This window comes from Rhizobium leguminosarum (assembly GCF_004123835.1).
Lineage (GTDB): Bacteria > Pseudomonadota > Alphaproteobacteria > Rhizobiales > Rhizobiaceae > Rhizobium > Rhizobium leguminosarum_M.
In genome coordinates this window covers 285,345-369,632 of the sequence record NZ_MZMU01000019.1, presented here as the reverse complement: position 1 = coordinate 369,632, position 84,288 = coordinate 285,345, and the positions used below count along the sequence as shown (strand labels likewise).

Annotated in this window: 86 protein-coding genes, 1 tRNA gene and 2 pseudogenes (1 of these 89 cut by a window edge); 32 read left to right on the top strand and 57 right to left on the bottom strand. The window is 59.7% G+C overall.

Annotation, left to right across the window (positions count from 1 at the left end; translation table 11 throughout):
* Positions 1-179 precede the first annotated feature (179 nt).
* The 8 genes from B5P46_RS28660 to B5P46_RS28625 form a co-directional block, all read right to left on the bottom strand.
* Complete coding sequence (locus B5P46_RS28660; RefSeq protein ID WP_129421669.1) at positions 180-920, bottom strand: metallophosphoesterase family protein; 741 nt, start codon at positions 918-920, stop codon at positions 180-182.
* A gap of 2 nt (positions 921-922) precedes the next feature.
* Complete coding sequence (gene uraH, locus B5P46_RS28655) at positions 923-1,279, bottom strand: hydroxyisourate hydrolase (RefSeq protein WP_129421668.1); 357 nt, start codon at positions 1,277-1,279, stop codon at positions 923-925.
* Positions 1,276-1,776, bottom strand: a complete 501-nt coding sequence (locus tag B5P46_RS28650) for an ureidoglycolate lyase (RefSeq protein ID WP_129421667.1) — start codon at positions 1,774-1,776, stop codon at positions 1,276-1,278. Before B5P46_RS28650 ends, uraH begins: the two co-directional genes overlap by 4 nt.
* A 5-nt stretch (positions 1,777-1,781) precedes the next feature.
* Complete coding sequence (locus tag B5P46_RS28645) at positions 1,782-2,144, bottom strand: HepT-like ribonuclease domain-containing protein (protein ID WP_129421666.1); 363 nt, start codon at positions 2,142-2,144, stop codon at positions 1,782-1,784.
* Positions 2,141-2,641, bottom strand: coding sequence for a 2-oxo-4-hydroxy-4-carboxy-5-ureidoimidazoline decarboxylase (uraD, locus tag B5P46_RS28640; RefSeq protein ID WP_129421665.1), 501 nt, complete (start codon positions 2,639-2,641; stop codon positions 2,141-2,143). Before uraD ends, B5P46_RS28645 begins: the two co-directional genes overlap by 4 nt.
* A complete protein-coding gene (gene puuE, locus B5P46_RS28635) occupies positions 2,641-3,564 on the bottom strand; it encodes an allantoinase PuuE (protein WP_129421664.1) in 924 nt (307 codons plus the stop codon). Before puuE ends, uraD begins: the two co-directional genes overlap by 1 nt.
* 115 nt (positions 3,565-3,679) lie before the next feature.
* On the bottom strand, positions 3,680-4,387 hold the full coding sequence (locus tag B5P46_RS28630; RefSeq protein ID WP_129421663.1) for a DUF1045 domain-containing protein: 708 nt from the start codon (positions 4,385-4,387) through the stop codon (positions 3,680-3,682).
* 114 nt (positions 4,388-4,501) lie between these two features.
* Entirely contained in the window at positions 4,502-5,680 is a 1,179-nt protein-coding gene (locus B5P46_RS28625) for an NAD(P)/FAD-dependent oxidoreductase (RefSeq protein WP_129421662.1), read from the bottom strand.
* Between B5P46_RS28625 and mnmD the strand changes: the two genes are divergently transcribed.
* Positions 5,679-6,437 (top strand): tRNA (5-methylaminomethyl-2-thiouridine)(34)-methyltransferase MnmD, encoded by a 759-nt coding sequence (gene mnmD / locus B5P46_RS28620; RefSeq protein WP_129421661.1) that lies wholly within the window; start codon positions 5,679-5,681, stop codon positions 6,435-6,437. The two genes, B5P46_RS28625 and mnmD, sit on opposite strands and share 2 nt — an antisense overlap.
* Before the next feature lie 14 nt (positions 6,438-6,451).
* On the opposite strand, the gene B5P46_RS28615 is transcribed toward mnmD, so the two are convergent.
* On the bottom strand, positions 6,452-9,847 hold the full coding sequence (locus B5P46_RS28615; protein ID WP_129421660.1) for a PAS domain-containing hybrid sensor histidine kinase/response regulator: 3,396 nt from the start codon (positions 9,845-9,847) through the stop codon (positions 6,452-6,454).
* 319 nt (positions 9,848-10,166) lie between these two features.
* Here B5P46_RS28615 and B5P46_RS28610 point away from each other — a divergent pair, with 319 nt between their 5' ends.
* Entirely contained in the window at positions 10,167-10,475 is a 309-nt protein-coding gene (locus B5P46_RS28610; RefSeq protein WP_129421659.1) for a hypothetical protein, read from the top strand.
* A 121-nt stretch (positions 10,476-10,596) separates the two neighbouring features.
* On the opposite strand, the pseudogene B5P46_RS28605 reads toward B5P46_RS28610, so the two are convergent.
* Both B5P46_RS28605 and B5P46_RS28600 read right to left on the bottom strand, forming a co-directional pair.
* Positions 10,597-11,981: pseudogene (locus tag B5P46_RS28605) on the bottom strand (MFS transporter).
* 186 nt (positions 11,982-12,167) lie between these two features.
* Positions 12,168-13,112 carry a dihydrodipicolinate synthase family protein gene (locus B5P46_RS28600; RefSeq protein WP_164986562.1) on the bottom strand — a complete coding sequence of 315 codons (945 nt, stop codon included), beginning with the start codon at positions 13,110-13,112 and terminating at the stop codon, positions 12,168-12,170.
* Between the two features lie 163 nt (positions 13,113-13,275).
* Here B5P46_RS28600 and B5P46_RS28595 point away from each other — a divergent pair, with 163 nt between their 5' ends.
* The 3 genes from B5P46_RS28595 to B5P46_RS28585 all read left to right on the top strand — a co-directional run bounded on the left by B5P46_RS28595 (position 13,276) and on the right by B5P46_RS28585 (position 17,466).
* Positions 13,276-14,304: a LacI family DNA-binding transcriptional regulator gene (locus B5P46_RS28595; protein WP_129421658.1), complete on the top strand. Its 1,029-nt coding sequence runs from the start codon at positions 13,276-13,278 to the stop codon at positions 14,302-14,304.
* Positions 14,305-14,376: 72 nt separating this feature from the next.
* A complete protein-coding gene (locus B5P46_RS28590; RefSeq protein WP_129421657.1) occupies positions 14,377-15,492 on the top strand; it encodes a DNA alkylation repair protein in 1,116 nt (371 codons plus the stop codon).
* A gap of 246 nt (positions 15,493-15,738) precedes the next feature.
* Positions 15,739-17,466: a DEAD/DEAH box helicase gene (locus B5P46_RS28585; protein ID WP_129421690.1), complete on the top strand. Its 1,728-nt coding sequence runs from the start codon at positions 15,739-15,741 to the stop codon at positions 17,464-17,466.
* A gap of 96 nt (positions 17,467-17,562) precedes the next feature.
* On the opposite strand, the gene B5P46_RS28580 is transcribed toward B5P46_RS28585, so the two are convergent.
* Positions 17,563-18,462, bottom strand: coding sequence for a DMT family transporter (locus B5P46_RS28580; RefSeq protein WP_129421656.1), 900 nt, complete (start codon positions 18,460-18,462; stop codon positions 17,563-17,565).
* Between the two features lie 476 nt (positions 18,463-18,938).
* Here B5P46_RS28580 and B5P46_RS28575 point away from each other — a divergent pair, with 476 nt between their 5' ends.
* From B5P46_RS28575 to B5P46_RS28565, 3 genes are read left to right on the top strand one after another with little or no spacing between them, the layout of a single operon-like run.
* Complete coding sequence (locus tag B5P46_RS28575; protein ID WP_028740803.1) at positions 18,939-20,348, top strand: circularly permuted type 2 ATP-grasp protein; 1,410 nt, start codon at positions 18,939-18,941, stop codon at positions 20,346-20,348.
* Positions 20,348-21,289: an alpha-E domain-containing protein gene (locus tag B5P46_RS28570; protein WP_011653079.1), complete on the top strand. Its 942-nt coding sequence runs from the start codon at positions 20,348-20,350 to the stop codon at positions 21,287-21,289. The genes B5P46_RS28575 and B5P46_RS28570 overlap by 1 nt, the downstream gene beginning before the upstream one ends.
* A gap of 12 nt (positions 21,290-21,301) precedes the next feature.
* Positions 21,302-22,120, top strand: a complete 819-nt coding sequence (locus B5P46_RS28565) for a transglutaminase family protein (RefSeq protein ID WP_129421655.1) — start codon at positions 21,302-21,304, stop codon at positions 22,118-22,120.
* 48 nt (positions 22,121-22,168) lie between these two features.
* Here the strand turns inward: B5P46_RS28565 and B5P46_RS28560 are convergent, their stop codons facing one another.
* The 8 genes from B5P46_RS28560 to chvE form a co-directional block, all read right to left on the bottom strand.
* The gene (locus tag B5P46_RS28560; protein ID WP_129421654.1) at positions 22,169-22,579 is read right to left on the bottom strand and encodes a type II toxin-antitoxin system VapC family toxin; all 411 of its coding nucleotides are present in this window, start codon (positions 22,577-22,579) and stop codon (positions 22,169-22,171) included.
* The gene (locus tag B5P46_RS28555) at positions 22,576-22,818 is read right to left on the bottom strand and encodes a type II toxin-antitoxin system Phd/YefM family antitoxin (protein WP_206735417.1); all 243 of its coding nucleotides are present in this window, start codon (positions 22,816-22,818) and stop codon (positions 22,576-22,578) included. The genes B5P46_RS28560 and B5P46_RS28555 overlap by 4 nt, the downstream gene beginning before the upstream one ends.
* 118 nt (positions 22,819-22,936) lie before the next feature.
* The gene (gene araD, locus B5P46_RS28550) at positions 22,937-24,676 is read right to left on the bottom strand and encodes an L-arabinonate dehydratase (RefSeq protein WP_129421653.1); all 1,740 of its coding nucleotides are present in this window, start codon (positions 24,674-24,676) and stop codon (positions 22,937-22,939) included.
* Between the two features lie 61 nt (positions 24,677-24,737).
* Positions 24,738-26,171 (bottom strand): aldehyde dehydrogenase family protein, encoded by a 1,434-nt coding sequence (locus tag B5P46_RS28545; RefSeq protein WP_129421652.1) that lies wholly within the window; start codon positions 26,169-26,171, stop codon positions 24,738-24,740.
* A 69-nt stretch (positions 26,172-26,240) separates the two neighbouring features.
* A complete protein-coding gene (gene araD1 / locus B5P46_RS28540; protein WP_129421651.1) occupies positions 26,241-27,236 on the bottom strand; it encodes an AraD1 family protein in 996 nt (331 codons plus the stop codon).
* A 119-nt stretch (positions 27,237-27,355) separates the two neighbouring features.
* Positions 27,356-28,561 carry a multiple monosaccharide ABC transporter permease gene (gene mmsB / locus B5P46_RS28535; protein WP_011653085.1) on the bottom strand — a complete coding sequence of 402 codons (1,206 nt, stop codon included), beginning with the start codon at positions 28,559-28,561 and terminating at the stop codon, positions 27,356-27,358.
* Positions 28,558-30,096, bottom strand: coding sequence for a multiple monosaccharide ABC transporter ATP-binding protein (mmsA, locus tag B5P46_RS28530; RefSeq protein ID WP_003542034.1), 1,539 nt, complete (start codon positions 30,094-30,096; stop codon positions 28,558-28,560). Before mmsA ends, mmsB begins: the two co-directional genes overlap by 4 nt.
* Before the next feature lie 92 nt (positions 30,097-30,188).
* Positions 30,189-31,253, bottom strand: a complete 1,065-nt coding sequence (gene chvE / locus B5P46_RS28525; protein WP_020051228.1) for a multiple monosaccharide ABC transporter substrate-binding protein — start codon at positions 31,251-31,253, stop codon at positions 30,189-30,191.
* Between the two features lie 271 nt (positions 31,254-31,524).
* On the opposite strand from chvE, the gene B5P46_RS28520 reads away from it, so the two are divergent.
* From B5P46_RS28520 to B5P46_RS28510, 3 genes are all read left to right on the top strand, one after another.
* The gene (locus B5P46_RS28520) at positions 31,525-32,529 is read left to right on the top strand and encodes a LysR family transcriptional regulator (RefSeq protein ID WP_129421650.1); all 1,005 of its coding nucleotides are present in this window, start codon (positions 31,525-31,527) and stop codon (positions 32,527-32,529) included.
* Between the two features lie 62 nt (positions 32,530-32,591).
* Positions 32,592-33,065, top strand: coding sequence for a hypothetical protein (locus B5P46_RS28515; RefSeq protein WP_129421649.1), 474 nt, complete (start codon positions 32,592-32,594; stop codon positions 33,063-33,065).
* Between the two features lie 309 nt (positions 33,066-33,374).
* Positions 33,375-34,253 (top strand): Hint domain-containing protein, encoded by an 879-nt coding sequence (locus tag B5P46_RS28510; RefSeq protein WP_129421648.1) that lies wholly within the window; start codon positions 33,375-33,377, stop codon positions 34,251-34,253.
* Between the two features lie 121 nt (positions 34,254-34,374).
* On the opposite strand, the gene B5P46_RS28505 is transcribed toward B5P46_RS28510, so the two are convergent.
* Entirely contained in the window at positions 34,375-34,656 is a 282-nt protein-coding gene (locus tag B5P46_RS28505; RefSeq protein ID WP_129421647.1) for a hypothetical protein, read from the bottom strand.
* A 332-nt stretch (positions 34,657-34,988) separates the two neighbouring features.
* Here B5P46_RS28505 and iolG point away from each other — a divergent pair, with 332 nt between their 5' ends.
* Complete coding sequence (gene iolG / locus B5P46_RS28500; protein ID WP_129421646.1) at positions 34,989-35,981, top strand: inositol 2-dehydrogenase; 993 nt, start codon at positions 34,989-34,991, stop codon at positions 35,979-35,981.
* Positions 35,982-36,255: 274 nt separating this feature from the next.
* Here the strand turns inward: iolG and B5P46_RS28495 are convergent, their stop codons facing one another.
* Positions 36,256-37,488 carry an ROK family transcriptional regulator gene (locus tag B5P46_RS28495; RefSeq protein ID WP_129421645.1) on the bottom strand — a complete coding sequence of 411 codons (1,233 nt, stop codon included), beginning with the start codon at positions 37,486-37,488 and terminating at the stop codon, positions 36,256-36,258.
* A 227-nt stretch (positions 37,489-37,715) separates the two neighbouring features.
* Here B5P46_RS28495 and xylF point away from each other — a divergent pair, with 227 nt between their 5' ends.
* From xylF to B5P46_RS28475, 4 genes are all read left to right on the top strand, one after another.
* The gene (xylF, locus tag B5P46_RS28490; protein ID WP_003542055.1) at positions 37,716-38,756 is read left to right on the top strand and encodes a D-xylose ABC transporter substrate-binding protein; all 1,041 of its coding nucleotides are present in this window, start codon (positions 37,716-37,718) and stop codon (positions 38,754-38,756) included.
* A 263-nt stretch (positions 38,757-39,019) separates the two neighbouring features.
* Positions 39,020-40,333 (top strand): sugar ABC transporter permease, encoded by a 1,314-nt coding sequence (locus B5P46_RS28485; protein WP_129421644.1) that lies wholly within the window; start codon positions 39,020-39,022, stop codon positions 40,331-40,333.
* Positions 40,334-40,347: 14 nt separating this feature from the next.
* Positions 40,348-41,130, top strand: a complete 783-nt coding sequence (locus tag B5P46_RS28480; RefSeq protein ID WP_129421643.1) for an ATP-binding cassette domain-containing protein — start codon at positions 40,348-40,350, stop codon at positions 41,128-41,130.
* Positions 41,131-41,336: 206 nt separating this feature from the next.
* Positions 41,337-41,413 (top strand) — tRNA-Arg (locus B5P46_RS28475).
* Positions 41,414-41,556: 143 nt separating this feature from the next.
* On the opposite strand, the gene B5P46_RS28470 is transcribed toward B5P46_RS28475, so the two are convergent.
* Together B5P46_RS28470 and B5P46_RS28465 are read right to left on the bottom strand one after the other, a co-directional pair.
* Positions 41,557-41,892 (bottom strand): hypothetical protein, encoded by a 336-nt coding sequence (locus B5P46_RS28470; RefSeq protein WP_129421642.1) that lies wholly within the window; start codon positions 41,890-41,892, stop codon positions 41,557-41,559.
* Between the two features lie 2 nt (positions 41,893-41,894).
* A complete protein-coding gene (locus B5P46_RS28465) occupies positions 41,895-42,206 on the bottom strand; it encodes a hypothetical protein (protein WP_129421641.1) in 312 nt (103 codons plus the stop codon).
* Positions 42,207-42,332: 126 nt separating this feature from the next.
* Here B5P46_RS28465 and B5P46_RS28460 point away from each other — a divergent pair, with 126 nt between their 5' ends.
* The 6 genes from B5P46_RS28460 to B5P46_RS28425 all read left to right on the top strand — a co-directional run bounded on the left by B5P46_RS28460 (position 42,333) and on the right by B5P46_RS28425 (position 45,655).
* Entirely contained in the window at positions 42,333-42,572 is a 240-nt protein-coding gene (locus B5P46_RS28460; protein WP_129421640.1) for a helix-turn-helix domain-containing protein, read from the top strand.
* Positions 42,573-42,807: 235 nt separating this feature from the next.
* Complete coding sequence (locus tag B5P46_RS35595) at positions 42,808-42,999, top strand: excisionase family DNA-binding protein (RefSeq protein WP_129421638.1); 192 nt, start codon at positions 42,808-42,810, stop codon at positions 42,997-42,999.
* Positions 43,000-43,102: 103 nt separating this feature from the next.
* Complete coding sequence (locus B5P46_RS28445) at positions 43,103-44,356, top strand: hypothetical protein (protein ID WP_129421637.1); 1,254 nt, start codon at positions 43,103-43,105, stop codon at positions 44,354-44,356.
* 8 nt (positions 44,357-44,364) lie between these two features.
* On the top strand, positions 44,365-45,027 hold the full coding sequence (locus tag B5P46_RS35185; RefSeq protein ID WP_245456316.1) for a hypothetical protein: 663 nt from the start codon (positions 44,365-44,367) through the stop codon (positions 45,025-45,027).
* A complete protein-coding gene (locus B5P46_RS28430) occupies positions 45,024-45,329 on the top strand; it encodes a hypothetical protein (protein WP_129421636.1) in 306 nt (101 codons plus the stop codon). The genes B5P46_RS35185 and B5P46_RS28430 overlap by 4 nt, the downstream gene beginning before the upstream one ends.
* Before the next feature lie 32 nt (positions 45,330-45,361).
* Complete coding sequence (locus tag B5P46_RS28425) at positions 45,362-45,655, top strand: CopG family transcriptional regulator (RefSeq protein WP_129421635.1); 294 nt, start codon at positions 45,362-45,364, stop codon at positions 45,653-45,655.
* Between the two features lie 62 nt (positions 45,656-45,717).
* Here B5P46_RS28425 and B5P46_RS28420 read toward each other — a convergent pair whose 3' ends face one another.
* Positions 45,718-46,269, bottom strand: a complete 552-nt coding sequence (locus B5P46_RS28420) for a hypothetical protein (RefSeq protein ID WP_129421634.1) — start codon at positions 46,267-46,269, stop codon at positions 45,718-45,720.
* Positions 46,270-46,694: 425 nt separating this feature from the next.
* Here B5P46_RS28420 and B5P46_RS28415 point away from each other — a divergent pair, with 425 nt between their 5' ends.
* Positions 46,695-47,726, top strand: coding sequence for an IS110 family transposase (locus B5P46_RS28415; protein ID WP_129421633.1), 1,032 nt, complete (start codon positions 46,695-46,697; stop codon positions 47,724-47,726).
* Between the two features lie 535 nt (positions 47,727-48,261).
* On the opposite strand, the gene B5P46_RS28410 is transcribed toward B5P46_RS28415, so the two are convergent.
* From B5P46_RS28410 to B5P46_RS28395, 4 genes are read right to left on the bottom strand one after another with little or no spacing between them, the layout of a single operon-like run.
* Entirely contained in the window at positions 48,262-48,690 is a 429-nt protein-coding gene (locus B5P46_RS28410; RefSeq protein ID WP_129421632.1) for a DUF1515 domain-containing protein, read from the bottom strand.
* Between the two features lie 8 nt (positions 48,691-48,698).
* A complete protein-coding gene (locus B5P46_RS28405) occupies positions 48,699-50,306 on the bottom strand; it encodes a hypothetical protein (protein WP_129421631.1) in 1,608 nt (535 codons plus the stop codon).
* A gap of 37 nt (positions 50,307-50,343) precedes the next feature.
* Positions 50,344-50,688 (bottom strand): hypothetical protein, encoded by a 345-nt coding sequence (locus B5P46_RS34625; RefSeq protein ID WP_164986561.1) that lies wholly within the window; start codon positions 50,686-50,688, stop codon positions 50,344-50,346.
* Positions 50,688-51,152 carry a lysozyme gene (locus B5P46_RS28395; protein WP_129421629.1) on the bottom strand — a complete coding sequence of 155 codons (465 nt, stop codon included), beginning with the start codon at positions 51,150-51,152 and terminating at the stop codon, positions 50,688-50,690. Before B5P46_RS28395 ends, B5P46_RS34625 begins: the two co-directional genes overlap by 1 nt.
* Before the next feature lie 201 nt (positions 51,153-51,353).
* Between B5P46_RS28395 and B5P46_RS28385 the strand changes: the two genes are divergently transcribed.
* On the top strand, positions 51,354-51,734 hold the full coding sequence (locus B5P46_RS28385) for a hypothetical protein (RefSeq protein WP_129421627.1): 381 nt from the start codon (positions 51,354-51,356) through the stop codon (positions 51,732-51,734).
* Between the two features lie 81 nt (positions 51,735-51,815).
* On the opposite strand, the gene B5P46_RS28380 is transcribed toward B5P46_RS28385, so the two are convergent.
* The 19 genes and pseudogenes from B5P46_RS28380 to B5P46_RS28295 all read right to left on the bottom strand — a co-directional run bounded on the left by B5P46_RS28380 (position 51,816) and on the right by B5P46_RS28295 (position 70,373).
* Positions 51,816-52,319 (bottom strand): DUF7338 family protein, encoded by a 504-nt coding sequence (locus tag B5P46_RS28380; RefSeq protein ID WP_129421626.1) that lies wholly within the window; start codon positions 52,317-52,319, stop codon positions 51,816-51,818.
* A 13-nt stretch (positions 52,320-52,332) separates the two neighbouring features.
* Positions 52,333-52,641, bottom strand: a complete 309-nt coding sequence (locus B5P46_RS28375) for a hypothetical protein (protein ID WP_129421625.1) — start codon at positions 52,639-52,641, stop codon at positions 52,333-52,335.
* The gene (locus B5P46_RS28370) at positions 52,638-53,771 is read right to left on the bottom strand and encodes a hypothetical protein (RefSeq protein ID WP_129421624.1); all 1,134 of its coding nucleotides are present in this window, start codon (positions 53,769-53,771) and stop codon (positions 52,638-52,640) included. The genes B5P46_RS28375 and B5P46_RS28370 overlap by 4 nt, the downstream gene beginning before the upstream one ends.
* 242 nt (positions 53,772-54,013) lie before the next feature.
* Positions 54,014-55,942 (bottom strand): hypothetical protein, encoded by a 1,929-nt coding sequence (locus tag B5P46_RS28365; protein WP_129421623.1) that lies wholly within the window; start codon positions 55,940-55,942, stop codon positions 54,014-54,016.
* Positions 55,930-58,287 carry a hypothetical protein gene (locus B5P46_RS28360; protein ID WP_245456314.1) on the bottom strand — a complete coding sequence of 786 codons (2,358 nt, stop codon included), beginning with the start codon at positions 58,285-58,287 and terminating at the stop codon, positions 55,930-55,932. The genes B5P46_RS28365 and B5P46_RS28360 overlap by 13 nt, the downstream gene beginning before the upstream one ends.
* Positions 58,287-59,288 (bottom strand): tail fiber domain-containing protein, encoded by a 1,002-nt coding sequence (locus B5P46_RS28355; RefSeq protein WP_129421622.1) that lies wholly within the window; start codon positions 59,286-59,288, stop codon positions 58,287-58,289. Before B5P46_RS28355 ends, B5P46_RS28360 begins: the two co-directional genes overlap by 1 nt.
* On the bottom strand, positions 59,272-59,670 hold the full coding sequence (locus B5P46_RS28350; protein WP_129421621.1) for a GNAT family N-acetyltransferase: 399 nt from the start codon (positions 59,668-59,670) through the stop codon (positions 59,272-59,274). Before B5P46_RS28350 ends, B5P46_RS28355 begins: the two co-directional genes overlap by 17 nt.
* A complete protein-coding gene (locus tag B5P46_RS28345) occupies positions 59,667-61,490 on the bottom strand; it encodes a hypothetical protein (RefSeq protein WP_129421620.1) in 1,824 nt (607 codons plus the stop codon). Before B5P46_RS28345 ends, B5P46_RS28350 begins: the two co-directional genes overlap by 4 nt.
* Positions 61,487-62,194 (bottom strand): hypothetical protein, encoded by a 708-nt coding sequence (locus B5P46_RS28340; protein WP_129421619.1) that lies wholly within the window; start codon positions 62,192-62,194, stop codon positions 61,487-61,489. The genes B5P46_RS28345 and B5P46_RS28340 overlap by 4 nt, the downstream gene beginning before the upstream one ends.
* A gap of 16 nt (positions 62,195-62,210) precedes the next feature.
* Positions 62,211-62,783 (bottom strand): hypothetical protein, encoded by a 573-nt coding sequence (locus B5P46_RS28335; RefSeq protein ID WP_129421618.1) that lies wholly within the window; start codon positions 62,781-62,783, stop codon positions 62,211-62,213.
* 61 nt (positions 62,784-62,844) lie between these two features.
* Entirely contained in the window at positions 62,845-63,009 is a 165-nt protein-coding gene (locus tag B5P46_RS34620) for a hypothetical protein (protein WP_164986560.1), read from the bottom strand.
* A 10-nt stretch (positions 63,010-63,019) separates the two neighbouring features.
* On the bottom strand, positions 63,020-63,805 hold the full coding sequence (locus tag B5P46_RS28330; protein ID WP_129421617.1) for a hypothetical protein: 786 nt from the start codon (positions 63,803-63,805) through the stop codon (positions 63,020-63,022).
* Positions 63,806-63,827: 22 nt separating this feature from the next.
* Positions 63,828-64,802 (bottom strand): phage major capsid protein, encoded by a 975-nt coding sequence (locus tag B5P46_RS28325; RefSeq protein ID WP_129421616.1) that lies wholly within the window; start codon positions 64,800-64,802, stop codon positions 63,828-63,830.
* Positions 64,803-64,818: 16 nt separating this feature from the next.
* Positions 64,819-65,889: a hypothetical protein gene (locus B5P46_RS28320; protein WP_129421615.1), complete on the bottom strand. Its 1,071-nt coding sequence runs from the start codon at positions 65,887-65,889 to the stop codon at positions 64,819-64,821.
* A gap of 35 nt (positions 65,890-65,924) precedes the next feature.
* Complete coding sequence (locus B5P46_RS28315; protein ID WP_129421614.1) at positions 65,925-66,236, bottom strand: hypothetical protein; 312 nt, start codon at positions 66,234-66,236, stop codon at positions 65,925-65,927.
* Between the two features lie 11 nt (positions 66,237-66,247).
* Complete coding sequence (locus B5P46_RS28310) at positions 66,248-68,329, bottom strand: hypothetical protein (protein ID WP_129421613.1); 2,082 nt, start codon at positions 68,327-68,329, stop codon at positions 66,248-66,250.
* Positions 68,329-69,628: pseudogene (locus B5P46_RS28305) on the bottom strand (terminase). Before B5P46_RS28305 ends, B5P46_RS28310 begins: the two are co-directional and overlap by 1 nt.
* Complete coding sequence (locus B5P46_RS28300; RefSeq protein WP_129421612.1) at positions 69,594-70,067, bottom strand: terminase small subunit protein; 474 nt, start codon at positions 70,065-70,067, stop codon at positions 69,594-69,596. The pseudogene B5P46_RS28305 and the gene B5P46_RS28300 overlap by 35 nt, the downstream one beginning before the upstream one ends.
* 69 nt (positions 70,068-70,136) lie before the next feature.
* On the bottom strand, positions 70,137-70,373 hold the full coding sequence (locus tag B5P46_RS28295) for a spike base protein, RCAP_Rcc01079 family (protein ID WP_018449515.1): 237 nt from the start codon (positions 70,371-70,373) through the stop codon (positions 70,137-70,139).
* A gap of 121 nt (positions 70,374-70,494) precedes the next feature.
* Between B5P46_RS28295 and B5P46_RS28290 the strand changes: the two genes are divergently transcribed.
* Positions 70,495-70,698: a hypothetical protein gene (locus B5P46_RS28290; RefSeq protein WP_129421611.1), complete on the top strand. Its 204-nt coding sequence runs from the start codon at positions 70,495-70,497 to the stop codon at positions 70,696-70,698.
* A 35-nt stretch (positions 70,699-70,733) separates the two neighbouring features.
* On the opposite strand, the gene B5P46_RS28285 is transcribed toward B5P46_RS28290, so the two are convergent.
* Positions 70,734-71,093, bottom strand: coding sequence for a DUF3307 domain-containing protein (locus B5P46_RS28285; protein WP_164986559.1), 360 nt, complete (start codon positions 71,091-71,093; stop codon positions 70,734-70,736).
* Between the two features lie 177 nt (positions 71,094-71,270).
* Between B5P46_RS28285 and B5P46_RS28280 the strand changes: the two genes are divergently transcribed.
* Positions 71,271-71,555, top strand: coding sequence for a hypothetical protein (locus B5P46_RS28280; protein WP_129421610.1), 285 nt, complete (start codon positions 71,271-71,273; stop codon positions 71,553-71,555).
* 64 nt (positions 71,556-71,619) lie between these two features.
* The gene (locus tag B5P46_RS28275; protein ID WP_129421609.1) at positions 71,620-71,877 is read left to right on the top strand and encodes a hypothetical protein; all 258 of its coding nucleotides are present in this window, start codon (positions 71,620-71,622) and stop codon (positions 71,875-71,877) included.
* A 127-nt stretch (positions 71,878-72,004) separates the two neighbouring features.
* Here the strand turns inward: B5P46_RS28275 and B5P46_RS35590 are convergent, their stop codons facing one another.
* The 3 genes from B5P46_RS35590 to B5P46_RS28260 all read right to left on the bottom strand — a co-directional run bounded on the left by B5P46_RS35590 (position 72,005) and on the right by B5P46_RS28260 (position 74,595).
* The gene (locus B5P46_RS35590; protein WP_432431490.1) at positions 72,005-72,322 is read right to left on the bottom strand and encodes a hypothetical protein; all 318 of its coding nucleotides are present in this window, start codon (positions 72,320-72,322) and stop codon (positions 72,005-72,007) included.
* Positions 72,323-72,709: 387 nt separating this feature from the next.
* Entirely contained in the window at positions 72,710-73,258 is a 549-nt protein-coding gene (locus B5P46_RS28265; RefSeq protein WP_129421608.1) for a hypothetical protein, read from the bottom strand.
* Between the two features lie 20 nt (positions 73,259-73,278).
* Positions 73,279-74,595: a bifunctional DNA primase/helicase gene (locus B5P46_RS28260; protein WP_245456312.1), complete on the bottom strand. Its 1,317-nt coding sequence runs from the start codon at positions 74,593-74,595 to the stop codon at positions 73,279-73,281.
* Here B5P46_RS28260 and B5P46_RS35180 point away from each other — a divergent pair.
* On the top strand, positions 74,566-74,901 hold the full coding sequence (locus B5P46_RS35180; RefSeq protein ID WP_245456311.1) for a hypothetical protein: 336 nt from the start codon (positions 74,566-74,568) through the stop codon (positions 74,899-74,901). The genes B5P46_RS28260 and B5P46_RS35180 overlap by 30 nt on opposite strands.
* A gap of 153 nt (positions 74,902-75,054) precedes the next feature.
* Here B5P46_RS35180 and B5P46_RS28255 read toward each other — a convergent pair whose 3' ends face one another.
* From B5P46_RS28255 to B5P46_RS28235, 5 genes are all read right to left on the bottom strand, one after another.
* Complete coding sequence (locus tag B5P46_RS28255; protein ID WP_129421606.1) at positions 75,055-75,828, bottom strand: DUF1376 domain-containing protein; 774 nt, start codon at positions 75,826-75,828, stop codon at positions 75,055-75,057.
* The gene (locus tag B5P46_RS28250; protein ID WP_129421605.1) at positions 75,825-76,067 is read right to left on the bottom strand and encodes a hypothetical protein; all 243 of its coding nucleotides are present in this window, start codon (positions 76,065-76,067) and stop codon (positions 75,825-75,827) included. Before B5P46_RS28250 ends, B5P46_RS28255 begins: the two co-directional genes overlap by 4 nt.
* A 9-nt stretch (positions 76,068-76,076) precedes the next feature.
* Complete coding sequence (locus B5P46_RS28245; RefSeq protein WP_129421604.1) at positions 76,077-76,271, bottom strand: helix-turn-helix transcriptional regulator; 195 nt, start codon at positions 76,269-76,271, stop codon at positions 76,077-76,079.
* Between the two features lie 149 nt (positions 76,272-76,420).
* Positions 76,421-77,401, bottom strand: a complete 981-nt coding sequence (locus B5P46_RS28240) for a hypothetical protein (RefSeq protein WP_129421603.1) — start codon at positions 77,399-77,401, stop codon at positions 76,421-76,423.
* On the bottom strand, positions 77,398-78,594 hold the full coding sequence (locus B5P46_RS28235) for a tyrosine-type recombinase/integrase (protein ID WP_129421602.1): 1,197 nt from the start codon (positions 78,592-78,594) through the stop codon (positions 77,398-77,400). The genes B5P46_RS28240 and B5P46_RS28235 overlap by 4 nt, the downstream gene beginning before the upstream one ends.
* Before the next feature lie 475 nt (positions 78,595-79,069).
* Between B5P46_RS28235 and B5P46_RS28230 the strand changes: the two genes are divergently transcribed.
* The 4 genes in view from B5P46_RS28230 to B5P46_RS28215 are tightly spaced (at most 3 nt apart) and all read left to right on the top strand, a layout consistent with a single transcriptional unit that may run on beyond the window.
* Positions 79,070-80,686, top strand: a complete 1,617-nt coding sequence (locus tag B5P46_RS28230; protein ID WP_129421601.1) for a DNA cytosine methyltransferase — start codon at positions 79,070-79,072, stop codon at positions 80,684-80,686.
* Positions 80,686-81,102: a very short patch repair endonuclease gene (locus B5P46_RS28225; protein ID WP_129421600.1), complete on the top strand. Its 417-nt coding sequence runs from the start codon at positions 80,686-80,688 to the stop codon at positions 81,100-81,102. The genes B5P46_RS28230 and B5P46_RS28225 overlap by 1 nt, the downstream gene beginning before the upstream one ends.
* Positions 81,103-81,105: 3 nt before the next feature.
* Positions 81,106-82,584, top strand: a complete 1,479-nt coding sequence (locus B5P46_RS28220) for an ATP-binding protein (RefSeq protein WP_129421599.1) — start codon at positions 81,106-81,108, stop codon at positions 82,582-82,584.
* Positions 82,581-84,288, top strand: the 5' portion of a protein-coding gene (locus tag B5P46_RS28215) for a Z1 domain-containing protein (protein ID WP_129421598.1). It continues 965 nt past the right edge of the window; only the first 1,708 of its 2,673 coding nucleotides appear in the window; the start codon lies at positions 82,581-82,583; its stop codon lies beyond the right edge, outside the window. The genes B5P46_RS28220 and B5P46_RS28215 overlap by 4 nt, the downstream gene beginning before the upstream one ends.

Below are 84,288 nucleotides of genomic sequence, written 5' to 3'. Positions count from 1 at the left end.
TCTCGACGCAACGGTGTCAGTCGGGCATTCTTATGGATGTTCATTCGGAGTGATCCTGGAAAACTGAGGTGTGGTAACTCCAGTCTCCTAAATCCGCTCCGAATGGACAACCTCCTGAAAGCTCACATCTAGATGCATGATGTCGCCCGAAAACTGCTCCCACTTTTCGGCATCATGCTCTATCTCACCCAGCCCGCTGCCAGCGCACCCGCCCAGTCGGCACGGCCCCTTTCGGCGGCCAGTGCCGACATCGCCATATGGTCATAGGCGACCGTTCGGAACTGCCATGTCCATCCGCCCGCCGCCTTTTCCAGAATGGCATAACTCGCCAGCGGATGGCCGGCCTCCACCTTGTGGTAATAAGGCAGCTCGTCGTCATAGGCCGGGCAGCCGACGCTGCCGGGATTGACGATCAGGCGGCCATCGGAGAGACGCACGGCGCGGGGAATATGGCTGTGGCCGCAGAGGATCAGCGGCAGGTCGATGCCCTCGGCCAGCGCCTCGATCGCTTCGATCGGCTTCAGGAAGACGAAGCCCTCCGGCGAGACCGATTCCAGCCAGTAGAGATTGTCGTCCTTCGGCGTCGCGTGGCAGAGATAGACCTCTTCGCGATAGACTGTATCGAACGGCAGGCCGCGCAGCCAGTCGAGATGGGATGGCGTCAATTGCCGATAGGCGGCGGCATCCGAAGCATGCATCGAGGCCGGATCCTGCTCGATCAGATAGCGATCATGATTGCCGCGAACCGAGGTCAGGCCGAGCGGCATCAGCAGGTCTGCCGTCAGCCCGGCCTCCAAAGGGCCGCTGAAGAAATCGCCGAGATTGACGATCTCCTCGATCCCCTGCGCATGAATATCCGCAAGCACCGCCTCAAGCGCCAGATGGTTGCCGTGAATGTCGGCGATAGCGGCAAAACGCATCTCTAGCTGCCTCGGTAGGTGGAATAGCCATAGGGCGAAATCAGCAGCGGCACATGGTAATGCGCCGTGACGTCGGCAATGCCGAAGCGGATCGGCACGAGATCGAGGAAGGCGGGATGCGGCAGCGGCGCGCCGCTGGCCCTCAGATAATCGCCGGCGTGGAAGACCAGTTCATAGGTGCCGGCTCGAAAATTTTCACCAATGAGGATAGGGCCGCCGTCAACCCGGCCGTCGGCATTGGTCTCGACCGTCTTCAGATGCCTGCGGATCTCGCCTTCGAGCTGGAAAAGATCGATCCTCAAGCCCTCGGCCGGCTTGCCGAGAGCGGTGTCGAGAACATGCGTGGTCAGTCCGGTCATGGGGCTGGCTCTTTGATGATAAAAGGGGTTTCGAAGAAGTATTCTTCCAGATTGTTGCCCGGCCCGTCGCGATCGACGACCAAGAAGTCTGAGGCTTGGCCGAGCGCCATCAGCGGATGATGCCAGATGTTGCGGCGATAGTTCACGCCCTGGTCGCCTCGCGCCAGAAACACCTGAGGCCTGCCCGGGCAACCGTCCTCATCCTCGGAGACGACAACGAGAAAAGGACGGCCCGAGACCGGCGAGAAACTCTGACTGCCGAGGGGATGGCGCTCCATCATGGCGACTTCGTAGGGGAAGCTGCGCGGCTGGCCGCGAAAGAGGTTGATGATAACGCGTGCGCCCTCGCCCGTCGCCTCAGTGGCGGCAAGCGCATGAAAACGCTCCGTCGTGCCGCCGTTGATGAGCCGCATCGAGGCGAGATCGGCTTCGATCACCTCGCCGAAGGGAGCAAAGGCGGATCTCGTAAGCGGACGGATGTTGAGATGTGGGGGCAATCGCTTCACTCACCTTGGGCATGCCAATGACGTATGGCATCGATCGCGGAAAGAAGCTCCGGCAGCGTGCGATAAGTCGCCTCCCAGATGTCGGAAGGATCGAGATCGAAGACACCGTCGAGGATACGGTTGCCCGTGCCGCAGATTTTCGTCCACGGCAGATCGGGGTGCTCGGTCGCAAATTCCGGATGAGTCACCAGCAAGCGGGATGCTGCGGCACCGATGGTGAAGTGGCAAAAGGTGACCGCCTTGAAAGTGAGCTTGTCCCCGGCGAACGCCGCCCCATCCATTCCGCCGACGAAAGACAGCGCTTCGGATGCCGCCTCATACATCTCATTGAGATAGTCGATCGCGCGCCGCTCGTTCATTCAGCCTCCGGCAGCATCGACGTCAGGCGCAGCAGCGCGATCCGCTCGACTTGCGCCGTCGCGGTCGCAAATTCTTCGTCCCTGCCATTGCCGATCCGTGTTTCGAAGGCCGACAGGATATCGTCCTTGCCGAGCCCCTTGACGGCGATGATGAAGGGAAAGCCGAATTTTTCGACATAGGCCGAATTGAGTTCGGTGAAGCGGGCATGTTCGGCCGGGCTCAGGCGGTCGAGGCCGGCACCGGACTGTTCCTTCCGGCTGTCTTCGGTGAGTTCGCCCGCTATCGCGAGGCGCCCGGCAAGGTCAGGATGGGCGCTGAGCACGCCGAGGCGCTCCTGCGGGCTTGCCGCCCGGAAGACAGCGGAAAGGGCCGCATGCACGCCGGCCGCCGTCAGCGGCTCCGTCACGTGGCCGGCGTCATAGGCGCGCTCGGCGATGAAAGGCGAATGTTCAAAGACGCCGCCGAAGCGGGAGACGAAATCCTCGCGCGGCATCATCAGAGCGCTTCCGGCTGATGGTGCTTGTGCCAATGCTCGGCGATCTCGATGCGGCGCGGAATCCAGACCTTGTCGTGCTTCAGCACATATTCGATGAAGCGCTTCAGCGCGGCTGCCCGGCCGGGACGTCCGACGAGGCGGCAATGCAGGCCGACCGACATCATCTTCGGACTGCCCGCCTTGCCTTCCTCATAAAGCGTATCGAAGGCGTCCTTCAGATAGGTGAAGAACTGATCGCCGGCATTGAAGCCCTGCGGCGTCGCAAAACGCATGTCGTTGGTTTCGAGCGTATAGGGGATGATCAGGAAGGGTTTCCCGTCGACGCCCTTCACCCAATAGGGCAGGTCGTCGGCATAAGAATCGGAGGAATAGAGGAAACCGCCCTCCTCCTGCGCCAACCGAAGCGTATTGTCGGAAGGCTTGCCCTGATACAGGCCATAGGGCCGCTCGCCGGTAAGTTCGGTATGCAGGCGCACGGCTTCGAGGATATGCTTGCGCTCCAGATCTTCAGGAAAATCCTTGTATTCCAGCCAGCGGTAACCGTGGCTGGCGATCTCCCAGCCGGCCTCCTTCATCGCGGCGACGGCCTCGGGGTTGCGGGCCATCGCCAGCGTCACGCCGTAGACGGTTGCCTGCACCTTGAGATCGGTGAACATCCGCCAGAGCCGCCAGAAGCCTGCACGCGAACCATACTCATAGATCGATTCCATGTTGAGGTTGCGCTGCCCCGGCCAGGCGGCCGCGCCGACGATTTCCGACAGCAGGTTTTCCGAAGCCGGATCGCCGTCGAGAATCGAGCTTTCGCCGCCCTCCTCGTAATTGATGACGAACTGCACGGCGACGCGTGCCTCGTCCGGCCATTTCGGATCGGGCGTCAGACGCCCGTAACCGACGAGATTGCGCGGATAGGTCTCGGATACCATCAAATCACCTTCTGAAAAGACGGGGAACGGTAGCATCCGCAGCCGGAATGTCGAGACGGAAACTGCTCGGACGGATTTTGCCTTTACGGCACAGGCCTTTAGCTCATCGCCAGATTCAAGCGATTTTGCGCGCGCTGACCTTGCCCATCGGATGCAGCGAATGAACGCGGAAAGGACCGCCAGTGCCCTCTTCGATCATCAGGGCAACGTTGGAAACCATTACAGGTTCGCAGAGGACAGGCTCGAAGATCGTCCGCAACGCCGGCTCGATGCGCGGCATGTCGATCGCGTTGACGGGGCCCGTCACAGGCATATGGAAGCGGAACTCCTCCATCACATAGGGATTGCCCCAGCGATGAAGGTTGGCGAACTGTGCCGCCGACAGCCCGTCCGGATCACTGCGTTCGATCTCGGCCTCGCTGAGCGGTGCGCGGAAACGATCGAATTCCTGCACGATCGCCGACGCGAGATACTGGATCTGCTCGCAGGGAGTGCTCGGCAGCAGGCTATAGAAATTGCCGAGCCGGGCGACTTCGATACGCGGAATCTGAAAGGGAACGAAGGTCCCGGAAAAACGCATCAGATCGCGCAGGAGTTGCGATTCGGGCATGTCGTGGGACAGATGAAAGGGCGCCTTCAAAACACCGTGAAAGCCGTAGCGCCGCGGCACGGCGGTATGGAAGGCGATCTCGTGAATACCGAGGCCACGAACTGCCGGAGGCTCCATCATATCGCCCGAAAACACGTTTCGGCCAAGCCAATTGGCGGCCACGAGCGACAACGGGTCGCTCGCCGGAGGCGTGAAGCAAATGGCATAGCGCATGCAATTTCCTCCATCAAGGAAGTGAGCGCCGTTCAGATCCGGCGCTGTCGATGCGCAAGCAGATAGGTGATTTGCATGACAGAATAACGAAACGCAGCGGCGTCTAATTCACGTTTAACGTGAAGCCGCCGCGATGTGGCTTGAAATTGCGAAGCTTTCCGGCAGCAAAAATCCGCAGTCTGTATCGCCTGCGATACATATCGCCACCTCCGCCAGCCGGTGGGCGAGGCCGAAGCTGACCTTGAAGCCGCCGGTCAGCGCGATCAGGCGCCGGTGATCGGGGTGGCGGCCGATCATTGGATCCCGGTCGATCGCCTTCGGACGAAGCCCCGCCCAGCGCTCGACAATAGGGGCGTCGCGAAGCGTCGGTACGATACCGCGCGCCGCCTCGATCAGCACGTCGAGCTGGACGTCGGTGGATGTAGGATCGTCAAAACGGTTCTCACTGGTGCTGCCGATTGCCGCGTGCCCGCCTTCATGCGCGACAACATAGAGCCCGTCGAGGAAGATCGTCGGCAGCGCCGGGTCGATATAGGCTTTCAATAATGCCGCCTGCCCCTTGACCGGCTGGCCGAGCGGTTGTTTCAGCCCCGGCGTCAGGCCCTGCAGCAACGGAAAGGACTGATGACCGGCGGCCAGGATGCAGTGATTGAAAACGATGGTTTCGCCGTTTATTGCGGCTGTACCGCGATCGGGATCGAGGCCGGCAACCGTCGCTTGCTCCAGGATACGAACATGCTTTGCCCGCCGCAGGAAGGCGATAAGCGCTGCGACCAGCAAGCGGGGAGCAACGCGGGCGGCGAGCGTGTCGTGCACGAAGCCGCTCTCGCCGGCAGACGCCTCGATCCAACCGTCTACATCAGGCCCGTCGAGCACATGCCAGTGGAAGCGGCGGTCGCCCGCCCGCCAATGGCGTTCGGCGTCCTCGAAATGGCCGCGCGCTATTGTGTTGAGATGCGGCTTCGGCAGCGGGATCAGCCGTCCGGAACGGCGGTAGCCGGCGGAAAGTCCGGTTTCGGCTTCGAGCGCGGCGATCTCGGTTTCGAGCGAGACCAGCGCATCGAACTGGAACTGCTTCTTCTCCGACCACCGGTCCGGCATATGCGGCATCAGCGCGCCGAGCAGGCCGCCGCTTGCACCTTCGCCCAATCTGCCGGCGTCACTGATAAGAGTCCGGATTCCCCGGCGCTCGGCATGGACGGCAGCCCAGAGGCCCATGATGCCGCCGCCGACGATCAGCAATTCGCAGGACGATTGACCTGAGACCGGCGCAGGACTATCGGCTTTTTCCATGACAGACGTGAATCCCGATCAGATTGGCGCAAGCGCGCCGCAGCCGCTCGAATGGCGCGACGGCGATATGCCCTATTCCACCGCCTTTGGCGATCATTTTTATTGCCAGACCGACGGGCGGCTGGAATGCGGCCATGTTTTTCTCGCCGGTAACGGCCTGCCGGAGCGCTGGAACCGGCGGCAGGCATTTCTCATCGGTGAGCTCGGCTTCGGAACCGGCCTGAACTTCGCCGAGACCTGGCGGCAATGGAAGCTCCACCGTGCAGACGGCCAGCACCTGCATTTCACCTCCTTCGAACTTCACCCGATGCGCGGCGAAGAAATCGGCCGGGCGCTGTCGCACTGGCCGGAGATCGATGCAGAACGCGAAGCGCTGACAACGGCGTGGCCGCAAGCACCTGATGGCATCGTTGAGCTCGATCTCGATGCCCAGACGACGCTCCGCGTCGTCTGCGGTCATGCCTTGCAGGGCGTCGCGGCAGCCAAGCCCGGCTTCGACGCCTGGTATCTCGACGGCTTCGCCCCATCGCGCAACAGCGATATGTGGTCGGAGGAACTGATGCGGCTCGTCTGTGAGAAAAGCGCAGCCGGCGGCACTTTCGCCACCTATGCGGCGGCGGGCTTCGTGCGCCGCAACCTCATCGCCGCAGGCTTTACCGTCGAGCGCCGCAAGGGCTTTGCTGGCAAGCGCGAAATGCTCTGCGGCGTAAAAATATTGGGCGCTGAAGCGCTACCCACCAACCATCGCCGTTCATAAAAATTATCCGGAGATCAGTAACTGGTGCGCTCCGGCTGCTGCTCACTCGTTCCGAGCCACTGGCGGATTTTTTCCTCGAGCAGCTCGGGGCTGATCGGCTTCGACATGTAGTCGTCCATGCCGGCGTCGAGGCAGAGTTCGCGGTCGCTTTCGAGCGCATGGGCGGTGACGCCGATGATCGGCACCCGGTGGCCCTGGCCCTTTTCCCGCTCGCGGATCGTCTGCGTCGCCTGATGGCCGTTCATGACGGGCATCGAGACGTCCATCATGATGATGCGCGGCGTATGCCGCTCCCAGGCGGCGACCGCCTCCTCGCCATTGTCGACGACGAGGAAGGAAAGACCCGTGCCTTGCAGGATCTGCGTGAAGACGATCTGGTTGACTTCGTTGTCCTCGGCAACGAGCACGTCGACGAATTCAGCGGCCCGCCTCTGCGGCACAGGCGCAGGCGCCGGCACGGCCGCTTCCGTCTGCAGCCGGGCAATCTCGGCCTCGGAAGCCTGCTTGACGCGGCTGGCGCGCACCACTTCGACGACGGTGTTGCGCAGCACGTTGGCGCGCGCCGGTTTCATCAGATGCGCGTGGCCGTTCAGCGCCGCGAATTCCTTTTCGGTACCCGAGATATCCATCGACGTCAGGAAGATGATCGGCAGTTCGACGAAGCGGGGATCGGCGCGCAGCCGGCGCGCGACATCGGCGCCGTTCATATCGGGCATATGATAATCGAGAACGACGGCATCGACGGTGACGCCGAGATTGGCCGCCGCCTCCAGGATCGCAAGACCGGTACCGCCGCCTTCTGCGGCCACGCCGTCGAAGCCCCAGAGCGACAGCTGCTCGGTCAGGATGCGCCGGTTCACTTCATTGTCGTCGACGACGAGGATACGCGCGCCCTGCACGTTGATCGGCAACGGCTTCTGCTCAAGGCGGGCAGCCGCGACCGCAAACGGCAGGTTGACGGTGAAGACCGAGCCCTTGCCCCATTCGCTCTCGACGTTGAGATAACCGCCGAAAAGGTCGACAAGCCCGGCCGTGATCGCAAGACCGAGGCCGGTTCCCTCATGCCGCCGGGTCGATGAGGCGTCCACCTGCGAGAATTTGTCGAAGACCGATTCAAGCTTCTCCGACGGGATGCCGATCCCGGTATCCTCGATGCGGATGCTCGCCATGATCTCGCCGCCGGCGGCCGGCTGGAAGCCGACATCGACGAAGACATGGCCGCGCTCGGTGAACTTGACGGCGTTGCCGACGAGATTGGTGACGATCTGGCGGAAACGCCCGGCGTCGCCGATCACGGCGGCGGGCAGGTCGGGCGCGGCTCGCACCAGGAGCTCGATGTTCTTCTCGGCGGCGTGCGAGGACAAGAGTGTCGCCACGTCCTCCACCGCTTCGGTGATGTCGAAGGCGGCTTTGCGCAGTTTCATCTGCCCGGCGTCGATCTTCGAGAAGTCGAGGATATCGTTGATGATCGTCAGCAGCGCATTGCCCGACTTGACGATGATATCGACGAAGGTCTTCTGGCGCGTATCGAGATTGGTCTTGGCAAGCAGTTCCGCCATCCCAAGCACGCCGTTCATCGGCGTGCGGATCTCATGGCTCATATTGGCGAGGAATTCGGATTTGGCGCGATCGGCGGCTTCGGCGCGCGACAGCAGCTGGCGCAGCTCCTCCTCGCGGCTCTTGAGGTCGGTGACGTCGGTAAAAAGCGCCACCCAGTACTGCCTCTTGCTGACCGTCGCATCCATGTTCACCCAGCGCTCGCCGCCGACATGGAAGACGGTGGAAATCGGCAGCCTGGCCGCGATATTATCGCGCCAGCCCTGCAGGATTTCGGCCGCCGCATCATGGAAGTCGCCACGCGCCGCGCAAAATTCGAACATGCCAATCCAGCCCTCGCCAGGCTCGAGATAGGTGGCCGGAATCTGTAGGATGTCAGAAAGCGCCTCATTGGACATCTTGATAATGCCGTCCTGAACGATGGCTAGGCCCTGCGGCATGGCATGCGTCGCGTCGCGCATCATCTCGCCGAGATGTTCCAGCGCGGCGCGGGCCTCGTGGACTTCATTTTCCCGCTCACGCACGGCCGTGATGTCGGCATAGGTGAGCAGGATACGGTCGTTCGAGATACGGCGGCTATCGAAGATGACGGATTTGCCGCCTGCCCAGCCGAGCTCGATCGGCTCGGGCTCCTCGGTCTCGAACAGGTGCTTGCGGAAATCGTAGATCTCCTCGGGCGTCTGCGTGCCGTCGTAACGACCGAGCTCATAATTGCGGCGGATGACGTCGATGAAGGGGCGGCCGTCGAAGGGATCGTCGAGTGGCAGCTCCCAGATGCCGTAGAACTCGTCGTTGACGTAGAGGATCCGGTGGCCGTTATCGAGGATCAGCACGCCGACCGGCAGCGAGCGCAGGATATTCTCGATATCCCGGTGCAGCACCTCTTTGTGTTTCTGCGCTTCGATCAGCGCCTTCTCTCGTTCCTTGAGTGGCGAGATGTCCGAAAAGGAGCCGACGACATAGGGCCGACCATCCGCTGTCACGACGCGGTTGACGCGCGAGAGGACGGAATAGATATGGCCGTCCTTGCTCGGCAGCAGGCTTTCGATCTCCTTCGACTTGCCTCCTTCCAACGCCAACAGGTTTTCCTGATAGATCGCCTCGCCCCCGTCCGGACCGAACATTTCGTGTTCGGTCATCCCAAGGACCCGAGAACGGCTATGGCCGCTGAAGGTCTCGTAATATTGATTAGCGTAGACGAGGCGATGCTTCTCGTCGCGCACGAAGGCTGCAACCGGGAGGTCCTCCAGGATGGTCCGCAGCAGGTCGAGCTCATTGACGCTCTCGTGCCAGGCCGTGTCGCTGACAGCCGCAGGCTTTGCGCCGTTGCGATAGGCGGCGTTGACGACCAGCGGCCGGCCATCTTCGGCAAAGATGCCGATCGGCTGGTCGAGCTGTTCCAGCGCCTCGCGCACGCGGGCGAAATCGGCGGCGCCGCCGGCGTCGCCAGTCATCCGAGGATCGCCGGCGATCCCAGGGTTGCCAATCGTCCGACGCGGCGGCTCGCGCACTTCGAAAATGCCGAGCACATAGGCCCGATCCGGCGACGGCGAAAAGCTTTCGATCTGGATGCGCTCATGGCCGAGGCCTGCCGCATCGAAGCAGACGGCGTTTTCCTCGGTGCCGAATACTAGCGCGCGGCGTTCCTTGTCCTCGCGCTCCTCTTCCTCGGGGCGGTCGAGAAGCTCGCGGCTGCGCCTGCCGATGAAATCGGAGATCTCGCGGCCTAGAAAGCGGGCATAGGCCTCATTGACGGCGATATAACGCAGCTCGCTGTTCTTGACATAGGCCGGGGTATCCAGATCAGCGATCCGGCGGCAAGCCAACTCCAGAAGTTCCCCGGCTGATTTCAAAAAATATCGCTCCCGCAATGAATGAAATATCGACTACAAAAACTATAACGCCAAGGCTTTTAACAAGGTTTTAACCATAAATTTCGACAGCGGAATTTTACAAGCCGGCTCACCAAGCCGAAGATAATTCGGGATTACCAGCCCCCGCTTGCACGAGACTGAAAGGTCGCCCGCCATAAATCCTTTCGATGTCGGGATCCGTTGAAATCATGACGAAAATTTAATGCCGAAAGCGCTTGCGCGGCCATTGCGCCGCCGCGATCCGGGCCGAGTCTGCGGCATGGCTTTATGGAAGCCATGCCCATGAAAGGAAAATACCATGTCCGTTCTTCATAAAACCATGGCGACGGGCCTGATTGCGCTGACTTTTGCCGGCGCCTCGCTCGCCACCGCCACCACTGCCGATGCCCGTCCACGCGATGCCTTCTGGGGCGGCCTTGCCGCCGGCGTCGTCGGCGGCGCCCTGCTGTCGGAGGCCGCCCGTCCCGCTTACCCTGTTTACCCTGCCTATCCTGTTTATCGCCCCTATCCCGTCTATAGTACCCATTACCGGCCGTCCTATTGCCATATCGAATGGCGGCACGATCGCTGGGGCGAGCCCTACCGCGTCAAAGTCTGCCCGGAATAGGAAAACCGCATCCGGCGCCGCTTGACCTCCCGGCGGCGCCGACTCAGTGTCCTCAACGACGACCAAAACTGGCGGATTTTCATCCGCCAGCTCAAAGCCGATCAGACCGTGTTTTAAACCGTTACGGAGAAAGCTCCTCCAGCACGCGGTCCTTGGTTTCTACCGCAAACAACATCGTGATGATTGCACCGACGATCAGAATGGCTGCGAAGCTCGCAAAGACATACTGGATGCCCATGGAAGACATCACGGTGCCGACGAGGATCGGGCCGGCCGATGATCCCAGGCGAAGCCAGGCACTGCCGGTTCCTGTTCCCAATGCCCTGAGGCGCGTGGGGTAGATCTCTGCCGAGTACAGGTAAAGGGAGAATGTGACGGTCTGGACGATCGCATAAGCGAGGCCGCCTAGAACCAAAACCTGGATGGGAGAGGTCGCGCCGAGCCATGCGAGAGCCAGCAACGGCACAGGAGCGAGAAGCAGCGCACCGGTATACCAGCGCTTGCGTCCCACTTTGTCGATGAGCAGCGCGCAGATGACGGCGGCGATCACGCCGCCGACCGACGTCAGGAAACCATAGAAGATGCTGGTTTGAAGAGGCAGGTTGAAGACCTGTCGATACAGGGTCGGCAGCCAGGTGATCGTACCGTTGGCCACCGTATAGGCGGTAAACCACATTGCCCAGATGGAAAGCGTCCGCTTCAGGTAAATGCCCTGGAAGAGCTCGCGCCAGTCCGACTTGCGGCGGACCGGCGCCTGGATGAGCTTCGGTTCGGGCAATTCCTTGCCGGCTGCACGAGCACTTTCTTCCATGCGGGTAACGATAGCGTTTGCTTCGCCATAGCGGCCGTTGGCAGCCAGCCAACGCGGTGATTCCTTCAGGAACCAGCGCAGAGGAACCATGATGATTGCGGGAACGAGACCGACGACGAACATCGCCTTCCAGCCGTAAACCGGTACCATGAAGTAACCGATCAGCCCGGCACCGACGAGGCCCAGCAGGAACATGACCTCATAGAGGAGGAAGAACTTGCCGCGCCCCTTCGACCCGATCAACTCGTTGATATAGGCGCTGGCGACCGGAACCTCGCCACCGGTGCCGATCCCCTGGACGAAACGGAAGGCCATCATCATGCCGGCCCCGGCAGCAAACAGGCATGCGACATCCATGCTGACGAAGAGCAGGATAGTGAACAGAAGAACTTTCAGCCGGCCACCTTCTCGGCGAGCCAGCCAAACAGGATCGCACCGATCAACTGCCCCAGATAGCCCATCGACAGGATCATGCCGGTCTGTGAGGGTGTCAGGCCCCATTCGCGCACGAGGACGGGCATGGCATAAGCGATGGCGATGACCGTGTAGCCGTCGAAGAACGTTGCGGCGCCGACGATGTTTCGCGCCCAGAATACCTCGCGGGTGATGGGAAGGCGCTCCAGACGAGCGCTGATTTCGGCCTGAGGATCAGCGGCATTCGCAGTCTCAGCCGGTATTGGCTGCATGACATTCATTGGTTCCTCCTTCTCGCCCGGTGGCCTACCACTCTCCCGGCCAGGGGCGCTCCTGCTTGATGATTGCTGCTGCGCGTCAGTTCGTCCTGTCAGGGCAATGGCCTTCAAAGACGTTCAAGTCTGCCTCGGCGGGTTTCCATGGTTTCCTCCTCCCTTCGCAATGCGTGCGCAGGGGCGTCAAAGAGGTCACTCGGCAGCCAGCAACTGGTCAACGCGACCGATACCGGCGGCGTCGAAGGCGGCAAAAATCTCCGCTTCGGCCTTTTCGCCAAGGCTCTTCAGCGGCTCGCGGATCGTAGCGTGGTCAAGGATACCACGGTGCACGAGGCCGAGTTTCAGGGCCACAGTGCCTTCCATATGAGAGCCGCGGTGATAGACGGCACGCGTCACCGGAAGAAGGCGTTCGAAGATCTTGCGCGCTTCCGGATAGTCCTGCGCCTTGCCAGCTTTGATCAGGTCGATCAGCAGCTCCGGCGCGATATTGCCATAACCGACGAGCAGACCGTCGACATCGAACATGGTTGGCAGCAGCCATTCATCGTGGCAGCTCAGAACCTGCAGCTTTGGATTGGCTTTCTTCAACTCCGGAATTTCGACATACCAGCGCTTCATATTGCGCACGCCGTTCTTGGTAGCGACGACGCCTTCCTGGGTGGCAATCGCAAGCTGTGTATCGAGATCGTATGATGCCTTGGTGGCGTCGGGATATTGGAACAGGATGCACTGGAGGCCAGACTCCTGCCAGATTGCCTTGTAGCGATCCTGAGGCGCTCCCTTTTGAAAGCCGAAACGCAGCCAGCCGTGGTTGGGATAGACGAGCGCGCCGGTGGCACCCGCGGCCTTGCATTTCCTGGCCTCTTCAGCGGCGACCTTGGTGCCTTCACCGGTAATCCCGGCAATGATCGGAACGGCACCGTCGACCGCTTCGACATAAGTGCGGATCAGAGCAAGCTCCTCTTCGGTGAGGAAGGTGCCCTCGCCGGCATGGCCGAGGATGACAAGGCTTTTGACGCCTTCCATCGAGACCAGCCATTTGGCGAGTTTGGCGTTGGCTTTGTGATCAACTTCACCGTCGCGGGTGAAAGCGGTAACGGGGGCCGGGCTCAGCCCGCGCATATCCATCGGTTGCATATTGGTCTCCTCCTTCGTGCGATCGCGGTTCACTCGCGACTGCTATAGGATCGTTTACGGGAACGTTCCCACTATCGTTCTCGAATTCCCTGGAGTCAATATCTTTTTTGGTGCATGCTGAGAATGGCGACGGCCGATTGCCGACTCGAATGGAAAAGGCTCAATGAATTCAAAGACGGATGAAGTTCCGGGGCAGACCCGCGTCACTATTCATGGCGTCGCTGCCGCAGCCGGCGTCTCCAAGTCTACCGTGTCCCGCATTCTGGACGAAAGGCTTCCCCGCTCCGACAGCGGGACCGCGCGTCGCGTGCGCAAGGTTGCCGAAGAGCTGGGATACGTTCGGGATGTTTCTGCAGCGAGCCTTAGGCGCGGCAATACAATGACAATCGGGGTGATCGTGCCCAGGTTGACGGATACGGTCATGGCCATGCTTTACGAAGCGCTGGCCAAGGCCTGCAGCCGTAGTGGCCGCTTCGCGATTGTCGCAACGACCGACGACAAGCCAAAGGCAGACCGGCTTGCGGCCGAGTCTCTGCTGAAGCGCGGTGTCGATGGACTGATTCTTTCGACAGCGCGGGAAGACGATGACTTTCCGGACGAGCTTGCAAAACGCGGTATTCCTTATGTCCTGGCACTCCGGACGGATGGCCACAGCCTCTCGTCGGTCGGCGATGACAGGCTCGGTGGTTACCTCGCTGCCCGCCATCTCCTCGATCTCGGCCATCGCAGAATTGGTGTCATTGCCGGTCCATCCTATGCCTCCAGTTCGCGGGGACGCGTGGAGGGTTTCCGGCATGCTTTGGAAGAGGCTGGATTGAATGCAGATCCCTCATACATCATTCCCTCGACATTCGGCATCGAGTCCGGTGCGGTAGCCGTCGAGACACTGATGCATCTCAGTCCGCGCCCAACCGCTATTTTCGCCGTCAACGACAATACCGCCATCGGCGCCTTGTCGGGACTGACGAAACTCGGCCTTTCCGTGCCGCAGGACATCTCGATCGTAGGCTATAACGACATTCCGATTGTCAGCCACCTCCCCACGCCGCTCACGACGTTGCGGGTGCCGTTCGAGCAAATTGCATCAAACGCCCTTGATCTTCTTGCCGGTGACAACAGCCCTGCCGACGAGCGTATTCGGATCTCGGCCCCAACCCTCATTCCACGGAAATCGACGGCACCGATACGCTAAAGCTCGCGCCACGCAGACCATGCTGCCCCCATGCGGGCAGCATGCGGCGGCCGCATAGAGAGGAAGGCCAGCATGCCGGAACCGCTCAAGAACCTGCTGCATGAGGCATTGGTGGGCGATATGGCCGATCGCATTGCCGGCAACGCGCCGTCCTTCGACAGAAACCGCTTCGTGACACTGGCGACCGAAGGCCTCACGGCACTGGAGCTGATGGAGCGTTCGGCCCTGATCCGCGACGCGCTGTTTGCCACGCTTCCCGGTGATTTCCGGGAGGCTGCAGCCATGCTCAAGGCGAGCCTGCCCGCCGCCGGCAGGCCGGGGCTCTCCGGTTGGATGCTTCTGCCGGTCAATCAGTTCATCGCCGCACGCGGCCCCGATCATTTCGATCTCGGTCTCGATCTCCTGAAGGCGCTGACGCCGCATTTCACCGCCGAATACGGCATTCGCCCCTTCATCCATCGCGACCAGCAGCGCGCACTGGCGATCATCTCCGGCTGGGTCGGCGATCCCGACCAGCACGTGCGCCGGCTGGCGAGCGAGGGAACGCGGCCGCGCCTGCCCTGGGCGATGCGTCTGCCGCAACTCGTCAAGGATCCGGCGCCGATCCTGCCCATCCTGACCGCGCTGATGGATGATCCGGAGGATTATGTGCGCCGCTCCGTGGCCAACAGCCTGAACGACATCGCCAAGGACCACCCGGATCTGGTCGCCGCCTTCATCGCCGACCATATAGACGGCGCTTCCTCCGAACGCCGCTGGCTGCTGAAACATGCCTCGCGCACGCTTCTGAAGAACGGCCACGCGCAGGCGCTCGCCAATTTCGGCTTTGCCGCGGCCGCTTCCCTCAAATGCGAACTGCGGCTCCAGAATGCAGAGGTGATGTTCGGCGCAGGGCTGGATTTCGAAATCCGCGTGACGAATGCCGGCGAGATCACGCAATCGCTGATGATTGACTACGCCATTCACCATGTGAAGAGCGACGGTTCGCTCTCACCCAAGGTCTTCAAGTGCAAGGCGATCTTGCTCGCTCCGGGGCAAAGCCATACAATTGAGCGCCGCCACGCCATGCGGCCGATCACGACGCGACGCTATTATCCAGGCGAACATCGCATCGCCATCCTCGTCAACGGCGCAGAGACCGCATCACAAAGCTTCGTCCTCGTCATGCCCTCACCTGACCCAGCTTGAGGCTTTCTTGTGCACCGCACTTGACTTTCCACGCGAACTAGCCCAAATGCGGGTCAGCTTTCACCCTTCCGGCCGCCGCGTGAGCGTGCCCCTGCTGAAAAATACAGATGCAGGAAGAAGGGACAAAAGCGCATTTCGATAGAGCGCCGCACTCCCATTAGCGGCCAGAAGCGCTGGAAAGCTTTTTCCAACTCACAAGTTCCCACTTCACGCGGGGTTCTTGACGCCAGAATGAAACCGGATCGCATGGTGCGTTCCGGCGATAGTCATTGTGGCGCCCCGAAAGGTTATACCTTGACTAATTTTGAATCGCTTGGTGTCTCCAAGCCGATCGTCGCTACTTTGTTCCAGCTCGGCATCGAAACGCCGACGCCCATCCAGGAACATGCCATTCCCCTCCTCCTCGAAGGCCGCGACCTGATCGGCCTTGCCCAGACCGGCACCGGCAAGACCGCCGCTTTCGGCCTGCCGCTGATCGAAAAGCTGCTCGCCGACGAACGGCGCCCCGACAACCGCACGACGCGGACGCTGATCCTCGCACCGACACGCGAACTGGTAAACCAGATCGCCGAGAGCCTGAAGAAGTTCATCCGCAAATCGACACTGCGCATCAATGTCGTCGTCGGCGGCGTCTCGATCAACAAGCAGCAGCTTCAGCTTGAAAAAGGCACCGACATTCTCGTCGCCACGCCCGGCCGCCTGCTCGATCTCATCAATCGCCGCGCGATCACGCTGACTGCGGTTCGCTATCTCGTGCTCGACGAAGCCGACCAGATGCTCGACCTCGGCTTCGTCCACGATCTGCGCAAGATCGCCAAGATGGTGCCGAAAAAGCGCCAGACCATGCTCTTTTCGGCGACCATGCCGAAGGCAATCGCCGATCTCGCCGGCGAATATCTCGTCGATCCCGTCAAGGTCGAAGTCACGCCCCCGGGCAAGGCTGCCGACAAGGTCGAACAGTACGTCCATTTCGTCGGCGGCAAGAACGACAAGACGGAACTGCTCCGCAAGTCGCTGACCGAAAACCCTGACGGCCGCGCCATGGTCTTCCTGCGCACCAAGCATGGTGCCGAGAAGCTGATGAAGCATCTCGAAAACATCGGCTATTCCGTCGCCTCGATCCACGGCAACAAGAGCCAGGGCCAGCGCGAGCGGGCGCTGAAGGCCTTCCGCGACGGCAGCATCAAGACGCTGATTGCCACCGACGTCGCCGCCCGCGGCATCGATATCCCGGCTGTCAGCCACGTCTACAACTACGACCTGCCTGAAGTGCCTGACGCCTATGTGCATCGCATCGGCCGTACGGCGCGTGCCGGCCGCGACGGCATCGCCATCGCTTTCTGCGCCCCCGACGAAGCCAAACTGCTGCGTGATATCGAGCGCCTGATGGGCATCGACATCACTGTCGCAAGCGGCGAAGCGCCGGCAAACATCAGCGGCGGCCCCCGTCGCGCCAACGGCAACGGCAACAACCGCAATCGCAATGGCGGCCAGGGTCGCGAAGGTCAGGGTCGTGGCGAAGGCCGTGGCGACCAGAATCGCTCCGAGCATCGCGGCGGCCGCCAGGAACGCCGCCCGCGCCGCGAAGGTGAAGGCAGCGAAGTCCGCGCCGGCGGCGAGGAGCGTCGTCCGCGTCCGGAGCGCCCGACCAGCCGCAACGAGGATTTCCGCGGTCAGCGCCGCGGTGAAACGACCCCGGATCTCGGCCCCGACAACGATCTGGCCTCGACCTCCGATTTCCGCGCCTCTGCAAAGCCGCAGCGTCCGGCCCATCACGGCGCCCATGCCAATGGTGAGCCGAGCGGTCATCACCGCGGCAACAGCCGCCATGCCCACGGCCGCCCGGCCCGCAAGCACGGCGAGGACCGCGGCCCGCAGCAGGCCCAGGCCGGCGAACCACGCCGCGACGGCAACGGCGGCAACCACCGCGGTGGCTCCCGCAACGGCGGAGGCCAGCGCCGCGAACGCGCCTGATCGTTGAAAGATTGAAAAGCAAAAAGGCCGGGGATCTCCGGCCTTTTTGTTATCTAGCGCATCGTGCTTTGGGCGTCCGAAAGGACGCACGGCGCTCTAAACCTCCGCAGGCCTATGCTCGCTGGACGCCCTGCGGTTCGTGAGATAGACGCCTGTCACGACCACCACGGTGCCGACGATCAACGGCACGGTCAGCGGCTCCCCGAAGGCGATGAAGGCTTCGAGAGCAACCGCTGGCGGCATCAGATAGATCAGCGAGGCGGCGCGTGACACCTGACCCCGGCGGATCAGATAGAGCAGCAGTCCGACGCCGCCCATCGATAGACCGAAGACCGACCAGATGAGCGCGCCATAGGCCTGCGCGGCGCCGTCGAAATGCTGATGCTCGAAGACCAGCGAAAGCGGCAGGGTGAGGATCAGCGCGCCGACATATTGCAGGGTCGCAATGGTTCTGAGGTCGCCGGATTGCAGGTGTTTCTTCTGATAGAGCGTGCCGTAGGTGACGGATGCCATGGCGACGAGGTTGATCGCCAGCGGCAGGGCGGCATGCGTGAGATCGGCGGTTGCCGGATCGAGCAGCTTCGGCGAAATGGCGATGGCAATGCCGACGAAGCCAAGGGCAAGGCCGAGCTTCTGAGCCTGCTGCAGCCGCTCGCCGATGAGGAAGGGAGCGGCCATTGCCGTCAGCAGCGGCTGCAGCGCCGCGATGATGCCCGATATGCCGGCCGGCACGCCGTTGGCGATCGCCCACCAGAGGCCGGCGAGATAGAAGCCATGCAGGAAGAAGCCGGAATAGACGGCGCGCAGCGCCGTCGCCCGGCTCGGCCATTGCGCCCGCACCACAAGGCAGAGCGCCAGGAATGCCGCCGCCGACAGCGCATAGCGTATCGAAAGAAAGGTGAAGGGCTCGGAATGCAGCGAGGCGTATTTCGCCACCACCCAGCCCGTGGACCAGAGCAGGACGAAGACGGCGGGGGCAAGGCGATCGAGGGACATGGAGCGGCTCGGGAGAGAAGAGGTTGCCGTGCTGATAGCCTCACCCGGCCGCCGTCGTCAAAGGCGAAGCGTTGATGCTTATCTGAAATTTCGCTGATGGCTGGGGTGAGTGGATTGGCCGGAGGGATGATACTTTCAACATGACGAACGGGCCGTCGGCAGATCGACATTATGCCACCGCAACGAAGAATCGCCGGCGATCTTCCCGCTCTCCGTCATCCCTGCGCTCGTCACAGGGATGACGGACCGTGTGGTGAGGCTGAGCTCCCTTCATATCTGCTGAACGAAAAACAATCACATGCTCAGATTTTGCGCAAGCATCGAGATCCACTATCCGCCATGCCGCACCGCATCACTTTAAATGCCCAGATTTTCACCCGTTTCCCGCAGCGCAAAATCTTTTCCTCGAAATGCGCATGGTTCTTGCATTGCCATTTGCGTTGTATTCAAATGAACAAAAAAGGGGAGCCGAGCCTTTGGCATTTGATGAAATGATTACCGGGGACGAAAGCCCTCGCCCGCCTTATGAAAAATACTTCGAGTGGTACAACAGCCAAGACCGGGCGCATCTGATTGCCAAATCCCGCGATGCGGAAAACATCTTCCGGAAGACCGGCATCACCTTCGCGGTCTACGGCCATGCCGACAGTTCCGAAAAACTCATCCCCTTCGACATCATTCCCCGCATCATCTCCGCCCGCGAATGGCGCAAGCTCGCCCAAGGCATCGAGCAGCGAGTGATCGCGCTCAATGCCTTTCTCGACGATATCTATCATAAGCAGGAGATCATCCGCGCCGGCCGCGTTCCGCGCGAGCTGATCGAAAACAACGTCACCTTCATCCCCGAAATGATCGGCTTCCGGCCGCCCGGCGGCGTCTATACCCACATCGTCGGCACCGACATCGTGCGCACCGGAGAGGACCAGTTTTACGTGCTGGAGGATAATGCCCGCACGCCCTCCGGTGTCAGCTATATGCTGGAAAACCGGGAAACCATGATGCAGATGTTCCCTGAACTCTTTCATGAGAACAAGGTGCAGCGTGTCGAGGATTATCCCTATCTGCTGCGTCAGAGCCTCGCCTCGCTCGCCCCTCCCGGCTGCAAGGGCAAGCCGCGCGTCGCCGTGCTGACGCCGGGCATCTACAATTCCGCCTATTACGAGCATTCGTTCCTCGCCGACATGATGGGCGTCGAACTGGTCGAGGGCGCGGATCTGCGCGTCATCGACGGCAAGGTGAAGATGAGGACAACACGCGGTTACGAAGCGATCGACGTGCTCTACCGCCGCGTCGACGACGACTTCCTCGATCCCCTGACCTTCCGGTCCGATTCCGCGCTCGGCATTCCCGGCATCATGGATGTCTACCGCTCCGGCAACATCACCATCGCCAATGCGCCGGGCACCGGCATTTGCGACGACAAGGCGATCTACTCCTATATGCCCGAGATCGTCGAATTCTATACCGGCCGCAAGGCGCTGCTCGAAAACGTGCCGACCTGGCGCTGTTCGGAAGCCGACAGCCTGAAATATGTGCTGGAACACCTGGAAGAGCTAGTGGTCAAGGAGGTGCACGGCTCCGGCGGCTACGGCATGCTGGTCGGCCCGACGGCGTCGAAGAAGGAGCGTGCCGATTTCGCCGAGAAGCTGAAGGCCAAGCCGAACAACTACATCGCCCAGCCGACGCTGTCGCTCTCCACCGTGCCGATCCTCGTCAACAAGGGCATCGCGCCGCGCCATGTCGACCTTCGCCCCTATGTGCTTGTATCCGACAAGGTACAGATCATTCCGGGCGGGCTCACCCGCGTGGCGCTGAAGCAAGGCTCGCTGGTGGTCAATTCCAGCCAGGGCGGCGGCACCAAAGACACTTGGGTATTGGAGGACTGATGCTCGGAAGAACAGCAAACGGCCTCTACTGGATGTTTCGTTACATCGAGCGCGCCGAAAATATAGCCCGCCTGATCGATGCGGGGTTGCGCATGTCGCTGACCCGCAGCAGCACCGGCGATGACAATTGGGATGGCGTTCTACAAAGTGCGGGCGTGCGCGAGGCTTATGACGAAGGCCACAACAAGCTGACCAATGCCGACGCGATCGACTATCTCCTGCGCGATCGCACCAATCCGTCGAGCGTCATGTCTTGCATCGATTCCGGCCGCAACAATGCCCGCATGGTGCGCACGGCGCTGACGCGTGAGACCTGGGAAGCCACCAACGAATGCTGGATCGACTTGAAGTCCCTGCTCGAAAAACGCGTCAAGGCGGCCGAAATGCCAGAGGTGATCGATGTCATCAAGCGCCGCGCCGGCCTCATCCGCGGCGCCTTCCATGGTTCGACACTGCGGAACGAGCTCTATAATTTTGCCCGCATCGGCACCTTCATCGAGCGGGCCGACAATACCAGCCGCATCCTCGACGTGAAATATTACGTGCTGCTGCCCTCGGTCTCGGCCGTCGGCTCCTCCCTCGACAACGTGCAGTGGGAATCGATCCTGCGCTCGGTCTCGGCGCACCGCGCCTATAGCTGGGCCTATGACGGCGAATACCGGGCGATGAACATCGCCGACTTCCTGACCCTCAATGTTCAGATGCCGCGCTCGCTTGCCTATTGCTACGAGAAGATCGTCAGCAATCTCGGCTATCTGGCCCAGGATTACGAGGAACGGCTCCCTGCCCACGATACCGCGGATTCAATCCGCACCACGCTGCAGACGAGGGCGATCCGGGATATCATGGATCAGGGCCTGCACGAGTTCCTGGAGGATTTCGTCTCGCGCAACAACAAGCTCGGCGCGGAAATTTCCGACGGCTACCGGTTCTATGTATAAGCGGATAACAATATGAGACTGAAGATCAGCCACCTCACCGAATACCGCTACGACGAACCGGCGCAATTCTCGCTGCAACGGCTGCGATTGACGCCACCGACGACATCGGCACAGAAAGTGCTCGGCTGGGCCCTGAACGTCGAGGGTGCCACGCCGGAAGTAGAATATGACGACCAGTACGGCAATCACGTCAACCTCGTCTCGCTGGAAGGCGAGCAGGACGTAACGCGCATCCTGGCCGAAGGCGAAGTCGAGACGGAGGACAACAACGGCGTCACCGGCCCGCATACCGGCTTCTGCCCGCTTTGGCTCTTCCTGCGCGACACGCCGCTGACCAAGGGCGGCAGGCTGGTGAAGGAACTGATCAAGGGCGTCAGCGGCGACAACGAGCTTTCCCGCATGCATGCGCTGATGGCGGCGATCCACGAGACGGTCGATTATAAGCCCGGCACCAGCAACACCGAGACGACGGCCGAACAGGCGCTGGAGAGGAAGAGCGGCGTCTGCCAGGACCATGCGCACATCTTCATTGCCGCTGCCCGTGCCCTGCAGGTGCCGGCGCGTTATATCTCCGGTTATTTGATGATGGAGGAAAAGATCGAACAGGCCGCGACCCATGCATGGGCCGAGGCCCATATTCCCGGCCTCGGCTGGGTCGGCTTCGATCCCGCCAACGAGATCTGCCCGGATGCCCGTTACATCAGAGTCGCTTCCGGCCTCTGCTATCGCGACGCCGCGCCGATTTCAGGCATGCGCATCGGCACGCCGGGCGAAACGCTGTCGGTCACCGTGAAGGTCGAGGACGGCGGACAGATGCAAAGCCAGAGCTGAGGCTGAGCGCACAGCCCGAAAGCCAGGCGGCGCGCCTCCACGCCAAGCCTATCCCGCTGCAAGAACCTGGAGGTGGCCGCGCGCGCCATAGCTGAGGATCGCCTGGTCGGCCGTCAGCAACGGTACGCGATGAAAACGGGCTGTGGCGGCGATGATGCGGTCCGCGGGGTCGGCATGAAACTGGCCGGGTAGCCGAACACTATCTATCGCGATCGAGGGCTCAATCGGTGCGAGCTGGATTCCGGGCAGAGACAGCGCGCTGTCGATCCATCGCCCGACATCGTCGCCGAGCGCCAGGCGTCCCTTATGCACAAGCATCGCGATTTCCCAAGGCGTAATCGCCGAAATCAGGATTCGGCTTTTCTCCGTCATCTCGTCGATGGTGCGCCGGGCCTGTGAACCGAGGCGTGCGTCGTCCTGCATTGCCCAGACGAGGATATGCGTGTCAATGACGATCAACGAACGGCGTCCCAATCCTCGGGTTCAACTGCCGGAGACAGCGGATCGTCATAGCGCAATACGCTGCCCTTCATCGCGCCGATGATACTCCTGCGTCCGCTGGGGTCAGGTGCCGGCGAAAGCACGGCAACTGGCCTGCCGCGCTTGGTGATGACGATAGATTCGTGGTCTTTCGCCATCTGATCGATAAGGTTCAGACATTTCGCCTTGAACTTGGCTGCACCAACGGTCTTAGACATGACCATATCTCCTGTACATTTGTACAGAACATAATGCCATTTCTTCATTGAACAAGTGCAAAGAAAAGGCGGGGTAATGCCCCGCCTTTCATCGATTTCCAATCCTGGATTTATCCTGTCAGTGGCTGTCCTTGCCGACAGCGTTTCCGCGACATCCCTTGAGGAAATCGAGGTCGGCGCCGGTATCGGCCCCTTCGACATGCTGCTGATGCAGGAAGGCATAGCCTGATTTGGGCAGATCGTGGTTCGGCTGCCATTCGGCGAGCCGCCGCGCCAATTCCTCCTCGGAAATGTCGAGATGCAGACGACGGTTCGGCACATCCAGCTCGATCATGTCGCCGTTTTTCACGACCGCAAGCGGTCCGCCGACGGCTGCTTCCGGCGAGGTGTGCAGCACGACGGTACCGTAGGCCGTTCCGGACATCCGGGCGTCGGAAATGCGCACCATATCGAGGATGCCCTTCTTCAGCACCTTGGGCGGCAACCCCATATTGCCGACTTCGGCCATGCCGGGATAGCCCTTCGGCCCACAATTCTTCATGACCATGACGCAGGTTTCGTCGATGTCGAGGTTGTCGTCGTTGATCTTCGCCTTGTAGTCGTCGATGTCCTCGAACACCACCGCCCTGCCCCGGTGCACCAGCAGGTGCGGCGAAGCCGCCGAAGGCTTCAACACCGCGCCCTTCGGCGCCAGATTGCCGCGCAGCACGACGATGCCGCCCGAAGCTGTCAGCGCCTTTTCGGCCGGCAGGATAACGTCTTCGTTCCAGTTGACGACGTCCTTGACCTCGTCCCAGACGGTTTCGCCGGATACCGTCAGCGCATCCTTATGCAGGAGGCCCGCTTCGCCGAGGCGCTTCAGCACCACCGGCAAGCCGCCGGCATAGAAGAACTCCTCCATCAGATACTTGCCCGACGGCATCAGGTTGACGATGGTCGGGACATCACGGCCGCAGCGGTCCCAGTCATCAAGCGAAAGATCAATGCCGACACGGCCGGCGATGGCGAGCAGGTGGATGACGGCATTGGTCGACCCACCGATGGCCGCGTTGGTGCGGATGGCATTCTCGAAGGCTTGCTTCGTCATGATCTCGGAGGGCTTCAGGTCGTCCTTGACCATCTGCACGATACGCCGGCCGGTAAGCTGCGCCATGACCTTGCGGCGGGAATCGACGCCCGGGATCGCAGCATTGCCGGAGAGCGCCATGCCGAGCGCCTCGGCCATGGAAGCCATGGTGGAGGCGGTGCCCATGGTGTTGCAGGTGCCCGACGAACGGCTCATCGAGGCCTCAGCCTCGAGGAATTCGGCCTGCGTCATCTCGCCGGCCTTCACCATTTCGGAAAACTTCCACAGATGCGTGCCCGAGCCGACCCGTTCACCGCGGAAATAGCCGTTCAGCATCGGCCCGCCAGTGACGACGATCGAGGGCAGGTCGCAGGAAGCCGCCCCCATGATCAGCGACGGCGTGGTCTTGTCGCAGCCCACCAGCAGTACGCAGCCATCCATCGGCTGGCCGCGGATCGCCTCTTCCACCGCCAGCGCGGCAAGATTGCGGTACATCATCGCGGTCGGGCGGAAGGTGTTTTCGGATGCCGAGAACACCGGCACCTCAAGCGGGAAGCCGCCGGCCTCCCATACGCCCGCCTTCACCTTCTCGGCCAGCTCTCTGAGATGACCGTTGCACGGGGTCATATCCGACCAGGTGTTGAGGATGCCGATCACCGGCCGGCCGTCGAACAAGTCGTGCGGATAACCCTGGTTCTTAAGCCAGCCGCGGTGATAGATCACGTCGCGGCTCGTACCGCCGTACCATTCCTGCGACCTCAGCTTGCGCGGCCATTCCGCTTTCTTTTTCATAGTCTTTATCCTTCAGGATATCGCCGGACCGCCTCGTACGGCCCGGGTTATCGCACTTGTCTCAAGCCAGGGTGTAGGCGGTCTTGACGGTTGTGTAGAATTCAGCGGCGTACTTGCCCTGCTCGCGCGGGCCGTAGGAAGAGCCCTTGCGGCCGCCGAACGGCACGTGGAAATCGACGCCTGCCGTCGGCAGGTTGACCATCACCATGCCGGCCTCGGAATTGCGCTTGAAGTGCGTGGCATGTTTTAGGCTGGTCGTGGCGATGCCGGCCGAAAGGCCGAACGGCGTGTCGTTGGCCGTCGCCAGCGCCTCGTCGTAATCCTTGACCCGGATCACCGACACCACAGGTCCGAAGATCTCCTCGCGCGAAATGCGCATCTGGTTGGTCGCCTCGGTAAACAGCGTCGGCTGCAGGTAGAAGCCGGGCGTGTCACGCGAGATCACCTCTCCGCCGAAGGCGAGCTTGGCGCCTTCCGACTTGCCGATCTCGATATAGTCGGTATCGGTCTTCAACTGCCGCTCATCGACGACAGGGCCGATATGGGTGCCGGCCTTCAGCGCGTTGTCGACGACAAGCGTCTTCAGCTTGTCGGTGAGTGCTGCGACGAACTTGTCGTGAATGCCTTCGGTGACGATGAGGCGCGACGACGCCGTGCAGCGCTGGCCCGTGGAGAAGAAGCCGGAATTGGCTGCCGCCTCGACGGCAACGCTGAGATCGGCATCGTCGAGCACGACCATCGGGTTCTTGCCGCCCATTTCCAGCTGGAACTTGCGATTATGCTCGATGGAGGCAGCGGCGACGCGCCTGCCGGTGCCGGTGGAACCAGTGAAGGTGATGCCGTGAACGTCGGGGCTTTCGAGCATGGCCTGGCCGACGACCGAGCCCTTGCCCATGACGAGGTTCAGCACGCCCTTCGGCAGGCCGGCGCGATGGAGGATATCGACGATCGCCCAGGAACAGGCGGGCACCAGTTCGGCCGGCTTGAAGACGATGGTGTTGCCGTAGCAGAGCGCCGGCGCGATCTTCCAGGCGGGAATGGCGATCGGGAAGTTCCATGGCGTGATGATGCCGATGACGCCGAGCGCCTCGCGGGTGATCTCGATCCCGATATTCGGACGAACCGAGGGGATGACCTCACCGGCCAGCCTCAGCGCCTCACCGGCGAAGAATTCGAAGATCTGCGAAGCGCGGATGACTTCGCCGGTGGCTTCCGGCAGCGTCTTGCCTTCCTCGCGAGCCAGCAGCGCACCGAGCTCGTCCTTGCGCGCCATGATCTCGTCGCCGGCCTTCTTCAGGATGACGTGGCGCTCCCAGATGCCCGAGCGCGACCACGCCGGGAAGGCGGCCTTGGCGGCGGCAATGGCGTTTCTCGTGTCATCTGCGCTGCCGTCGGCATAGAGGCCGACGACCTCATTCGTATCCGACGGGTTGATGTTCTTCGTCGCGTTCGAGCCGACCCATTCGCCGGCGATCAGGTTTTGATAAATGGTCATGGGCTAAACAAGCCTCCTTTACCGTTTACGAGCAAAGAGCCGGCCGCCGAATGCGGCCAGCTCTTGAATTCAGAGCTGCCTGACGGCGATCTCTTCCTCGGCGGCCACTTTCAGCGGGTTGCGGAGCGCCAGGCCGAATTCGGCAACTTCGATCTCGAAGACGTCGCCCTCTTCGGTCTTGACGCCGTCGGCAAAGGAAAGGGTTGCCGTGCCGAACATATGGACATGAACATCGCCTGGAACACGGAAGATGCCATATTTGAAATGGTGATATTCCAGATTGGCGAAGGTGTGCGACATGTTCGCTTCACCGGACAGGAACGGCTTTTCGAAGATCACCTTGTCGCCGCGCTTGATGCGCGAGGTGCCGCGAATATCCTCCGGGGCCGCGCCAACGCGGATTTCCGGGCCGAAGCTGGCCGGGCGCAGCTTCGAATGGGCGAGATAGAGATAGTTGATCCGCTCGGTGACGTGATCGGAAAATTCGTTCGACAGCGCAAAACCGATACGGAAGGGCGAGCCGTCCTTGGCGATCACGTAGATGCCAGCCATCTCCGGCTCTTCGCCGCCGTCGAGCGCGAAGGAAGGCGAGATGAGCGGCGCGCCGGGTGCAGCGGCTCCATAGCCGTTGCCCTTGTAGAACCATTCGGGCTGGACGCCCTTTTCGCCGGCCTTCGGCTTGCCGTTCTCGAGGCCCATCTTGAACATCTTCATCGAGTCCGTCAGGGTTTCCTCGGCGGCTTCGGTGGTCTTCTTGTGCATGGAATCGCGCGTTGCCGCCGAGCCCAAATGCGTCAGGCCGGTGCCGGTCAGATGCAGGTGCGCGGCATCCGGATGGGTGATCGGCGGAAGGAAACGGCCTTCAGCATACGCCTTTTCAAGATCGACTGCATCGCCGTAGCCATGCGCTTCGATGACCGAGGCAAGAGACTTGCCGCCGTCAGCGGCCTCCATCGCCAGCGCATAGACGCTGACGGCGTTCTTGACCGACCTTGCAGCGCCGCCCTGCTCACGCACGGCGACGATGATCTCTCCGTTTGCACCCTTGATCTGTGAAATAAGCACGACTTCGATCCTTCTCGTTTCGGCGAAGACAGGAAAAAGCTCCGCCTGTCCGGCTCCATCAGGAGCCGGAATCCATCATTCATAGGACTGCAATGCCCGGCTGGGGCGCCTTGAGGCGCTCAGCCCTTGTTTTTGTTGTAAACGTCGAAGAACACTGCGGCGAGAAGCACGAGGCCCTTCACCATCTGCTGGAAGTCGATGCCGAGCCCGACGATCGACATACCGTTATTCATGACGCCCATGATGAACGCGCCGATGACCGCACCGGTGATCTTGCCGACGCCGCCGGACGCCGAGGCACCGCCGATGAAGCAGGCCGCAATGACGTCGAGCTCGAAACCGACGCCGGCCTTCGGCGTTGCCGAGTTCAGGCGAAGCGCGATGATCATGCCGGCTAGGCCTGCAAGCACGCCCATATTGACGAAGGTGTAGAAGCTCAGCCGCTCGGTATTGATGCCTGAAAGCTTGGTCGCCTTCGAATTGCCGCCCATGGCGTAGATGCGACGGCCGATCGTGGTCCGGCGGGTGATGAAGGCGTAGATCGCGATCAGCACCAGCATGACGACGAGAACGTTCGGCAGGCCCTTATAGGTGGAGAGCAGATAGCCGATCCACAGGATGGCGAGCGAAACGACCAGGTTCTGGACGATGAAGAAGCCCATCGGCTCGACATCGATTCCGTGGTCTTCGTTCACCTTGCGGCGGCGCCAGGCGAGGTAGAAGAGGATGACAGGCAGGATCACGGTCAAGATCAGCGAGGTCGACTGCACGGGTGTGCCGGCAATGTCGATCATGTCGCCCGGCAGGAAGCCGGTGCTGATAACCTGGAACTCCTTCGGGAACGGACCGATGTTCTTGCCGTTCAGAACCGTCAGCGTCAGGCCGCGGAAAACAAGCATGCCGGCAAGCGTCACGATGAACGACGGAATGCGGTGATAGGCGATGAAATAGCCCTGCGCCGCGCCGATGATGCCGCCCACGATCAGGCAGATCAGGCCGGCAAGCCAGAAGTTCATGCCCCATGACACGGTGAAGATCGCCGCGAGCGCGCCGACGAAGGCGACGATCGAGCCCACCGACAGGTCGATATGGCCGGCGACGATGACGAGCAGCATGCCGAGCGCCATGATGACGATGAAGGAGTTCTGCAGAACAAGGTTCGTCAGGTTGACCGGCTTGAAGAGAATGCCGCCGGTATAGAACTGGAAGAACACCATGATCGCGACGAGTGCGATGAGCATGCCGTATTCACGAATATTGCCGCGGATATAATCGGCAACGGAAACGACGTTGCTATGCTCGGTTGTCGGGTTGACCGGAGTCATTGTCTCTTCTCCCCTGAGCGCATGATAGCGCGCATGATGGTTTCCTGGCTTGCTTCTCCCTTCGGCAATTCCGCGACGATGCGTCCTTCGTTCATCACGTAGATGCGGTCACATGTGCCAAGCAGTTCGGGCATTTCCGACGAGATCATCAGAACGCCCTTTCCATCGGCGGCAAGCTGGTTGATGATAGTATAGATTTCGTACTTTGCGCCAACGTCGATGCCGCGGGTCGGCTCGTCGAGGATCAAAATATCGGGATCGGAAAACAGCCACTTCGACAGCACAACCTTCTGCTGGTTGCCGCCCGAAAGGTTGACCGTTTCCTGGAAGACGCCGGAGGAGCGGATGCGCAGCTTCGACCGGTAATCGGTCGCGACCTTCATCTCCTTGATGTCGTCGATGACGCTATTGCTCGAAATCCCATTGAGATTGGCTAGCGTCGTATTGTGCAGGATGCTGTCGCTGAGCACGAGACCGAGTTGCTTGCGGTCCTCGGTGACATAGGCAAGACCGGCATCGATCGCCTTGCGCACAGTGCTGACATCGACAGCTTTGCCATTGACGAAGACCTCGCCGCTGACTTTGTGGCCATAGGATTTGCCGAAGACGCTCATCGCGAATTCGGTGCGGCCGGCACCCATGAGACCGGCAATGCCGACGACCTCGCCCTTGCGGACGTTGACGTTGATGTCGTGCAGCACCTGGCGGTCGCGGTGCTGCTGGTGATAGGCATTCCAGTTCTTCACTTCGAAGATCGTCTCGCCGATCGGCACGGAGCGCGGCGGATAACGGTCGGCCAGATCCCGGCCCACCATGTTCTTGATGATGATGTCTTCGCTGATCTCGTCCGTGTGACAGTCGAGCGTCTTGACGGTCATGCCGTCGCGCAGGACCGTGATCTGGTCGGCGACCTTCCGGATCTCGTTCAGCTTGTGGGAAATGATGATCGAAGTGATGCCCTGATTGCGGAACTCGATCAGCAGATTGAGCAGTGCGTCCGAGTCCTTCTCATTGAGCGAAGCAGTAGGCTCGTCGAGGATGAGCAGCTTCACGCTCTTCGACAGTGCCTTGGCGATCTCGACGAGCTGCTGCTTGCCGACGCCGATGTCGGTAACCAGCGTGTTCGGAGATTCGCGCAGGCCCACCTTGGTGAGCAGCTTCTTCGTGCGGTTGAACGTCTCTTCCCAGCTGATGACGCCGTTCTTGGCATTCTCGTTGCCGAGGAAGATGTTCTCGCCGATCGATAGCAGCGGCACCAGCGCCAGTTCCTGGTGGATGATGACGATGCCGATTTCTTCGGAATCCTTCAGGACTTTGAAGTTGCGCGTCTCGCCTTCATAGACGATGTCGCCTTCATAGCTTCCTGTCGGATAGACGCCTGATAGCACTTTCATCAGGGTCGATTTGCCGGCCCCGTTTTCGCCCACCAATGCGTGGATCTCACCTTGGCGAACCTTGAGGTTCACGTTCTCCAGCGCCTTGACGCCCGGGAACGTCTTGGTGATGCTCCGCATTTCGAGGATGGTATTGTCCATAGTCAAAGTTCCAGCGCCTCCAGCCGTCGAGCGGCCAGGCGATCATAAAATCGAAGACCGGAACCCGCAAGCGCGGGTTCCGGTCCCTCTCATTACTTCAGCTTGTCTTCGGTGTAGTAACCGCCGTCGACGAGGATCTGCTTGTAGTTGGTCTTGTCGACGGCAACCGGCTTCAGCAGATAGGACGGAACGATCTTGACGCCGTTGTCGTAGGTCTTCGTGTCGTTGACCTCGGGCTCCTTGCCGGACATGACGGCATCGACCATAGCAACAGTGACCTTGGCGAGTTCGCGGGTGTCCTTGAAGACCGTCGAGTGCTGTTCGCCAGCAATGATCGACTTGACCGACGGAACTTCAGCATCCTGACCGGAAACAACCGGAAGCGGCTGGTCCGGAGTGCCGTAGCCGACGCCCTTCAGCGACGAGATGATGCCGATGGACAGACCGTCATAGGGAGACAGGACGGCATCGACCTTGGCGTCGGTGTAGTTCGCCGAGAGCAGGTTGTCCATGCGGGCCTGGGCCGTTGCAGCGTCCCAACGCAGCGTGCCGACCTTGTCCATGCCGGTCTGGCCGGACTTCACGACGAGCTTACCGCTGTCGATGTAGGGCTGCAGGACGGACATTGCGCCGTCATAGAAGAAGAAAGCGTTGTTGTCGTCAGGCGAGCCGCCGAACAGTTCGATGTTGAACGGGCCCTTGCCATCCTTGAGGCCGAGGGCGTCAACGATGGAGCCAGCCTGCAGAACGCCGACCTGGAAGTTGTCGAAGGTGGCGTAGTAGTCGACGTTGGCCGAGTCGCGGATCAGGCGGTCGTATGCGATCACCTTGATGTTGGCGTCATGAGCCTTCTGGAGAACGTCGGAAAGCGTCGTGCCGTCGATCGAAGCGATGACGAGAACCTTGGCGCCCTTGGTGACCATGTTTTCGATCTGCGAAAGCTGGTTCGGAATATCGTCGTCAGCATACTGCAGGTCGGTCTTGTAGCCAGCGGCCTCGAGCTGCTTGACGATGTTGTTGCCGTCGTCGATCCAGCGAGCCGAAGACTTCGTCGGCATTGCGATACCGACAAGCCCCTTGTCCTGCGCCATTGCCGGCATAACGAACGAAGCGACGCCGAAGGCAGCCGCAGCCATCAATGAGATAATGGATTTCATTTCTCTCTCCCTTGTTAATAGAGCAGCGGACGAAAAATCGCCCGCCCCGAAACTGTGGCAGGTTCCGTATTGGATAGTTACTTCAGATGGTGAGAAACGAAGTAGGTCTCCTCCACGATCTCACACGTGTTGAGTGCCAACCAGCACACGGCGGCAAACTGGTATGGATTCCTATAACTGTCAAATAGAATAAGTGGTAATATGCATAACAATTTTGGTATATCGTTAAAAAGTATTACTTTTGATGGAGCGCAGTGAGGAGGCTGCAACCATGACGATTGTTTCCGAGCCATTTTCGATGGATCACGTCGATATCCACAGCGATAATTTCGGCGATGACAGCCTTTTACGTGCAGGACTTAAGCTGAATCACCTGCGGATGATCGTCGCAATCGAAGATAGCGGACAGATTTCCGCCGCAGCCGAGGTTCTGAACATTTCGCAGCCTGCCGCGTCGCGGATGTTGTCCGAAATGGAATCGATCACCAAGACGTCGCTCTATGAGCGCGTGGCCCGCGGCGTGGTGCTGACGACCTTCGGCGCAGCGCTTGCCCGAAGGGCTCGGAAGATCCTCCTGGAGCTGCGCGAGGCGAGCCGCGAGATCGGTGAATTGAAAAGCGGCAAAGGCGGCTCGGTCTTCATCGGCGCGGTGACGGCGCCGGCCATGAGCCTCGTGGTGCCGGCAATCAACAAGGTGCGCAAGGCCTATCCCGGCATTGAGATCAACATCCAGGTGGAGACGAGCAACGTGCTTGCCCGCGAGCTGCTCGCCGCCCGCCATGACTTCATCATCGGCCGCATTCCCGATGATCTCAATCCGCGCCTGTTCGAGGTGAAGGAGATCGGCATCGAACGGGCTTGCCTGATCGTGCGCAGTCGCCATCCGCTCATGAAGCAGAAGACGAGCAGCCTGGCCGAGGTCAGGGATTACGACTGGGTGTTCCAGCCGCCGGGTACGCTGCTGCGCCGCACGATCGAGGACGTCTTCCTGTCGCGTGGCGTGGCGTTGCCCGAAAACATTGTCAACACCTCCTCGCTGCTTTTGACCTGCGCCATCATCTGCGAAACCGATGCGATCGCTCCCGTCGCCGTCGATGTCGCGCAGTTCCTTGCCAGCCAGGGCTCGAAGGCTTCCGATGTGCGCATGCTGCCGATCGATTTCGACATCAACGTCAAGCCCTACAGCATGATCACCGCCAGGGAACGGGCGCTGCCACCGAGTGCAAGGCTACTCTACGACATCATCCTCGAGGAGAGCCGCAAGCAGGCCGGCTGACGACACCCGCAAGCCCTGCGCCATCTTGCCCGCCTTTAATGTACGCGTCGAAAGGAAGGCGGATGCTGTTCGGACAGTCGGTATTTCAATCAGTCCTCGAGCGGCTGAAGGCGGAGGACGAGACGGACGAAGACGCCGAGGCGCGGGCGGCCCATCGGGTGCCCGGCCTTGCTACCGGGCTTGCCTTCGATGTCATGGAAGGTGTCTCGGCCGCCTCACAGCGCGTCGGCCAGGCCTATTTCGACAATCTGGATCTCGATCCCGCCGCCGCGATCGCGGAGGAACCGGCGGCTGCGCCTCCACCCGAGCCCGTCATGCCGGACCATCTCGCCCGCATCGCTCCGGAAGAGATCGCTGCGGAACTGGCGATCGCTGCCGCCGATACCCAACAGACGCTGAGCGAGAAGCGGCGCGCCTTTGCCAAGGCCAATCATCCTGATGGCGTCGCAGAGCCTTTCCGCGACAATGCCAACAGGCGCATGATGATCGCCAATCTGCTGATCGACGAGGCGATGCGCCGGCTGCCGCACAGCTGAAGCTTTCTCGAACGCAGACAAACGTTCCGAGGCTTTGGAAGAGCCGCCGTTTCCGGCTCGATTCGCGAATTCTATATGGGCTGCTTTTCCTGCGTTTCAACCGGTGGCCATGGTAATCAGTTTGATTCCTTCGCGTTCGGGTAGCAGATAAATCTTCCGCTTTTTGGCAGCGGCAATAGCGTATTTCGGGACCCCAATAGACCATGCCTACGCCCTTTTCGGTAGGACCTAGCGCAATTTAGCGAAATTGAATGCGATACAACCCAGTGTAACATAGGGCGGTGTAAATGTTTTCAGGAGAGCGCCGACATGTCATCTAAGGAAGATCCGAAGCTACCACGCAACACTGCGCGCAGACATTTTCTAGGTGTAGCCGCAGCCGCCGGAGCTCGTCTTGCCGGCGTGGCCGCCTTGGCCACAGCAATTACCACCTCTCCGGCCAACGCGCTGGGGCGGCTTTGGGGACGGGGCGGCTCCGGTGGAGGCTCTGGCGGGAGCGGTGGCTCAGGCGGAAGTGGTGGCTCCAGTGGCGGTGGCGGCAGCGGGAGCGGCCCACAATGTTTCCTGCGGGGAACGGCGATCCTCACGGATTGCGGTGAGAAGCCTGTCGAGAATCTCAGCATCGGCGATCGCGTTGCCCTTCCTGACGGTAGCACCCGTCCGGTAAAGTGGGTCGGCCGCCAAAGCTTCAAGAAGAGCGGCGCGCGCTGGCAGAAGGACGTCGTGCCGATCCGGGTTTCCCGCCACGCACTGGACGGGCACACACCCCATTCGGATCTCTATCTGTCGCCGGGTCATGCGCTGTACCTGAACGGCATTCTGATCCATGTGAAGGACCTCGTGAACGGCAAGACGATTGCATCGGTCACTCCCGCCGCCGACGCATCAATCGAGTACTATGCCGTCATGCTCGATACGCACGAAGTTATCCTTGCCGAAGGTGCTGCGGCCGAGTCCTTCCATCTGAAGAACAGCAATCACGAGAACTTCTGCAATTTTCCAGAGTACGAGCGTCTCTATGGCAAGGAACGCATCGTGATGACATCCTTTGCGCCGTTGCTGGGAGGTGGCTGGTCACATTTGAAAGCGCTTCTCCTGGTCGGCGTTTCGCCGCTGGTAGCGATGCGCGATCCATTCGGGGATGCCTGCGAAAAGATCGACGCGCAAGCCAAGGAACTGTCACTCTGACAGGACGGGAATGCGCCGGGGATCGGGCTGGCCGCACGCGAAGCCGTGCGTCGGTTTTGCGATAGTATCAAACAAAGACGTGAAGCGTGGCGCGGATCGGAAAGATCGCGGCACGCTTCGATTATTCAGCCTTCTTCTCTTCGGCTTTCTTCTCTTCGTCTACTGCCGGCCCGTCCCCGTCCGCGTCATCGGGTGTGACGACTGCCGCCGTCTCCGGCGGCTGCGGCTTGAAGGTCCAGAACAATATATAGAAGGAATAGGCGCCCGCCCCGCCCGCGAGCACGCCCCAGAACGGATCGCCGGTGATGAACTCGACCGCGGCCCAGCCGAAGCAGACGGCGACGATGGCAATTCGCACCCAAAGATGACGGTATGCCGGATGGTTCGGATCGATGAGTTGCATTCCTGCCCCGCGGTCGCATTTGTCGCACTGCCTTCGGCCCGTGCCGCGATTGTCTCTAGAGCTTTTCCTGGTCAGATTAAAGTATTCTCTTGGCTGAAAGGCCGGGCATCTTTCCGCCAGGTCAGAGGCGATCGGCTCTGATCCTGGCCAAAACCTGCTCCGGCAGAATACTTCAATCCGACCGGGAAAGGCTCTGGTTCGAATCTTGCATCTGGTTCGAATCTTGCAAATGTGAAAGATCCGCGGGCTTGACGCGGTCTACAGAAGATGGAATGAAAATTCCAGAATTTTGGCAATTCGGTTTATTTGTTCCGAATTCAAGGGAGGTTAGAATGACAGTGAGATTTGGTCTTCTCGGCGCCGGCCGCATCGGCAAGGTCCATGCAAAAGCCGTCAGCGGCGACGCCAATGCGACGCTCGTCGCGGTCGCAGACGCCTTCCCGCAGGCTGCTGAAGCAATCGCCTCCGCCTATGGCTGCGAGGTCCGCACCATCGAGGCGATCGAAGCCGCCAAGGATATCGACGCCGTCGTCATCTGCACGCCGACGGATACCCATGCCGATCTGATCGAGCGCTTCGCTCGCGCCGGCAAGGCGATCTTCTGCGAAAAGCCGATCGATCTCGACGTCGCCCGCGTCAAGGCCTGCATCAAGGTGGTGGAAGAGACCGGCGCCAAGCTGATGGTCGGCTTCAACCGCCGCTTCGACCCGCATTTCATGGCAGTGCGCAAAGTCATCGACGAAGGCAAGATCGGCGATGTCGAGATGGTGACGATCACCTCGCGCGATCCCGGCGCCCCGCCTGTCGACTATATCAAGCGCTCGGGCGGCATCTTCCGCGACATGACGATCCACGATTTCGACATGGCCCGCTTCCTGCTCGGCGAAGAACCGGTCTCGGTGCTGGCGACCGCCGCCGTGCTGGTCGACAAGGCGATCGGCGAAGCCGGCGACTATGACAGCGTCTCGGTGATCCTGCAGACGAAATCCGGCAAGCAGGCCGTCATCTCCAACTCCCGCCGCGCCACCTACGGCTACGACCAGCGCATCGAGGTGCATGGTTCCAAGGGCCTCGTCTCGGCCGAAAACCAGCGCCCTGTTTCGATCGAGGTCGCAAACGGCGATGGCTATACCCGCCCGCCGCTGCATGATTTCTTCATGACCCGTTACACCGAAGCCTATGCCAACGAGATTGCCGGCTTCATCGCCGCGATCGAGAAAGGCACCAAGATCTCTCCATCAGGCGCCGATGGTCTCGCAGCGCTGGCACTCGCCGATGCCGCGGTCCAGTCCGTCAAGGAAGGCAAGCTTATCAGGATCGGCTGACGGCCCTCTCCCGACCGGAAGCCATGCATGAGATGGCCGGGCACCTGCCCGGCCATGTCGCGTTTGATGACACGCGCAGGTGCGTGAACCGAAGACCCCTCCCCACAAGGGGGAGGGGCTAAGATGCCGCGCCCGCGGCTTTCCATTTCACGGTTTCATCCGCAGAAGGGTTGATGCTTGCCGGAGTGGGCCACCGCACGTTAGTCCCTCCCCCTTGTGGGGAGGGGTTGGGGAGGGGTTTCTGCATCCGTCGGAGCACAGCAGGCTCTCTCCCTCAACCCGACGCCTGGATTCCCTGAACACCCGAGACGACGATATCCTCGTCGATCACCGACAGCGCCCGGTTCAGATGTCCTTCGAAGACGAGGATCTGCTCGTCGGCCACCACCCTGATCTCCGGCATGCCTTCCATGCGCACGATATGCGACTGCCCCAGACCCTCTTCGATCCCTTGCCGAAGGAGGTCGTAATAGCGCGTGCCCGGCCCGGTGATGGCGATCGGCATGCGCTCCGTCAGGCTCAGCATGCGCGATAGCCCGTTGCCGAGCGCCAGCCCCGCCTGGCGAAAGGCGAAGGCGGGGACGCGGTGGCCCTGGCGGGCCTTTGCGGCGATCTTGTCGAGTTCTGCTACCGGCACGAACTTTGCCGGAATCGTATCGAGCGGCACTTCGAAGGCGCTGCGCAGGATCGCGTAGAAACCGGCATAGGCCTCGATGCAGCCGCGCGTGCCGCAGCGGCAGAGCCCGCCATTGGCCATGTGCAGCATGTGCCCGAAATTGGGCGCCGATATTTCCTGGCCTGTCTGGTTCCCGCGCTTGACGATGCCGAGCCCGACGCTGTGGCCGAGCGAAAGGGCTGCGAGCGAGCGGAAATCGGCGCCCTTCACGATCTCTTCACGCGCGCCGAGTGCTGCCGCGACCAGCAGCGTCTCGTTGTCGAGGATCACCTTGGCCTGCCATTCCGGCCGGAGCGCTGATTCGAAATCGATCTGGTCGCTGCCGAAGATCGGCGACCAGACGAGAACCGGCTCGGTGGAATTGACCAGACCCTTGCTGCTGATCGAGATCAGCAGCACCTTTTCCTGCGAAATTTTCGAACGATCGAGAATGCGCGAAAGCCCGGCCCGCACTGCCGCGACGAAGCGGGCAGCACCCGCAGGATCATGCGAACGTTCCTCGCTGAAGCGGTCGATCAGCTTGCCGGCATAATCGACCAGCGAATATTGCACCGCATCCGAGGAGATGATGACGACGATGAGATAGCCGCAATCGCGTCGCTGGCGCAGCAGCACGCGCGGCCGGCCGCGGCCGCTAGCCGGCTGCTGTTCTGATTTTTCGATGATCTGGGCTTTTTCCAGCTCAGTGGTGATGGCCGAGATGGTGGCCGACGACAGCCCTGTGGAATCAGATATTTCGGTATGCGCGAGCGCGCCGTGGCGGCGCAGCACGGACAGCACGAGCACGCTGTTTCTCTGCCGGACCAGCTCCGTGCTCGACTTGGTCAGCATGAATGCCGCCCTCTCCTCCTGCTCGCTCTTCCCGTGGTTTCCACTGCATCTCCGGCCGCTGTTGCGCAAGGAAATTAAGCCGGCAGTGCAGTGTTGACAGTTGAAAAAATCTCTGACACTAAATTTCTCGACTGTCGAGAAAAAAATCCGAACCTTTCTCGACAGCTATTCGCGGTGGCCGGAGGAAGCATGGGCTGGGCCGGTCGCAATCCACTCGGGAGGACATTATGAAGTCTATTTTGAAATTGATGGCAGGTGCTGCCATCCTCGTTTCCGTGCATACCGCTGCCATGGCTGCCGATCTCGTCGTCGGTGTTTCCTGGTCGAATTTCCAGGAAGAACGCTGGAAGACGGACGAAGCCGCCATCAAGAAGGCTCTCGAAGCCAAGGGCGCCAAGTATATTTCCGCTGACGCGCAGTCTTCTGCCGCAAAGCAGCTTACCGACGTCGAATCGCTGATCTCGCAGGGCGCCAACGCGCTGATCATTCTCGCCCAGGACTCCGATGCGATCGGGCCGGCCATCGAGAAGGCCGCCGCTGAAGGCATCCCCGTCGTCGGCTATGACCGCCTGATCGAAAACCCGGCTGCTTTCTACATCACCTTTGACAACAAGGAAGTCGGCCGCCTCCAGGCTGAAGGCGTCTTCAAGGCCAAGCCGGAAGGCAACTACGTCTTCATCAAGGGCTCGTCTTCCGATCCGAATGCCGACTTCCTGTTCTCGGGCCAGCAGGAAGTCCTGAAGGCCGCCATTGACGCCGGCAAGATCAAGAATGTCGGCGAGGCCTATACTGACGGCTGGCTGCCGGAGAACGCTCAGCGCAACATGGAGCAGTTCCTGACCGCCAACAACAACAAGGTTGACGCCGTCGTCGCCTCGAATGACGGCACCGCCGGTGGCGCGATCGCTGCTCTCGACGCACAGGGCCTCGCCGGCTCCGTTCCGGTTTCCGGCCAGGACGGTGACAAGGCAGCCCTCAACCGCATCGCTCTCGGCACGCAGACGGTTTCCGTCTGGAAGGACAGCCGCGAACTCGGCCAGCGCGCCGCTGAAATCGCTCTCGACCTCGCCGGCGGCAAGGACATGAGCAAGATCGACGGCGCCCAGGCTTTCAAGGGCGGCCCGAAGGGCGTTGAAATGCAGTCGGTCTTCCTGAAGCCGCTTGCGATCACCAAGGACAATCTGAACGTCGTCATCGACGCCGGCTGGATCTCCAAGGCGGAAGCGTGCCAGGGCGTCAAGGCCGACAGCGTCGCTGCCTGCAAGTAAGCCAAGGCTGAACTGAAATTGCCGGCGCCGCAGCGGAACACCGCTGCGGCGCCGGATGCGGATGAGAACTCCAACGACGAAGTTTTCTCCGCCTCGCCGCACCATCGCGGGTTTTCATTCCCTGCCGGAAGGGTGTCGCGACGCCACGCGACCGGTTTCCGGAAGCATCGCGATGGTGAGTTGAAGAACAGACGCATGACGCCGATGGCAGCCTCTAGCACGCTGGCGCGTCCGTCCAAACAAAGTGGGGGAACGGCAAACCCATGGCCGAAATGGTAAAATCCACAACATCAAGCGGACCGCGAGCGGCGGAAGCCAGTCCGGTGACCCGCTTCTTCCGCGCCACCGAGATCGACACACGTCTGCTCGGCATGATCGGCGCGCTGATCATCATCTGGATCGGTTTCCACATCATCACCGGCGGCCTCTTCCTGACCCCGCGCAATCTCTGGAACCTCTCGGTCCAGACGACCGACATCGCCGTCATGACGACGGGCATGGTGCTGATCATCGTCACCCGCAACATCGACCTTTCGGTCGGTTCCGTGCTCGGCCTCTGCGGCATGATCATGGGCGTGACGCAGGCCAAGATCCTGCCGGAATATATCGGCTTCGACAGCCCCTTCACCTGGGCGATCACGCTGCTGGTTGGATTGGCGGCAGGCTGCCTGATCGGCGCCTTCCAGGGCATCATCATCGCCTTCCTCAACGTTCCCTCCTTCATCGTCACGCTCGGCGGCCTGCTCGTCTGGCGCGGCGCCACCTGGCTCGTCACCAGCGGCCAGACGGTTGCCCCGATGGACCAGACCTTCCGCATCATGGGCGGCGGCGCGGAAGGCTCGATCGGCGCCACCTGGAGCTGGATCGTCGGCATCTGCGCCTGCCTCTTCGTCATCGCAAGCATCGTCGGCTCGCGCCGGCAGCGGCGGCGCTTCGGTTTCCCGCGCCGGCCGATGTGGGCTGAATATTTCCTCGCCATCCTGAGCTGCGTGCTCATCCTCGGCGCGGTCTGGATCGCCAACAGCTATTACTGGCCGATCAACATCGCCAAGAAATATGCCGAGACCAACAATATTCCCTGGCCCGAGACCGGCCTGGATATCCCCTACGGCATCGCCGTGCCGGTGCTGATCGCCATCGTCGTCGGCATCATCATGACCTTCATCGCGACACGGCTGCGCTTCGGCCGCTATGTCTTCGCGATCGGCGGCAACCCCGAAGCGGCAGAGCTCGCCGGCATCAAGACCCGCTGGGTCACCGTGCGCATCTTCGCGCTGATGGGCATTCTCGCAGCCATTGCAGCGGCAATCTCCACCGCCCGCCTCAACGCCGCAACGAACTCGCAGGGTACGCTCGACGAGCTCTACACCATCGCCGCCGCCGTCATCGGCGGAACGTCGCTGGCGGGCGGCACCGGCACCATCGCCGGCGCCATGCTTGGCGCGCTCGTCATGCAGTCGCTGCAGTCGGGCATGGTGCTGGCGCATGTCGATACGCCGCTGCAGAGCGTCGTCGTCGGCACCGTCCTCGTCGTGGCGGTCTGGCTCGACACCGTTTACCGCTCCCGTGCCAAGTGAGAGGAGCCCTAGATATGGCTGATCAACGCACTCCCCTCGTGGAACTGAAAAACATCTCGATCTCCTTCGGCGGCATCCACGCCGTCGACAATGCCTCGGTCGATCTCTACCCCGGCGAGGTGGTCGCCCTGCTTGGCCACAACGGCGCCGGCAAGTCGACGCTGATCAAGATCCTCTCCGGCGCCTACAAGCGCGATGGCGGCGAAATCGTGATCAACGGCGAACCGGCCGACATCCGCAATCCGCGCGATGCCAAGAAATACGGCATCGAGACGATCTACCAGACGCTCGCCGTCGCCGATAATGTCGACGCCGCCGCCAACCTCTATCTCGGCCGCGAACTGAAGACCCGCTGGGGCACGCTCGACGACGTCGCGATGGAAGCCTCGGCCCGCGAGGTGATGGGGCGGCTCAACCCCAACTTCAAACGCTTCAAGGAGCCGGTGAAGGCGCTCTCGGGCGGCCAGCGGCAGTCGGTGGCGATCGCTCGTGCGATCCTCTTCAACGCCCGCATCCTGATCATGGACGAGCCGACGGCAGCGCTCGGGCCGCAGGAGACGGCGCAGGTCGGCGAGCTGATCAAACAGCTGAAGAAGGAAGGCATCGGCATCTTCCTCATCAGCCACGACATCCACGACGTCTTCGACCTCGCCGACCGCGTCTCGGTGATGAAGAACGGCCAGGTCGTCGGCCACGCCCGCACCGAGGACGTGACCAAGGATGAAGTCCTCGGCATGATCATCCTCGGCAAGGTGCCGCCAAAGGCCATCCCAGGCCCCGGCGCCATGCAGATCTGATCGCCGAAAGGCGACAGCCCGCGACAATTACGCTCCGCCGCCCGCAAGGCCGGCGGAGTTTTTTTATGTAACGTTCCCAGGCTGACGGATAAAAACACCCGCCAAACCGCAAGCACCCGTATTTCTGAGAATTTCGCGATTGAAGCCAGCCGCAAGCTAGGCTAAGAACCACCCATCGGACAGGCGATTCAAACCGCCTTAGGCATGCACCCGTAGCTCAGCTGGATAGAGTGTTGGATTCCGATTCCAAAGGTCACAGGTTCGAATCCTGTCGGGTGCGCCATTCCGATCGACATAACTATCTGTTTTTACTAAGTAAATATCCACCAGATAAACCGTCGTTCCCTCGTCCCTTCCCCCAATTGGCGTAAGAAGCCCTTGGACGTCGGCGGACGTATGGTAGGCGAGACCATTGCTTCGAGGTTGCTATCCATCTTCGGAGAAGCTGCTGTCCAGCTCGTCGCCGTTCGGCTCGGAGTCCCCGCCGTCCTCGTCGTTCTCGTCTTCGATTTCCAGGTCGGTCTGTTCCGAACCCACCGGCATATACCAATGGGTTTGCGTGACATGCTCAGGGGCGCCGAGGCTGGGTTCATTGTCGTTGTCAGGTTCCAGGTTCTCGTCGCCGTCCATGAAGTCGAGAATGCCGATCAGATCCTCAATACAGGCTTCAATATTCGCACGATGGTTGACTCTGGCGACGATGCCGAGTTTTTCGGCTTCGCTCATCGAGCCAAGTATATGCACCAACCGCGAGATGCGCATGCTCACACCTCCTGACGAACTGGAACGGCCGGCCGTTCGTCGCCCACGACGAGAACGAACTGAACCTTGTGGTCGATAACATGGCGCCACGACAGCTCGGGATGCATTGTGGCCATTGCCTCGGCGAGGGCGTTGGCGTGAAAGCGGGCTAGTTCCGCTGGAGTTGCCTCGGCAAAGAAAGCATTCCAGTTGAAGGTATTTGCGACCGCTGGAGCTGCTGCTGCTGGAATGGCGGCCGTCAAAGCACCGAGAAGAGTGCGTCTGCTGATTTTTGGCAAGCCTTCGGCGGCTGCCGGAATTGCATAGTTCGGCATTTTATACTCCCGGTATATGGCGGATCAGCGTTAACTATCGCCATTAACCTAGTTATGAAAACTAGGTTTGTCAAACGAAAACTAGGTGCTATAACTATGTTTATCGTTTTAAGAGGTATTTTCCGAATGCTGACAACTGGAAACCAGCTCAAGGCCGCCCGTATTCTGGCAGAAATTGAGCAGAAAGAGCTCGCAGAAAAGGCTGGCTTGAACGTCAACACTATTCGGAACATGGAGAGTGTGGGTAACGGGCCGATCGCCGGTCGTGCAGCAAACGTTCAGGTCGTTCAACGCGTCCTCGAGGCAGAGGGGATCGAATTCCTGAACCACGGTCGCCCGGGCGTCCGCGTGGTTGGTAAGGAATGAGTCATGGCTCTGCCGGCGAACACCCCCGAAGAGATAGCCACACATTTCGGCTGGTCGCCGCGGAAACTTCGCGCGCTCGCGCGGGAAATCGGCGCCTGCTCCATCGTCGGCAACAGGATGATCTTGACGGACAATGACGTCGCCCTGCTTCTGGAGGCGTCGAGGCCGAAACCGGCAGCGATTGCCGCGCCCGCGGTTGGCTCATATGCTGAATTGGTCAAACTGAGGGCTAGCAATGAGCGACGAGGCCGAAAGCCATAAGCCATTCACACCAAAGTCACTTGCCGAACGACGGTGTTGTTCGGAACGTCACGTTCGCAACATGATGGCATCGGGCCAATTGCCGTATTTCCGCGTTGGCGGCAAATTAATGCGGATTAAGTGGAAAGACGTCGACAGCTACGAGCGGAACCAAATCAACGAGTAGAGGGAGGCCATAATTATGGCTTCCACTGGCTTTTCTGCCAGTTGACTCCGCCGACCCCACTCGGCAATTTCACCCACATCAAGCTCGGATGAAGCGGCAGCCGATGGAAGAGATTAAGCGCGTACTAACCCGCGAAGAACTACATGAGCTTGTGTGGTCGACCCCGATGCAGAAGCTCGCGGCCGAATATGGATTGTCCGATAAAGGACTCGCTAAGACGTGCGCTAAGCATTTAGTGCCGGTTCCACCACGAGGCTACTGGGCAAAACTCGAGGCTGGCCACCGCGTCAAGAAATCACCGCTCAGAAGCGTCCAGAACGAGGCTTTACACACAGTCCACATTGGGCGTTCCCAACGTCGGCTCAGCCAAGGGGCTTTAACGGCCGTCGTCGCGGCAAAAGCTGAAAAGGCGAAGCAAGCGAGGCAGGGAGCCAAGGTGCCCCCGCTCATAGAGGAGCCAGGGGAGAACCCGCACAAATCGATCGCGTCGGTAGCCAAACAGCTGCGAAAGGCGAAACCGGATAGCGATGGCGTAATTCGTTCCTCAGGCATCGTCGTGCACGAGCGTAGTCGGGAACGAGCAGTCACCATAGTGCATAATCTTGCGAATGTGTGTGAAGGCAAAGGCGTGCATGTTTTCATCAAGGAAGGTCGGATGATCTTGGACTGCGAGATTGGTTCGGCGACCATTTCGTTGAGCGAAGAAAGGCGGCGCGTCAAACATGAGCCTACACCGGAGGAACAAGCAGAATATCAACGACTAAAGGCAAAGCGTGAAAGAGAACGAGCTCGAAATATCTGGTCTCTTTTCGGACGAATTGAGCCATGGCCTGAATTTGACATTGTATACACGGGCAAGCTTACTCTGGCCTGCGAGGGCTGGACGCAGGGCCTTCGGAAGTCGTGGTCTGATGGAAAGAGCCAGACGGTTGAGGGCTCGCTGGCTGACTTTGTCGACGGCGTACGCCTCATCCTCACTGCCAATGCCGACGCCGACCGCATAGCCGCCGAAAAGGACCGCCGCCGCAACGCACTTCGCCATAGACGCGAGCTCGCCGAAAAGCGATCAAAGCGGGAAGAACAGCGCCTGGCTTATCTTCAATCGGTCGCTGGTATCCGCCGCGAAGTCGCCGACCTGCGGGCCACGATAGATGCAGTCCCCAAGGCAGACCACCTTCCGCCGGAATACCGTCGGATGATTGAGTGGGCTGAGGGTCGCGTTAGGGAGCTCGAAGCGAGGACGACTGTAGAGCAGATCCAATCAAATCTCATATCCGAGGCCCTTTATCCCTTCCCCGACGATCTACATGACCCGGAAGGCGATCCACCGCCTAAGACGAACTACTGGGATGATTGAGCGTGCACATGAAGGATGCAGACCGCCTCCCCTATTGGCCCGCCGCCCTGAACAAAGGAATGGCGGCCGCATACTGTGGGCTATCTTATGAGTTGTTCCGCAAACTATGTCCTGTAAAGCCGATCGGGTTTACCGATTCTGCGAAAGGTGAGCGCTATCTTCGGCTGCGCCTGGACGAGTGGTTGCTGTCATTAGACCAAAACACCCCTTTCTGCACGACCTACGCGACGAACGAGGTCGAGCCTGGCAGCTGGAAAACGGCCTCAAATCAAATTGCAGAGCCTCGGAACGGAGCCGGCGGTTACCCCGTCATTGATGATCCAAAGCATCCTGTTAACGTTTTCTACGAAAGCCTTGGGTTTGACCCAGAGACGATGAACGAGGATGACATGCGGCGCCTTAGGGCGAAAGCTCATGAAGAATGGGCAGCGGGCATACCCGGAACCAAACTTGGCAAGCGAGAGATCAAAGCATTGAAATATCTCGCATCGATTGGACCCGCCATCAAAATCCATTGGCGCGACGTGAAGGATTGCGGACCAGATACCGAAGAAAGGCTGAAGATCAGGGGATTCATTGAGACATTCCCGCAGGAGAATTATCCAGATCGGATCGGCTATTATATGCTCACAGACGAAGGGTTTGCAGCTTCGCAGGAGTCGGGAACATGAACGACCGCGACGAAGAATTTGGCGACGACGACCTCGTGCCGTTGGCAAAGGCCTGTAGAATTTTTTTGCACGATCATCTCACGAAATCATCTTTACGCACGGAGAGCCGAAAGGGAACGTTGGAGATCATCCGGATCGCCAACAAAGATTTCGTCACCCGAAACGGCATCCGTAGAATGATCGAAAAGTGTACCGTGAGGAATGCCGTGCAGGCACCGCCCCGGGTAACTGCTAAGGAGGCTCTTCGGCTTAAGCTTGACCAGCGGAAAAAGACTGGGCGGCAACAACCGGTGAGGCAGTAAGAAACTCACTTCAGGCGCGGACGGATGAACAAGTGACGACCTCCTCAGATACAGCCACCCTCCTCGAAGATGCCGCTGATCGGATCGCAGATATCTCGCGCGCGGATCTCCAGATCATGCTGCGCCGCGCGGCACTGCGGCTGCGCAATGCCGGCACCGTCTCGATGGAGGATGACGTCGAGGAAGCCTTACGCGACCTGGCCGGTGAGCTTAGCATGACGCGCAACGACACGATCAGGTTCATCGTCCGGGAGTGGATGGAGAAGAACACCTATCTGCCGGTGCATGATCTTGATGAAGACGGCCAAGTGGACGGGAATGCCTAGTCGATATGCACGGCACCCAATAATCCGCGAAGACAATGAGCGATCAGCGGTATTTGAACGCGCTAGTTGGCCGCGCCAATCTGACTGGCTATCAATTTAAAAATAAAATCCTGGGATTGCTTTCCAAGTTCTGTCAGCGTCAGGTCCAAGCCAGGACCGCACCAGGTCGTGCCATCCTTGGGCTTCGCGACGAAGAGCTTTGCTGCTTCAAGTTTCCTCACCGCAGCGAGCCGTCCCTCGTTGCGCTTCCCGAAAAGATCGCAATATCCAGTCGCTGAATTCGGATCTTTGCTAAGTAAGGTTTCGATGCTAACCGCATCAAGCCCAGTTATGGCCTCCGCTACATGTGGCGAAGCGGATGGCAGGTTCGACAACTTTATGTTTATCTCCAGGGCACCCAACTTGAGCGATTCAATTTGATTCGCTCGCCGCGATAACGCATCTAAAATAGTCAGTACAGGCTCGTAGAATACTATAAGCATGGTAAAAGCGAGTGCCGGCCATAACGCTGATTTGGTCAAATCGATGACGGCTGCGACTATATCTTTGCCGACGATGCCCCCTGTGACAGTTGTTTTTGACTTTGTCCCTGACTCGTCGTTCCCAACATTCATTATCACTGCCTCCCCAACTTGGTTCCACGGTACAACTAGACTGTCAAGCAGTATAGGCGATCCTTTCTTAGACTGGGAGCCTATCGAACGAATGTTGAAGAAAGTGACGAAGCTATGAAGGAAGGTCTCGCACGCACGTAGAGCCCGAAGCGGCGAAACGACCGGTATTTATGACGTGCTATGCACACGTCCATGATGGGTGGATTCAGCAGCCGTCGCCATGACCATCTACCGCTTGTGCGGCATTTACAGCATTTACAGCAAACGACAATGCGGAACTGTTGCGCGAAAGCGACGTGAATCCGCAAAAAGGCGAGCGAGGCGGCAGAAACCTGAAATCTCGGAACGCATGATCGAGGAGGATCACACAGCTTACATGTTCCAAGCAAAGATTGCTCCCGCAACTTCAACAAGAGGATCGGAGCATGGACAAGATTGCGACAATCGGGTTGGACATAGCCAAGCAGGTATTTCAGGTCCACGGCGCGGACGCGCAGGGCGCTACGCTATTCAATCGGAAATTACGACGGAGCGAGGTTCGGCCGTTCTTCGAGAAACTTGCCCCTTGTATCGTGGCGATGGAAGCCTGCGGAAGCGCGCACTACTGGGGGCGCGAGATCAGCGCATTGGGGCATGAGGTGCGAATATTGCCGGGGCAATATGTGAAGCCGTTTGTCACCCGCGGAAAAACTGATGCCGGCGACGCCTTAGCCATCAGCCAAGCCATGAGGCGACCTGATATCCGGTCGGTTCGGCTGAAGACGGCAACGGAGCAGGCGGCAGCAATGGTTTTGCGGACGCGGGTCTTGTTTGTGCGCCAGAGGGCAAACGCGATCAACGCGCTGCGCGGTCACATGACTGAATTCGGCCTCGTTGCAGATCGTGGCATACCCAACGTCAGCAAACTGGCGGCTGCAATTCCAGACAAGGGCGATCCTCGCATTCCTCCGGCGGCACGGTTCGTGCTTGATGAGATCCTCGCTGAGATTGAGGTGCTAACCTCGCGAATTGAGCGCATTGATAGACAGATCGCGTCAGAAGGAAAGCGAGATGACGATATTCGCCGCCTGACAGCGATTCCCGGTATCGGAACTCTGACAGCATCGACCATAAAGGCCTACGTGCCTGATCCTGCCACATTCAAATCCGCTCGCCACTTTTCAGCATGGCTCGGCCTCACGCCGAAACTCAATTCAAGCGGTGAGAGACTGCGATGTGGGCGCATCTCTAAGATGGGCAACCCCGAGCTGCGCTCCCTTCTTTACTTGGGAGCTGTGTCGGTACTCATTGCCGCTCGCAGACGTGGAACGCCATGGACGTGGCTGCGAAGGCTTATGGATGGGCGTCCGCTGAAAGTGGCGGCAATCGCAGTAGCGAACAAGACCGCAAGGATTGTCTGGGCGTTGCTCACCAAGGGCGGAAGCTATGAAGCGCCGGGTGAACGAGCGGGTGCTTAATTCCCAGCTAAGCCCATTCTTAAACAACATCAATAGGTGCAGGACGGCATAAACGGCACGCGTGATAAGTATGAAGTAGGACAGGCCGGGACAAAATCCGCACCGACTAGAGTGCGCGGAGCCGCTTTGCCGCCTACTTCCCGCTTCGCACCTGGACCAGCGCCCCAAACAGGCGACTAGGCCGGATACACGATTGGGTCACCGCCGTGGCCGCTCGATCCAAACCCCTGCACCGCGGGTCGTTCAGTTTTACGCTGAGCGGCCCGCTCCCGTCACACCTCAGTGTCAGTTTTTTCGGCCAATGCTGAAGGCTGCCACAGTACCATCGCCGGCTTAGGCGACCCGATTGGTGCGACTGATCAAAAGAATTCTGTCGCCTCGGGAACAAAAGGCGCCGCCGATCGTAACCGCCTAGGGCCGTGCGGAGGTGTGTATTAGAACAGCCATGCACTTCGATACTCTGTGCGGTCCACTCCTGTAACACCCCATAACTAGCCCCGCTTAGCCGGGGCTCCTTTTCTGAAGTGGTCAAGGATCAGTTGATTTTCAGCCAGTGCCGCAGTGCTGCAACCGCGCCGTCGCTCATGTAGGCGACAATACCGCCTACTGTTAGGCCGGCGAAGGCGATGAGCCCCGAGATGCCGTAGCCGAGGGTCTTCATTTTTTTCCACTCCTCGAGAGTGGGGGCGACCGCTTCGTGGTTCTTCTCGACGGTCTCCTTGACGCTTTTGATCTCCTCGCGGATCTGGCCATCGACGCCACTGCTGACCGTTATCGTCATGTCGAGGAGATGGATTTGCTTGGCCTGCTCGTCGAGCCGTCTGTGGATGACGGAACGACTTTCATGGGCACTATCCTTTTCGTCGCTTACCTCCTCGCGAAGGTGGGAAACGCTATCCTCGATTCCGGTCAATCTGCCTTCGACCCGGCCGAGCGCGCGAAGGATGTCGTCATTGGATGTCATGCGTTCGCCTACGGATAGAATTTCAGCTTTTCGGATTGCGGCAGTCGGCTGACAAATCGCAAGACCCCCTGCAGCACCGGATGGACGTAAGACGAAACGTCGAGGTTCATGCCATGGGCGAGCAGCGCCGCATTGTCCTGGACATTGGTGGCAAAGACTTCAATGACCTTATAGTCCGCCGTCCCATCGCCATTGTCTACGCGGTCGTAGGTGGTTCTCGATGTCCAAAGACCAGGCTGATATTCGAACATGATGCGAGTGCCGTTCGGAACCGAAGCCGGCAACTTGATCGTGTCCCATGTCGTCACGCCGTCCTGGTTGCCGGGATGTCCAACGACATTCCCCAGAGGGAACATTTCGGCCGCCGTCGACTTCGTCGGATCAGTGTCGGCCGTGAAGGCAAGCAGCTGATCGATGACCTTGGCGTAACGAGAACTCGCCTTGATGGTGTTGTTCACCGTCGTCAACGTGGTTGTCCATAAGGCGGGAACGGTATAGCCCGCGACCGTCCGGCCGCTGTCCGACGAGGCGGTCATGGTCGGAATTAGGGTGACGCCGACGACATGGATGCCCGCCCCATAGCGCGTCTTGACGCGGTCGACCAAGCCGAGCTTGGCGTTCGACCATGTGCTTGGCGTGGCGCTGTTATCGTTGCGGCCGGACTGATCGAGAACGAACGTCCAGATATTCTTGCCGCCGTTGTATGTGTCTCGGATCGCGTCGATCATGGCCCAGCGCTTGGTTGCCGATGTCGCCAGTTCCTGCACCGACTTCGAACCGGGGACGCCCATGACGAGGGGTATGATACTCCCCCATACCGGATCTCGGACATCAAGCCAGCGCAGCCACATGCCCATGTTGCGCCTGGCATCGGCGGTGGCGGCAATCTCCTGACGCTCGATGAGGCTATCGGACAGAACCATCGGAACCGGCCGGCCGTCCCACCCCTTGGCCAAGACCATCGCAGGACCATAGGCGAGTGGCTGCGAATTGCTCTCGTTCCCCACGGTATTATAGAACGTGTCCCTGGCTGGCGTGCTTGCGCCGTTCGCCACGGCCAGCGCCTGAACAGACGCCAAGTCAGTCGCCGCCCAATATTTTTCGTTCCGGTGGCGCTGACAGCGGTAGCCGCCAATGTAGGTCTGCCCAACCGTGCCATGCCATACGGTTCTGATGCCGAAAACGGACCACGCCGGCAGCGCACTCGGGAGCGTCACTTGCCCATAGACAATGCCGGTCGACGCCGTGACGGTAGCAGCCGCGTTGCCGCCGAAAAGCACCGGGTATTCCGTGCCGTTCGGATGGATAAAGAACACTTCGTCGATCAGGATGTCGGCATTCGGCAAGATTGTCTCTTGCGGTGCGAGGCTTCCTTCCGTGCAGCCGAAGCCCACGAACGGAATAAGGAAATCATTGATCTCATAATCAGGCGAGCCGAAGAAGAGCTTGGAACATTGGTAATTTAAGCCGGCCGCATAAGTTTGCGTGAAGCCGGCCGGCCAGCGGGTGCCCGTGGCAGCCGGCATATAGCGATCGGGGTCGGGCACCCATGGAGGGGGAATTGCGGGCACCCCGCCCATGGGTTTCGTCAGGGCGAGCGAGATGGCATTCATCATGGGCGTCTACTCCCAGCAGCCTTGAGCGGCGCCGAATTTATTGTGGCTGACAATCTGGTTGGCGAACGGCCGATCCGTCTTCAGGATCGTGACCGACGTCTGCAGGCTCGGGGTCAGGCGAGAGAACCCGTCGCACGCACTCTGCTTTGTCGTCGTCTGACAGCCCGAGATCAGCGCACAAAGCAGCAGCATCAGAAGTGGAAACTTCATCATCGATCGTGTTCCTTTCGCGCAGAACCTGGACGGATTTCGTGAGGGCGGCTGTTGCGGCCATCTGCCTGCCTTCGGACTGCCCAAGCCAGCGGGCCGGATAAAAGGCAAGGACGGCGCCGAGGGTGATGGCGACCGGCAGCTTTATGACGTCGGGGATTAGGGAGAGCATCACAGGCCCTCCAAGCAGAACTGGCGTTCCTTCTGCCGGCGCCTGGTCAGGCCGGGGAAGACGATCCCCGCGGCGCGGTTCCACTTCAAAAGCGCCTCGCAGCCTTCGGCGGTCTTGCCCAGGTTGATGAGCTTGATCGCGCTGGAACCGCAGGCGGCTTTAATGCCGACGTTATATCCGAATGAAGTCAGGGCGACGAAGCGCGCATCCGGCAGAGGAACCTTGACGCAGCGCTCAATACCGGCAGCGTAGGTTTGCAGCTCGAGCGACAGAAGCGCCTTGCACTGCTCAACCGTCTTGCGGTCGCCAGGCTTCACCCCGTTCGTGCTGCCGTAGCAGATCGTCCACGGCTTGCCTTGGGTCGCCGGATCGGGATAGGCGTTCTGCCGAAGCCCTTCGAACGAGCCGACCAAAGCCACGGCCATTGCAGCGACTGCGCTGCCCTTCTTCATCCTATTTGCCATTGGAAAGCCTCTGATCGATTACGCGAGCCGGGATGGAAAGCAGCGGGAGGACGATCGACAGCCACGGTGGGATGTAGCCATCGAGATACGGGACGATGTACGGCGCGAGTTCAAAGGCTCCCGCAAAATAGACGCACCAAAGCGACAGGGAGCGCGCGAGAACGCGCCTCCAGTTATGGACGAGCATGGATAAACTCCAGATTGTGGGTGGTGGCCGATGAGGCGCGCTTGTTTCTGAATGCCTTGCTGATCTACAACCGATTTGGGGAAGGAGACCCGATCATGCAGGCAAAGGCTCTTGTACTGGTACTATCGGTTGCGCTGGCAGGGTGCCAGACGCAGAGCGGTGACATCGAGGTAGCCCCCGTTCCGGTCCCCGGAGCGGACCACGCTCTGCAAATGAGCAACACCCCCGACGTCGGGTACAATCCGGAAGACAAAGAAGACCGCGAACGCCACGCACTTAATTATCTGAAGACGCGATGCCCTGCCGGTCGCATCATTAAGGAATCTGTGATCGAGACCGGCACATCCGATCTGGGTCGCCCTGCCAGGACCTACATGATTTACGTGAAATGCTAAGGTGCCCGCATGGCTGGCCATCAGGCGCACCGACCAGGCCCAATTAAGCACCTCGCGCCAGTTGTTGACGAGCATGGAGGTCTACCGCCGCTTCGGCCCGATTTGGAATGCGTAGTGATGGTTCCGGCCGTCGTAGGACTTGTTCACCCAGCCGAACCAGAGCTTGAGATAGAACCCGCCGAACAGCGGTTGATCGCGCTTGAAGCAGAAGAAGCGCACACCCCTCGCCGTCTGCATCAGGTAGATTTGCTGTTTCGGGTCTTCGCTAATCCACTGCTGGGCGATGATAGTTCCGAACGCCGGCATTCCGAGCAGTTCCGACTGCCAGCCATGGGCGGGATTGCGGCAGATCCAGCAGGTTCGTTGCCACCAGAGATCCCAGCCGGTGAGATCGGGCTCATATCCCTTCACGCGCTGGGATATGCCGCCGTCCAGATCAGCGTCGAGCGTGGAGAACCATTGCAGGATGCCGGGGAGCCGCGGCCCGGTCAGCAGAGATAGGGCAGCAAGTGCGGGCGACAGAAGATATGACAGCAGCACGAACACGAGGTTCGCCGGAAAATAGAGGAGATAGCGAAAGATCATCGCCGCACCTCCGCTATTCCGGCTGCAGAACTTCGGCGGCGCGATCCGGGCCAATGGTGCCAGTCAGAAAGGCCTGAAGCGTGCCGAAGAATTCGCTATCGGATCGAATTTCCGACGCGGTATCCCAGACGAACCGAAGCTTCGCCGGCATCGCGGACATCGCCGGATAGACGGTCTCCGCTTCTTCGTCGGTCAAGCGCTGAACGACCGTCAATTTGGGGACCGAATAATCTGTCGGCGCCGCGACAACCGCACTTGCCGCAAGTTCGGCGGCTTCGCTCGGGGTCAACTCGACTTCTTCACCATTAACAAGGATTTTCATCCGCGTACCCCCTCAACCAAAACCTCCCAGAAGGCATTGACTGCACCAGCTGTAATGAGCTGAAAGGCATTCCGGGCAATAATGCCGTTTCTTAGAAATTGGATCGTGCCCACAGCGAAGTTATTTGAACCTGCGATGTTTCCAAAGGTGATCAAACCCTTTGTGCTTCTACCTTTGTTGAAATTCTCCATTGTAATTTCGAATTGTATGCCGCCGGTCAGGTCAGCATTATTTGTCGTACCGCCTGCACCGACCCCAACGGCCGTCGAAGTTCCATTGACAGAAGCTGCGGCGGTTCCATTTCCATAAACTGCGTACCACGTGTAGTCGCCGCTGTTTTGATCAAAAGAACTGCCGTTGTTCACGCTTGTTCTCAGTAACAATTGAGCAGCGGTCGCTGGTTGCATGTAGCCGGTGATGCGAAGCCGTTTAAAACCGATCAAATTCGTAACAGTGACTGCCGCAGCTGCAGACGCACTATTTTCGCCGATCGTCTCCCACGCCCCAGGGACGGCTGTATAAAAGCCCACACCATCGCAATACATCGTCAGCTTTCGACCCTGCTTGACCACGAGTGGAGTGGCGATACCGTTGATCGCTTCAGTGCCATCGGGTGTCACGGAGACATCCCCACCGTAGGCGAAGACGTCAATTGACCAGCCGGAGGCCAAGGTCGCAGCAGCAGTAAGTGATAGGGTAGCAGCCGCAGTGAAGCGAATGGTAGATCCGGCATCAGCCGCTACCGCGAGATAATTGCCGCTTTTCTCGACGTAGTCGATACGCCCCTTAAGGACGCCAGATGCCGAGAAATTGCCCGTAACACCGACGCCGGAGCCTGACCAATTCAGGATTTCCGACCCGCCGGCAACCAGAGCGCCGACACCGGACGCCTTGCGATACATGCCGGTCGTGATGTCGGAAGAGAACGTAACGGAAGGCTGAGCCTGCGTGCCGTCGGCGTTCTTCAGCGGCGCCGTCATCGGAGCCGACCCATCACGCGGAAGCGAGTTGGTGATTTCGTTGCCGAGGTCGGTGGTCAGCGCGTTCCACGGTACGGGGTCGATGACCTGGCCGACGGAAGGTGTGGTTCCGGCTGGCTTCGAATATACGCCTGAGGAATTTCTGGGCATTCACCTTCTCCAAAAAGAAGCGGCCCCGCGAATTGCGAGGCCTCGACGGGTGTAGTACTGGTTGCGTCATGATCCGACTTCTGCAAATCGGCTGCATTGTTGCGACGACCGCATTGCTTTACGCAGTCGTGTCTGGCGTTGACGCGCTGAGATATGTCGTTGGCGACGATTTCAACGGCGGCCTCATAGTCGGCGTCCTATTCGTGATCGCTCTTTACCTGATTATTTGCTGGGTCGATCCGTCATCGCGTCCGCGCGGTTCCAGCGTTCAGAAGCAGGGCTTTGACGACCGGATCGACTAAAGCGGGCGTCGTTCCCATCCCCTTTGCTCTCATCAGCCCTTCGACTAGCTTTTCCCGCTGCTCCCCGACAAGAGCCCGTGCCAGGCTCTCGCGGGTGGCGTTACCGGTGTTGCTCGACATCAGCGCCTTCACGATGCCGTCGACCTTGTCGATAGCGGCCGATCGTGCTGCACCGAGAAAGCCTCCAGCCTTGAATGCTTCCTTCACACCGAAGTTTCCGCTGCCCCCACCCAACTCGTTCTGAGCAGCAAGACGTGCCGCGGTTTCGCTGTTGCGGGTCACTGTGTTGGCGGTATCGGCATAGATGCTCTCGTTATCGAGCACTTTGAACAGCCGCTCCGCTTTCTCTGGGCCAAACAGAGTTGCGAGACGCGCGCGGTTCCAGTCGCCCTCTCCCTTGATCAGCCTATTCATGGCGACGATATCGTTGGAATTTGTGCCGACTATGCGGTCAATCTCGGCCCTGGCACCCTGAGACAGCCGCAACGGTACCGCTGAAGGCCCGATCTGCATTCCCTGCGGCTGAGCGCCGCGCTCGACCTCTCCCGCGAGTTCTGATGGCCTGGGTGCGGTTCGGCCACTATCCAAAACCTGCTGACCACGTGTCACTGCCTCGTCCTGACGAGCAAGTTCGGCGTATCCCGCATCAACCTCTTTGATGCGGGGGACCGCGCGCGTGAGGCCGTCGTCGAGCATCTGTCGAGCTTCGGTCAACGCTGAGATCACCTTCGGATCAATCTCCGTCTTCAAAAGTCCGTCGATCGCCTGGCGAGACTGAAACATGACGCCGGGATCGGTAGACAGAACATTGGAGTCCGCGATGTTAAGCATGCCGCGCACTTGGCGCAGCCTGGCTTGCGCAGGGCCGCGAAGCCGGCTGATGTCAGCCTCGAGCGCGGATGCGATCGGCTCGGTATTGTACGGCGTGGCCTCGCGGAATGCCTCGCGATAGAGCGGCGAATGAGCATTCTGGTTTGCGGCGATATCGGCCTGGACCCCAGACGGGACGACGTTTCGACCAGTCGTTTCGTCGATCGTTTGACCAATCCGGGCGTTGGCGCCCGCGGCGCGATCGGCGAGCGTGGTTCGAATCGTCGTCTGCGCCGCGCCGGGCGTTGCCGCGAGCGCACCTGCCTGCTTCTGAAGGTTCGGCCCAAGGTCGGCTGGAATAGCGTTAGACCCCATCTCCTGCAATCTCTGGGGCAAGCTCACCGCGTCCAGGCCATCGTCGGTAAACGCGCGCCGGAAGTAGCCGAACGCCTGCGGGTCCATGCCAGCCATTCGTGCTGCGGCACGAGTGCGGAGGGCATCGACGAGAGACCGGGCTCCAGCCCCAACGACTTTTCCGGCCACGGGACCACCCAAGCCAAACAGGCCGCCCATGGTGATGCCTTCCTTGATCTTCTCCGCATCACCCCCTGAGCGAACACCAGCATCCGCCCCGCCAATGGTTGCGCCCGTCATCCCGGAGATACCCGAACGCAGGAGCAAACTTCCGCTCCCTGCCCCAAATGCCGCGGGGGCAGCCATGACTGCCGGGATGGTTCCGGCAACGGCTCCGGCTATCTGCGCCCCCTTATCGACGATTGGGTTTGCTTCTTTTTCCGCTCTGTTCGCATCGTGGATGCGATCCATAACTTGATCGTAGGTCTCATCCGAGAATGCTGCGAGTGTTGCTCCTGCAGCGCGCTCCGTCCAGTCGCGGATGATCGGCCCAGCGATCGGAATGCCTTCGATCAGGCCACCGACGCCAGTTCTCGAAACCGAAAGAGCATCATCTGCCGGCTGTCCTTGCTGCTGGTTCTGAAGCCTCAGTCGCGCGGATGCGATTGCCAGAGCCTGCTGCTGTTCAGGTGTCATTTCTGCCATAGCTTACGCTCCGCGGGCGTCATCGCGCCCCATACATCGGCTGGGATACCTTCCGGGGGCGCCCCAACATCCGCCGTCGGCGGCGGAGACAGATTCGGCACTTCCGCGATATCGCCAAGCGTCGGCAGCACGTCTGCCTCGTTCATGCCGCGCCGGCCGATGATGCCGCGATATTGCCCGATATCGTTATCGAGCGCGCCGCGATAGGCGCCCATGCGACTGCGCGCCTCGGAAAGGATTGCCTGGCGCGTCTCCGGCGTGAGCCTTTGCCCGCCGTTGACGCTATTGATTATCCCCGAAAACCAGTCCGGCAGGCTCGCCGTGTTGTTGACCATGACCATTTCGCCTTCGCGGACGACCGAGGTCGGGTCCATGATCTTTCCGAGGCCGTAGACGAGATTGAGGTCGGATGCCTTGCTGTCGGTCTTCGCCGTGTCGATCATCGAATGGTAGACCGGCGCCGCCTGCTGATAGCTCTTGTAGGTCGGAAGGTTCTGGACTTCCTTGCGGAGGTTCGACACATCTTCCGGCTTGAATCCGGTGCCCTGATAGACAACCCGCTCCTGACCTGGGCTGAACAGCGTTTCCCCGGGCTGAACGACCACCGGCTTGTTCCGCTCGAAGTCGAATTTATCCCGGTTGAGATCGACGTCTGCCTCATCCCTCGCCGTGAGGGAGTTGCGGTTCGCCTGCTCCTGCCGGAATTTCTCCCGTTCGAATTCAAGCTTTGCCTGATCGGCTGGTGACATTTCCGACCGGTATACGGGCGTGAGGGTGCCCGACCGCGGGTCGCTACGCAGAACGGTTCCATCCGGCAACGTCTGGAAACCGTACTCCGGCGGCCTCATCAGAGTTTGCAGCGTCTGCGCCGCCATCTGCTTCATCGGCGCCGGAACGTTTGGGTTCATCAGCACCTTGGCGAGGGCCTGGGCGCGCGGGTTCGCCATGGGGTTTGCGGTCTGCTGTGGCGATGCGCCGTCTAATGCCGCTGCAAGACGAGCCGGGGCCGGCTGGTTCTGTCCGATAGCTTGCGCCTGCTGGACCTGCTCTGGAGATGCAGGAGAACCGCTGAGCAGCGCCGTGAGAATGCCCTTGTTAGGATCGGCATTCATGAGCTGCTGGCTGTTCTGAAACTCGGGCGGGATCTGCGGCATACCCGAAGACGGCACGCCGGCGACGTTCGGCGTCGGGCCGACCGTGGACGACGGCAAAGGCGACAACGACGCCTGTGAGGCTCCCTGTTGCGGCATGAGCTGTGCTGGATCGGATGCACGCATTTGGCCTGTTGCACCGGGCATGGGGATGCCGATCGACTGATCGAGGCTTGCGACTTCACCCGGGGCGGACGCTTGCGGCATGGGAGGCGCAGCGGGCCGCCTCGCCGTCGTGATCATCGGATCTGTATAACCGGGCGTTGGAGCTGGCGGCGTGGGACTGACCGGCGGTGGCGCGATCGGCGATGCGGGTGGCCTGCCCGTGGAGGGGTCAAGGCTCGCTACTTCCGTGCCGGCGGACGGAGCGGATTGCAGATCCGCCACGATCTGCGCCATTTCAGCATCAGGAACGTTCTTGAAGCCCTCCCATTCCGACCGCAGCGCACTGATCTTTCCTGGCAGTGTATCGGCCGACGCAATCCGCTGACGGGCGAGGTAAGACGCTACCCGGTCTTGAGTGGCTTGGTCATACGGGGCACTCGGGTCTAGATCCATAGCATCCACCGCGCCCCGCAACGTCGTGCCTACTGTTTGATATTTCCCAACTGGCGTTGCGACACGGCCGACCTTACCCTTGACGTATTGGGCATAGGCGCCGCTCGGATCTGTGAAGGCCAAAACATCCTTGATGGGCATCTGCGAGATAGCCGTGCCAGCAAAGGGGCCATTCTTCTGAGCGTGGCCGAAGAGAGTGTCGTAATCCCCAGCGCCTTCCGTCCTGTCGACGGCCGCCAGGAACGATCCAGGCAACGCGCTATTTGTCGGAGTTGCGGGGATATTCCCTGATGCATCCACCTTCGGCATGGAAGAACCTGAAGCGCCGGGATTGGCAGGCTTGTTGCCACCGCCGAAGATCGACGATAGGAATCCGGCGGGCTTCTCGGGCGGGGTATAGGGCTGTCCCGTCAGCGCTGCCATCCCTTCGGCCAAACCTGCCTGTTCTGCCTCCCCTTGCTTGCGAATGGCGAGACCGCCCATTAGCGCCTGAGCCATGCGTGCAGTGCCTTCCCACGGCGACTGAATCGGTCCGGTGTTAGTGCCCTGCTGAAGCATTGCTGCCGCCAACCGCTTGCGGGCGTCGGTGACACTTTCCTGCGATTGGCCGGTGTCTCCACCGAAGATGAAACCCATCACAGAACCTCCGCGTAGTTGACCATCTTGAAGCCGCCAGGCCCTTCCGCGACGGCCTCGGGGAAGACATGCTCGACCTCATCGGCCATGACGCCAACCTGCCGGCCGCCGCCGAAGACATATTCGTATTCGTGGATTGGGATGCCCGCTTCGGTGACGCCGATCTGATGAATGTCGCGCTTCAGCCGGCGATCGGACATTGCCCAGCCGCCGAGCAGTGCCGAGCCCAGACCGAACAGGCCACCCATCGCTGCGTTGGACTTCGCCACCTGCTGGTTATAGACGCCCATCTGCTGATTGTAGTTCTCATTGATCAAGCCGGCCTGGTCGACCGTCGGCAACTGCGTCGTTGGCGAATTGACATAGTTCGGCTGGTTGACCTGCGAGCCCGACATCAGCGCTGAAATCTCGTTCAGCGGCTGGTTTCGCTCCGTCAGGATCGAATTTTGGGCATTCGAATACATATCGCCGAGATACTGGTCGGATGCGGCCTGTTTGCGCGTCGAAAAATCGCGCAGCGCATTGTTATAAGCGGCCGAGCCCATCGAAATGCCCTTGTCGGCAAGGCTCTGGTCGAGGCTCGCCTGATCGCGATCCCACTGGTTGTTGAAGCCGGACTGCCAGTGGTCGTTGACGTATTTGTCAACGTTGCCCGCGCTGAGATCGACATTCGTCCCGAGGATGCCCGAAATCTTGCCGGTCTGCTCGTTCGCCAATTTCGATAGGCCAAGCTGCGTCTGTTGCGTCTGGTCGTAGATCGCCTGATTTTGCGGAGAATATTTCTGATAGGCTGAATAGGTCGGCAGCTGATAAGTCTTGCCGTTCTGGTCGGTCATCGTCGTATTGCCGGTGACCTTGTATTCCAGCGAACCATCCGGCGTATACTGGTTCGTATGGCTGAGCCCAGCGTTGGCAATTGCGGTGTCCACGTTCGTCGCTGTCTGCGCCGCCGCGGTCTGTGTCGGGTCGGGCGCTTTCGGCGCCTTAGGCGTGGAGACCATAGGGAAAGTCCTCTTTCATAACTCCGTAGAGCAGCGCGTCGCAGTCGCCGAAGTAGGCCGTCTGCCGGCCTTCCAGGCGCGCGCCGAGTCTTTCGAGCGCCTGCTGAGCAGCGATGTTGTCGGCACGCGTCCTGAATGTCGCTCGGCGGCATCCAAGCTGGTCGACGACATATCGAAAGACTGCCCGCATCAGTGTTGCCGAAAGCCGATCGGCAGCAAGCGAGACCTCGACATCATGCTCCGTCCAGACGTTGAAAACGTAAGCGGCGATGATCCGGCCGCCCTGGACCTGCGCCATGGCTGTGAACGGCGGATGGAAGGCCACCCCAATCTTGCCCCCGACCCATGCCGCGATATCTTCGCGAGGCTCGGAGACGATCAAATCGGGGCGCCCTTCTCATAGAGAACCGAACCGCCGACGACAGCCGCTTCAGAGACTGACCCCGAAGAACCCGATATCAGCGCCCGAATCGTCGGCGCGAGAGCTGAGCCGGCGCCCCCTGCCGACGCGAACTTCCGAACGACTGATGTGCCGGGGAATTTCGACACGCCCCAGATCGCCGTGCCCCACTTCGCCGCCATATTGTTCTCGATGGAGGAAAGAAGGGCCGTCGGGATCTTCGTTTGGTAGTCGAACGACATGCCGGCATACATCAGCGTCGATACCCCGATCTGCGCCGTCACGCCGATCAGCTTCGAAAACTTGGTGGCCAGGTCTTCGCCGTAGCGGTTCCACGCTCCCACCATGATAGCGTCGATCGCCGCGCCGTTGTCGTTTGCCCCGACTTCAGCTTCGTAAACCGTCCCGTCCGCGGCTCCGAAAAACAGCCGATCCTGCCAATTCCCCCAGCAGGAGGCAGCAAGCCCAACGAAGCGGCACCATGCGCCTGTTTCCGTATTCATGACGTACTGATATGGCCCGAGAGACGACGGCAGGTTTACGATTGCCATCTGGCGTGCCGGGAAACTCGCAAGCTGCCATTCGTCCGATGTTGTGCCCGCCGTCGCGACTGTTTCGCGCCACGTCGGGCCGATCTTGGCGGTGATTGCCCCGAGGCTGGTGGCGCCCCGATCGAGCTGCACAGCTTTGGTGATCGGCACGATACCGTCGGTCGTCATGATCGCCAGATCGGCGCCGACAGACAAAAAGCAGCGATCGGTGCCAAGCGGACGCCCGAGCTTGAATGTGCCGAGCAATCCCCAATTCGATGAGCTGGACGGATCGGAACCCTGATAGACGATGATCTCGCCCTCGGAGGACATCAGCACCAGGCACTGCTGCAGGCCGGTGGAGACAGGGATGGTCCAGACCCCGATCCCAACCAGCGTGCCGCCATATTTCATATTGCCGCCGACGGGCAGAACCGTCGCCAAGCCGCTGACGGCGTCGGTCGCGAGATACCAGACGTTTGTCGAATTCTTCTCGATGAACCACAGGCGAGAGCGATAGGCTGTCACCGCGATCAGCAGCGAAGGATCAGGAATGCCCGTGATCATGGTGGACGGGACATAGGGCGTTGCCGTGGCGCCGATTTCCAACTGCGCATTGGTCACTGAGCCAGCCACTGTGAGGGTCAGCGTCCCGGCGGTCGGCGTGAACGTGAGGGAAACGCGGTTACCGACACCCGTTCCGTTCAGCACGCCTGCGAAGGCTCCGGAAAGGGTGACGGAGCCGGTCCCGAAGAAGCTGAGGGTATACTGGACAGGCTTCACTGAAACATTCTGTGTGGCGAGCGTCGCCGTCCCCACGAGAAAGTTGTTCGCCCAGGACGTGCCGTTGAATAGCAGCGGCGTATCGAGGCCGTTGACGAGGCGCAGAAACTCCTGGCCGGCCGGGTTGGTATACTGCTGCACCGACCAGCGTGCGCCAGAGAGCCCGGATACGACCGGAGCGCCCACGACGCCGCCAGCAGTGACATCGAAAATATTGGAACCAGCAGCGGCGAACAGGCGATTGCTTACGCCGACATATGGAATGACTGTCTGCACATTGGCGCCGAGCCCACTTGCAAAAGCGAACGATCCGTAGCGCGCACGAACCCGGTTCGCTTCCGGAAAGAAGTTGTCGAGTTGGAAAGCCGCGTCTTTCGGCATATCCGCCATCTCGACATCGGTTCGCCATCCACCAGTGGGCGCGATCCAGTCTCTGCTTGGCGAAACGCGGCCTGTGCGCCCGTTCGGAGGGATGGGTTTTCTTGTCATAGGCTTGGAGCGATGATGGTCCCGGGCCAGAAATTGTCAGGGATTTCGCCGCGGTTGGGCAGCGACAGGTTAATCGGCTGCGCGGCACGATCGGCACCCACCGCAGATTCTTTCGCACGCTCGTAGTTTTCGAGCTCTTCGCCATAGTCCAGCCCCTTCGCCCGCTTCCAGCGCCAGATCAGCGAAAGCTCGAGAAGGTCTTCGGAGAAACGAGCCGTATCGGTATCGTTCGCCCAGCTTTCGGCATATGTCGTGCCGCCGTTGACCGCGATCCAATATTTCGAAACGTACTCGTAGCGCAGTGTTTCACCGGCATCATTCGGGAAGAACGCCAGCTTGCCGCCAAGCATGCGGTAAATCTGCGGGACCGGGTTGGAATTGAGGATGGTGTTCCGCTCCCATGTCTGCGGCTCCACCGGGCCATTGAGCTGCCAGAGACGGGATGTGTTCCAGATCACCGAATTGGCGACGAAGCGCTGAAAGTCGACGGGCGGCTCTGTCGGCTCTGGAATTGCTCCGGTCGCCATGAAATTCCGTGTGGATGACAACACGGACCAATCATGATCTTTCAGCAGGTCCTTTCCCGCGCGATAGGATAGGATCCGCAGCTGATTGATTTGGGGATCGGCCGACGACATGACAGCCGCCGGCGGATCTAGATCGATTTCCGCGCATACATTCTGAATGATGGTCAAGAGCGACATGCGCGGAACCTCCGGGTTAGGCTGCTGCGCGGCCGCGGCCGTTGGTGCCGCCCTGGCGTTCTTTTTCCATCGCCTCGAACCGCGTGGCCATGTCCTTCATCTGATCCTGCAGGCGGCCGACTTCGTCCTTGAGACGCTCGTTCTCAGCAGCGAATGCCGAAGCGGCTCGGGAGTCCTGCGCGGATGCAAGATAGCCCTGCGCAGCGGCGACGAGCTCGTTCGCGCCCATACCGATCTTCTGCTTGGCGGTGTCCGAGAGCGCGGCAAGCTGCTCGACGGTATAGATGTTGATCGCTTCCAGTTCCTTGATCTGGCTGGGCTTCAGGAAGGCCCATTGCGCCAGAGGCGTGCCGACAAGCTGCTCGCGGGCCTCTGCACCTTCCTTGAACCGCTTATAGGCGTCAGAAAAGCGGGCTTTGTCGTTCTCCGTCACCTCGCGGTAGACTTCGGTGTGCTTGTCGCCGGCGATGAAGATGCGCACGAATTCCTTGTCGGCGAAGATCGGGCGGCCTTCCTTCTCCGTCAGAAAGGTCTGTTCGACCGGTTCGAGGCTGAAGGAGGCGTAAATTCCGGTGTTGCTGTCGGCCATGAGAGTTATCTCGCTGTTGATGGCGGGGAAAGGAAACGGGCGCCGAAGCGCCCGCCGTTGATCACTTGCTGGTGTCAGTCGCTTTCGCCGAGGTTGCCTTCTTGGCGGCCGGCGGCTCGACCTTTTCGGCGATCATCAGAAGCAATTCCTCGATCACCGGAGAGATGTCGCGGCCGGCCTCGCGGTCGGCAGCGATTTTCTTGTGAAGATCATCCTTCAGGGACATGGTGCCCTCCTTAGTTCGTCTTCGACAGGAACGGACGCATCAGCGTTGCTTCGAGCACGCCCGTTGCGGTGATGGTGATGCCAGTGCCGTTCGCCGTGGCGTTGGCCGAGAGGGTGATGCTCTGGACGACGTTGTTCGGCGTGTAGGTGATGCCGGTGATGGTCGTGCCGCCGGGAATGCCGGTGCCAGAGACCGAAGCGCCGATGAACGGACCGGAGTTGGCGCTGAGGGCGCTCAGGTTCGTCAGGACAGGGGAACCGTTGACGGTGGTTGCCGTAAACGTCTGGTTGGCCGCCGCAAAGTTTACGTTTGCGATGGCCTTGGTGCTGACCGTGGCAGATGCTGGGGCGTTTGCGAGACCTGCCGTGGTCGTGGTTTCCGCGACGACCAGTGCAGCGGTCGCCGTGGTCACCAAGGCCGGAGCCTGTCCATTACGCTGCAGCCAGATGTAGTAGGTGCCAGCGGCGAGCGTGATGGACCCGATTGGGCCACCGGTGATGGTCGGAGGCTGGGCAGCACCCGAGAACACGCCGCAGCGGTTCCCGACAACAGCCGCAGCCGTCGTGAGGAGCGATGCGACATAGTCCCTGGTCCACTGGAACCACTGGCCGGGCTGAAGGGTCGTCTGCGAGGCCAGCACCAGCTGGCAATAGACCCATTCGGATTCGCGGTCCCCGCCGGCGACAGCGCCGAGGGAGAAATTCGGGCCCGGAATACCGGAGCCGGAAACGATCGGGCCTTCGACGACGAACGGGTTCGCGCCAAGACGATCGGTCTGGATTGTTGCGATCGACATTTGCTTTTCCTTTCGTTGACGATCAGGCGAACAACACGCCCTGCAGGAAGGCGTTGTTCATGGTGAGGTTGCCGGCGAAGCCCATGAGCTGCACGAAGGCGTCCTGGTTGGTGTTCATGCGCTCGTCGCCGATCGGAGCCATGTCGCGGTCGCGATGCGGGCGGTAGAACAGGTACTTGGTGTTCAGGAAGAACATCTGGTTGAGCGGCGCGCCGCCGCCGAAGCCGCCGTCGAAGATCACGTCGGCACCCATGTATTGCAGCGACTGGAAGCCGGCCATGCCCTTGTCCGCGGAGGTGATGCGCTGGATTGCCTGCAGCGATTCCCAATAGAGGCGGAAGAAGTTGTTGTCGGCGACGACCAGATCCGGCGCGTCGGAGCCGCGAACGCAGGACATGTAGAGCCGGTTCATGTAGCTCTGGATGTTGGCATTCGAGGCGGCGGCACCACCATCGGCCGAGGCCGAGAATTTCTGGTTGCGCCAGAAGCCCCAGGTAGCGCGCGAGATGCCGCCGACGGTGCCTGATGTCGGCGAGGTCGAGATCAACAGCTGCAACCCGCCGATCTGACGCCCGCCATCGGCGGTGCCATCGGAATAGCAGTCGAGCGCGATGTTGTTCTTCAGCGTCGTCTCGGCGTTCTCAATGCGCTGTTCGAGCAGATCGAGGACCGCGTCTTCACCGGAGTTCTGCAGCTGTTCGAGGCCCGACATCGATACGGCAACCGCGGCCTGCTTGAGGTCGTATTCAGCAGCGGTGATCACGTCGGAAGGCTGAACATTCAGGATATCGTAGCCGGAATAGCGCTTGAAGGTGCTGTTTTCCTGGTACTGCAGTTCCTGAACGATGGTGCGGCCGCCGGAGATGGGTTTCTTGCGGCCGCGGCTGTTGAGACGAGAGAGAAGACCGTTGTTCTTCGTCACGTCGTCGGCGACCGTGCCGCTGCGATTGCGCAGCGTCGTGGTCACGATTTCAGAGAGATTTGGCGAGATTGCCATGGATCATTTCCTTTGATCAGACTTGACCGCGCGAAAAACGCATGGCGCTGCGAAGCGAGTCGCGGATGGAGGTTGGTTGGTCGGCCGCCGCGCCACGGGTCGGACCCGGTGCCGATGAGCCGGAGATGGAGCGAGATGCCTTGCGGGCTTGATCGGCCGCAGCGGCTCTCTGGGCGTTTGGATCGGGCGCCGGCTGTGCAGTCTGGCTGATCAACTGCTGACGAATGTCCGGACGCATCCAGCATGCGGCGTCGTAGGCGTCCTTGAGGCTCGATGCTCGCCCTGCGCTGATGAGGGCCACCATGTCGTCGAGAACGGCTTCGGCGTGCACATTTGCTGGGTCGGAAATGAAGGCATTGACCTGAGTTTCAGTGTCTCGTTTCCGAAGTACCTGTTCAACCGTTGCCTCGACGTTGACGGGTTGAGGCGTTGGCTGTTGCTGAGCCTGTTGCGGCCGGCGCTGCAGGATCTGGTCCTGCTGCCCGGCGACAAGGGCCTGTAGATTGACGCCGGCCATCCTGGCGACGTGAATGACGGTGTTGACCGGGTCGCGAATAAGCGACTGTTCCCAGTCGATCGCCTTCCGCATGACATCGGCATGTGTCGTGCCGGCCTGGCGGACGATCGGTGTGAATTCCTCGAGGCCCTTGTAGTCCTGCAGAACACGGAAACCGTTGTCGACCTCCTGCTCTCGCTTGGCGACGGCGGCCTGCACCTCGGGCGGCAGAGTCCCGAACTGAGCCTTTGCCTCAGCCGACCAGCCAGGGGGCACACGGTGCGTCGTTGCGGCCGGCTGCTGTTCGGGCGCCACGGCTGGCGTCTGCGGGGCTGCTGTGGCGGCGTTGGTTGCTGCTGGTGCATCTAAAGGCTTCGGCACTGCCGCCGCGGCCGGGTTTCCCTTGTCTGTCTCCTTCGGGGCAAAGCGGCCGTGTTCGTCGCGCTGTCGATCCGTGCTGCTGGACGCCGAGACGTTACCGTCAGCACTGTCGATCGCAGCCCTGAGGCTGTCGCGGATGCTGACAGGCTTTTCGGTGGACGTGCCGAGGTCTTCGCTGCCGTTGCCGGCCTCGTTAATCAGGTCTTCCATGTCGGATGTTTCCTATTTCGGGGATTGATGCCCGGTCAGGCGTTGTATTCGGCGTGAACTCGCCGCAGTTCGTTCCGGATGGCAGCCCGATCCGTCTTCGGCTTTTCGATCGGCTGCGGCTTCTCATTACCGATCTCAATGACACCGGCCGACCGGTAGGCGGAACGCAGCTTAGCCTTCGAAGTGTAATGCTGGCCGTCATGCATCGACTGGATATCGATGCTGTCGCTGACGAAGTGCGGCGCCGGCAGATCCGACTGCGCAAGGTTCTGAACCGGCATGCAGTTGTGTGGCCATTTGTCGAGCGCGTGCCAGCCGCCGCAGACGCGGCAGTATCGTTCTCTCATGCTTCCCTCGTTCACTGATAGGCTGGCGGCTGTTGCTGGAACTGCTGCAGCGCCTGGGAGGCCATGGCGCTGCGCGCCTGTTCCACCGTGGTCTGGTGCTCAATTTGCGCTTGGGCAACGCTGAGCTGGGCTTTCTTCTCCTCGGCGCCGGCTTTCACCTGCGCCGTCTTCAGATTGATCATCTGCTCTGGCGTGGGCTCCGGTGGAGGCCTGGGCGCGGTCGCGGACTGGGAGAGCTGCGCGCCGACCTGCTCAAGTGTGTTTTCGAGCTGACGCCCTGCCCTGAAACCACGTGCGGCAAACAGCAACGTCTCGACCATCACAGGGACCAGCATAGGCGTCTGCTGCGCTATGGCGCCGGCCTGCTGCATGAAGCCGCCGACCATCTGGACGAACTCCATTCGCCGTTGCTTCTCGGCGTCCTCGTCCGGCTCGATCGTGGAATCCGTCTCGATGTCGATCCTGAAGCCCCGCACGCTGTCATTGCGGAGCAACTGCACGACTTCATCGATCGTCGGCTGCTCCATCATCTTCTGCATTTCCGGCGGCAACTGAGGAGGCTGCGGCGGAGGCGCGGGCTGCCCCATCTGCTGGGCGCGCATCGCTGCCTGCTGCTGCGCCATCTGCTGCTGTTGCATCTGCATCTGGACCTGCTGCTTCTGGGCCGCGGTCGGAAGCTGGATTCCGCTGACGAGCATCAACGTCTCCGGCTGGAACTGATCGCAGATGATTTCGCCGGCGAGGTTGACGATATCGCGGGCAAACCGTGCCAGTTCGGCCTGGCGGTCGCGGATGCGGATCGAACCCCACTGGCTTTTGATCCGTTGCGCGGTCGCTGTCTCTGACGCTTGAGTGTCGCCGCGGACGATGTCGCTGATCCCTGTGATCTGATAGACGTCCTCGACCAGCTGCTTGCGCACCTCGATGCACGCCACGATGACCTTTTGAACCTCGTCGATCGGCAGTGTGACGATAGCGTTGGAACCGCCCTTGTCAGTGAACGCGGCCCATTCCGGGATCGGCACCATGACCGTGTCGTTGTCAGGCCGCATCGCCTTCTCAATTGCTGGCGATACCGAACCGTCACCCGATGGATAGAATACCTTCAGGCGGAGCTGATCAGTCAGCTTGTTGATGCGCTTCGTCAGACCATCGATTTCGTCGCATTGGCCCTGGTAATAGACATAGTCAGGCACCGGAATCAGCGAGGTAGTCGACAGCGTTCCGAACGCTGGCCGCGGGCACGGAAAGAAACGCGTCAACTTCAGCGGCGGCTCCGAGACCTCAAGAGCCACGGGCGATCCCTCGGCAATCCAGACCGTATAATTCTCGCTCTTGCACCAGATTTCCCAGACGTAGGTTTTGCCCTCGTTCTGAGCGCGTTCCGTCTGATTGGTCCCGTGATTGGAGCCGGCGCCGTTTGCGGCCAGGCTTGCCCGACCCTCCGGAAAGCGCTTGTCGAATTCATCGTCTGTCATGGGCACGCGACGTGCCACCCACGTTACATCCTTCCAGCGGCGTGCCGGAGAGTGCAGGAAGTCCGACCAGTGGACGTAGTCTATGCACACCCGTTCATCGGTGATCTGCTCAGGCGTTGGGCCGCCGTTGTCCCCCTCCATGTCTAGGGCCGGAGCATTCGAAGGTTCAACGCCTATGTCGAGCGGCTCGAAATCCGCTTCATACCGCAGCCAGACAGTGCCCCGGGCGCAGAGCAGGAAGTCATCGCGCACCGCCCGCATCAAGGAATCCAGATCCGCGTCATCAGCGGTGAACGCAAGATTGCGCTCAACCAGCTCAGACGCCATCCGCGCAACCGGCTGAGAATCCTTGAAACGGCGCTCGACGACAGGCTGCGGGACACGGGCATAGACGGCCGGCTGCAGAACCGAAATGTTCGCCCATAGCATCGGGAACCGACGTTTCGCGCTCTGCTGGTCGGCCTGTTGAAGGTAGATCTTCTCAATCTTGGTGCAGCGATCGATCCACGATTTGAAGTATCGCTGTCCGCGCTCAAGCTCCTGCTGCCAGTGCGCGCCAACCTTTGCCAGGTCGTACTTCTCATCGCCCGGCAATGTCGTGGCTTCGTCGTCCATCAAACGTGCTCGCTCTGGGTCGGTGTGGAATTGACGAAATCGTTGAACGTCATGGTCTGGAACGTCCGCAGCGGCTTTGGTTCAGGCTTGAGCGGTTCGGCCGCCAATCCGGTGAAGATGATCGCCAGACCGCCGAAGGCGTCGGCGCCGTGCGAAGCCCAGTTGTGCAGCGGCACGTCGCGGAAAACGCTCAGATCCTCATCCCATTCTTTCCGGTAGTTCCGCAGGCACTTAATGCCCTGAGCGCACCCCGCTTGGTCGAACTCGATCTTTGCCAGGATGCGCCGCGTGCCGTTGATCCGTGGTGTCATCCATGCCGATATCGGAGATGGTGTGGACCGGGAAGCCGGCCACATGCGGGAAGATGCCTATGCGCTCCTCGGCATCGGCAACAGCCATCTGATCCGAATAGTATGCGCCCTCGACGCTGGCTTCGAACGCTTCCGCCGGCGATGACGGATATTCGCGTTTCATGTCCCCAAGCTGCGTTTCCGCTTTCTTGACGTACCAAGCCTTTTGGCCGTCCGTCAGTTCGATGCCTTGGTCAGCCAGGGTGCGGAAGTACTTCGCGAACGCTTCGGTGATGACGACGCCCTCGGGCGCGATCGAATACTGCGGTTCTTTCCACCACGGGAAGAAGTGGAATTTGAAGTCGAGCTCCGTCAGCTTCGACGACTGGCGCTGCTTGACCTGTGCGTCTTCGCAGAGCGAGTAGAAATGCCCTTCCTGGCCTTCCGCCGTGCTTTCGACGAAGACCAGCTGGCCGGCCTGCACGGTATTCAAAGCTCCGGTGCGGACTTCCCTCGCCTTCTCGGGATATTTCGCGCAAAGCTTCCCATATTCGGAGATATGCAGATATTGCAGCGTTCCCGAGCGGAGAGACGTGCCGACGCGGATGCTGGAGTTATTCCCCAGGAGCAGTTCCGTCTGGTTATCCCTGACGATCGGCACCGCTTCCCGGATACCCTCAGGCAGGTTGTCGTAAGGGTATTTCACCTTGTCCCGAAAGATGGTCTGCGCATCGCCCAGCGTGTGAGCAATCGTGCCGGCGCGAATGTCGCGATTGAATACGCAGGCATCGAGCATGAAGATCTGAATGAACGTCGTCAGGCCGAGCTGGCGGGCCTTCAGCAGCACGTTCAGATAGTGCATCTGCTCGAAGAAGGTCATCTGAGCCCAGTTCATTTCGAACCGGACCCGTTTGCCTTCCTTGTCCGTGATCCAATAGAGGTTGTTCAGACGCCAGCGCCAGTCTGAAAACTGATCAACTGCCGCTTGGAAGTCCGCGGGTCTTGCCATTGATAGCTTCCAGCAGCTGCGACACCTCGCCGGTCACACCGTGTTCCAGCTCGACCTTGGCGCCATACTTTTTCGGCTTCAGCTTCTCGGCAATCCACTGCCGCGTCGAAATGCGGAGCTGCGAGCGTCTGAGCGCCTCGCCGTTCTCCTGCCAGCCGGTCGTTTCACCGTCGGCGTTCTTCTTTTCCATCCAGTCGTTCGTGCCATCGTCGGCAATCTCGACCATCTCGTCGACGAAGCCGTCGGCCTGGATTTCGCGCGCCTGCGCATACTTGGTCCGAAAAGCGGTCTTGTCGTCATCAGCCAGCCAGGCCAACACCGTCGACTTAGCCGGCATGGCTTCATCCCTGCAGATCGACCGGAGGCTTTCGCCGTCGGCGATGCGCTCGCAGATGATGTCAGCAAGGGAATGCGTGAATTTTGTAGGTCTGCCTGTCATGGTCCTGCCTTCTGATCGGCGGGGCTGCTGTAGCGTGACGTCACGTGACGGTTGTGACGGTTGTGACGCTTAGAACAGCGCGATGATGTTGGAAGCCGTGGTCCCGGTAAGCGCGACAATCGCGGCGTGAACCGGCAGGATCGTCCCGGCCGGAACGCTCTTGAAGATGACAGGGTCCATGTCCCGGCGTGGCGCAATGGCAACGTCGCCCGCCGTGCCGATATAAAGCGCGCGCGCACCGACGATGGCAGTATCGTTCGGCGTTACCGCCGCAGCCCGGGAGGCCGGAGCAATCGAAGGGTCCATTAGAGTTTTCCTTGTGAGAGGCGGACGCGCAGTCAGGTATCTTGCAACCGACGGCGACTTTTCTAGTTCACTACGTGAGCCGCATACACCCGCTCTAACTCCGCGAGAGGAGCATGCTCTGATGGTTATCAAAGTCCAGGAAATGCCCGAGTATCAGCCGGGTAGAGGATATTCCAAGGACGACTGGGATGGCGTTTTCGACAACCCACCCATGTCCAGGGAAGAAATGGAAGCCGCAAGGCCATTCAAAGAAGCCTTCTCAGATCTCGCCGAAAAGATGGAAAGAGCCAAAGCAGCGCGCCGCGCTCGATCTTCCCGCTCATAACAGCCACCATCCTGGTAGAGATGCCAGACCGAACGTCAGCGCCACCAGAGCGAGATAGACGCACCATGCGAGAGCGTTGCGAACAAGACGGGGTAGGCGAGCCAGATGGCCTTGCAGATGATGTGCAAGGCCTGGTCTTGGGCGAAAGTCGTCTTCCCCCTCACCTTCGCCTCGTCGATCATCGTGTGTGCCAGCCATTCGAGCAGACCTAGCCAGACGTTACCGGTGACCACTGCGACGCCGGCGCCTTGGATGCCGGAGTGAGCGACCAAGTGGTAAACGCGCAGCGGGCCGGATTGTTTGGCGTCGGAAAGGAACTGGCCTTGCAGAGGATAGTCGCAGAGCCAGTGAGCGCCGAGCAAAAGCAGCGCCAGCATCAGGTAGTGCTCAATCATGCGGTCACCTGCTGGGTAATGTTGATACCTTCGCCTCCTGTGGACAAGTCGAACAACGTGGAAAACCACGATACATTGGTGGTTTCACACCACCAAGTTGCCGTTTCTCTTCCGCGACTCAATCGAATGTGCAGTGGTGAAGATTGGAACTCTTCCTCAGCAGCTTGGAGATGCCTGATGACCGATCAGATTAAAATACACGGCGAATTCGAACTGGCCGTCCCGACGGGTGATATCCTTCGCGCGATCATTGTTGACATCGAGATTGTGCCACCAAACGGAAGCGTTTTGATTTACGGAATGACGTCACCCACCACGATGAGCCCGATCAAGGTAGATGGTTCGAAAAAGGGCCTCCAACTTCCGTTCATCAACGGCAAGATCAAAATTACGCATCTGGGCGAGGTCACGAAGGCTTCGATCGCCGCCAGAGGATGGGTTGATAGCGTGAACCGCCTCTAAAGCGCGCGAACTTCTCGTGCCGTGCGTTCTTTAGGACGGGCATGTACAATCTTTCGGAGGGTCAATGACCGGCAACAAGACCTACCTCGATGTCACCCCAGAGGAGGCATACGAGAGAATACTCATCAGTCACCCCACCGGGGCTGACGAAACCACCGTGTATCACCCGCCGCTTGCGGGTGAGAAAGCATGGACGCGAACCTTCGCTACGCTTGCTGAAGCGGAAGCCTATGCGCTGGGGCTTGCCTCGCAAGGCGGTCAGGCGGTGATCCCATACACACGGGACAAGCTGAAATGGTGGTTGCCAGAACGGCTATGGTGATGTTCCAACCTCTACCCTCTCCTGAAGGCACAAATTGAGACATCGGGGGTGGTGCCCAACGGGCATCAAAAACCCCGGAAAAAACCCCGCCATTTCTGACGGGGTTGTCGAAGGAAGCTAAAGCCGCTTAGCGGATGTAGAGCCGGAACACAGAGCGCGGATAGTAGTAGCCGTCGCTGTGGCGGCGATAGCCCTTGCGGTAGTCCCGGTAACCGCGATGACCGTTCCAGTAGCCGCGGCGGTCGTGACGACGTTCGTAGCGGTCCCGGTGGTGCCGGTCGCGACGCCAGTCAGGACGGCGATCTTCACGGTACTGGGCCAATTCCACGTCGGACGTCACCTGTGGATGCTGCCCGACAAACGGGGCGGCCGAGGCCATGCCGAAGCTCGATGCTGCGATAACTACTGCAACTACAGCAGTACCGATGCGAGAAAAACCATTCATGGTTACGCCTTTCGATTTCCAATGTGGGCGACCATGCTCTTATGGGGATGAACGTTATGTGAACTTGGCATTCATCTTTACACCCGCGTCGGCGAACCGGGCGGGCTGTGTGTGAGACGACTTCCACGTCACTCCGATAGCGCTCCCGGTGCTTCTGGACGCCGGGGAGGCTTAAAGCCTCACGCGCAACGCGCTCCCGAACGATCTATGCCCTAGTCGGACCCGAAGGCGAGGCTCTCACAAGGACTTTGCGCCACCCTTAACCGACTACGGCTATCTTCGGAGGCCGTCTCCTACCTTGGCTCACAGCCTTCGAGGGGCTGGTCTTGCGCAAATCACCAATATAGCTAATCTATAGCCTGTTCGTTGTAACGGCGCAAGTGGCCGTCAAGCCCTCTTCCGTTGCGTACCACGGTTTTCATAGCCCCAGTTACGGGCCATCTCGTCGAGACCATCCTTTAGATAATCTGCAAGCGTGGTGCGCTCTCGATGCGACTTCGCAAGCTCACCGATCGCATAGCCTTGGCCGGCGACCTTGCTCATGATGTCATATGCTTTGATGCCGAGGATCTCGCGGCAGCGTTTCAGCTCCTGACCGGCACGGATCTGCTGTTCCGTCAGAGGCTCGCGTGATCCGCCGCCGTCTACCGGCTCGCGGCTGTAGTCGAACGATCCCGCCCCCGCCCCGCCCATGGCCTCGTAGAGCGCCCTGAAGCGCGTCGCTGCGGCAAGCTGCGCCTCGTTGATCTGCTTCCTGGCAGCGAGCGTGACTATAGCGCTCTCGCGGATATTCATCTGAGCCTGGATCTTCACCGGGTTGGCTCCGACGCCCTGGTGAGCCTTGGAATAGAACGGGTTGTCGACGGTGACCTTTTCGACCTTGATCTTGGGCTGCCACTCCAGTCCGCTCTTCTGCTTCTTGCGCTTTTCAGACATCTTCGTCCCTCGGATCAATTTCAAGATTCGCTGCCAGTGGATTTATGCCGGTATTGCTGATGGTCGGCCTGCGCCGCCTTCCAAAGCGGAGCAAAACCATTCAGGGATCGATAGCCCTCTGTTTCCGGCAAATATTCCAGCGTCACGTCGCCCTTGCGGCCTGACCAAGAAAAGCGGGCCTTCTTCACCCAAACCACCGTTTCGTAAAGATCAGGATCCGGAACATCGATGACAACGCCATGGTCTGGTTTGTTGTACCAGGCTGCCGACCCCTCGATGTCGTACAGGGTCGGAGTCCTGGATTCGCCGCCCTTGCCGAGTTCCTTGGTCGGATGTGCGACGACGATCGCCAGCACCCCGTATCTAAGCGCAAACTTACGGATCTGGCGGAGCGCCCGATTTATGTACTGCGTCTCGCTTTCACCCTTCGGCCGGTAATGTTCGACTTCGTTCCACGGATCGATGACCAGCACCCGGATCGAATGCCTCATGACGGCGTCGGCCGCGCGATCGAGCAGCCATTCCAGCGTCATGTCGTCATCAGCCTCTCCAGTTGGATCGGCATCGATGAAGACGAAGTGCTGCTGGATGAAGACGTCCGCTTCCGCCACGTCGTCGCGGGTCCATTGCTTGGTGCCGAGCCCCGACGCAGCCAGCCGGAGCTTGAAGCGCAGCGCCGGCACCGTCGGGATTTCGAATGACGCCACGCCGACGCGCCAACCGTGTTTGCGGGCGAGGTTGACGCAGAGGTTCATGGTCCAGGTGGATTTCCCGTGGCCCGGAATACCGGTGACCACCATCAGCTCGCCCAGCCAGACGCGGAGATAGTCGTCGAGGTCCGGCCATCCTGTCGAATAGGTCACCGGCTCGTCGAGCTCCGGGTAATCCGAGAGCAAATAGATGCCCTTGACGGGGTACGGCTTTGCTTCCGTGATGACGCGAACGACCGCATCCGGTCCCTCCTGCATCTTCACATCGTTCAAGTCTTTGCAGCCCTCCGGATAGGTTACGAACGAGCATCGAGCGGCGCCGAGGCGCCGGACCAGCTCCGCGGCCAGCCTGCGTCCAGGAGGATCGTTGTCGACCGCCAGAATGAACCGCTTGATGCGCTTGATTCGATGACGGTTGTTGTAGACGAATTCGAACTTCCCGCGGCTGTCGTCGTCGGGAACGGCTTCATCGAGCTGGTCCGGATCTTCGCCATCCCTGACAGGAGGCGCGCCGTCCGGGACGCTGACCGTTGTGTGGAATCCGCAATCGATCGCCGTCAGTCCATCAATCTCACCCTCGGTGATGATCAGCGCCTTGTGCCCTTCTTCAAGCGCCGGGTCGTCCATGCAGTCCGCGTTCCAGAATGTTTTCCGGCCGCCCTTGCGCTGCCAGAACTTCTTGCCTGGCGCCCTGTATTTTTCACCGACGGGCCGGCCGCCATCGATGAACGGAAAGACGACGATGTTGCCGGCAGCATCCGCTTCGACGGTAGTGCTACCGTCGGCGCCGGTGACGGCCTTACCCGTATAGGCTCCGGAAAGAACGGCGACCTGTGGATCGATCTGCCGGTTTTGGAATGCCAGTGCGCCCGCCGGGCCGAGAATGTTGGTCAAGGAAATCGCCTCCATGGAAGCCGCAATGGTGACAGTTGAACTGGACGCCTTCAGCATCGATCCGGACGGAGAGACAAGGCTCGCGCTTGTTGCGCCGGGTTGACGAGCATTTCGGGCAGGTTGTTTTCTGGTTGCCGGTGGCGACGCGCCTAAGCTGGATGCCGTTTTCGCGAAGGATCTGATCTATGGTTTTCATATTCGTGGATCAGCCCGCCGCTGGCCGCCTCCTCGATCGCGAACCGCTGCGGCAGTGCTGACGCGATCGACCGCCGCTCGTTCTTTTTTCGCCAAAGCCCCACTGACGGCAGTGAACCACTTGTTGCCCTTGGTACCGGCCCATTCGTCCAGCGCCCAAAGCTCCGCCTCAAGTGCGACATGCGGGAATGCCTTCCGCCACTGCTCCAGATTAACTGCAGTCAGCCTGATCGACTGCGCTTCGAAGGCAAAATCCTGAGAAATCGAAGGGGCGACGGCAACAACATCGTCAGATGTTGTTTTATCTTCTATTCCCTTCTCTTCCCTTCCCTTCCCTTCGTGCTCTGTTACAGAGCCAGTGACATTCTCTGTCACAATGTCTGTCACAGATGACTGACGTTGAAGTTCTCGCGCCTCGCGAGCTGCCGCAGTGCGCGATTTGTTCATGCGAAGCTTGCCGACTGCCTCTGTGGCAATCTCTATGACAGTGCTGTGCCAGACACGCCCTTCGCGTCGATCCCAGCCATTGAGGATGTCGTCTTTTAGCTCTTCCCATCTTTCCGGCGCGCACATTGCGGCATCGGCCAAAACGTCGTCGTCGTCCTCGATGCTGCCGGCCGGAATTTCGTGCCAGGCGCGCATCCAGAGGTTCACCATGTAAAACGCGATTTCTGGATTTCGCTTGCAGCGCAGCCATGCCTTCGACTTTCGAAGGCGCTCGATTTGCAGCGGCATGTATGGCAGGCATTGCACGTCGAGATTTTCACTCATCGAGTGGTCTGCCCTCCCGGCGGCCTAGTCTTGTGAATCGGGAATGTCGTCACCTTCGTCGGTCGCGGCGGCGTTAGCGGCAGTTGCCGACACTCAGGTAGGAAGAGGTTCGCGAACTCCTTCCACGCACGGATCGCGGCAAGTCCATCCTCGATCAGCAGTGTTTTATCGGCGCGGCGCTTGGCGTCAGCGTAACGATCCCACGCCTCGATCTGCTCTTCGGTGCTGGCGGTCAACATGCAACGATCTCAAGCAGCGACTTGAGTTGCTGTGGCGCGCTCTCGCAAAAACTTGGCGATCACGCTCTCTGGCCAAGCGACCAGGCGCTTGCCGAGCGCTACTGGACGAGGAAACTCGCCCTGGCTCATCATCGCATAAATAGTGCTACGGCTAAGGCCGGTAATGTCTATTACGGCAGGTAGTCTCAGGTGCTTCTCAAGCATGCCTAGCTCCTTTTGGAGGGCGTTGAACATGCTTGGAACTTGCTGTGATTTCCCACTTAATGGAATATCGAAAATTGGCGCCATAGGCGCATTTGATGTTTATCATTAGCAGCTTAGGCCGCATCCGAAATATAAATAATCCGCCTGGACTATTGTCGTAATCGGCGTAACCGCTTAGGCGGTTTCACTCCAAACAACGCCTCAAACCGAGCCCTTAGCTCTTCTCCAGCCTCTCCTCTACGGATCTCACCGAGATACTCATTCACCTGACCCCGCCCTTGTCTCCAAAGCGTAGGTTCCTTTTCGGCGCAGGCCTCGATAACCAAACTCACGACTGCGTCGGGCCCTAACTTCACCATGTCTGGGTTTCGAGCTGCGAAGCGCTCCATTTCTGCGATGAGCGCCAACTGGCGCTTTTGGCGGTTCTGCGCGGACCTCTCGCTTCCGGCAGCGCCGGCTCTCTTAGCTCTTTCCATCGAGGTGACAGCCGCGGACTCAACTCCATGAATAAGCATTTCAAGATCGCGCCAAAGATAACCGGCGGCAAACTCGTCCTGGGTGATGTACCAGTGAAATTTATAGAGCGCTGCGATGTAGGCCGGCGATGATGGAGGGAGATTGATCCAGCAATATTCGAACACGGCAGCCACTGTCCAATTCTCACCGAACGTGTTTTTCAGCTCTCCGATGCGACGGCGTCCAAGACTATCTCTCACCAACGGTGATACCCCTGACCGCCAGGTTTCTAGACCTGCGTCAATTAGGACGCCGAAAGCCAAGGGCGAATCCTCGTCCCCCGTGCCAGCACGCGGCACGTCCTTTCTGTTTATCGAGTCGCGGATGTGTCCCAGGCGCCGCTCCTCCTGTCCAATCCATTTAACGTTCTGGGGAATTTCCTTTCCAACAGGAAACTCTGCGACGAAATCTTCAGCATCAGCCTTTGATTTGAATATTTTCATGCCCAAAGTCGCAGGCAATAGCCCCGAACGCGTTGTGATCCAGACGACCCATGCGTCTTTCTGGTCATCCTCAGGGGCCCACCCCGGATACATTGGATCGCCGGGCTTTTTGTGAGATATTTTGCACTCCGTAACGATGGTTTTGCGAACAGCCTGTTTGTAATCCATCATCCAATCCTGACCAAGTTGTCTCCGCGGGTTCCGGCGACGTATGCCGCCCACGCATCCATCATTTTTCGCCTCTTCTGAAATACATCCGATCTTGCGTAAGCTCGTTCGACAGCGTCACCTGACACGTGCGCAAGTGCAGCCTCGGCGATCTCGCGAGGAAAATTCGTTCGCTCCTGCGCCCACGTGCGGAACGAAGCTCTAAAGCCATGAACATCGACCGCATAGCCCAACTCTTTGACTAGCTTCGACAGTGTCATGTCGGAAAGCTGCTTTCCTTCCTTCGTACCAGGGAACACAAGCCCGCTGCCATCGTCGAGCTTCTTTGCCTCTTCGAGGATCTGCAGGGCGCGAGCGGTAAGGGGAACGCGATGCTCGCGGTTCATTTTCATGCGCTCGGCCGGGATGGTCCAGACCTTCGCGTCGAGATCGAACTCCGGCCATACCGCGCCGCGCACTTCACCTGATCGACAGGCCGAGAGGACTACCAATTCGATCGCAAGTTTTGTGGCCTGTGTCGCAGCGCTAGCAGACACAGCGGCCATAAAGCCGTTGATTTCCTCGTAGGGCAATGCCTTGCGCTGGCCCTTGCTTTTCTCCTGCTTCGGCAAGGCAAGTGCGCCGGCGAGAGCTGGATTGTCCGCTCGCATGCCCTCGGCGATAGCCCACTTAAACACGGCCGAGATCCGAAACGTCAGCTTGCGGGCGACTTCTGGCGCCACCTTCCGGGCACCGAGGATGACCTTGCGGATATCTGAGCTCGTGACCTCCGACACCAGAACCGTGCCTAACGTGCCAAATGCATACCTTTCCAAAGTAGCAAGGAAAGCCGCCCGATCCTTGGGATTTTTCCAGGTGGGCGACAGCTCGACATGCACGCGCTGCGCCGCTTCCTTGAAAGTGAGGATCGCACTTGCCTGTTTCTTGTCTGCGATTGGATCGCCACCGGACCTTGCCGACCTGCGGTTTTCGATCGCTGCCGCCCGAGCTTCAGATAGGGTGATCAGTGACGCTGGACCCAACCCGATTTCACGGCGCTTGCCGCGGATGACAATGCGCTGGACCCAATAGCGACCGCCGCCGTCATCGACGCGAAGAAAAAGGCCATGCCCATCGAAGTATTTACCCGGCGTCGAAGCGTTCTTTACAAACTGTGCGGTCAACGTTTTCGCTGGCCTGCGATTGAGTGACGTCAAAGCCCTTCCCCCTTCCCTTCCCCCAATAAACCTCGGAAGCCATGGAACATTAACGGAACGCTCTGGACTATGAAAGAGGGAAAAATGCTTATGCTACAAGACTTACGCGGAACCAGCTGGATATCCCCAGAAAAACAAATGGCGCATGTCGGGTGCGCCATTTTCTATTCGCGCGTCTTTAAACAAGCTCTCGGTCGGTTGAAGTTGCCGGCTGACGGCGACCGAGGCAGAACGCATACAGGCGCTTAATGGCCGAGGTCCAACAAGCTCTAAATATTAGCAATTCAAGTTGCTTGATGATCGCGTTTAGTGGCTGTGTTTGCTACGACACAATACAAGTAAAGGTGGCCGATACGGTGCACAATGCATTGCGCCGATTGTCGAACTGACTAAAATGCCTGCCTGCCGGGTAGTCGATTCATTCCCGGGACGTGCAGGTAGCCCGGTAACAATCATTGAAAGTGAACGGTTTATAATGTTATTGCAGGCTGACCACCAGTCAGTGACACAGGCTACCTTTGAATCAGATCAAAAAGCCAAGCGCTCAACGCGCGGTGCAACGTATCCGGTGATTGATCTTTTCGCCGGCCCCGGTGGTTTGGGCGAGGGATTTGCATCTGCACAGGTCGCTGATGGAAGGGCGCAGTTCAGAAGCGTGATCTCCATCGAGAAGGACGATTCCTCTCATCAGACGCTTTTACTGCGTCACTTCTTCAGGCATTTTCCTGAAGGTGAAGCACCGGAAGAATACTATGATTTTTTGTCTGGGCGCATAACGCTCGACAATCTGTTTTCTCTGTATCCGGCAGCCCACAATGAAGCGCGGCAAAGTGCGCTGCAAATCACTCTGGGTCCATCCTCTCATTCCAACGTTAAAACTCTGATTTCCGAAAAGCTTGGAGCTTCGGAAAAGTGGGCCTTGGTAGGCGGACCGCCCTGCCAAGCCTATTCACTGGTCGGTCGATCAAGAATGATGAGCAAGCCGGATTTCGAGCAGGACGAGAGACATACACTGTATCTCGAATATCTGAGAATTATCGTTGATCATCGTCCGCCGGTCTTTGTCATGGAGAATGTAAAAGGACTGCTTTCAGCCACAATCGAAGGCAAATCGGCGATAAACAGGATTGTTCAGGACCTGATGCGACCGGGCAGCGCTATTAAGGGCGCTCCTAAAGACCTGACTTACAGGCTGTATTCTCTGTCGGAAGAAGGCGTGGCCGATGGTGAGGTTGATCCACGACTGTTCGTCGTAAAAGCAGAGGAATACGGTATCCCTCAGGCCCGCCATCGCATGTTTATTGTAGGCATCCGTAGCGATTTGAAGGTTCGGCCGAGAACGCTTGAAAAGCTGGAAGCGCCTACTGTCAAAGATACGATAGGTTCGCTTCCTTCGATACGCAGCGCCCTCTCAAGAGAAAAAGACTCCTTCGAAGCGTGGCTCTCAGAGCTGCATATAATTTCGAAAATGAATATACGTCGTCAGTTGAACGGCGCTGATTATGCTGCAGAGATGGCAGACAGCCTGAGCTTGGACAGCCTGATCAATACCCGCTCACCCAAAGCGATCTCATCTTCGCGTTACGTTGTGCGTAGTCCCAACCATCCTGTTCTTAAAAGTTTATACGACGAACGTCTTGGTGTTCTGACATCACACGAAGCTCGAAGCCATATGGCATCAGACCTTCGCCGCTACCTCTATGCTGCGATGTTCGCGCAGAAGACAGGGCGCAGCCCGAAGCTGGCTGACTTTCCTGAGGGGCTGCTTCCCGATCATCAGAACGTGGAACTGGGCCGTACCGGCAAGATGTTCTCTGACCGTTTCAGAGTTCAGCTTGCAAATCAGGCTTCCGCGACAATCACATCGCATATTTCAAAGGATGGACACTATTTCATCCACTACGACCCTGTTCAGTGCCGCAGTCTTACTGTCCGAGAGGCTGCGCGGTTGCAGACCTTCCCAGATAATTACTTCTTCTCCGGTCCGCGCACGGCTCAGTATCGTCAGGTTGGCAATGCCGTCCCGCCGCAGCTTGCGAGACAGATTGCCGAGATTGTCGCCGAGGTTTTAGCTTCGATGAGAGGGCGGTAATGGTCGATACAATCTCGACCGATCGCCGAAGCTGGAATATGTCCCGGATCGGGAGCCGGAATACCAAGCCGGAACTGCTTTTGAGGTCACTGCTTCATCGGGCCGGGTTCCGCTTTCGACTGCACTCCAAAGACCTTCCCGGGCGGCCAGATATCGTGCTTCCAAAATACAGGGTCGCGATTTTCGTGCATGGCTGCTTCTGGCATCGTCATTCCGCCTGTAAAAACGCAACAATGCCATCCACGCGAACGGAATTCTGGACAAAAAAATTCGAGGATAACGTTGAGCGGGACATCCGTAATCGCGAAGCACTCGAAGAGGCGGGATGGACGGTGTTAACCGCTTGGGAGTGCGAGCTGAAGGAAAATCGCGACGATGTTGTACTGCGGATTTCAGAAACGATCAGAGGCGGCTGATCAATGGCAAGACCACACCATCTTCCACCAAGTGCGGCCTGTCTCTCCGCATCACTGAGAGATCTTGGATATTCCCTGGAAACTGCCATCGCCGATCTGGTCGACAACAGTATTTCCGCTGATGCCACGTTTATCCAGATTTTCTGCGATATCAGCCGGGCCGATCCGGTTGTCGTAATCTCGGATAACGGCAAGGGGATGAATGAGGTCGAAGTTATCCTAGCGATGCGCCATGGCTCGACCGATCCCAAGCAGAAGCGTAGCCCGAAAGACTTGGGTCGTTTCGGGCTTGGATTGAAAACGGCGTCCTTTTCACAATGCAAAAGGCTTACGGTCGCAAGCAGCCAGCACGGGGAGAGAGTCGCAGCCGAATGGGATCTTGCCAAGATCGAGGATGAAGATGACTGGAACATGTCGATCCTTGACCCTTCCGAGATATCCAGCCTGCCGTTTATCGAAACAATTGATGGAACCGGCACCCTTGTTGTCTGGCGCGATCTTGATCGGCTTTTCGAAGATGAGACCGGAAACAAGCGGGACGAAATCGTCAACGAGAAGATCGCAGCTGTCGATCGTCATCTGTCGCTGGTCTTTCACCGCTTCCTGTCCGGCGATGTCAAGGGGCGTAAGAAAATTGCGATTCTGATAAATGGACATCCTGTAGCGGCCTTCGATCCATTCTGCCGGAATAATTCGGCGACGCAGATGCTGCCCGAAGAAACGGTGTGGATCGGCGACGACGCTGTTCAAATGCAGCCGTATATTCTCCCGCACCACAATCGATTGTCCGCTTCGGAATACGATTACTATCAGGACCGGAGCGACTTCATCTCTAATCAGGGGGCCTACATCTACCGCAACGCTCGTTTGATGGCATGGGGTGACTGGTTCCGCCTTGTGCCGAAAGGAGAGGCGACCAAGCTTGCTAGGGTTCAGATTGATTTCCCGAACAGTCTCGATGAGGACTGGACCATTGATATCAAGAAGTCACGAGCACGGCCGCCTCACATCGTAAGGGAACGTCTTCGGCAGATCATTGCGAAGATAACCGCGCGCAGCGTTATCGTTCATCGCGGGCGCGGCCAGAAGCTGTTTCAGGAAACGCGGGCGCCAATCTGGGAGCGCTATGCCGATCACGGCGGTATCCGCTTCGCCGTGAACATGCAGCACCCACTCGTCCAATCCCTAGATGCCCGGTTGCCACAGGAGGATATCCGTTCCCTGCATGTTCTACTCGAATCTATCGGTGCTTCGCTGCCGGTTGAGATGATTTATTCAGACTATTCCACCAATCCGCGCGAGATGGTCCAAGCGGCTCTTGGTGAAAAAGAAGTCATTGAGCGCCTGAAAAGTCTTCGCAGCGCGTTGTTCGGCGACGGGCCGGGCGATCCCAAAGCGTTCCTCCAGATTGTCCGATCAACGCGACTGTTCGACAACCAGATGGAGACGGCAGAAAAATTCACGAGAGAGGCATTTGCATGAGCGGTGAAACCAGCGCCCAAGAGAAGAACTTCAGAAACGGACTTATCGCGGCACTTTCAAACCGCGAGCAGGTTCCGACGCTTGAAGACGTGGAAGCTCTGGCAAAGCAGATGGCGCCGTTCTTCAATTACGCAGGCGATCTGCAAGATGTCGTCAACGAGGCTCTCACCTCGGTTGTAACGAAGATGAGTGCCGGCGTTTCCCTTGTTGACCCAAACACAACGCACGACGACCAGTGGGTACGGAAGCGTGAAGATATAAAATGGGTCCACTCGAACGCTTACGAAGGTTTTCTCCAGCAGGATGGCTGGGCGGATCCCATGGTGCAGTCCCTGAGTGATGTGACAGGAAAGATTCTGGCGCTTCTGCAGAATCCGCAGGAGGAAGGCAGTTGGGATCGCCGGGGCTTGGTGATCGGGCATGTCCAGTCCGGCAAGACAGCAAACTATACTGGGTTGATCGCAAAGGCTGCAGACGCAGGCTACAAATTTATCATCGTAATCGCCGGCATTCACAACAACCTGCGCAAGCAAACCCAGGAGCGTATAGATGAAGCCTTCATCGGCCGATCAAGCGATCCGGCAGACAGGAAAAATATCGGCGTGGGCCTCAATCCGGGTTACCCGCATCCTGCAACGCTGACGACCGTTGATGGAGACTTCAACAAGAATACTGCGGAAAAGAGCGGCTGGAAGATCAATGACTTCAGCAAGCCAATTATCCTCATTATCAAGAAGAACGTCACCACGCTGACAGCTCTTTACAAATGGCTGAGGGAGCTTAACGCGACCGGCGACGGGTTGATATCGGATGTTCCGATGCTGATGATCGACGATGAGGCCGACAACGCTTCTGTTAACACGAACAAGGAGGATGTAAATCCCACTCGGACCAACGCCGAAATCAGAAATATCCTGAACCTTTTCGCCAAGTCCTGCTATGTCGGCTACACAGCAACTCCGTTCGCGAACATCTTCATTGATCCTGACGCATACGACGAAAAAGTGCGTGAGGAGCTTTTTCCGCGTGACTTCATCTACTGCTTGGATGCGCCGAATACCTACTTTGGAGCGGAGAAGGTTTTCCTAAACGACGCGACGAGCGATACAATCGTTGAGACGATTACGGACTGCGAGGACTTGCTTCCGTTTTCGCATAGGAGAGAAGACAGCGTATCCGACCTGCCGCCGAGCCTTTACCGAGCGCTGAATCAGTTCTTGATTGCCCGGGCAATCCGCAACCTTCGGGGACAGCGGAAGAAACATTGCTCGATGATGGTCAATGTCTCCCGATTTGTACCGATCCAAAAGGCGGTACGCGATCTTATCAGCCTGCGCGAAAGGAAAATACGGGAAGCTGTCAAGGCAAATTACATGATGCCGGAGACAACATCATCATCCAACGTCTACATGCAGCAGCTGAAAGCCGCCTATGATGAGGAGTTTTTCTCTGTTGGCTGCAGTTGGGAGCAGGTAAAGGCTGAACTGAACGGCGTGTTCGAAAATCTTCACCTCTACGTTATCAACAGCAAGAGCGAAGACGACCTGAATTTCGGTAAATATGAGAAAGAAGGAGTTGGGTTAACCGCCATTGCCATCGGCGGCCTGAGCTTGTCCCGAGGGCTCACGATCGAGGGTTTGACCATCAGCTACATGTACCGCAACACCAAGATGTACGATACGCTGATGCAGATGGGGCGCTGGT

What these genes read in the sequence shown, in the direction of transcription:
- B5P46_RS28430 (WP_129421636.1), top strand. Translation starts at nt 45,024, where the DNA reads ATGAACGACCGCGACGAAGAATTTGGCGACGACGACCTCGTGCCGTTG.
- B5P46_RS28485 (WP_129421644.1), top strand. Translation starts at nt 39,020, where the DNA reads ATGGCCGAAATGGTAAAATCCACAACATCAAGCGGACCGCGAGCGGCG.
- B5P46_RS28625 (WP_129421662.1), bottom strand. Translation starts at nt 5,680, where the DNA reads ATGGAAAAAGCCGATAGTCCTGCGCCGGTCTCAGGTCAATCGTCCTGC.
- chvE (WP_020051228.1), bottom strand. Translation starts at nt 31,253, where the DNA reads ATGAAATCCATTATCTCATTGATGGCTGCGGCTGCCTTCGGCGTCGCT.
- B5P46_RS28510 (WP_129421648.1), top strand. Translation starts at nt 33,375, where the DNA reads ATGTCATCTAAGGAAGATCCGAAGCTACCACGCAACACTGCGCGCAGA.
- B5P46_RS28555 (WP_206735417.1), bottom strand. Translation starts at nt 22,818, where the DNA reads ATGTCTAAGACCGTTGGTGCAGCCAAGTTCAAGGCGAAATGTCTGAAC.
- B5P46_RS28315 (WP_129421614.1), bottom strand. Translation starts at nt 66,236, where the DNA reads ATGAGAGAACGATACTGCCGCGTCTGCGGCGGCTGGCACGCGCTCGAC.
- B5P46_RS28320 (WP_129421615.1), bottom strand. Translation starts at nt 65,889, where the DNA reads ATGGAAGACCTGATTAACGAGGCCGGCAACGGCAGCGAAGACCTCGGC.
- B5P46_RS28240 (WP_129421603.1), bottom strand. Translation starts at nt 77,401, where the DNA reads ATGATGGATTACAAACAGGCTGTTCGCAAAACCATCGTTACGGAGTGC.
- B5P46_RS28595 (WP_129421658.1), top strand. Translation starts at nt 13,276, where the DNA reads ATGAATTCAAAGACGGATGAAGTTCCGGGGCAGACCCGCGTCACTATT.
- B5P46_RS28465 (WP_129421641.1), bottom strand. Translation starts at nt 42,206, where the DNA reads ATGCCGAACTATGCAATTCCGGCAGCCGCCGAAGGCTTGCCAAAAATC.
- B5P46_RS28565 (WP_129421655.1), top strand. Translation starts at nt 21,302, where the DNA reads ATGAGACTGAAGATCAGCCACCTCACCGAATACCGCTACGACGAACCG.
- B5P46_RS28375 (WP_129421625.1), bottom strand. Translation starts at nt 52,641, where the DNA reads ATGAAAATCCTTGTTAATGGTGAAGAAGTCGAGTTGACCCCGAGCGAA.
- B5P46_RS28335 (WP_129421618.1), bottom strand. Translation starts at nt 62,783, where the DNA reads ATGGCCGACAGCAACACCGGAATTTACGCCTCCTTCAGCCTCGAACCG.
- B5P46_RS28480 (WP_129421643.1), top strand. Translation starts at nt 40,348, where the DNA reads ATGGCTGATCAACGCACTCCCCTCGTGGAACTGAAAAACATCTCGATC.
- B5P46_RS28495 (WP_129421645.1), bottom strand. Translation starts at nt 37,488, where the DNA reads ATGCTGACCAAGTCGAGCACGGAGCTGGTCCGGCAGAGAAACAGCGTG.
- araD (WP_129421653.1), bottom strand. Translation starts at nt 24,676, where the DNA reads ATGAAAAAGAAAGCGGAATGGCCGCGCAAGCTGAGGTCGCAGGAATGG.
- xylF (WP_003542055.1), top strand. Translation starts at nt 37,716, where the DNA reads ATGAAGTCTATTTTGAAATTGATGGCAGGTGCTGCCATCCTCGTTTCC.
- B5P46_RS28245 (WP_129421604.1), bottom strand. Translation starts at nt 76,271, where the DNA reads ATGCTTGAGAAGCACCTGAGACTACCTGCCGTAATAGACATTACCGGC.
- B5P46_RS28325 (WP_129421616.1), bottom strand. Translation starts at nt 64,802, where the DNA reads ATGGCAATCTCGCCAAATCTCTCTGAAATCGTGACCACGACGCTGCGC.
- iolG (WP_129421646.1), top strand. Translation starts at nt 34,989, where the DNA reads ATGACAGTGAGATTTGGTCTTCTCGGCGCCGGCCGCATCGGCAAGGTC.
- B5P46_RS28365 (WP_129421623.1), bottom strand. Translation starts at nt 55,942, where the DNA reads ATGGCAGAAATGACACCTGAACAGCAGCAGGCTCTGGCAATCGCATCC.
- B5P46_RS28225 (WP_129421600.1), top strand. Translation starts at nt 80,686, where the DNA reads ATGGTCGATACAATCTCGACCGATCGCCGAAGCTGGAATATGTCCCGG.
- B5P46_RS28410 (WP_129421632.1), bottom strand. Translation starts at nt 48,690, where the DNA reads ATGACATCCAATGACGACATCCTTCGCGCGCTCGGCCGGGTCGAAGGC.
- B5P46_RS28405 (WP_129421631.1), bottom strand. Translation starts at nt 50,306, where the DNA reads ATGATGAATGCCATCTCGCTCGCCCTGACGAAACCCATGGGCGGGGTG.
- B5P46_RS28645 (WP_129421666.1), bottom strand. Translation starts at nt 2,144, where the DNA reads ATGAACGAGCGGCGCGCGATCGACTATCTCAATGAGATGTATGAGGCG.
- B5P46_RS28275 (WP_129421609.1), top strand. Translation starts at nt 71,620, where the DNA reads ATGACCGGCAACAAGACCTACCTCGATGTCACCCCAGAGGAGGCATAC.
- B5P46_RS28505 (WP_129421647.1), bottom strand. Translation starts at nt 34,656, where the DNA reads ATGCAACTCATCGATCCGAACCATCCGGCATACCGTCATCTTTGGGTG.
- B5P46_RS28470 (WP_129421642.1), bottom strand. Translation starts at nt 41,892, where the DNA reads ATGCGCATCTCGCGGTTGGTGCATATACTTGGCTCGATGAGCGAAGCC.
- B5P46_RS28280 (WP_129421610.1), top strand. Translation starts at nt 71,271, where the DNA reads ATGACCGATCAGATTAAAATACACGGCGAATTCGAACTGGCCGTCCCG.
- B5P46_RS28590 (WP_129421657.1), top strand. Translation starts at nt 14,377, where the DNA reads ATGCCGGAACCGCTCAAGAACCTGCTGCATGAGGCATTGGTGGGCGAT.
- B5P46_RS28610 (WP_129421659.1), top strand. Translation starts at nt 10,167, where the DNA reads ATGTCCGTTCTTCATAAAACCATGGCGACGGGCCTGATTGCGCTGACT.
- B5P46_RS35595 (WP_129421638.1), top strand. Translation starts at nt 42,808, where the DNA reads ATGAGCGACGAGGCCGAAAGCCATAAGCCATTCACACCAAAGTCACTT.
- B5P46_RS28630 (WP_129421663.1), bottom strand. Translation starts at nt 4,387, where the DNA reads ATGCGCTATGCCATTTGCTTCACGCCTCCGGCGAGCGACCCGTTGTCG.
- B5P46_RS28545 (WP_129421652.1), bottom strand. Translation starts at nt 26,171, where the DNA reads ATGACCATTTATCAAAACCTGATCGCCGGCGAATGGGTCGGCTCGAAC.
- B5P46_RS28445 (WP_129421637.1), top strand. Translation starts at nt 43,103, where the DNA reads ATGGAAGAGATTAAGCGCGTACTAACCCGCGAAGAACTACATGAGCTT.
- B5P46_RS28355 (WP_129421622.1), bottom strand. Translation starts at nt 59,288, where the DNA reads ATGGTCTCCACGCCTAAGGCGCCGAAAGCGCCCGACCCGACACAGACC.
- B5P46_RS28220 (WP_129421599.1), top strand. Translation starts at nt 81,106, where the DNA reads ATGGCAAGACCACACCATCTTCCACCAAGTGCGGCCTGTCTCTCCGCA.
- B5P46_RS28460 (WP_129421640.1), top strand. Translation starts at nt 42,333, where the DNA reads ATGCTGACAACTGGAAACCAGCTCAAGGCCGCCCGTATTCTGGCAGAA.
- B5P46_RS28340 (WP_129421619.1), bottom strand. Translation starts at nt 62,194, where the DNA reads ATGTCGCTCTTGACCATCATTCAGAATGTATGCGCGGAAATCGATCTA.
- B5P46_RS35185 (WP_245456316.1), top strand. Translation starts at nt 44,365, where the DNA reads ATGAAGGATGCAGACCGCCTCCCCTATTGGCCCGCCGCCCTGAACAAA.
- B5P46_RS34620 (WP_164986560.1), bottom strand. Translation starts at nt 63,009, where the DNA reads ATGTCCCTGAAGGATGATCTTCACAAGAAAATCGCTGCCGACCGCGAG.
- B5P46_RS28420 (WP_129421634.1), bottom strand. Translation starts at nt 46,269, where the DNA reads ATGAATGTTGGGAACGACGAGTCAGGGACAAAGTCAAAAACAACTGTC.
- B5P46_RS28570 (WP_011653079.1), top strand. Translation starts at nt 20,348, where the DNA reads ATGCTCGGAAGAACAGCAAACGGCCTCTACTGGATGTTTCGTTACATC.
- uraH (WP_129421668.1), bottom strand. Translation starts at nt 1,279, where the DNA reads ATGACCGGACTGACCACGCATGTTCTCGACACCGCTCTCGGCAAGCCG.
- B5P46_RS28520 (WP_129421650.1), top strand. Translation starts at nt 31,525, where the DNA reads ATGACGATTGTTTCCGAGCCATTTTCGATGGATCACGTCGATATCCAC.
- B5P46_RS28600 (WP_164986562.1), bottom strand. Translation starts at nt 13,112, where the DNA reads ATGCAACCGATGGATATGCGCGGGCTGAGCCCGGCCCCCGTTACCGCT.
- B5P46_RS28415 (WP_129421633.1), top strand. Translation starts at nt 46,695, where the DNA reads ATGGACAAGATTGCGACAATCGGGTTGGACATAGCCAAGCAGGTATTT.
- B5P46_RS28295 (WP_018449515.1), bottom strand. Translation starts at nt 70,373, where the DNA reads ATGGACCCTTCGATTGCTCCGGCCTCCCGGGCTGCGGCGGTAACGCCG.
- uraD (WP_129421665.1), bottom strand. Translation starts at nt 2,641, where the DNA reads ATGATGCCGCGCGAGGATTTCGTCTCCCGCTTCGGCGGCGTCTTTGAA.
- B5P46_RS28515 (WP_129421649.1), top strand. Translation starts at nt 32,592, where the DNA reads ATGCTGTTCGGACAGTCGGTATTTCAATCAGTCCTCGAGCGGCTGAAG.
- mnmD (WP_129421661.1), top strand. Translation starts at nt 5,679, where the DNA reads ATGACAGACGTGAATCCCGATCAGATTGGCGCAAGCGCGCCGCAGCCG.
- B5P46_RS28255 (WP_129421606.1), bottom strand. Translation starts at nt 75,828, where the DNA reads ATGAGTGAAAATCTCGACGTGCAATGCCTGCCATACATGCCGCTGCAA.
- mmsA (WP_003542034.1), bottom strand. Translation starts at nt 30,096, where the DNA reads ATGGACAATACCATCCTCGAAATGCGGAGCATCACCAAGACGTTCCCG.
- B5P46_RS34625 (WP_164986561.1), bottom strand. Translation starts at nt 50,688, where the DNA reads ATGCTCTCCCTAATCCCCGACGTCATAAAGCTGCCGGTCGCCATCACC.
- B5P46_RS28310 (WP_129421613.1), bottom strand. Translation starts at nt 68,329, where the DNA reads ATGGACGACGAAGCCACGACATTGCCGGGCGATGAGAAGTACGACCTG.
- B5P46_RS28580 (WP_129421656.1), bottom strand. Translation starts at nt 18,462, where the DNA reads ATGTCCCTCGATCGCCTTGCCCCCGCCGTCTTCGTCCTGCTCTGGTCC.
- puuE (WP_129421664.1), bottom strand. Translation starts at nt 3,564, where the DNA reads ATGGTATCCGAGACCTATCCGCGCAATCTCGTCGGTTACGGGCGTCTG.
- B5P46_RS28330 (WP_129421617.1), bottom strand. Translation starts at nt 63,805, where the DNA reads ATGTCGATCGCAACAATCCAGACCGATCGTCTTGGCGCGAACCCGTTC.
- B5P46_RS28380 (WP_129421626.1), bottom strand. Translation starts at nt 52,319, where the DNA reads ATGATCTTTCGCTATCTCCTCTATTTTCCGGCGAACCTCGTGTTCGTG.
- B5P46_RS28290 (WP_129421611.1), top strand. Translation starts at nt 70,495, where the DNA reads ATGGTTATCAAAGTCCAGGAAATGCCCGAGTATCAGCCGGGTAGAGGA.
- B5P46_RS28230 (WP_129421601.1), top strand. Translation starts at nt 79,070, where the DNA reads ATGTTATTGCAGGCTGACCACCAGTCAGTGACACAGGCTACCTTTGAA.
- B5P46_RS28250 (WP_129421605.1), bottom strand. Translation starts at nt 76,067, where the DNA reads ATGTTGACCGCCAGCACCGAAGAGCAGATCGAGGCGTGGGATCGTTAC.
- B5P46_RS28585 (WP_129421690.1), top strand. Translation starts at nt 15,739, where the DNA reads ATGGTGCGTTCCGGCGATAGTCATTGTGGCGCCCCGAAAGGTTATACC.
- B5P46_RS28360 (WP_245456314.1), bottom strand. Translation starts at nt 58,287, where the DNA reads ATGGGTTTCATCTTCGGTGGAGACACCGGCCAATCGCAGGAAAGTGTC.
- B5P46_RS35590 (WP_432431490.1), bottom strand. Translation starts at nt 72,322, where the DNA reads ATGAATGGTTTTTCTCGCATCGGTACTGCTGTAGTTGCAGTAGTTATC.
- mmsB (WP_011653085.1), bottom strand. Translation starts at nt 28,561, where the DNA reads ATGACTCCGGTCAACCCGACAACCGAGCATAGCAACGTCGTTTCCGTT.
- B5P46_RS28285 (WP_164986559.1), bottom strand. Translation starts at nt 71,093, where the DNA reads ATGATTGAGCACTACCTGATGCTGGCGCTGCTTTTGCTCGGCGCTCAC.
- B5P46_RS28660 (WP_129421669.1), bottom strand. Translation starts at nt 920, where the DNA reads ATGCGTTTTGCCGCTATCGCCGACATTCACGGCAACCATCTGGCGCTT.
- B5P46_RS28260 (WP_245456312.1), bottom strand. Translation starts at nt 74,595, where the DNA reads ATGGACGACCCGGCGCTTGAAGAAGGGCACAAGGCGCTGATCATCACC.
- B5P46_RS28300 (WP_129421612.1), bottom strand. Translation starts at nt 70,067, where the DNA reads ATGACAGGCAGACCTACAAAATTCACGCATTCCCTTGCTGACATCATC.
- B5P46_RS28370 (WP_129421624.1), bottom strand. Translation starts at nt 53,771, where the DNA reads ATGCCCAGAAATTCCTCAGGCGTATATTCGAAGCCAGCCGGAACCACA.
- B5P46_RS28265 (WP_129421608.1), bottom strand. Translation starts at nt 73,258, where the DNA reads ATGTCTGAAAAGCGCAAGAAGCAGAAGAGCGGACTGGAGTGGCAGCCC.
- B5P46_RS28395 (WP_129421629.1), bottom strand. Translation starts at nt 51,152, where the DNA reads ATGGCAAATAGGATGAAGAAGGGCAGCGCAGTCGCTGCAATGGCCGTG.
- B5P46_RS28345 (WP_129421620.1), bottom strand. Translation starts at nt 61,490, where the DNA reads ATGACAAGAAAACCCATCCCTCCGAACGGGCGCACAGGCCGCGTTTCG.